General features: G+C 50.2%; 91 protein-coding genes (1 of these 91 running past the window's edge). 37 read left to right on the forward strand and 54 right to left on the reverse strand.

Going from position 1 to position 115,343, the window contains the following annotated elements:
• Positions 1-4: 4 nt before the first annotated feature.
• From AAHB90_RS16060 to AAHB90_RS16115, 12 genes are all read right to left on the reverse strand, one after another.
• On the reverse strand, positions 5-1,264 hold the full coding sequence (locus AAHB90_RS16060; RefSeq protein WP_342086228.1) for an MFS transporter: 1,260 nt from the start codon (positions 1,262-1,264) through the stop codon (positions 5-7).
• A gap of 21 nt (positions 1,265-1,285) precedes the next feature.
• Positions 1,286-1,525, reverse strand: coding sequence for a hypothetical protein (locus AAHB90_RS16065; protein WP_342086229.1), 240 nt, complete (start codon positions 1,523-1,525; stop codon positions 1,286-1,288).
• Positions 1,526-1,564: 39 nt separating this feature from the next.
• Complete coding sequence (locus tag AAHB90_RS16070) at positions 1,565-2,152, reverse strand: TetR/AcrR family transcriptional regulator (protein ID WP_342086230.1); 588 nt, start codon at positions 2,150-2,152, stop codon at positions 1,565-1,567.
• A 90-nt stretch (positions 2,153-2,242) separates the two neighbouring features.
• Entirely contained in the window at positions 2,243-2,689 is a 447-nt protein-coding gene (locus AAHB90_RS16075; protein WP_342086231.1) for a DinB family protein, read from the reverse strand.
• Between the two features lie 4 nt (positions 2,690-2,693).
• Complete coding sequence (locus AAHB90_RS16080; protein WP_342086232.1) at positions 2,694-4,175, reverse strand: Eco57I restriction-modification methylase domain-containing protein; 1,482 nt, start codon at positions 4,173-4,175, stop codon at positions 2,694-2,696.
• 4 nt (positions 4,176-4,179) lie between these two features.
• Complete coding sequence (locus tag AAHB90_RS16085) at positions 4,180-4,629, reverse strand: PIN domain-containing protein (protein WP_342086233.1); 450 nt, start codon at positions 4,627-4,629, stop codon at positions 4,180-4,182.
• Positions 4,626-4,898, reverse strand: coding sequence for a DUF6364 family protein (locus tag AAHB90_RS16090; protein WP_342086234.1), 273 nt, complete (start codon positions 4,896-4,898; stop codon positions 4,626-4,628). The genes AAHB90_RS16085 and AAHB90_RS16090 overlap by 4 nt, the downstream gene beginning before the upstream one ends.
• Before the next feature lie 48 nt (positions 4,899-4,946).
• The gene (locus tag AAHB90_RS16095) at positions 4,947-5,609 is read right to left on the reverse strand and encodes a hypothetical protein (RefSeq protein ID WP_342086235.1); all 663 of its coding nucleotides are present in this window, start codon (positions 5,607-5,609) and stop codon (positions 4,947-4,949) included.
• Positions 5,591-6,091: a hypothetical protein gene (locus AAHB90_RS16100; protein WP_342086236.1), complete on the reverse strand. Its 501-nt coding sequence runs from the start codon at positions 6,089-6,091 to the stop codon at positions 5,591-5,593. The genes AAHB90_RS16095 and AAHB90_RS16100 overlap by 19 nt, the downstream gene beginning before the upstream one ends.
• Before the next feature lie 115 nt (positions 6,092-6,206).
• The gene (locus AAHB90_RS16105) at positions 6,207-7,229 is read right to left on the reverse strand and encodes a Ppx/GppA phosphatase family protein (protein ID WP_342086237.1); all 1,023 of its coding nucleotides are present in this window, start codon (positions 7,227-7,229) and stop codon (positions 6,207-6,209) included.
• Between the two features lie 52 nt (positions 7,230-7,281).
• The gene (locus AAHB90_RS16110; RefSeq protein ID WP_342086238.1) at positions 7,282-8,295 is read right to left on the reverse strand and encodes a hypothetical protein; all 1,014 of its coding nucleotides are present in this window, start codon (positions 8,293-8,295) and stop codon (positions 7,282-7,284) included.
• A 19-nt stretch (positions 8,296-8,314) separates the two neighbouring features.
• Complete coding sequence (locus tag AAHB90_RS16115) at positions 8,315-9,004, reverse strand: hypothetical protein (protein WP_342086239.1); 690 nt, start codon at positions 9,002-9,004, stop codon at positions 8,315-8,317.
• 192 nt (positions 9,005-9,196) lie between these two features.
• Here AAHB90_RS16115 and AAHB90_RS16120 point away from each other — a divergent pair, with 192 nt between their 5' ends.
• Positions 9,197-10,117: a sugar phosphate isomerase/epimerase family protein gene (locus AAHB90_RS16120; protein WP_342086240.1), complete on the forward strand. Its 921-nt coding sequence runs from the start codon at positions 9,197-9,199 to the stop codon at positions 10,115-10,117.
• A 390-nt stretch (positions 10,118-10,507) separates the two neighbouring features.
• On the opposite strand, the gene AAHB90_RS16125 is transcribed toward AAHB90_RS16120, so the two are convergent.
• Both AAHB90_RS16125 and AAHB90_RS16130 read right to left on the reverse strand, forming a co-directional pair.
• Positions 10,508-11,515 carry an alpha/beta fold hydrolase gene (locus AAHB90_RS16125; RefSeq protein ID WP_342086241.1) on the reverse strand — a complete coding sequence of 336 codons (1,008 nt, stop codon included), beginning with the start codon at positions 11,513-11,515 and terminating at the stop codon, positions 10,508-10,510.
• Between the two features lie 81 nt (positions 11,516-11,596).
• Positions 11,597-12,760 (reverse strand): MFS transporter, encoded by a 1,164-nt coding sequence (locus AAHB90_RS16130; protein ID WP_342086242.1) that lies wholly within the window; start codon positions 12,758-12,760, stop codon positions 11,597-11,599.
• A 341-nt stretch (positions 12,761-13,101) separates the two neighbouring features.
• On the opposite strand from AAHB90_RS16130, the gene AAHB90_RS16135 reads away from it, so the two are divergent.
• The 3 genes from AAHB90_RS16135 (at position 13,102) to AAHB90_RS16145 (ending at position 16,139) form a co-directional block, all read left to right on the forward strand.
• The gene (locus AAHB90_RS16135; protein ID WP_342086243.1) at positions 13,102-14,607 is read left to right on the forward strand and encodes a serine hydrolase domain-containing protein; all 1,506 of its coding nucleotides are present in this window, start codon (positions 13,102-13,104) and stop codon (positions 14,605-14,607) included.
• Between the two features lie 75 nt (positions 14,608-14,682).
• Positions 14,683-15,327 carry a hypothetical protein gene (locus tag AAHB90_RS16140; protein WP_342086244.1) on the forward strand — a complete coding sequence of 215 codons (645 nt, stop codon included), beginning with the start codon at positions 14,683-14,685 and terminating at the stop codon, positions 15,325-15,327.
• 194 nt (positions 15,328-15,521) lie between these two features.
• Entirely contained in the window at positions 15,522-16,139 is a 618-nt protein-coding gene (locus AAHB90_RS16145) for a DUF6134 family protein (RefSeq protein WP_342086245.1), read from the forward strand.
• A gap of 4 nt (positions 16,140-16,143) precedes the next feature.
• On the opposite strand, the gene AAHB90_RS16150 is transcribed toward AAHB90_RS16145, so the two are convergent.
• The 8 genes from AAHB90_RS16150 to AAHB90_RS16185 all read right to left on the reverse strand — a co-directional run bounded on the left by AAHB90_RS16150 (position 16,144) and on the right by AAHB90_RS16185 (position 26,372).
• On the reverse strand, positions 16,144-17,274 hold the full coding sequence (locus AAHB90_RS16150) for an efflux RND transporter periplasmic adaptor subunit (RefSeq protein WP_342086246.1): 1,131 nt from the start codon (positions 17,272-17,274) through the stop codon (positions 16,144-16,146).
• 24 nt (positions 17,275-17,298) lie between these two features.
• Positions 17,299-20,559: an efflux RND transporter permease subunit gene (locus AAHB90_RS16155; protein ID WP_342086247.1), complete on the reverse strand. Its 3,261-nt coding sequence runs from the start codon at positions 20,557-20,559 to the stop codon at positions 17,299-17,301.
• A 251-nt stretch (positions 20,560-20,810) separates the two neighbouring features.
• Entirely contained in the window at positions 20,811-22,202 is a 1,392-nt protein-coding gene (locus AAHB90_RS16160; RefSeq protein ID WP_342086248.1) for a TolC family protein, read from the reverse strand.
• 169 nt (positions 22,203-22,371) lie between these two features.
• Positions 22,372-23,283, reverse strand: coding sequence for a helix-turn-helix domain-containing protein (locus AAHB90_RS16165; RefSeq protein WP_342086249.1), 912 nt, complete (start codon positions 23,281-23,283; stop codon positions 22,372-22,374).
• A gap of 169 nt (positions 23,284-23,452) precedes the next feature.
• Positions 23,453-23,854: a hypothetical protein gene (locus AAHB90_RS16170; protein ID WP_342086250.1), complete on the reverse strand. Its 402-nt coding sequence runs from the start codon at positions 23,852-23,854 to the stop codon at positions 23,453-23,455.
• A 319-nt stretch (positions 23,855-24,173) separates the two neighbouring features.
• Entirely contained in the window at positions 24,174-24,587 is a 414-nt protein-coding gene (locus tag AAHB90_RS16175) for a hypothetical protein (protein ID WP_342086251.1), read from the reverse strand.
• A gap of 319 nt (positions 24,588-24,906) precedes the next feature.
• A complete protein-coding gene (locus AAHB90_RS16180) occupies positions 24,907-25,788 on the reverse strand; it encodes a bestrophin family protein (protein ID WP_342086252.1) in 882 nt (293 codons plus the stop codon).
• Positions 25,785-26,372, reverse strand: a complete 588-nt coding sequence (locus tag AAHB90_RS16185) for a 3'-5' exonuclease (protein WP_342086253.1) — start codon at positions 26,370-26,372, stop codon at positions 25,785-25,787. Before AAHB90_RS16185 ends, AAHB90_RS16180 begins: the two co-directional genes overlap by 4 nt.
• A gap of 123 nt (positions 26,373-26,495) precedes the next feature.
• Between AAHB90_RS16185 and nspC the strand changes: the two genes are divergently transcribed.
• Positions 26,496-27,653, forward strand: coding sequence for a carboxynorspermidine decarboxylase (gene nspC / locus AAHB90_RS16190; protein WP_342086254.1), 1,158 nt, complete (start codon positions 26,496-26,498; stop codon positions 27,651-27,653).
• Positions 27,654-27,826: 173 nt separating this feature from the next.
• Here nspC and AAHB90_RS16195 read toward each other — a convergent pair whose 3' ends face one another.
• Positions 27,827-28,723, reverse strand: coding sequence for a PIG-L deacetylase family protein (locus AAHB90_RS16195; RefSeq protein ID WP_342086255.1), 897 nt, complete (start codon positions 28,721-28,723; stop codon positions 27,827-27,829).
• A gap of 383 nt (positions 28,724-29,106) precedes the next feature.
• Here AAHB90_RS16195 and AAHB90_RS16200 point away from each other — a divergent pair, with 383 nt between their 5' ends.
• The 5 genes from AAHB90_RS16200 (at position 29,107) to AAHB90_RS16220 (ending at position 36,999) form a co-directional block, all read left to right on the forward strand.
• The gene (locus AAHB90_RS16200; protein WP_342086256.1) at positions 29,107-30,771 is read left to right on the forward strand and encodes a CTP synthase; all 1,665 of its coding nucleotides are present in this window, start codon (positions 29,107-29,109) and stop codon (positions 30,769-30,771) included.
• An 87-nt stretch (positions 30,772-30,858) separates the two neighbouring features.
• Positions 30,859-32,664: a membrane protein insertase YidC gene (gene yidC / locus AAHB90_RS16205; RefSeq protein WP_342086257.1), complete on the forward strand. Its 1,806-nt coding sequence runs from the start codon at positions 30,859-30,861 to the stop codon at positions 32,662-32,664.
• 121 nt (positions 32,665-32,785) lie between these two features.
• Positions 32,786-34,489 (forward strand): ABC transporter substrate-binding protein, encoded by a 1,704-nt coding sequence (locus AAHB90_RS16210; RefSeq protein ID WP_342086258.1) that lies wholly within the window; start codon positions 32,786-32,788, stop codon positions 34,487-34,489.
• Positions 34,490-34,509: 20 nt separating this feature from the next.
• Entirely contained in the window at positions 34,510-35,802 is a 1,293-nt protein-coding gene (hemL, locus tag AAHB90_RS16215) for a glutamate-1-semialdehyde 2,1-aminomutase (RefSeq protein ID WP_342086259.1), read from the forward strand.
• A 180-nt stretch (positions 35,803-35,982) separates the two neighbouring features.
• Entirely contained in the window at positions 35,983-36,999 is a 1,017-nt protein-coding gene (locus AAHB90_RS16220; RefSeq protein ID WP_342086260.1) for a glycosyltransferase, read from the forward strand.
• 210 nt (positions 37,000-37,209) lie between these two features.
• Here AAHB90_RS16220 and AAHB90_RS16225 read toward each other — a convergent pair whose 3' ends face one another.
• Entirely contained in the window at positions 37,210-37,980 is a 771-nt protein-coding gene (locus tag AAHB90_RS16225) for a class I SAM-dependent methyltransferase (RefSeq protein WP_342086261.1), read from the reverse strand.
• 109 nt (positions 37,981-38,089) lie between these two features.
• On the opposite strand from AAHB90_RS16225, the gene AAHB90_RS16230 reads away from it, so the two are divergent.
• The gene (locus tag AAHB90_RS16230; protein WP_229221552.1) at positions 38,090-38,416 is read left to right on the forward strand and encodes a hypothetical protein; all 327 of its coding nucleotides are present in this window, start codon (positions 38,090-38,092) and stop codon (positions 38,414-38,416) included.
• 34 nt (positions 38,417-38,450) lie between these two features.
• Here AAHB90_RS16230 and AAHB90_RS16235 read toward each other — a convergent pair whose 3' ends face one another.
• Positions 38,451-38,603, reverse strand: coding sequence for a hypothetical protein (locus AAHB90_RS16235; RefSeq protein WP_015810647.1), 153 nt, complete (start codon positions 38,601-38,603; stop codon positions 38,451-38,453).
• A 143-nt stretch (positions 38,604-38,746) separates the two neighbouring features.
• Between AAHB90_RS16235 and hisS the strand changes: the two genes are divergently transcribed.
• The 13 genes from hisS (at position 38,747) to AAHB90_RS16300 (ending at position 56,556) form a co-directional block, all read left to right on the forward strand.
• A complete protein-coding gene (gene hisS, locus AAHB90_RS16240) occupies positions 38,747-40,117 on the forward strand; it encodes a histidine--tRNA ligase (RefSeq protein ID WP_342086262.1) in 1,371 nt (456 codons plus the stop codon).
• 46 nt (positions 40,118-40,163) lie between these two features.
• On the forward strand, positions 40,164-41,027 hold the full coding sequence (gene hisG / locus AAHB90_RS16245) for an ATP phosphoribosyltransferase (RefSeq protein ID WP_342086263.1): 864 nt from the start codon (positions 40,164-40,166) through the stop codon (positions 41,025-41,027).
• A gap of 35 nt (positions 41,028-41,062) precedes the next feature.
• Complete coding sequence (hisD, locus tag AAHB90_RS16250) at positions 41,063-42,331, forward strand: histidinol dehydrogenase (RefSeq protein ID WP_342086264.1); 1,269 nt, start codon at positions 41,063-41,065, stop codon at positions 42,329-42,331.
• 70 nt (positions 42,332-42,401) lie between these two features.
• Complete coding sequence (locus AAHB90_RS16255) at positions 42,402-42,830, forward strand: antitoxin Xre/MbcA/ParS toxin-binding domain-containing protein (RefSeq protein ID WP_223401441.1); 429 nt, start codon at positions 42,402-42,404, stop codon at positions 42,828-42,830.
• Entirely contained in the window at positions 42,830-43,282 is a 453-nt protein-coding gene (locus AAHB90_RS16260) for an RES family NAD+ phosphorylase (RefSeq protein ID WP_342086265.1), read from the forward strand. Before AAHB90_RS16255 ends, AAHB90_RS16260 begins: the two co-directional genes overlap by 1 nt.
• Positions 43,283-43,318: 36 nt before the next feature.
• Positions 43,319-44,392: a histidinol-phosphate transaminase gene (gene hisC, locus AAHB90_RS16265; RefSeq protein ID WP_342086266.1), complete on the forward strand. Its 1,074-nt coding sequence runs from the start codon at positions 43,319-43,321 to the stop codon at positions 44,390-44,392.
• Positions 44,393-44,438: 46 nt separating this feature from the next.
• Positions 44,439-44,960, forward strand: coding sequence for a hypothetical protein (locus AAHB90_RS16270; protein WP_342086267.1), 522 nt, complete (start codon positions 44,439-44,441; stop codon positions 44,958-44,960).
• 100 nt (positions 44,961-45,060) lie between these two features.
• Positions 45,061-48,387 carry a UvrD-helicase domain-containing protein gene (locus tag AAHB90_RS16275; protein WP_342086268.1) on the forward strand — a complete coding sequence of 1,109 codons (3,327 nt, stop codon included), beginning with the start codon at positions 45,061-45,063 and terminating at the stop codon, positions 48,385-48,387.
• Between the two features lie 99 nt (positions 48,388-48,486).
• On the forward strand, positions 48,487-51,918 hold the full coding sequence (locus AAHB90_RS16280; protein WP_342086269.1) for a response regulator: 3,432 nt from the start codon (positions 48,487-48,489) through the stop codon (positions 51,916-51,918).
• A gap of 4 nt (positions 51,919-51,922) precedes the next feature.
• On the forward strand, positions 51,923-52,738 hold the full coding sequence (locus AAHB90_RS16285; RefSeq protein WP_342086270.1) for a CheR family methyltransferase: 816 nt from the start codon (positions 51,923-51,925) through the stop codon (positions 52,736-52,738).
• A gap of 94 nt (positions 52,739-52,832) precedes the next feature.
• Positions 52,833-54,776, forward strand: a complete 1,944-nt coding sequence (locus AAHB90_RS16290; RefSeq protein WP_342086271.1) for a response regulator — start codon at positions 52,833-52,835, stop codon at positions 54,774-54,776.
• An 87-nt stretch (positions 54,777-54,863) separates the two neighbouring features.
• Positions 54,864-55,631: a hypothetical protein gene (locus AAHB90_RS16295; RefSeq protein WP_342086272.1), complete on the forward strand. Its 768-nt coding sequence runs from the start codon at positions 54,864-54,866 to the stop codon at positions 55,629-55,631.
• Positions 55,632-56,121: 490 nt separating this feature from the next.
• Positions 56,122-56,556, forward strand: a complete 435-nt coding sequence (locus tag AAHB90_RS16300) for a MarR family winged helix-turn-helix transcriptional regulator (protein ID WP_342086273.1) — start codon at positions 56,122-56,124, stop codon at positions 56,554-56,556.
• Positions 56,557-56,648: 92 nt separating this feature from the next.
• Here the strand turns inward: AAHB90_RS16300 and AAHB90_RS16305 are convergent, their stop codons facing one another.
• The 6 genes from AAHB90_RS16305 to AAHB90_RS16330 form a co-directional block, all read right to left on the reverse strand.
• Complete coding sequence (locus AAHB90_RS16305; RefSeq protein ID WP_342086274.1) at positions 56,649-57,479, reverse strand: DUF4097 family beta strand repeat-containing protein; 831 nt, start codon at positions 57,477-57,479, stop codon at positions 56,649-56,651.
• Between the two features lie 4 nt (positions 57,480-57,483).
• Positions 57,484-58,350: a DUF4097 family beta strand repeat-containing protein gene (locus tag AAHB90_RS16310; protein WP_342086275.1), complete on the reverse strand. Its 867-nt coding sequence runs from the start codon at positions 58,348-58,350 to the stop codon at positions 57,484-57,486.
• Positions 58,351-58,371: 21 nt separating this feature from the next.
• Entirely contained in the window at positions 58,372-59,211 is an 840-nt protein-coding gene (locus AAHB90_RS16315) for a HEAT repeat domain-containing protein (RefSeq protein WP_342086276.1), read from the reverse strand.
• Positions 59,198-59,722 (reverse strand): RNA polymerase sigma factor, encoded by a 525-nt coding sequence (locus AAHB90_RS16320; protein ID WP_342086450.1) that lies wholly within the window; start codon positions 59,720-59,722, stop codon positions 59,198-59,200. Before AAHB90_RS16320 ends, AAHB90_RS16315 begins: the two co-directional genes overlap by 14 nt.
• 571 nt (positions 59,723-60,293) lie before the next feature.
• A complete protein-coding gene (locus AAHB90_RS16325; protein WP_342086277.1) occupies positions 60,294-61,430 on the reverse strand; it encodes a hypothetical protein in 1,137 nt (378 codons plus the stop codon).
• Positions 61,431-61,547: 117 nt separating this feature from the next.
• Positions 61,548-63,983 (reverse strand): ABC transporter permease, encoded by a 2,436-nt coding sequence (locus AAHB90_RS16330; RefSeq protein ID WP_342086278.1) that lies wholly within the window; start codon positions 63,981-63,983, stop codon positions 61,548-61,550.
• 233 nt (positions 63,984-64,216) lie between these two features.
• On the opposite strand from AAHB90_RS16330, the gene AAHB90_RS16335 reads away from it, so the two are divergent.
• The 3 genes from AAHB90_RS16335 (at position 64,217) to AAHB90_RS16345 (ending at position 66,064) form a co-directional block, all read left to right on the forward strand.
• Positions 64,217-64,786 carry a Crp/Fnr family transcriptional regulator gene (locus AAHB90_RS16335; protein ID WP_342086279.1) on the forward strand — a complete coding sequence of 190 codons (570 nt, stop codon included), beginning with the start codon at positions 64,217-64,219 and terminating at the stop codon, positions 64,784-64,786.
• A gap of 75 nt (positions 64,787-64,861) precedes the next feature.
• Positions 64,862-65,518 (forward strand): metal-dependent hydrolase, encoded by a 657-nt coding sequence (locus AAHB90_RS16340; protein ID WP_342086280.1) that lies wholly within the window; start codon positions 64,862-64,864, stop codon positions 65,516-65,518.
• A 291-nt stretch (positions 65,519-65,809) separates the two neighbouring features.
• Positions 65,810-66,064: a hypothetical protein gene (locus AAHB90_RS16345; protein WP_342086281.1), complete on the forward strand. Its 255-nt coding sequence runs from the start codon at positions 65,810-65,812 to the stop codon at positions 66,062-66,064.
• Between the two features lie 75 nt (positions 66,065-66,139).
• Here AAHB90_RS16345 and AAHB90_RS16350 read toward each other — a convergent pair whose 3' ends face one another.
• Both AAHB90_RS16350 and AAHB90_RS16355 read right to left on the reverse strand, forming a co-directional pair.
• A complete protein-coding gene (locus AAHB90_RS16350; protein WP_342086282.1) occupies positions 66,140-66,298 on the reverse strand; it encodes a hypothetical protein in 159 nt (52 codons plus the stop codon).
• Positions 66,299-66,303: 5 nt separating this feature from the next.
• Positions 66,304-67,113, reverse strand: coding sequence for a class I SAM-dependent methyltransferase (locus AAHB90_RS16355; RefSeq protein ID WP_342086283.1), 810 nt, complete (start codon positions 67,111-67,113; stop codon positions 66,304-66,306).
• Positions 67,114-67,320: 207 nt separating this feature from the next.
• Here AAHB90_RS16355 and AAHB90_RS16360 point away from each other — a divergent pair, with 207 nt between their 5' ends.
• The 3 genes from AAHB90_RS16360 to AAHB90_RS16370 all read left to right on the forward strand — a co-directional run bounded on the left by AAHB90_RS16360 (position 67,321) and on the right by AAHB90_RS16370 (position 69,899).
• Complete coding sequence (locus AAHB90_RS16360; RefSeq protein WP_342086284.1) at positions 67,321-68,223, forward strand: helix-turn-helix domain-containing protein; 903 nt, start codon at positions 67,321-67,323, stop codon at positions 68,221-68,223.
• A gap of 87 nt (positions 68,224-68,310) precedes the next feature.
• Positions 68,311-69,156, forward strand: a complete 846-nt coding sequence (locus AAHB90_RS16365) for an oxidoreductase (protein ID WP_342086285.1) — start codon at positions 68,311-68,313, stop codon at positions 69,154-69,156.
• Between the two features lie 59 nt (positions 69,157-69,215).
• Positions 69,216-69,899, forward strand: a complete 684-nt coding sequence (locus tag AAHB90_RS16370) for an NAD-dependent epimerase/dehydratase family protein (RefSeq protein WP_342086286.1) — start codon at positions 69,216-69,218, stop codon at positions 69,897-69,899.
• Here the strand turns inward: AAHB90_RS16370 and AAHB90_RS16375 are convergent, their stop codons facing one another.
• From AAHB90_RS16375 to AAHB90_RS16400, 6 genes are all read right to left on the reverse strand, one after another.
• Complete coding sequence (locus AAHB90_RS16375; RefSeq protein WP_342086287.1) at positions 69,900-70,535, reverse strand: hypothetical protein; 636 nt, start codon at positions 70,533-70,535, stop codon at positions 69,900-69,902.
• Between the two features lie 190 nt (positions 70,536-70,725).
• Positions 70,726-71,112 carry a DUF5618 family protein gene (locus AAHB90_RS16380; protein WP_342086288.1) on the reverse strand — a complete coding sequence of 129 codons (387 nt, stop codon included), beginning with the start codon at positions 71,110-71,112 and terminating at the stop codon, positions 70,726-70,728.
• A gap of 48 nt (positions 71,113-71,160) precedes the next feature.
• On the reverse strand, positions 71,161-74,307 hold the full coding sequence (locus AAHB90_RS16385; RefSeq protein WP_342086289.1) for an efflux RND transporter permease subunit: 3,147 nt from the start codon (positions 74,305-74,307) through the stop codon (positions 71,161-71,163).
• Position 74,308: 1 nt separating this feature from the next.
• Positions 74,309-74,608: a DUF190 domain-containing protein gene (locus tag AAHB90_RS16390; RefSeq protein ID WP_106598220.1), complete on the reverse strand. Its 300-nt coding sequence runs from the start codon at positions 74,606-74,608 to the stop codon at positions 74,309-74,311.
• A 12-nt stretch (positions 74,609-74,620) separates the two neighbouring features.
• On the reverse strand, positions 74,621-75,631 hold the full coding sequence (locus tag AAHB90_RS16395; protein WP_342086290.1) for an efflux RND transporter periplasmic adaptor subunit: 1,011 nt from the start codon (positions 75,629-75,631) through the stop codon (positions 74,621-74,623).
• Between the two features lie 2 nt (positions 75,632-75,633).
• Complete coding sequence (locus AAHB90_RS16400) at positions 75,634-76,890, reverse strand: TolC family protein (RefSeq protein ID WP_342086291.1); 1,257 nt, start codon at positions 76,888-76,890, stop codon at positions 75,634-75,636.
• Positions 76,891-77,111: 221 nt separating this feature from the next.
• Between AAHB90_RS16400 and AAHB90_RS16405 the strand changes: the two genes are divergently transcribed.
• Genes AAHB90_RS16405 through AAHB90_RS16420 form a run of 4 tightly spaced genes read left to right on the forward strand, consistent with a single transcriptional unit; the run spans position 77,112 to position 80,494 of the window.
• Positions 77,112-78,473: a sensor histidine kinase gene (locus AAHB90_RS16405; RefSeq protein ID WP_342086292.1), complete on the forward strand. Its 1,362-nt coding sequence runs from the start codon at positions 77,112-77,114 to the stop codon at positions 78,471-78,473.
• Positions 78,474-78,489: 16 nt separating this feature from the next.
• Complete coding sequence (locus AAHB90_RS16410; RefSeq protein WP_342086293.1) at positions 78,490-78,861, forward strand: response regulator; 372 nt, start codon at positions 78,490-78,492, stop codon at positions 78,859-78,861.
• Positions 78,858-79,904: an adenylate/guanylate cyclase domain-containing protein gene (locus AAHB90_RS16415; RefSeq protein ID WP_342086294.1), complete on the forward strand. Its 1,047-nt coding sequence runs from the start codon at positions 78,858-78,860 to the stop codon at positions 79,902-79,904. Before AAHB90_RS16410 ends, AAHB90_RS16415 begins: the two co-directional genes overlap by 4 nt.
• 2 nt (positions 79,905-79,906) lie before the next feature.
• On the forward strand, positions 79,907-80,494 hold the full coding sequence (locus tag AAHB90_RS16420) for an HD domain-containing protein (protein ID WP_342086295.1): 588 nt from the start codon (positions 79,907-79,909) through the stop codon (positions 80,492-80,494).
• Here the strand turns inward: AAHB90_RS16420 and AAHB90_RS16425 are convergent.
• The 10 genes from AAHB90_RS16425 to AAHB90_RS16470 all read right to left on the reverse strand — a co-directional run bounded on the left by AAHB90_RS16425 (position 80,489) and on the right by AAHB90_RS16470 (position 100,334).
• Positions 80,489-83,761, reverse strand: a complete 3,273-nt coding sequence (locus AAHB90_RS16425) for a cyclic nucleotide-binding domain-containing protein (RefSeq protein ID WP_342086296.1) — start codon at positions 83,759-83,761, stop codon at positions 80,489-80,491. The genes AAHB90_RS16420 and AAHB90_RS16425 overlap by 6 nt on opposite strands.
• Before the next feature lie 106 nt (positions 83,762-83,867).
• Positions 83,868-86,138, reverse strand: coding sequence for a cation:proton antiporter (locus tag AAHB90_RS16430; RefSeq protein WP_342086297.1), 2,271 nt, complete (start codon positions 86,136-86,138; stop codon positions 83,868-83,870).
• Positions 86,139-86,222: 84 nt separating this feature from the next.
• Positions 86,223-87,707, reverse strand: coding sequence for a mandelate racemase/muconate lactonizing enzyme family protein (locus AAHB90_RS16435; RefSeq protein WP_342086298.1), 1,485 nt, complete (start codon positions 87,705-87,707; stop codon positions 86,223-86,225).
• A gap of 153 nt (positions 87,708-87,860) precedes the next feature.
• On the reverse strand, positions 87,861-88,793 hold the full coding sequence (locus tag AAHB90_RS16440; protein ID WP_342086299.1) for an RraA family protein: 933 nt from the start codon (positions 88,791-88,793) through the stop codon (positions 87,861-87,863).
• Positions 88,794-88,823: 30 nt separating this feature from the next.
• The gene (locus AAHB90_RS16445; protein WP_342086300.1) at positions 88,824-90,356 is read right to left on the reverse strand and encodes a SusD/RagB family nutrient-binding outer membrane lipoprotein; all 1,533 of its coding nucleotides are present in this window, start codon (positions 90,354-90,356) and stop codon (positions 88,824-88,826) included.
• A 159-nt stretch (positions 90,357-90,515) separates the two neighbouring features.
• A complete protein-coding gene (locus tag AAHB90_RS16450; protein WP_342086301.1) occupies positions 90,516-93,884 on the reverse strand; it encodes a SusC/RagA family TonB-linked outer membrane protein in 3,369 nt (1,122 codons plus the stop codon).
• Positions 93,885-94,213: 329 nt separating this feature from the next.
• Positions 94,214-95,293 (reverse strand): FecR family protein, encoded by a 1,080-nt coding sequence (locus tag AAHB90_RS16455; RefSeq protein ID WP_342086302.1) that lies wholly within the window; start codon positions 95,291-95,293, stop codon positions 94,214-94,216.
• A 494-nt stretch (positions 95,294-95,787) separates the two neighbouring features.
• A complete protein-coding gene (locus AAHB90_RS16460) occupies positions 95,788-96,396 on the reverse strand; it encodes an RNA polymerase sigma factor (RefSeq protein ID WP_342086303.1) in 609 nt (202 codons plus the stop codon).
• Positions 96,397-96,565: 169 nt separating this feature from the next.
• Positions 96,566-98,581, reverse strand: coding sequence for a plastocyanin/azurin family copper-binding protein (locus AAHB90_RS16465; RefSeq protein WP_342086304.1), 2,016 nt, complete (start codon positions 98,579-98,581; stop codon positions 96,566-96,568).
• A gap of 25 nt (positions 98,582-98,606) precedes the next feature.
• A complete protein-coding gene (locus AAHB90_RS16470; protein WP_342086305.1) occupies positions 98,607-100,334 on the reverse strand; it encodes a family 16 glycoside hydrolase in 1,728 nt (575 codons plus the stop codon).
• An 805-nt stretch (positions 100,335-101,139) separates the two neighbouring features.
• Here AAHB90_RS16470 and AAHB90_RS16475 point away from each other — a divergent pair.
• Together AAHB90_RS16475 and AAHB90_RS16480 are read left to right on the forward strand one after the other, a co-directional pair.
• On the forward strand, positions 101,140-104,457 hold the full coding sequence (locus AAHB90_RS16475) for a SusC/RagA family TonB-linked outer membrane protein (RefSeq protein WP_342086306.1): 3,318 nt from the start codon (positions 101,140-101,142) through the stop codon (positions 104,455-104,457).
• An 18-nt stretch (positions 104,458-104,475) separates the two neighbouring features.
• Positions 104,476-106,002, forward strand: a complete 1,527-nt coding sequence (locus AAHB90_RS16480; RefSeq protein ID WP_342086307.1) for a SusD/RagB family nutrient-binding outer membrane lipoprotein — start codon at positions 104,476-104,478, stop codon at positions 106,000-106,002.
• A 125-nt stretch (positions 106,003-106,127) separates the two neighbouring features.
• Here AAHB90_RS16480 and polA read toward each other — a convergent pair whose 3' ends face one another.
• Positions 106,128-109,019, reverse strand: a complete 2,892-nt coding sequence (gene polA / locus AAHB90_RS16485; protein ID WP_342086308.1) for a DNA polymerase I — start codon at positions 109,017-109,019, stop codon at positions 106,128-106,130.
• 520 nt (positions 109,020-109,539) lie between these two features.
• Between polA and AAHB90_RS16490 the strand changes: the two genes are divergently transcribed.
• Entirely contained in the window at positions 109,540-111,576 is a 2,037-nt protein-coding gene (locus AAHB90_RS16490; protein WP_342086451.1) for a S9 family peptidase, read from the forward strand.
• A gap of 383 nt (positions 111,577-111,959) precedes the next feature.
• Here AAHB90_RS16490 and AAHB90_RS16495 read toward each other — a convergent pair whose 3' ends face one another.
• The 4 genes from AAHB90_RS16495 to AAHB90_RS16510 all read right to left on the reverse strand — a co-directional run.
• Positions 111,960-113,243, reverse strand: a complete 1,284-nt coding sequence (locus AAHB90_RS16495) for an O-acetylhomoserine aminocarboxypropyltransferase/cysteine synthase family protein (RefSeq protein WP_342086309.1) — start codon at positions 113,241-113,243, stop codon at positions 111,960-111,962.
• 118 nt (positions 113,244-113,361) lie between these two features.
• Positions 113,362-113,922: an NADPH-dependent FMN reductase gene (locus AAHB90_RS16500; RefSeq protein ID WP_342086310.1), complete on the reverse strand. Its 561-nt coding sequence runs from the start codon at positions 113,920-113,922 to the stop codon at positions 113,362-113,364.
• Between the two features lie 48 nt (positions 113,923-113,970).
• Positions 113,971-114,495: a DinB family protein gene (locus AAHB90_RS16505; RefSeq protein WP_342086311.1), complete on the reverse strand. Its 525-nt coding sequence runs from the start codon at positions 114,493-114,495 to the stop codon at positions 113,971-113,973.
• Between the two features lie 68 nt (positions 114,496-114,563).
• Positions 114,564-115,343 carry the 3' portion of a helix-turn-helix transcriptional regulator gene (locus tag AAHB90_RS16510; RefSeq protein WP_342086312.1) on the reverse strand. It continues 195 nt past the right edge of the window, so the window shows 780 of its 975 coding nt (coding positions 196-975); its start codon lies off the right edge, out of view; its stop codon occupies positions 114,564-114,566.

Raw genomic sequence — 115,343 nt, forward strand, 5'->3', positions numbered from 1 at the left:
AGTATCAGACGGCCGGATTCGGCGCACCAGCGGGTGCTACGGCCGCCAATTTAGTTGCCACATATTTGTGAATGCGGTACATCAGCAGCGCCGTCACGATGACCGCGAATACGACAACATCCCCCAGTAACGGGTAGTTTTCGATAAAGCCCGTGCTCGTTTCCGAGACAATAAAACCTGCAAGGAGGGAGGCCAGCCCGCCGGCAATCTGTTGGATCGACGAGTTGATCCCCATATATGCGCCCCGGTCCTGCGGGTCCGGCACGGCCGTCATCAGCGCCGATGCCGAGATCATACGTCCGGTAATGCCAACGAAAAGCAGCACATTCAAACCGATGATAATCCAAAGTGGTGTCACACTGAGATTGCAATAAATAAGGGTCATAATGCAGGTGATCGTCGAACCCATCAGGAACACTTTATACTTCCCCGCCTTATCGCTCAGCTTCCCGATCATCGGGCTAAAGACAAGCATCGAAATACCCGTTACCATATACAACGTGGGCAACGACGCTTCGGCTATGCCAAGGTTGTGAACACCAAAAGCGGTACCAAACGGCATCAGCATAAATCCGCCCGTAGCAAGCAGAGCAGTGGCAGCGAAGCCCTGAAGATAGTCCGGCCGGGCGAGTGTCTTGGCCAGATGTTGAAAGGCATTACCCTTCCTCGGATTATTTAAATGTGCATTGATCGGTCTCATCTGGGTTACGATCAGCACGCCGACGATCAGCCCGAGGCCGACGATCATCAGGAACGGTGCATGCCAGCTGAACTTGTTGGCCAGATACAGCCCAATGGGAATACCCAAAACCTGGCTGCTCGCAAAGGCCATTTGTACAAATCCCATTACCCGTCCACGGACGTCGATCGCGAAAAGATCGGTGATAATGGCGAAACTAATGGAGCCGATTACCCCACCGAAGATACCTGTGAATACGCGGGCGGCCAGCAATAAATGGTAGGTAGGGGCGATCCCGCAAAACAATGTGCCGACCAGGAAGCCGACATAAAAGAAAAGGAGCAGCTTTTTCCGGTCGAACTTGTCTGCAAATCCCGCCGTAAGCAGTCCGGAAGCCCCCGCGCTGAATGCATAAGCGGAAACAACGAGACCGAATTGGCTGGTGGTAATGGACAGTTTGTCGAGCAGAATGTACCCTAATGGCGATAGTACCATGAAATCGAGTACAACTGTAAACTGCAAAGTGGCTAAAAGGGCTATGATGAACTTTTCATAGCCGGTAAATGTGGATTTGGTTTCGGACATAGAGTTTGATTTTGTAAATTTTTAGTCTGTTAATTCCTCGCATGCGTAACCTGCGCGGGTGACCAGCTCGATCACGGGCCCGCATTGTGCGTGTGTGGCTTCGACGCGCAAAACCTTGTCGATATCCGCCAGGTCGACGTTCCATTTGAGAATGTCGGGGCAATTATCCAGGGTATTGGCGATCGATCTGACTTGTCTTGGGTTGTTGATGTTGGTCTTGAAAACCAGCACAAACGCATCGGTGATTTTATGGTCGTTCATGGCAAACAAATTAGGAAGCGGACCGGTTTCAGCTTTACGTTAAGGTTTTAAGGCTTTTAATACCAATCCGAGTGTCAGGTTGATTTTCTCTTCATCAAATACGAACGGCGGCCGGCCGGGCATGCTCTTGCCTGCAATGTGGAACTTCACAAGCTGGTAAAGGGGGGCAAAGGCTATTGACCAGTATATTTCGACCGGCAACGGCATAATTTCCTTCCGGTCGATCGCATTATGGACAAACCGCTGCATGGCCTGCAAAAAACGCGTATCCACCGTCGAACGATCGATGAGAGGCGAATGCTTCACCTGCTCCATGAAAGTCATACTGTATGGATTTTCGAGGCAATAGGTCATGCGATTGATCCACTGCCGCTTCAAACCTTCATCGAAATGCATGTCCGGATCGAAGTTTACTAAAGTCGCATCCGTCATTTTCCGCGATTCATCCGTGTAAACCTGCTGGATCAGGTCCTCGCGATCCTTGAAATAGATGTAAATCGTAGCCACGGACACGCCGGCGGCTTTGGCGAGCTTGTGCATGCTAAGTCCGTCGAAACCGTGGTTTACGATCAGTTCAATGGCTTTTTCACGGATCAATGCCTCCTTGTTGGCGTCTCTGAGTCTCAATGTTACACATCATTTTTACGACGCAAATATAAATGAACGTTCATTCATTTTTGTGCTTTTTAGACTGGAATTTTTACAAAAACTTGTCGATTAATAAGCCACGATTTGTCTCAAATGGTGTTCCATATGGTCGACGTAGTCGTCAAAATACCATTTCAGCGTATGCGGTAGGCCATCCCGACCGACGCCATTTCGTGCCAGGTTCTCAGGCGCGATCGCTTTCGCAACAGCTGCCAGATGTAGATTATAATACTTCCAGGTCGCAATGAGCTGCTTCGTGTCTATGTCGTTGTAGTGGCTCAGTCCCACCCAGTCGTTCTGGTTATAGAAAATCACCGGCTCATATTCGGATTGGATCCTGATAAACCGCTGATGATTATTGGCCGCACTGTCGATCAGATGGCCCAGAATTTCTTTCTTGCTCCATTTCTCGGGCGCAGGCTTACTTTCAAGTTCTTTGACAGGAATAGCCTCGATGAGCGCAGGAATGTTTTGGCAGAGCCAGGTTAAACGGTCAATAGCAGTAGTGATGTCCATCGTTTCAGGAGTGATTGGAGATGATAAAATTCTCGATTACCTTTTTGTTGTAACCCTTGTATCCGCCCTGGAAATCCCGGCCTGCAATGGCCACGAAATCAGCCATACGCTGCGAATTGAGCTGTTCCAGTAACGTTTGATAATCACCGTCATATTTAATAAAATAACCCGAATAAACCGTCACATCCGGATTTTCGTACAAAATGAAATTGGGTTCCCGGTTCATCGGCGAGAAAATAATCTTCTTCCCAAACGCATTATCCAGCCCCTGCGCCCGCCCGAATGCGTACCATGCCACTGCATTAGGCTTGCCATTATCACGACGATCCAGTTCCGATTTTACTTTAAGCAGGTAGGAATATGTTTGAGGAAATTTCGTTTTCAGGGTTTCTTCCGGGATAATGCGCTGTTTATCAGAGCTATCTTTTTGGTAGGGAAACAGAATATATTCGGTAACTGCATCGTCGGCGGTTTTCAGTTTGGAACCTTTGATGATCGGTTTTAGCAATTCCTTTTCCAGATGCGCAAAGAAGCCGTTCTTGTTTTTGGCATACACCAGACCATTCTTCTCACTGATGATGTTGAACAAATAGCAGCCATCGGCCAGTGTCGTTAACCCGACCGAAATTTTACAAATGTCACCCAACCGCCGGCCTTCCTGTGTTGCCTGGGTACTGACAGAAAGCTGCCATGGGACATCGTCCTTCAATTCGAAATGCGGAATATCCCGCCCCTCATATTCGAAACGGTTGTTGACGCATTGTTCAAAGTAGAATGCATCCCTATGCTCACCTCCGAACACCGTAATGGCGGGGTAGGTGGAAGCGGCACCAAAAACCGATATATCCCGGTAATTGGTAATGTGTTTTAAGTTTTGATTTTTATAGAAATACTTTCGCAGCGACCCGCCGGATTCTGAAACTAGGTAGGAGTTGGGCGTAATCATGCCACATATACCATCGTTGGCGAGCAGTTTGGTTGCGAGCTGAAAAAACGCGATAAATGCATCAGTAGAGCCCGTACTGCAAAATGAATAGTGCTTCTGGATGTATTTTCGCTGCGTTTCAGGCAGATGCTGGATGCGGATATAGGGCGGATTTCCGACGATCAGATCGAATTTTTCCCTGGATCGCCATTGCTTCAACGCATCGCATCTGCGTAATTGCCAATCGACCGAAATACCGAGTGGAGCAATGAGTGCGTCAAGGTTTTCACGGCATTGCTGCAAAGCATTTTTATCGATATCCCAGCCGTGCAGCCGCTGCAATTGGGCGGCAACCTGGTTCGCAGGCGTGTTGCGAATGATAAACTCCGCCATCGGCACGAGAAAGCGCCCGTCGCCGCACGCGGGGTCGAGAATACGTTTTTCGGTTAAATCAGCTTCATAAAAGCCGCAATGCCCTAATATCTTGTCGACAATATGAAAAGGCGTGTAGACCTGGCCCAGCAATTTTTTGCGCGCGTACGTGCGGGTTTGTGAAGCCATTTACTTAGAAGTCGATGCCTTTTTGTTTTTTGAGGATGGTAGTAAGAAAATTGTGGGGCGAAGTTACGGTAATGTCCGTATTGTCTACACAACGGAAGTCGGTGGTATTGGTAGTAAGCAGGAAATTGCAATTAGACTTCAATGCCGAAAAGTACTGAAAGGAATCTTCGATATCCTTAAAATTGGACTGAAGCCCATCCGTAAAGCATTGACCGTCAAGTTGAGAAACGTTCAAAACTTCGAGATAGGAGAACAGCTGTTGCTTTAACGCTTCCTTCCTTACTCCGTGTCTGTGCAAAAGATAGACGAAAGTGTAAATGCAGCCCGGCGAGACAAACATTGGAATTTCGTTGAGGGCTGCCCAGTCCAGAATGTACTCAGCTTCATAAGGCTGGCCAGTTTCGCGTATCAATGCATGGTCAATGAGCACATTAGTGTCGAGAAATAGGTTCATAGGCCGTACTTGTCTTTCATCATCATATCCTTGATTTCCCAGTCGGTCATATTCCGCATCGGGCTGTCTTTGAGGAAGCCAAACATGCTGTTGATAATATCGGCTTTGCGTTGGCCGTCGGATATGGGTTCGTGAAACTGGTTAAGATACTCTTCAACCATTGTGGACAAAGAAGTGTGATGCTTACCAGCGTATTTCCGGGCATTTTCGACGGCAGATTTCCTGACACTTAACCTCAACTTTATCTTCGGATCTTCGATGTGTTTCATGGTTTTTGGCATATGTGAGTGTTGTTCAAAATTACGAACAAAACATAATCATTTCAATTCGCACACTCTGAATCCCTTTATCCTACGGATCGAATTAGTTACCACCGGCGGTGCGATGTCTGAAAACAGCACCTCATAGGTCGATTCGCTGAATGAGAAAGTACTTCCATCCGTCCGTATACGCTTTGTCCCAGAATAGAACAGCTTGCCAATCTCACCATTCTCCAGCGCCTGTTTATCGATAAACCCGAGTAAAGAGGCAATGGTGCCGTCCGTTTCGGATTGATGGAACGAAATGCAGAAGTAATGCGAAGTCTTGGAACCGGGCTTATGGAGTTGGGAGGACGGAATGTTCAACACATAGTCACCGGCCAGGATACCGTTGCGGCGTTTCATGGATTTGATGTCGACGGCGAAATCTTCCGTGTCGGAGCGGATGAGGAAATCCTGGCCCCAATCCTGTCCGTCGGTAGCACCGAAGGAGCGAGCCGGGCGGGGCAGATGGTAGCAATCTGCAAACACGATTTCCCCGAGCTTGCCCGTGAACCGCATCATGCGCGTCTGCGCGAGGCGGTCTTCATTTCTGTCCCAGATGTTGGAGATGTGATGGTGCTGAATGGAGTAATCGACCAGCTGGCGGGCAAAAAGCTTCTGCTCGTCGCTGACGGAGATTTGAATAAACGTGCCTGTGGTCAGAACAATTTGCTCCATGCAAACCTGATGGCTAGCAAAGTGAGTACAAAACCGATTAAAATGACGGAAAAAGGAACGTAAGTGAATGCTACTAAGTGGATTCTGTCAAAAAACCACATTACCCCGATGAGCGCGGCGATTAAGGTAAGAAATCCTGAAATCTTTCCAAAACCCGGTATGAGCGAGAAAGGAATCTTGCTTTTGATCAACATCAATGTGATCGCCATTGAAATGATGGGCAAATACTGCAATACGATATTGGCTTGCCAGATGCTTTGCCGCTCGAAGAGGAAAAGGTAGATATTGAGGGTTACCGCGAAGATGCCCGGAATACAAACCGCGTAAACCAGGATGGCATAAAGGATACTCCAGAATTTAACATCCCGACTTCCATCCGCCGCCATGCCTACTACCCAAGCCGTAAATGGCAATATCAGAAAGTAAACGACCGCAGGCCAGGGATTCGATGAAATAGCGGCGAAGAATTGTGATAGCGTCATTTTTTGGAAAAGGGAGGAAAGGAGGAAGGGGAGGAAAGGGAGGAATGGGAAGAAGGGGGGCAGTCGGGAAAATCACTTCCTCCCTTTACTCCATCCTCCCTTTCCTCCCTCCAAATTACAATCCTAACAAAAAGCCGATCGTGAAATTTGCATCCCAGTCAAAAACGAATTGCTGGCAGCCGGTCGCGTCGGTTACTGCTTTATAAATGTTAACTCCTGCCTTTGATTTTGCGTTTGTCAGTTTTGAATAGGCTAGGGGCGCGCTCAATGTGGTATAACGTTCTTTGCCTTTCCGTACTTCTTTCGCCATTTCGAAAGGTACGCCACCGATGATGAAACAAGTGTTGCGAAGGTTGGCAGGAATTTGCTTTGCCTTGTCGCTAACTTCCTGGTAGACTTTGGAATCGTCGGTCCCGTCCTGGAAGTATTTAGCTCCGTATGATTCCAGCGCGGAGATTTTGCCGCCGTCGATCCAGGATATTTTAGTGTTACCAGAGCCAATATCCACGACAAAAGCTTTGTCGGCATATTCTGCGGGAAGCACGGACTTCAACGCCAGCTGGCCTTCCTGTTCTGCGCTTACCTGGTTCACGACGTAGCCAAGTGACTTCAACACCCGGGTGATCTTGGTAGTCACCTCTGCCTTCGCAGCACCGGAGCTTACTACAAAATGGATGTCTTTGCTGCCCACGCCATAGTCGAGCATGGTGCCGATGTATTTTTTCAAGCCAATGCGCACGTCCTCGTCAGTAGCCATGTTCTCGGTTACAAGGCTATTTCCAAACTCTGATTTTTCGAGTTTCCAGCGTTTTTCTTTATCAACGGTTATAATAAATGAGTTGAAACCACTGGCGCCAAGTTCCACCACTCCCTTCAATTTGCCGTCTACGGGCACAGGTGGCGTGTATGTGAATGCGCTCCCGGCCGATGTGGCAGCTTCACTGTTTGGGGAAGTTCCCGGGTCAGATGCGGTGCTTTCAGCTTCTCCTGTGGTAGCTTCTGTCTGAGGCGTTTGTGCCTGGTCCTCGGCCATTTGGTTCAGGGCTTTTTGTCCGCCAAAGTATTTGTAGCCGACGAAAATGGCTCCCAAAATCAAGACGGTGATGATCAACCGTCCGGCAACTGTTAGTCTTTTCATGTGTTGTTATGATCTGTAAATGAAAAATATGAAGCGAATAAATGAAGAATTATCAATCCAGTAATCCTTTGTAGCTCGAATCTTTCGGCGTATCTATCGAACGGGTGGCAGTCTGAGGCGATTCCAGCTGGATCAGTTTGAACTGACCTGAGTTGTAGGCTTCCAGCATCGCCTGGCCTTTGTCTGACAATAAGCCATTCTGCACATCCACGCCATTGATAAAGTCGAGCGAAAGATCCATGGCGCGTTTCATTTCGCCCAGCTTCTGGCTCATATCGTCCTGGATATATTCCATCGACTCATCGAAATAAAATTTCTTGTCAGGATTGCCCTTGAAAATGCTGATGGCGGTGCGCAACGCATTGGAGCTTTCTTTTACAATTCTATACTCCGCTTCTTTTAGTTTAACTTTTATCTCGGTTTCTTTAATAATGTAATCTGCGCTCTTATTTACTTTTTCCATGAATTCGAGCACAGTCTTCATATTCCGCTGCAAGGGGAGAAGCTTTTCATTCATTTCCTGCAAACCGGCACCTTCGATGGTCGCAAGCGATGCTGTTTCCTTCATCCCGGGGCGATCGAGCATGGTACTCGCTTTGTTGGCCTCGGCGAATTTCTGTTTGATACGCTCGTTGTTCTCGTTGATATTCTTGTTCAGCTTCACCAACTGGCCCGCAAGCGTGTTGATCTGCCCCTGCATTTTCTCGCGTTTCTCCTTTAAGTCGTCGACGTAAATCTTCATGATCGCGATCGGATCGAGCTTGATAATGAGCCCGGTAATGCTGCGCATCAACGATTTGAACAGGAAAAATGCGGCCGTACGAACGTCTTTACTCGTCAGCAGAAATATCACGAGCGCCAGAACGGCCATCAGGAAGCCGAGGTACAACGTATTCTGGGTTACCTCGATCAGGAAAGCCGCGATTTTGTTCCAGAAATAGAGGACCACGGCCCCCAGGCCCCCTATGAAAAGGAGCGAAGTAATGCCTTCCGGTCGGCTCCAATAGGACTTCTTGGAGTTGTCCTCCTGCGAGCCGCCGATCTGGGTGAAATCTGGTGTTGCCATTGTGATTTAGTTGTCAGGTTTATTGAAGATATTGATTGATTTTGGCCACATCGGATTGGATCTGGTCCACGAAACTCATATAAGTGATCTCAAAGCTATCCTTATTAGCGTTGATCTTGGCGGTTTGTTCTGAAACCTCGCCGGAAATCTGTCCCAGTCGGTTTTTATTATCGTCGATTTTCTTCTGTAAATCAATGATCTGCTGCGCGTAAGCCGCGTTTGCCTCTTCCAGTTTCTTGTGCTCGTCCTGCAATGCGCCCACCCGCTCCTTGACTGCCTTTTCGACGTCTTTTAGGAATGAATCGCGGTCTTTGCCCAGGATACCGAGGTACTGATCGGCGGAAGTTTTGAGAACGGCGGTATCTTTTGCGCCACCCATTGCTTTAAAACTCGCCCATGCCGCCTGAAACTGCTTTTCTTCGCCCAGTCCAAGTCCTTCCATACTCTGAAGCGCCTGTTTGTATTCGAAATAATCGGGGCCGGGCAGATTGGCCTTTTCGAGGAGATTGACGAAATGCGCAACAAACTTCTTGTCAATCTGGCCGGTACCTGCCGCGTTCGTCACAGTAGCAGGTACCGGTGCTGGTTTGGACGGTTCGGGCGCCGGGCCCGCCGGCTTAGGAGTCGGCCCTCCCTGGGCGGTTTCGTCGGCATCCTTGATAAAAAAGCTGAGTATCTTCTTACCAATACCCGGTTCGGAGTCTGCCATAAGTGTATAAAGTGTTTAGGTTCATTGTTTTTGTCGGATCAATATTACTAAAATTCGCAGGATTTCATAGGGGGCTATATTTACCAATGGTGCCCTGTGTTGATGAAGCCTCGGAAATTTTGGATAGGAATTTCCGGTAATCCTTGAAACCCGCTCGTTTTTTGTGGATGTTTGCCCAAAAACTAAGTCCTTATGCTAAAATTAGGTTTTAATAGTGCAATCCTGGCTGATTTCAGCTTCGAACACGTCGTTCAATTTGCTGATAATAATGGCTTTTCATGCGTGGAAATGATGTGCTGGCCGGCCGATAATGCCGACAGCCGCCGTTACGCGGGCGTGACCCACATCAACGTGAACGACCTCACCGACCAGAGGGTGTCGTCCATCAAACATACGCTAAGAGAAGCAGGCATCTTCATTTCGGCCCTGGGGTATTATCCCAATCCACTCGATCCCGATCCGAACCGCTCGGAATATTATATAGAACACATCAAACAGGTTATTCGCGGGGCTGCAAAGCTGGACATTCCGGTGGTCACCACTTTCATCGGCCGCGATCCTTCCAAAAGCATTAAGGACAACCTGGCCCGCTTTGCGGATGTGTGGCCTGCCATTGTGAAGGTAGCGGAGGAAAATAACGTGAAAATCGGCATCGAAAATTGCCCTATGTTTTTCACCGACGATGAATGGCCGGGAGGAAAGAACCTGGCAATAAGCCCCGCCGTGTGGGACCGAATGTTTGAAATCATTCCTGATCCGCTCTTCGGATTGAACTACGATCCGTCCCATATGATATGGCAAATGATGGACGAGTTACTGCCAATTTATAATTATAAATCAAGACTGCATCATGTTCATTTGAAGGATGCGAAAGTTTATAAAAATAAACTCAATAATGTAGGCATTCTCGCCAATCCACTGGAATATCATTCTCCTAAACTTCCCGGGCTCGGAGATGTAAACTGGCGCGGTTTCTTCGCCGCATTGACGGATGTACGCTATCGTGGACCGGTTGTGATTGAGGTAGAAGACAAGGCCTACGAAGGGAATATCACAGACGTGAAAAGTGCTATCCTTACCAGCCGCAACTATATTAGCCAGTTTTTGGGCTGATGATTTGTCATTGATCGAGTGGCATTTGCACGGATAGGAGACTCCTCCGGAGTCCGGATATGTGTCGGGAATTGTCGGTTTCTATAAACAGGTTGCCCCGCTGGGGCAAAGCGGCCGAATAAAAAGCCTAGGAGAGAGCGACTTGCTTATGGAAATCAGATACATACAGTCAATCCGGCTCTGGAGAAGCCGCCTCTAAAGAGATCAGACGCGCATAGCCAATCCGGCTCCGGAGGAGCTGCCTGTTTATAGAAATCAGACGTGCACAGTCAATCCGGCTCCGGAGGAGCTGCCTACTGTGAAAGCGAAAAGTACCACGCGTTTGCTATGTAACATTTTTGTTATGTATTTATATTTGTAAATTTCCAATTATTTACAAATATAAACTATTTACCACGGCTTCTCTAAAAACCGCAGCAGCGGCGTAATAAACCTGCTGAAATCCTCGATATGCGGTAAGTGGCCGATATTATCGAGCTCCACTAACTCGCTATTCGCTATTTTCGCCTTAGTTTCTCTACCGAGCAGCGGATAATTTCCAAGCGATTTTCGTGCATTCTCAGGCGCCAGGTTCTTCCCGACGGCGCTTCGGTCGCGCTGGCCGATGATGAGCAGCGTAGGTGCCTTAATATGCCCGAACTCGTAGCAGACGGGTTGTGTGTAGATCATATCGTATGTCAATGCGCTATTCCAAGCCACTCTGGGATAGTCTTTCCCAAGCGTCCAACCAGCCAGTAGGTTTGCCCATTTGGTATATGAATCCTTCCATTTCCCGTCATAGTAGCTATTCAGCTGGTAGTTTTTAATGGAATTGAAATCGCTTTTCAACTCGCTCATATACCATTTGTCCACCGGTTGGAACGGTACCTTCATTTTATAATCTTCCAGGCCGATCGGGTTTTCTAGGATGAGTTTTTCGACCATTTCCGGGTACATTAATGCGAAGCGTGTTGCCAGCATTCCACCCATCGAATGCCCGAGAACTGCGATTTTATGAATGTCCAGCTTGTCGAGTATCTTTTTCGTATTAGCTGCCAATTCGTGGAATGAATACTGGAAATGCAGAGGCTTGGTCGATTTTCCGAAGCCGATCTGGTCAGGAATGATCACTCTAAAGCCTTTGTTGGCGAGTGCTTTGGCTGTTTCTTCCCAGTAGGCGCCGTTGAAATTCTTCCCGTGTAGGAGCATAACCGCCTTACCGTTCGCACGCGAGGGACGCACGTCCATGTATGCCATACGCAATTTTTCGCCCTGCGATTCAAATTCCAGATAGTCGACGGTGAATGGATAAGTGTATGCTTCCAGGTTCATGTCCAGTGGCCGCAACGAGTCGTTTTGTGCGGTTGCGCCCGTGAGCGAAAGGAATAGCAGACCAATGCCCAGTGTGAGTTTTTTCATAGGTTTTGAGCTTTACAAACAAAAAGAGGATACCGTTGCCGCTATCCTCTTTCGCAATGAAAAAATATGTACCAGTATGCCTTAGTCGATTAAACGTGCCTTGGTTGACAAATAGGCCGTCAGAGTTGCGAGTACGCCCACAATCGCGAATGACCAGCGGAGGTTGGCAAATTGTGCCACGATACCGATCAATGGCGGGCCGATCAGGAAGCCGATGAAACTAATGGAAGAAACCGCTGCCAGCGCCATTCCGGCCGACATGGTTTTGGATTTGCCCGTTGCGCTGTAAACAAGCGGAACGACCGATGATACGCCAAAACCTACCAGCAGAAAACCGATGGTCGCTGGGACCAGGTAGGGGAATGCAACCGAGATTGCCAGGCCTGTTCCCATTAGCAAGCCACTCAATTGCAGCATTTTACGACGTCCGAGGCGGTTGGCGAGCCAGTCCCCGGCGAAACGACCGCCCGTCATGGTGCCCATAAAAGCTACATAGCCAAGGGTAGTCATGGAAGCAGGAACGTGTACAGCCTCCTGGAAATAAACGCCGCTCCAGTCGAACATCGCGCCTTCGCAGACCATCGCACAGAAGCCGATCAGGCCAAGCGTAAGCAGGTCGCGGTCGGGTTTGACGAACATAGGCTGCGCCTCATCCTCGGTTTTCTCCGTGTCGGGCATGGTATGTTTGTAGGCCGTGAAAATGATGGCGAACGCGAACAATGCGATAACCAAAAAATGGATATGAGGAGGGATGTGTACCGAAATGAATAGCGAGCCGATCATCGCGCTCACGAAGCCCGCAAGGCTCCACAAGCCATGAAACGAGGCCATAATGGATTTTCCATAGACTTGCTCCACGGCCACAGCCTGCGTGTTTACCGCGATGTTGGTGAGGTTACCCCACAACCCGAAGGCAAACAATGCGATAACGAGTTGCTCTGTGCGGGTTACAAAGCCAATAAACGTCAATGTAATGGCGTACAGAATGGCGCCGATAAGCACCATTTTCTTACTGCCGTAATGCGTTACCATCCAGCCGGAAATGGGCAGACTGGCCATCAGACCTATCGGAAGCGCCAAAAGCACTGTTCCGAGCCCACCCTCGGTGAGGTGCAGCATGTTTTTAATGTCCGGAATCCGGCTTGCCCAGGCCGCGAAGCTCAGACCTTGCACGAAGAAGAAGGCCGCAACGGCCCATCTTAAATATCGTCTCGAATCGGAAGGGGCGAAAATTGAATAATTCATAGGAGCGAAAATTTAGCCGGCTTACGTGTCCGGTGTGTGATTCGTATATCTTTTATATAATTTTTTTAATTTTTTCGAATTAAAGTTAAGATGCCTGAAATTGCATTATGTGCAGTTCTAAACTCTTACTACTGCAAAATTAACGCATTGATCCGTTATTTAATTCATTAAAATTGTATTTTTTAAATTAAATTAAAAAGTATGTGTTGTACAAAACCAAGAAGTATTGAATTCTGTTGATCTAACGGCAGGTGACAGGAGAGTTGCAGACGGAACAGTAGGCAAATCGGTTACTGTTTTTTAATTTCACCCAATCACCTAACCAACCTGATAATATCCTGATGCGAGCCATTTTTACTTCACTCCTTAGTTTACTTGCACTTCAAACCTGGTCACAAACTTCATCGCAGGAGCGGATTGACAAAATCCGGTCGACGCTGCCCGTAATCGAAAAACTGTATCGCGATTACGGGGAGAAAAACCATTTCCCGGGCCTGGCTTTCGGGCTGGTCGTGGATGGTAAGCTCCTGTTATCGGGTGCAAACGGCTTTTCCGAAATTGCCACGTCCACGAAAGCAAGCCCGAAATCACTTTTCCGCATAGCCTCGATGTCCAAAAGCGTTACGGCAATGGGCATACTGGCATTGCGAAAGGAGGGGAAGTTGAAGCTGGACGATCCGGCTTACCTGTACATTCCTGAGCTGAAAAACATGCCCTCGCTCACCGCGGACGCGCCCGCGATCACGATCCGGCATTTGCTCACGCATATGGCGGGGTTTCCGGAGGATAATCCATGGGGCGATCGACAGCTCGATACCAAAGACGAGGAACTGATCGCGTTGATTTCCAAAGGTATTTCCTTCTCCAATGTTCCGGGCGTGACTTACGAGTATGCCAACCTGGGCTTCGCAATGCTGGGTAAGATCATTACAAATGTCTCGGGTAAGCCTTATCAGGAATATATTAATGAAGTGATTTTCAAACCGCTGGGTATGACCAGTACCATTTGGGAATATACCGAGGCGCCCAGGAACCTGCTGGCGCATGGTTATCGCTTTGAGGACGACGTTTGGAAGGAAGAAGAACTGGAACACGACGGCACTTACGGTGCAATGGGCGGGCTCATTACTTCCATCGATGATTTCAGTAGGTATGTAGCATTCCATTTGTCGGCCTGGCCACCGTCGTCCGGTGCGGAAACTGGCCCGGTACTGCGCAGCGACGTCCGCGAAATGCAAATGCCCTGGAATTTCAATAACCTCAATGCTTCCTCCAAATACCCCGGCGGGCGGCCGTGCGCGATGGTCTCCGCATACGGCTATGGTTTGCGTTGGTCAAAGGACTGCGAGGGGAGAACAGGCATCGGACACACCGGCGGTTTGCCCGGTTTCGGCAGCCAATGGCAGATTTTGCCTGAATACGGCATCGGAATCATCGCGCATGCGAACCGTACGTACGCGGGCATGGCGACAATCAATACTGCCGTGCTCGATACCGTGATCGCGCTGGCGGGACTGAAACCGCTGCCGGTGGCCGTTTCGAAGATCTTGAAACAACGACAAGACCAGCTCGTCAAACTGCTACCTGACTGGCAGAATGCAGAGCAGAGCGGCATTTTTGCCGAAAATTTCTTCCCGGACCGCTCGGTATCACACCGTAAAAGAGAGCTGGATGCATTGCTCGGGAAAGTGGGCAGCATTACCGGTTCGACGGAAATGCTGGCTGAAAACCAGCTCAGAGGCACGTTTATGCTGAAATGCACATCCGGGAATATACGGGTGTTTTTTACGCTGTCGCCCGAGAACCCGGCATTGATCCAGCAGCTCGATTTCTCGGCCGCGAAGTAATGTTCCGATAAAATATTGAAATGGCATAGGGGGATCGGGGAGGCTGGTTGTCTCGAAAGAAACAACTTAGCAATCATGAAACGGACAACTTTATCATTCATCTTCATTTTTGTGCTGGGGGCGACTGTAAGCACCTTTGCGCAGGATAACCAAACGCTCTTTCAGGGCCGAGGCATTTATCGCTCGGGAGGGTACGCGGCGATTTCTAATAAATTCACGAAAATTAATGGTGATTACGCGAACATGGCGGAGCTGTACGGTGGCTGGTTCATTAATCAGCGGTTTTTGTTGGGTGTGGGCGCAGCAGCGACTACCAATTATATCCCGGTACCGGCTTTGGAACAGAATTTCCCTGCCCGCAGGATGACTTATCAGTATGGCCAGGTTGGATTAATGACGGAATATGTGTTTGCGTCGACTCGTAAGGTACATTTCACGGCCAATTTGCTGACAGGTGTCGGCTTTACCCTGCAATACGACCGCCGGGATATCGACGATTGGGATTGGGACGATTGGGATGACCGCCACGATGATGATGACGCCAAATGCTTCTTTGTAATGGAGCCGGGCCTTCAGGTGGAGTTCAATCTGCTTAAATGGATGCGGTTCAGTCCAGGTGTTTCTTACCGTAAAGCATTTAACGCAGAAGGAAATGGCCTTACCGACAGTGATTTGAGTAACATTTCTTACAACCTGACCTTGAAATTCGGGCGGTTTTGAGGCAAATTGGGGGATTATTGCCCGTTCGCTAACTGATGTGGCATTTAATCCCCCTTTGTTCCTGAACGGTAATCACGCTTCCCGCGCATTCAGCTATGTTAATGGCTTGATAATCTTAGTTCGAGGCAATAGGAACAGAAATAATGCAGTTATTAAGAGATTGCACACTATTGGAAACCAAAACAACAGGGAACATGCGTGTATCGGGATTTGTAATGATCGGGCTTTCAATGCTTGCTATTTCGGTAGCAAGGGCGCAGAATGTTTATGATGTCATCGTGGCAGGGCGTACAATCGGTTCCTTGAAGGTATTCGACGAAAAAGGCGCGGATAATGCTGAAACACACCGCATTGAATCCGATTTCAAAATCATGTTCTACAAAGGATCATACTCGACGCAGACCAACTATGTTCAAGGTAAACTTGTTTCTGCCACCTGCGCACATCACGTCAACGGCGATCTTAAAGAGAAAACGCTGACGAAAACCAGCTCCAAGACGCTGTATGAGGTGCTTTTCTCCGGTGAAGATGCGGAGGACAAACCGAATGTGGTTGTGAACAAACCGATCAGCAGCACCATTACCAGTCTGTATTATAAGGAACCGATTAACATTACAGAGGTCTATTCCGAACGTTACGGCAAGATGTGCAACATCAGGAAGCTTTCTGAGGGCAAATACGGCGTGACGCTTCCGGATGGCAAGGAAGGTGTTTATTCCTACAAAAACGGCCTTTGCCGTGAGGTAAAGACCGATCTTGCAGGTTTCAAACTAAGAATAGTATTGAATGAGGGGAAAACCGCCCTCCGCTAACAGCCTAAATCGCTGTCTGCTTTACATGCTTTAAATCCGAATTGTCGCGGATCTCTTCATTGGCGACTTTCACCAGCACATCGCCTTCTTTCACATCACCGAAAATCTCCGTTTTTTCAGTACTGCTGCTACCCGTCGTAACCGGTACCCAAACTGCCCGGTTGTCTACCACCTTGATCACGAAAGTACCCTGCGTCGAATTCAGTACGGCAGATCTCGGAACGGCAAAAGTGCCTGCATTGCCCGCTAACGGGATCGAAACTTCGGCTATCATACCGGGTAAAAGTTTTCTATCAGTGTTAACTACGTCCATTTCCGTGCGTTGTGAGCGCAGGCGCGCGTCGAGCGCACCCGCAAGGCGGCTTACTTTGGCCGGGAAATCCTGGTTAGGAAGCGACTTCACCTTGAATGTAACCTGGCTCTGGCTTTTGAGATAGCTGGTATATTGTTCCGGTACACTTACTACCAGGCGCAGTTTACGTTGCTCTACCAATGTGAAGAGGGGCAACTCAGAGCCTTTGCCGGATGGGCCCACGTATGCGCCTGTGCTCACATTACGGGCAGAGATAACGCCGCTGAATGGCGCCCGTATTTCAAGATAATTGCGCGTATCCGTGATTTCACGGCTGGCCGAGCGTGCCGCATCGAGTTGGGCGAGGTCGGAGCGTTGTTTGGCCAGCGCCACATCCAGGTCGTTTTGAGAAACTGTACCGGGTGTTTTACTGGTTTCGAGCAAACGCTCGTAATTTGCTTTACTGGCCTGGTAAATCGCTTCGAAAGATTTCAGGCGCGATTCGCTGGTGACGAGCTGGGAGGTGAGCTCGGGCGCTTCCATCGTGGCCAAAAGTTGGCCTTCGCGCACCTCGCTACCGACGTCCACATGCAGTTTTTTTACAAAACTGCTCACTTTGGCATAAATATCCACTTGCTGGAACGCGATCAGTTCACCGGGAATCTGAATGTTCGTCGCGAGCTGCTCTTTTTTAAGCGGGAATGCGTCCACCACATGCGCATTCGTTTCGGCCGCCGCATTTTTATGCTCTTCTTCTTCGGCCCGTGAGGAACCGCAGCTTTGAAGGACCGTCGCTGCACCTGCAACGAGTACGGTCATGGCGATTTGATGAATATGTCTCATAGTCGGATAGATTCAATATTGTGATTAACGGGTCATGGGAACATAATACTTGCTTTCTTCATCCTCGGGATCGAGCGAAACACTTTGCGTCGAAGCTTTGCCTTGTCCCCACGCAAACACGAGCGGGAGAATGAACAAAGCAGCGAATGTCGAGGCGATCAGCCCGCCGATTACGGCACGCCCCAGCGGCGACGACTGGTCACCCGCTTCGCCGAGACCACTCGCCATCGGGATCATACCTACCACCATCGCAACGGCGGTCATTACAATGGGGCGGAGGCGCAATGCGGCCGATTCCTTTGCGGCTTCAATGGCATTGCCACTGTGCTTGCGCAACTGTTCGGCATTGGTAATCAAAAGCACGGCATTGGAAATCGATACCCCCACGGACATAATAATGCCCATATATGATTGAAGGTTCAATGTGGAGCCGGTTACCATCAACAATGCCAGCGAGCCCAGGATAACGGCCGGGACTGTCGCCAGTACGATTGCCGACACTTTAAACGACTGGAAGTTAGCCGCCAGCATCAGGAATATCACGACAATGGCCACCACAAGCCCATTTTGAAGGCTGTCCAGCGTGTCGGTCAGCGTCTGGCTCAGCCCGACGAGCTCAACGGTAAGTCCCCGCGGCAGTTCACCGAGGGATGCGAGCGCTTTTTTGACGTCGGCCTGGGCTACCCCGAGGTCGGTGCTGTTGAGGTTGGCCGTCACCGAAAGTACGGGCATGGCGCCGAGGTTGTCGTTTTCGCCGTAAGTCGTATCCGGTGTAATGGTGGCAATATCGCTCAGTACCGGACGGTTGGTGTTTCGCAGCAATGGAATTTCACCCATTTCCTGGACGCTGTTCATTTTATTTTCAGGAATCTGAACCTGCACTGCGTAGCTGAAACCACCTTTTTCATCCACCCAGATATTTTTGTCGGTGTAGCGCGACGACGATGTGGAGGCAATCAGCGATCTTGAAACATCATTCATATCCACGCCCAGCTGCGCCGCCCGCATCCTGTCGACTTCGATTTTAATGGCAGGGTATTTATTAGATTGTCCCAATTGAATATCACGTAAATAGCTGATTTCCTTTAATTTCTCGATCACCTTCTGCGCGTATTGCTCGTTCACCTTCTTATCGCGGCCCGACATCCGTACTTCAATCGGTGTAGGGGAGCCTTGGCTGAGGATTTTGTCGGTCAATTCAATGGGTTCGAATGACATGGTCAGGTCCGGAATCGCTCGCTTCACTTCTTTGCGGATCTTTTCTTTCAGCTCGTCCAGGTTCGTATGGAACTCTTCATGCAAGCCCACTTGTAAAACCGCTTCCTGCGGTCCCGCCATGAACAGGTAAATGGGGTTTACCGAGAACAATGAAGGGTGCTGGCCTACATATGCCGATGTTACCGATACATTCTGAGGCCCAACGATTTTCTTGATAATGTCGATCGTTTTCAGTGTTTTCTCCTCCGTGCGCTCGATACGCGTACCCTCTGGCGCACGCAGGCGCACCTGGAACTGGCTGCCGTTTACTTTGGGCAAAACGTCCTTTCCAATATTGGTTAACAACAATGCAGCCAGGGCCGTGGCGATGATCAGATATGCGGCCACTATCGGCTTCCGGAAAGGCATTACGCGGTTAATAAAACGCATGAACCGTGCCCGGATGCGTTCGAATGCGCTTACTTTGCCATTCCGGTCGGCGTCCCCGCGGTGGGCCAATGCCTCTTTCTGTGCGTCCGGGTCTTTGCTGAGGCCCGATGCGGCAAACTCTTCGGCGTCGGTCATTTCCGAGCCGTCGGCTTTCTGGTGATGCTTCACTTTCATGATCCAGTTGGCCATTACCGGCACGAATGTCTGCGCCAGGAAGTACGAAACGATCATACTGAAACCTATCGCTAATGCCAGCGGCAGGAACAATGAGCCCGGAATGCCGCCCATAGTAAATGCAGGTGCAAATACTGCCAGGATACAGAAGAGAATCAGTAATTTAGGAAATGCGATTTCTTGACAGGCATCCCAAATAGCAAGTGCCTTGGGTTTGCCCATATCAAAATGCTGGTGAATGTTCTCGATCGTCACCGTACTTTCATCTACAAGAATGCCGATTGCAAGCGCCAAACCGCTCAATGTCATGATGTTGATCGTCTGCCCGAATAGGTTCAGGAACAGAACGCCTGCGATAATGGAGGTCGGGATAGTAAGGATCACGATCAATGCGCCGCGTGGATCGCCGAGAAAGAGGAGTACCATCAATCCCGTCAGGATAGCACCGATGGCTCCTTCCGTAAGCAAGCTTTTCACGGAGTTCATTACATAAGTTGACTGATCAAACTCGTAGCTCACCTTCACGTCTTCCGGCAATGTACTTTGAATGCGCGGAATCGCCTTTTTTAGGTTTTGAACCACCTCCCAGGTCGAGGCATCGGCGCTTTTGGCAATACTCAGGTACACCGACCGCTTGCCATTCACCAGCCCGTAGCCCGAAGTAATGTCGGCACCGTCTTCCACCGTAGCCACGTCGCGGAGGTACAAGTTCTGCACACCGCCTTTAAATAATGGGATGTTTTCAAACTCCTTAACGGTGCGAATGGTGGTATTGGTGGGGGTAATGTAGTTTTTATCGCCAATGCGCACGTTACCCGAAGGCGCAGTCTGGTTATTCACGCGCAGTGCTTCCACCAGTTGATCAGGCGTGAGGTTATGCGCACGGAGCAGCCCGGGATCGGCCTTGATTACGACCGTACGGATATTACCGCCGAACGGAGGGGCGGAAACAAGACCCGGGATCGAGGTAAATGTCGAGCGCACGTACACGTTCGCGAGGTCGAGCAATTCGTTGTTACTGCGTTTTTCGGAGCTAAGTACGAGTTGGCCCACAGGCAGTGTCGAGGCATCGAAACGGATAATGAACGGCGGGTTGGAGCCTGGCGGAAAAATGGCCTGGGCCCGGTTGGTGAATGCACTGAGCTCCGCGGAAGCCTGCGCCATGTTGGTTCCGGGGTAGAAGTTCACCTTCATCAGGGTAAGGCCCTGGATGTTCTTCGTTTCTATGCTCTTGATACCGTTCACATAGAGGAGGATATTGATGTATTGCTTGGCAAAGAAAGTCTCCATCTGATCCGGCGTGTAGCCCCCGAACGGGTGGGCGATGTACATCACCGGCAAATCGAGTTTCGGAAAAATGTCGACCTTGATCTTCCGCACCGCATCGATACCGAAAAAGAATAAACCGGCTACCACCACCATGATGGTTATAGGTTTACGTAGTGCAAAACGTATTAAATCCATGTTACGAAAATGTAAGTTTAGTACCGACTGTGTGTGTTGTCAGTTATTGTCAGGCGTGGTCATTTATTGTCAAGTGTGGTCAATGGTAGGGCGTAACTATTGAGAGAAATGAAAACCGTTCTGCTAACTGGCATTACCATGGCAATTCTTGACTACACTTGACCAGACCTACTATCAATGACAATTCCTGACCGCACTTGGCAACTCCTGACTATAAATGACAATACCTGACACTTTCAACCTCTCAAAAGTTACTGATTCAGAAAAATGCCGATATCGCCTGCCGCCGCAGCTTTGAGTAATATCGCCTGCCAGATGTTCGTCGCGGCAATGTCTCGGCTGGTTTCGGCCCGGTTGAGGACATAGAGTGCCTGCGTCATGTCCACGATATTGCTGAGGCCGTTTTTATATAAAACACTTTTCTGCAAATAGGCGTCGGAAGCCGATTGCACCTGCACGGGCGCCTCGCGGTAGTTGGCAATGGCATTGCTGATCTTCGTTTCCGAGAGAATGAGCTGGTTTTTCAATTGCTGATCGGCCAGATCGTATTCTTCTTTCAATGCGTTGGAAACAAATTTCTGCGACATCACCTGCTGACGTGTACGCAAAATGCTGGTCATGTTCCAGGTAGCGCCGATCCCCAGCAGGTAATTGGCCCTGACAGGCTTAATGCCTTCGAAATAATTTTGGGTGTAGGCCGTCTGGTCGCTCGCATAGCTTGATGAAAACCCTGCACCGCGCCCCTGGAACACGCCGAACAGCGAAAACGTTGGCATCCCGAGCGTTTGAAAGTATTTGGCCTGCTGCTCACTTACGGCAATGCGGTTGGCATAAAACTTCAGAAGCGGATGATTTTCAGTTCTCCCGGCGGAATCGGCGACGGTTCGCGGCACGCGGGTGAGCAGCAAGGTATCGAGCTGGAATCGCTGGTCGGTAATACCCATGAGCCTGGCCAGGTTGTTGGCCTGCTCCTGCTCAAAATCCTTTGCCTGGGTGATACTGATCTTCGCATTGGACACTTCCGCATTGGCCAGCGAAGAGTCTACGCCCGGTATCAGGCCATTTTTTGCGCGGGTCACGACCACCGTTTTCAATGCATTGGCGCGTTCCAGGTTATTTTCCCAGGAACGGATCAGGCGCTGGGCGGCAAGCAGGTTCAGGTAAGCGGCGGCCACGCGCACGCTGTGCTGAAATTGTTCCTGTTCAAGATCGGCCTGATCGCGGTTCACGGCCGATTGCGCCACGTTGATCCGTTCGCGTGCCCGGCCGAACGCAAAGAAATCCCAGTTGACGTTAGTCAGGTAGAGCGCCCCGAATGCCGAGTTCCAGTTCTGTTGCGGCAGCGGCAGGCCAGAGGATGCGACCGAAAGCCCAAGCCCGTAAAGCGGGCCGTTCTGGCCGTTGATGGTCCCGTAATCCTGTTGGGCCGAAAGGTTGAAATTAGGCAGGTACTCCTTTTTACTTTGCAGTACCGTCGCTTTGGAAGCACTCAGGTAGCTGGTTTTGGCTTTGATGCTCCCGTAATTGGAGACCGCCGTTTCCACAGCCTGTTGTAAGGTAAGTGTTTGGGCAGATAGTTTCTCACCGGCTCCGACCAGCGATAGGGCCAGAAACAGGGAGGGGAAATACTTCTTCGATGTCATTTGCATTCAGAATTATTTGGCAACTGAACCGGGGCGAGTGTGTGGGTCAATGGGTAGGCAGCTACTGCGGTGGTCCGACAAGCCCGTCGAATTGCTTCGCAAAGGTAATTGGGTGGCTTGTGGCAATGTTTATTACTTTCAAACAATATCTTATAAAATTCAAACATCCCTAGCGTTCGTGCACGCGGTATGATTTCGGGGTGATGCCAATCTGCTTTTTGAAAAGGTTATTAAAGTAGGCGGGGTATTCGAATCCGAGACAGAATGCGATCTCGGCCACACTCCAGTTCGAGTGCCGGAGCATTATTTTGGATTGCCGCAGCACACGGTCGATGATATGTTCTGTGGTAGTTTTCCCTGTGATTTCCTTCAATGCCCGGTTCAGGTGGTTCACGTGTACGCCGAGCCTGTTGGCGTAATCCTTGGCCGTTTTGAGTTTGAGCTTGTGCTCAGGGGATTCGATGGGGAACTGGCGTTCGAGGAGTTCGTGGAATTGAGACGACAGCTTCGCCGAGCCGTTCACATGCACGTCGCTGATCTCCGACGGCTGCATTTTCATCGCCTCGTGCGAGAGTACGTTCACGTAGTTGCGCATGAGGTCGTACTTGTGCACGTAGTTCGACTCGATATCGGATTGCATTTTCACAAAAATGCTCAGCAAATATTCCTGCTGCTCTTCATTGATGAAATACACCGGAAGGGAGTCGGTGCGCAGGATAGGGCAGTCGCTCACCGTAGCCGACCGGTTGATCGTGCTCAGGAACTGATCCGTGAACAGGCAAAAATAGCCGGATTGCTCTTCCGACAATGCTTGCCATGAATACGGCACGTTCCGGTTGAAGAAAACGAGCGCGTTCCGGTTGATCTCAATCTCCTGTTTGCCGTAGGTAATCTTTCCCTTTCCGAGGATGAGCGAGATTTTGTAAAAGTCCCTTCTCGCATAGGAGGTGTACTTGTTGCAGAATACCCGGGAGAATACATTGAAATGCCCTTCATCCCCGGACGTTTGGTCCGGACCTTTTAGCCCTTTCGCAGCGGGGTGCGTCTGGTAAAAATGCGCTACGGTCTCATTCGGTATCATGACCTGAAATTATGAAATTCAAATATTGGCTACAAAACCAATGGGTTAAAAATTAATTAAACAGCAGAGATGCGCGGTATCGTCCTAATTTTTCCAGGGTAAATCACTTTTCAACGGGAAAAGCCGGTGCACAAGGCACCGGCCAGGTAATACGTAGCATTGGTTGTAATCAGATCGTCCCGCAGATCCATTCCGATTCCTGAACGGGCTTGATTGCATGTACCCCATTACCGGTTTTGTAATTGCGGGTCGAGACAAGCGGGTTGATAGCGTTACGTTGCGTATGCTGGCGCGTGAAAACGACGAACCGTACTTCTCGCCTGGCGTACTTGGGTGTCGGGTCGTTTCCGGGCCGGCCGACGTTCAATGTGGCGAAACGGGCGGCGAGCGCCGGATAGGATGATTCGACGATCAGCCCGGCCTTGGGGGCGGCGGCAGCTTTGTTCGGATGCTTGTAGTTGTGGGTCGAAATACCCGGATCGGAAATCCGGATGGACTGTGCCCGGGACACATCGCTCAGGGTCGCCGAGAATGCGAGAAATGCTGCGAAAATGATTGGTTTAGGATTCATTACAAGTTAATTATTGAAAAGATATTCAGGTTAGCTTCTCAAAATTACCCGCAAGCTTTTTTACAATTCATATCCATTTCAAACATTGAACTATAAAATTCAATCATTCCGAAAATTATTTTTCAGCACATTAGCATTATGATTGGAAAGGATTTAGTTTTTTAAAGGTGCAAAAACATCACGTTTAAAACAGACAAAAAAAGCCTAAAAAACTCCTAATTGCCTTAATTTGAACTTTTTGATAAATATTTGGATGGATTTTTGAAAACAAAAAACGCCGGCCTCATCGAAGCCGGCGTTTTGGGTGATTATATAATGGTTAGTCTTTCGTCGGATAAACCTTGTCCGGCGTATTATAATATTCAGCCATTTGCGCTGTGTCCTTGCTCACACTGGGAGTGGGGGTTTTGTAGTTTCTGGGTGAATTCAGCGGATTGATTTCCACACCTTCTGGTTTGTATTCCCGCGTCACCACGAGCGTGGCCGGGCGGGGCGCATACTTAGGCGTCGTGCTTACATACTTCGTCTGATACTTGCCGAATCGTTCCACCGTCCTGATGTTCGCTACGCGTATTGTATTCTGATCCTTGCCGACTGCCTTTGCTTGCGCCGCTTTGTTAGGATGTTTGTAATTATAAACCGAAATACCGGGATCTACGATCGACTGCGCGCTGGCAGTGATGGTGAACAGTCCGGCGATGAATATGGCGGTTAAAAATGTGGCTTTTTTCATGTTGGTAATCGTTAAATCTCACTTGTTGTGCCCCCCGGGTGATGGGGTTTCATGAAAATTAACGACAGAAAAAAGCATTGCCAAATGTTCTAATAAGTCGAAAAATCACCGTTCCGACGAAAACAGGGCACTTTATCAGGCCAATGTTAAGCAAAAATGAAGGGATTAGCGAAATCAGGGTTCAAGGGAAAGCGATTTTGGATTAAAAGCATTAACTGCTGCCAAAATCAAGTAAAAAGCAGCCCTCTTCAAATCCCGGAAAAATTTTTGATTTTAATCAGTTTCTAACCAGTTTCTAATTTTCCGGAAAATTTCCAGCCTATTTGAGCAATGCGCCTGTGGACGAATGGATGCCCTTACAAATGCGCTCCATGGGCAAATCGTTGCTATCCTCGCCAAACGGGTCCTCGATCTCCTCAGCGATCACTTCAAGGCTGGCCAGGATGTAGAATACGAACATGACAAATGGAATAACGAGGAAATGCAGGCTGAACACGTAGCCGATAGGCAGCGTAAGGCAGTAGATAAAGATGAATTTCTTGATGAAAGAGCTGTAAGAGAGTGGGATAGGAGTGTTTTTGATCCGTTCGCAGGCGCCACAGATATTCGTAAAACCTTCCAGTTCGTGGTTCAACAGGATGGTATGCTCCGGCAGCAGCACGCCTTTCCGTTGGAGCTCGATCACTTTGGAAAACAGCGCTGCGGCAATCTGGTTAGGGATATGGTCGGTTGTGATCAGCGTGGTTTTGCGGTAAAGCGCTGTATCCTCAAACTCGTCGGACTTGTAAGTACTGCGCAAATGGTTTTTCAGTGCAAAAGCATAGTTAGGGATCATTTTCGTGAAAAACTCGCGCTCTGCGGCATATTCCGGCCCGATGAGCGCGGCGATCTTCAAGGCAAGGTTACGGCTGCCGTTCATGAGCGAGCCCCATTGTTTGCGGCCTTCCCACCAGCGGTCGTAGGCGGTATTGGTGCGGAACACGAGCAACATCGAGATCACGAACCCGAGCAAAGAGTGCATCAGCGAGATGTTTTTCAGGTCGTTGTTCTCGGTGATTTTAAGATGGATTATAATAATGTATGCGACAATGCTGGAATAAGCGGCCATTGTCATGATCATCGGCGCCAGTTTGCGCACGGTGTCGGCCTTTTGGAAATAGAATATGTAGCGGAACCACTCCTTGGGATTGTAATCGATCATACGAGCTTGACCTGGTCAATGAGCTTAAAAAATTCTTTGAAACATTTTGCCGTAAGGCGGGCGTCTTCCAATGCATTGTGCGTTTCCTCCTCCCGTTCGAAACCGAAATAACTTGCCACCGAGCCCAGGCTCAGCGAACGCGGCACTTGTTTACCGTTTTTTTCGAGGATTTGGAAGAACAAATAGGAGACGGTGTGGAGATCGAGCATTTTGTTCGAGAATCCCCATTTCATTTTTTCGTTGCGATAGGCAAAGCGCAGGAAATTGATATCGTTAATTACGCTCTGGCCGCAAATAATTACGTTGGCGAGGCCGGGCTTACCCACATTCAGTTTCTTGATCCACTTTTCAAACTCGGGGATGACATCATAGATCATCGGTGCGTCTTCGAGGTCGTCCAGCGAAAGGCCGTGAACCTCTTCGGATTTAACGGAAAATGCCTCTTCGTTTTCCGGATAAACATTTTGCAGGTACGTGCCGAGCGACCGCCAGTTGTCGTCAAAAAACTCCGCGCCGATCTGGATAATCTCGTTCCATCCCGGCTCCGGTCCGGTCATTTCAATATCTAAAACTAGGAAGGACATAGGCAGGCTGGCGGGGCTAATGGAAAAATGGTCATGATTTGGAAACTCAAACTTATACTTTTGTGTACAAAATTATGCAATCGTTGCATGCAAGAAGATCCGACAAACACTCATTTATAGCAAATGCCCATCGATTTCAAAGAAATTCCATCCCCCTGTTTCGTCCTCGAAGAGGAGCTGCTCCGCAAGAACCTCGAACTCATCGACTCGGTGCAGAAGGCCGCGGGATGCCAGATCATCCTGGCACTCAAAGGGTTTTCCATGTACAGTGCCTTTCCGATCGTGAAGGAATACCTCTCCGGCGCCACCGCCAGCTCGCTGAACGAGGTGAAACTGATCAACGACTTCATGGGCTACCAGTCGCACACCTACATGCCGGCATACCTCGACAATGAGTTTGAGGAGATCATGGAGCGAAGCAGCCATATTACATTCAACTCGCTGAGCCAATGGGAGCGGTTTCAGGATAGAGTGGAGGCATATAAAGCAGCTAACCCCGGCAAGACGCTCTCGTGCGGCATCCGCGTGAACCCGCAGTACTCGGAGGTGGCTACGGATATGTATAATCCATGCGTTCCGGGCTCACGCCTGGGCGTTACGCGAGACAAGCTACCCGATGAGCTTCCCGCAGGGATCGACGGCATTCACTTTCATACGCTCTGCGAGAATGGCTCCGACACTTTGGAGCGCACGCTCGAAGCCCTGGAAGCAAAGTTCGGAGACTTGCTGCATCAGGCGAAATGGCTCAACATGGGAGGCGGCCACCTCATGACCCGGGAAGGATACGACATTAGTAAGCTAATAAAATTAGTTAGTAATATCAAAGCAAAGTACAATCTGGACGTGATACTCGAACCCGGTTCGGCCATCGCGTGGCGTACCGGAATTCTCTACACAACGGTGCTGGATGTGCTCGACAGCCAGGGCATCGACGTAGCCATATTGGATACCTCCTTTGCCGCCCACATGCCCGACACCCTGGAGATGCCCTACAAGCCCGTCATCCGCGGCGCATACCACGACCCGCAACCCGGCAAACCTACGTACAGATTGGGGGGAATGACCTGTCTGGCAGGTGACTACATGGGCGACTATTCTTTCGATAAGCCGCTGGAAATTGGAGATAAAATCATATTTGAGGATATGATCCACTACACCATGGTGAAGACCACAACATTTAACGGTGTTAACTTGCCTTCCATAGGGATATGGAAAACTGACGGCAATTTTCAACTCGTTCGATCTTACGGATACGAAAGTTTCAAAGATCGGTTATCATAGTAAGAGTAAACGGATTTGTAGATATCGGTTACTTGCCGCTTGAAGGTGTTCGCGGAAATGTCCTAATAATTTTGAATGACCGAATGATTGAATGATTGAATATTTTTACATTAAGCTATTCGGTCATTCAATCATCGCCCGACGACCCGGTCAATCATTCAAAATTCAATTATTCACCTCGGCAGCATCGGAAAGAGCCGCTTGATCTCCTCGGCATTCGGCTGCTTTCCGTACTCGGTGATTTCGAAAACTTCTACATATTTCACCTTCTCGGCCTTCTCTGCGCCGTACCATTTTTCCAGGGAAACCTTGATTTCAGGGGTTACCGAAGAGCGCTTTTCCATGGAGGCGAAGAGCCATTTTTTACGTTCCGCTACGTCTTTTGGAACGTTAGCAAGCTCACCGTTTGTCCAAGGGAGCCACTCATAAAATTGGGAAACGTGGGCATCCAGTCCATCCACTTTTTTAGCAAGATTTTCGGTGATGTCGATGGCGATATCCGGACGGAACGGGTTCGGGCGCTGAAATCGGTCGCGGAAATAAAGGAAAACCGGGTTTTTTGTGAGCGGCGGTACGCTGCTGAGAATGTTGGGCACGATTACCAGATAGGCAGCGTCCTGCACCACTACGCCGGTATTTCTGTGATCGGGGTGATAATCGTTCGTACGGGGCGCAATGACCACGTCCGCATTCCACTCGCGGATTTTGCGGATCACGGCAAGCCGGTTTTCGAGGGTAGGTAGGAGTTCGCCGTCGTGGTTGTCGAGAATGTCGTATTGGATTCCCCAGCGTCGTGCAGCTTCCTGTGCCTCTTTGTAGCGGCGATTAGCCAATTCTCCGCCGCCAATATCCTGGTGGCCTTTGTCGCCGTTAGTGAGCGAAACGAATTTCACTTTGTGCCCCATGGATGAATATATCGAGGCGACACCGCCGGCCCCGAGGTCACAGTCGTCGGGGTGTGCTCCGAAGACGATAATGTTAAGCGGCTTCTTCGATTCCGCAGCGGGCTGGGCCCAGGCCGTGGCGCTGCAAAATAGTAATGCCGGAAGGATTAGTAGTTTTCTGATCATTTTAATAAGGTTATGAAAGTTTGGTATATCTGCAAAATAGAAATTTAAATTCTGGAAAGGCTGCTAGCAACCTTATTTTATATGTCGGGCAAAGCAATTGACGAACAGCTGGCCAACGTCAGGGCGATGATTGAAAATATTAATTTTTCTATGCACTTTTTTTAAATGGAAATTTACCCATTTTATGAAGTTGGTAAGCCCTGTACTTTACATCAAAAAGGGCGATTCCGGCGCGTGGGGCAAGAAAAAATTATATTTGATAACCCGTCAGACTTCCAGGGCATTACTGTTTTCCAGCTAAATATTTAAGCAAGCCCCGCTTAGATTCTTCTAATAATCCTGTATCTTTGTATCCCGTAATCATAGAAAAACAGCAAAGTCTTATGGCTTCCAAAGCACGAAAGACCGCTAAGTACATTTTCGTTACGGGCGGTGTTACATCTTCACTTGGCAAGGGAATCATTGCCTCATCACTAGCTAAATTACTACAAGCGAGAGGTCTCTCAGTCACGATCCAAAAATTCGATCCGTATCTGAATATCGATCCGGGTACTATGAATCCCTACGAGCACGGTGAATGCTATGTAACGGACGATGGAGCCGAAACCGACCTCGACCTGGGCCATTACGAACGTTTCCTCAACGTTCGCACTTCACAAGCAAACAACGTCACCACGGGGCGTATCTACCACAACGTTATTACCGCCGAGCGTCGCGGCGATTTTCTCGGAAAAACCGTTCAGGTTGTTCCGCACATTACCGACGAGCTTAAAAGAAATATGCTGTTGCTGGGCCAGTCCGGCGATTACGATATTGTGATTACGGAAATCGGTGGTTGCGTAGGGGATATCGAATCCCTGCCGTTCCTGGAAGCGGTTCGTCAGGTGAAATTCGAAATGGACCAGCAGGATACGCTGGTGATCCACCTTACATTGATCCCTTACCTGAACTCGGCGGGCGAGCTGAAAACCAAACCGACGCAGCACTCGGTAAGAATGTTGCAGGAATCGGGTATTCAGCCTGATATTCTCGTATGCCGCACGGAGCACCCGCTGCCGTACGATATCCGCAAGAAGATCGCATTGTTCTGTAACGTACAAGTCAACTCGGTGATCGAGGCGATGGACGCAGATACGATTTACGCCGTGCCTTTGCTGATGCTTAAAGAGCGCCTCGATCAGCGTGCGTTATATATGCTCGACATTTATAATGACAAGGACGTTGACCTCGATTCGTGGAAGACATTCCTTTCCAGGCTGAAAAACCCGATCGATTCCGTTCGCATAGGTCTGGTAGGTAAATATGTGGAGCTGCACGATGCTTACAAGTCGATCATTGAGTCGTTTATCCATGCAGGAGCGGCCAACGAATGCAAGGTGAATATCGAATGGATCCATTCTGAAAGCCTAACTGCCGAGAATGCGGTTGAAAAACTGGAAAACCTCGACGGTGTATTGGTTGCTCCGGGTTTTGGCGAGCGGGGGATCGAAGGTAAGATCGCTGCGATCCAGTATGTGCGCGAAAACAATATTCCTTTCTTCGGGATCTGTCTCGGTATGCAAATGGCTGTGATCGAATATGCCCGTAATGTGATCGGCTGGGAGAATGCACATTCGGTTGAAATGGATGCCGGTACCGACCATCCGGTGATCCACCTCATGAAAGATCAGAAAGATATTTCGAACAAAGGAGGGACGATGCGACTGGGCGCTTATCCGTGCCGCATCAAAAAGGACACGTTGGCGCACAAAATCTACGGCAAGACCAACATCAGCGAGCGTCACCGTCACCGCTACGAGTTCAACAATAAATTTTTGAAAGAATTTGATGAAAAAGGGCTGATCGCTACCGGTATCAACCCGGATAACAATCTGGTTGAGATGGTCGAGCTGCCTTCGCACCCGTTCTACATCGGCGTACAGTTCCACCCTGAGCTGAAAAGCACGGTGATGAACCCGCACCCGATTTTCGTGCATTTCGTGGCTGCCGCATTGTCTTATTCATTGCAAAAAAGATCGGTAGAAACCTTGAACCCGGTTTCCCATTGATCACATTTTAAGGCCTGTTAAGCGAAAAAACTTGTTACCTTTGCCGCCTTACAAGCGGTATCTTATTTCAATAATTTAAAGTAAATAATGGATAAAAATTTTGTAATCGGCCTGGTGTTGATCATGCTGATGCTCATAGGCTACCAGGTACTGGTTCCGAAACCTGTGGAACCTACCCCGGTAGCGGAGGTGAAGAAGGAGGCTGCCAAGCCCGCGTCTGTCACTTCGGATACTACCCAGAATTCCTCACAATCAGTTGATTCTACTGCGGTTCCCCAGAAAGACCTGGTAATCGAAACGAAAGACACCCGCGTGGTTTTCACCAACAAGGGTGGGGTAATGAAAGAGGTAATGTTGAAGAAATACAAAACCTACGATCAGAAACCACTTTACCTGATTGCCGAAAACCACAACAAGTTCCAGATTGACCTGCCGACGCAAACCGGCGACGTAAGGCTGACAAACCAGTTTTTCACCACCGACGCGCAGGACCGCACACTGGCAGAAGGAGACTCGGCGGTAATCACTTACCGTACTACGATTAAAAACAACCAGACGGTAGAGCAGACCTACGTGGTACGTGGCACGGGTTACGTGATCGACTACGGTATCAAAGCCAGCGGCGCATTGCCGGCCAACAAGTCGGTAGAGTTCCATTGGGATAACGACCTGCTGCAACTGGAAAACGATATGAAGAAAAACCGTGAGGTGGTTACCGTTAACTACTACACGGACGCGCTGAAAAGCCTGCCGACCAGCCCTACTTCGAACGAAGAAGAGAAGACGGCTGATCCTGTTAAATGGTTTACGATCAAACACAAATACTTCCTGGCCGGTCTGATCGCGGAAAAACAACCGCTGACGAACGTAACCATGCGTGCGAACGTGAACCCGGAAGATTCGGTGATTGTGAAAAACATGAACATTTTCGCGGGTATCCCTACGGCCGCCGTTCAGAAAGGGGCCAACTTCCAGTTTTACCTCGGACCCAACGAATACCATATTGTCGATAAAGTAAAAGCGGAGAATTTCGACCAGAACGTTTACCTCGGTTACGCATTCCTGAAACCGATCAACAAGTTTGTCCTCGTCCCGCTTTTCAACCTCCTCGAAGGATTTGTAAGCAACTATGGCTTGCTGATTATCCTTCTGGTATTGTTTGTCAAAACATTGCTCACGCCGCTGACTTACAAATCGTATATCAGCATGGCGAAAATGCGCATCCTCGGCCCTGAGCTCGAACAGATCCGCGAGCAGAACAAAGACGACCTCGCGAAGCAGCAGCAGGAGCAAATGAAACTTTACCAGCAGGTGGGTGTAAGTCCGCTCAGCGGTTGTGTGCCTGTGCTGGCAACCATGCCGATCCTGTTCTCACTGTTCTTTTTGTTCCCGAACCTGATCGAGCTGCGGCAGCAATCGTTCCTGTGGGCGAGCGATCTTTCCACTTACGACTCGTTCTTCAAGCTGCCGTTCAATGTGCCTTTCGGGATCGGTAACCACATCAGCTTGTTTACGATCCTGATGACGGCTTCCAGCATCGGGTATGCCTATTACAACAACCAGAACACGCCCACACAGCCCGGACCGGTGAATATGAAGGCACTGGGTTACGTAATGCCACTGATGTTTATGTTCATATTGAACTCGTTCCCGGCGGGTCTGACGTTCTACTACTTTGTTTCCAACGTCGTAACGATCGCGCAGCAGTTGCTGATCAAGCGTTTTGTAAATGAGGATAAAATCAAAAATATCCTGGAAGAAAACCGCAAGAAGAACGCTACCGGCGAGAAGAAGCAGAACAAATTCCAGAAATACCTTGAAAAGTCTTTGCAGGCTGCGGAAGAGGCGAAAAAGAAACAGGCTGAATTAGAGAAAAAGACTAAAAAGAAATAAAAGGTTTCTTGGATCGTAATAATAAAGGGCAATGTTCCGGTTGGGATATTGCCCGTTTTTTTCCATTTTGGGCTGATTTTTGTAGCCCGGAAATCAGCACAATCTTGACCCCGACATCCTGATGAGAGTTATCTTTTTTTTGATTTTGACAGTCCATATCGGCTTGTACCAGCCGTCTTTCGGGCAGGGCAATGCCCAGGCGGAAAGCAGGTACCGGTCGGCCCTGGCAGATTATAAACAAGGTAAATACGCCGTGGCAATGGATAAGTTTTATCCCATGACCAGCGTGAATGCCCAAACGGCCTATTCTCCTTACGCGCACTACTACTATGCACTAAGCGCTTACCAGCTGAAACGCTATAAAGACGCCAGGCCGATGCTGCTGCAATTGCAGAGCCGGTATCCCGGTTGGAATAAAATCAACGATGTGTATTATCTGCTAGGGGCCGTTAGCCTTGCAAACGGGCAGATCAAGGAAGGCCTCGACCAGCTTGCCAGGATTAAGGAATCGTCTTTGACCAAAGATGTTCAGGCATTGAAACAGCACTATTTGGGGGCGATCAACGATTTCGTGAAACTGAAAGACCTGCAAAAGCAATATCCATCCGACCGAGACATTGCCCTCATGGTGTACCAATCCATTCAATCTGCGCGTACGCCTGCGCAAGGCGATCTTGCGTATGGGGAGCAACTGGATAAGCAGTTTAAATTTCGCAAAAGCGAAAAGGCAGAGGAAGCGCCTAAACGCAGTGCACCAAAGTCGGATACGCAATGGACGAAAGGCTACCTGGACGTGGCGGTACTGTTGCCATTCAGGCTGGATGAGTTCAGTACTTCGAAACGACGTTCCAACCAGTTTGCTTACGATTATTACCTGGGCTTGACGCTCGCGAAAGAACAGCTCCAAACCGAAGGTATCACCGTTAACCTGTGGGCTTACGATGTTAGCAACGATGCCAGGAGCATGCAGGAAATTGCAGATAACAAGAATTTCCAACTGTCGGATATGGTCATCGGCCCCTTGTATGCCGGTACGTTCGATGTGGCAGTTGATTTTGTTTCCAAAAGCAATGCGATCATGCTTAACCCGCTTTCGACCGACGCCAGCTTGCTAAAAGCCGGTAACATTTACCTCGGGCATCCTTCCATTACCTTCCAGACCCAGAAAGCAGCGCAGTGGATGCGTACGCTTTCGCCGGGTCTTAACACTGTAATCTACTACGGTAATACAGCCAAAGACTCAGCCATGGCCGTGTCCTATGCGGCGGAATGGAAGGCAAAAGGAGGGAAGGTAACAAGCATATCCAAAATTCAGCCGGACCGCGAGTCACTGGAAAGCAAAGTTTCTTCTTTCGAAACCAACAAACCCGCACATGTCGCATTGTTTTCGTCTGATGGAGAATCGGGCGGGAACCTGATCGAAGTTCTGAATGGCCGTAAATTAAATACGCTGCCCGTTTTGGCAACTTCGACGAGCTTCAATAGCCAGCAGTCGCGCTTATCGCGGTATGGCGCACGTCTGTCGCTCATTGATGCAGACCATGTCGATCGGGAGAAAGAAACCATCCGCCAGTTCCAGAAGAATTATTATAACAAAACCAGTACCTTTCCTTCGGTGTATTCCTACCAGGGCTATGACCAGTTGCTTTTCTTTGGACGAATGCTTTCCAAATACAAGGACAAGCTACCTTCCGGCCTGCAATCGCGGAAGTTTGGCAGCGAGGAATTCCTGCTGTCGGGTTTTGACTATACCAAAACAAATGAAAACCAGATTACGCCTGTCCTGAAATACAGCGGCTCCAAATGGGTGCCGGTGGACAGATAATACCAACCTTTTTTAACAGAATGAATACTTCAACGAGCCAGCAACTTTTCGAGAAAGCACAAAATTATATTCCCGGGGGAGTCAATTCGCCTGTGCGCGCATTTCGCGCGGTAGGGGGATCTCCGCTGTTTATCAAATCGGCCAAGGGGCCTTACATTTACGACGAGGACGACAACGAATACATTGAACTGATCAATTCCTGGGGGCCGATGATCCTCGGGCACGGGCATGAACTGATTCAGAAAGCGGTTTCGGACGCCATTCAGCATTCATTCTCTTTCGGCGCGCCTACACGCAAGGAAGTGGAAATGGCGGAACTGATCGTTTCGATGGTACCCTCCATCGAGAAAGTGAGGATGGTGAATTCGGGTACCGAGGCAACGATGTCGGCCATACGCGTTGCGCGCGGGTATACGGGCCGGGACAAGATCATCAAATTCGAAGGCTGCTATCATGGTCACGGGGACAGCTTCCTCATCGCGGCGGGTAGCGGCGCGGTAACATTCGGCACGCCGGATAGTCCCGGAGTGACGAAAGGCGTCGCTAACGATACATTAACTGCCCCTTACAACGATCTGGAAGCCGTTCAAAAGCTGGTGGATGCCAACAAGGGGCAGATCGCCGCATTGATCCTCGAACCAGTTGTTGGTAACATGGGGTGCGTGCTACCGAAAGAAGGCTTTTTGCAAGGTCTACGCCGCATTTGCGATGCGGAGGGCATTGTCCTGATCCTCGACGAGGTAATGACCGGTTTCCGCCTTTCGAAGGGCGGAGCGCAGGAAAGGTTCGGAATTACACCGGATTTAACAACGTTAGGAAAAATAATAGGTGGAGGAATGCCCGTTGGGGCCTACGGAGGCAGGGCTGAAATCATGAACTGCGTTTCGCCAGCCGGACCGGTGTATCAGGCCGGTACGCTTTCGGGTAACCCTATTGCTATGGCTGCGGGCTATGCGATGCTTACCTATTTGAATGAGCACCCGGAGGTTTATACGCAGCTGGAAACTTCGGGTAGCAAGCTTGCCGATGGTTTCAGAAATTCGATGGAAAAGTTGGGTTTGAAATACACCTTAAACCAGATCGGGTCTATGTATACGCTGTTTTTCACGCCGGACGCAGTAACCGATTTCCCGTCGGCCAAAGCTTCGGATCTGCCATTATTTGGCAAGTACTTTCACGCCATGCTCAACCGCGGCATCTACATGGGGCCAAGTCAGTTTGAAGCGATGTTCCTGTCGACGGCGCTCACCGACGCGCATTTGGATCGGATTATTGCCGCAAATGAGGAGGCGTTGGTTGAGATAACGCGATAATATGTCTTCCCGAATGTCACCCTGAGCGAAGTCGAAGGGTTTTTACGACGCTGCTCAACAGGTAAATCCCTGAACATCGGGCATTACCCTTCGACTCCGCTCCTGGCTGACAGATCGGGATAAATTTCAATCATTCAATCATCGCACCGGCGACCCGGTCACTCATTCAATCATTCAAAATTGAACTCCCGCCGCTACTCGATCATCATCCCCGTCTACAACCGTCCCGACGAGTTGGAGGAGCTGCTTGGCTGCCTGGCCGTGCAAACTTGTAAGAATTTCGAGGTAGTGATCGTAGAAGATGGCTCGAAGATCAAAGCCGACGAGGTAGTAAAGTCCTTTGCGGACAGGCTTGACATTCATTACCATTACAAGGAAAACGGCGGCCAGGGCTTTGCCCGCAATCATGGTTTTGAGCGCGCTGCGGGCGACTATTTCATATTGCTGGATTCGGATGCATTGATTGAGCCGAACTATCTTTCAATCGTAGAAAGCCGTCTGAATACGGATTACGTCGATCTCTACGGCGGGCCGGATACGGACCATCCGTCATTTACCCCCATTCAGAAAGCGATCAGTTATTCGATGACTTCGGTATTTACAACCGGTGGCATTCGTGGTAAGAAGAACAATATGGGCGGGACATTCCATCCTAGGAGCTTCAATATGGGGCTTTCGCGTAAGGTGTGGGAGCGTACGGGCGGGTTTCTGACGAGCCGGATGGGAGAGGACATTCTGTTTAGCATCGCGGCGCTTCGGCTCGGTTTCAAATCTGCTTTGATTCCCGAGGCATTTATTTACCACAAACGCCGCACGCAATTCGGGGCGTTTTTCAGGCAGCTTAAATTCTTTGGCCGGGCACGCATTAACATCGCCCGCTATTATCCCGACGAGCTGAAACTCGTGCATACATTCCCGTTACTGTTCACACTGGGCGTTTGCAGCATTCCGCTGTGGTATTTCATTTTCGAACCGGTCTTTTACCTGGGATTGTGGTTCCTCGGCACTTACGTGACATTGCTTTTCATCGACGCATTGCGTAAAACTAAAAGCGTAGAAGTGGCATTCCTAAGCATCGGCGCCGCATTTGTACAGCTTTTCGGCTACGGGATCGGTTTCGTGCAGGAAGGCTGGAAGCGGCTCTGGGAAAATAAAGCGCACCGCGAAACGGGGGCAGCGATTGAGTATCCTTCGTAGAGGAGTTTATGAGTTTAGAGTTTGTGAGTTTAAAGTTTATGAGTTTAGAGTTTAAACTTTATAGTGAAAAGTAAAGAGGCAGTTTCCGGGGAAGCTGCCTCTTTACTTTATTTTAGATAGTAAGACTTTGGACTTCAAACTCTCCACTCTTTACTATTTACTCTAAACTAAAAAACTCTAAACTCTGAACTCTCCACTCTAAACTCAAATCTACTTCCGGCAAAAATACACGATCTCCTCGCCAGGTAGTGAATACCGCTGCACTTCTTCCCTGGTCAGTTCATCCATTACAAACCGGTCTTCTGTCACTTTGAAACCGCCTTTTTCGAGTTCGCGGCCGTAGTTGCGGCCGAACAGGCGCAGGTGGTCATTTTGAAGGAAGTGCTTCTCACGTTCTTTTGGGTCGGTGATCGTCGGGTCTTCGTAGGTTACTTCATATTTCATGTCCTGCGGGGACTGGATCAGGGCCCATCCACCTGGTTTCAGCACGCGGTGCAGCTCGCTCATAGCGAGAATATAGTCATCTACGTGCTCCATAACGTGGTTACAGAATGCAACGTCGAATGTATTGTCTTCAAAAGGGATCTGGTGGATGTCCATTTTCACCTTCGCGAGGGGAGATTCGATGTCGGCAGTAATGTAATCCAGGTTTTTCATATGCTCGAAACGGTCGATAAAACAGTATTCGGGCGCGACGTGCAGGACTTTAAGGTTGGCGGTATAGAAATTGGTTTTACGCTTCATATACAGCGCCATCAGGCGGTGGCGTTCGAGCGAAAGGCAACTGGGGCACAGTGCATTCTCGCGGCTCGACGTATTACGGCCATAGGGGAGGAACTTACGGTATTTACTGTTGCAAACCGGGCATTCCACTTTGTTGCCGATATAGAAGATGCTGAGTAACCGCGCTGCCCAGTGTCCGACGAGTTGAAGGTAGGGACGCGGAATGTAGCGCAGAACTAAACTAATGATGGATTTCATTAAACCAATTAACTAAAAATTAATAATTTTAGGATCATAACATCGAATAGCCTGATTAATGATCCCCTCGATTGACCCGAAACCACCTGGTAAGCGACTGATAAAAAGAATGTCGACACGCACGAAATGGATGATTCTCGCTCCATTGGGCCTGTTGCTGTTCAGTTTTGGCCTTACCGTCCTCAGCGAAGCTGCGCATCAGCGGCGGATCGGGGAACCTACGCAGGTTTGGGTCGTTTTGGGCCTTTACAGCCTCGCATTAATTAACGGAGGCCTGATCATGTTCGGTGAAGCCCTGCGCTTCCGCATCCTGCTCGATGTCCGTCGCGAAACACGTCGTAGCATGCGTCAGCTGCTGCGAAAGGTCAATCTGAAAGCTGCTTCGGGAAAACACAAATCCTCCAAAAAAGCAAAAAGCCCTACCAAAACAGATTGACAGGACTAGTTGATAGCATTCCGAAGAGGCTGGATTATTTTTTATTTGCTTCAAATTGGGCTTTGATAGCCTCAACGTCAACATTGCGCACTTCTGGCTTGCGTAGAAGGTTTTTGATCTTTGCAGTGCGGTTGTTTGCTACTGCTTTGTTTCTGCGACCTTTACGTTTTAATTCCGTAACTCCCATTGTAAAAGTTGTTTTGTGAAAGAGCCGCAAAATTAAGCATTTTAACGCAAATAATGCACGCAATACTCATAAATATTGCATAACCTGCCCTAACTTTACGGTTTCATAGGCCATTCAAGGCCGAAATCGATAGCATTATTATAATGAGTAAACCATCTCTTGCCCGCGGAACCCGTGACTTTGGTCCGGAGCAAATGGCAAAGCGTACTTTCATTTTCGACACTATCCGACGCTCTTTCCAACGATACGGTTTCCTCCCATTGGAAACCCCCGCTTTTGAAAACCTGTCTGTACTGATGGGTAAATATGGCGAGGAAGGCGATCAGCTGCTCTTCAAATTGCTCAATTCGGGTGATTTCAGCGGCAAGCTCACCGACAGCGACTGGAATGCGGGATACAAGCCTCTGACTACCAAAATTTCAGAAAAAGGCCTGCGATACGACCTTACCGTGCCGTTCGCGCGCTACGTGGTGATGAACCGCGGTACCCTCGCAATGCCTTTCAAACGCTACCAGATCCAGCCCGTGTGGCGCGCTGATCGCCCGCAGAAGGGCCGTTACCGTGAGTTTTACCAATGTGATGCGGATGTAGTAGGCACCGATTCGCTGCTTTGTGAAGCGGAAATCGTGATGCTTTTGCATGATATCCTGCCTGCATTGGGCATTACCGACTTTACTGTCAAGATCAACAACCGCAAAATCCTGACCGGCATCGCGGACATGATTGGGGCACACGGGATGGAAGGGCCGCTTTGTGTGGCCATCGATAAATTGGATAAAATCGGGAAGGAGAAAGTGGTTGAGGAACTCCTCGAACGCGGTTTCGCTTCTGATAGTATCGGAAAGCTGGAACCGATTTTCAGCCTTTCGGCCGGAGACGACCCATTTACGGAATTGAAAAGCTGGCTGGCAGAGTCGGAGGTTGCGTTGAAAGGTATACAGGAGCTGGAAGAAGTGTGGGCGATGGTGAAGATCCTGGGATTGGAAAACGCAAAGATCGAATTCGATGTGACGCTTGCGCGCGGGCTTTCCTATTATACAGGCGCTATTTTCGAAGTGAAGGCCAATAATGTACAGATCGGCAGCATTTCAGGCGGTGGACGCTATGATAACCTGACAGGGACCTTTGGCGTGCCGGGTATTTCGGGCGTGGGCATTTCGCTCGGCGTAGACCGTATTTATGACGTAATGGAGGAGCTGAACCTCTTTCCGGAAAGCCAGAAGACGAGCACCAAGGTAATGATCTCCAATTTTGATGAAGAGGCATTTACGTATGGGCTTGCGATTCTGCCGAAATTCAGGAAAGCGGGCATTAATTCAGAGATTTATCCGGATTCGGTGAAACTGAAAAAGCAGCTCGATTACGCGGACCGCAAGAGTATCCCATTTGTTATTTTAATCGGTTCGGACGAGATGCAATCCGGTTTGCTGACTTTGAAAAATATGAAAACCGGCGAGCAGCAGAAACTGAAAACGGAAGATATCATAACTTTGCTCAACCGGGAAGACCAATAACCCTATTAAATACCGACAAACGGCTGCGTGAGCAACCTATAACTTTATGAATGATAATATTTTAAGGATTGCCATCCAGAAATCGGGCAGACTTAGTGAAGATTCTCTTAAACTGATCAAGGAGTGCGGGATCCGTTTCGACAACGGTGCAGGTAAGCTCAAAACCGACGCGACGAACTTTCCTGCCGAAATCCTTTTCCTGCGCGACGACGATATTCCCGGTTACGTGGAAGACGGCGTGGCACATCTGGGGATCGTTGGAGAGAATGTTTCGGAAGAATCCTGCAAGGACGTGGATACCGTTCACAAGCTGGGCTTTTCGAAATGCCGCCTGTCGATCGGCGTTTTACGCGAGGCTGAGTACAATGGCGTGCAGGACTTGCAAGGTAAGAGCATTGCAACCACTTACCCGCGTTTGCTGGAACAATATCTTAAATCTCATGATGTTAAGGCTGATATCCACGAAATCAGCGGGTCGGTGGAAATCGCGCCGAGCATTGGCCTGGCCGATGCGGTTTGCGACATCGTAAGCTCGGGCAGCACGTTGCTGAGCAATGGTTTGAAAGAAGTGGAGACGATTTTCCGCTCGGAGGCAGTCATGATCGCCAGCAAGAACCTTTCGGATGTTCAGAAAGACCTGTTGGACCAGCTTTTGTTCCGTATCAAGTCGGTGCAGATGGCGAAGAACAACAAGTATATTTTGCTGAATTGCCCTGTGGATGCGGTGGAGAATATTACCAAATTCCTCCCGGGTATGCGTTCCCCGACGATCCTGCCATTGGCGACAGAAGGCTGGTGCTCGCTGCATTCGGTGATCAACGAAAACGAATTCTGGGAGAATATCGAAAAGATCCGTCAGGCGGGTGCGGAGGGAATCCTGGTGATCCCGATCGAGAAAATGATTGTATAAAATGCCCCGGGAATGCCGGGTTTGATTCTGACATTATGAATATCATTCCATTTCCGGAAAAGGAACAATGGCCTGCATTGCTGGCCCGGCCCGTTCTGGAAGCAAAGGATATCGAATCGCGGGTAATGCCCGTACTCGAACAAGTGAAGAATGAAGGCGACGCGGGCATTAAAGCCCTCGCCCTGAAATTCGACAAAATTGAACTGACCGATCTCGCATTTTCGGAAAAAGACATGTCCGAAGCGGCCAACAGGCTGGACGAGACATTGAAGGCGGCGATTGGTCAGGCTTACGAGAATATCTACAAATTCCACAAAGGGCAGCTCCAAGCACCAGAGAAGGTGGAAACGATGCCCGGTGTTACCTGCTGGCGAAAAAGCGTAGGGATCGAGAAGGTAGGGATTTACATTCCCGGCGGTTCGGCACCTTTATTCAGTACGGTTTTAATGCTGGGTATTCCGGCTCAAATCGCTGGTTGTAAGGAGATTGTGCTCTGTACGCCGTCCGACCACCCGGCTATTTTATATGCTGCCAAACTGGTGGGCGTTACCAAGGCATTCCGCATTGGTGGTGCGCAGGCGATAGCCGCAATGGCCCATGGTACGGAAAGTGTTCCAAAGGTTTACAAAATATTTGGACCTGGAAACCAGTATGTTACCACGGCTAAAATGCTGATCAGCAAAGAAGGAGTGGCGATTGATATGCCTGCCGGACCTTCGGAAGTGGCCATTTTCGCCGACGATACGGCATTACCCTGCTTCGTAGCCGCCGACTTGCTTTCCCAGGCGGAGCACGGTGCGGACAGCCAGGTACTTTTGGTTTCTACCAGTAAAAAATTGCTTGCCTCGGTGAATATCGCATTAGCAGAACAACTGGAAGTACTTCCACGCAAAGAGCTGGCCGCCCAGGCGATGGCGAACAGCAAGGCGATTCTGGTCGAAACAGAGGAGGAAGCCATTGAAATGCTCAACCAATATGCCGCCGAACACTTGATCCTGAGCATTGGCAATGCGGAAGAGGTGACGGAGAAGATCTACAATGCCGGCTCAATTTTCCTGGGCAACTATACGCCCGAATCATGTGGAGATTATGCGTCGGGTACCAACCATACATTGCCTACGAATGGCTATGCAAGGGCTTACAGCGGGGTTTCCGTCGATAGTTTTGTCAAGAAAATCACCGTTCAGCACATTACGGAAGAAGGCATCCGCAATATCGGACCTACGGTAGAAGCGATGGCAGCTGCGGAATCACTCGACGCCCATAAGAACGCAGTGAGCATTCGGTTGAAAAATCTTTTGTGAAAAAATTTTAAGCCCGGGAAATTTGTCCTAAATTAGAGGACAAATTTCAACGGCCTTAAAAAACACGGAAATGACAGCATACATGGTAAACGAACGTTTGGGAGGTTACGAAACCCTCAAACATGCTGTGAAAAATGACTTCGACCTGGCTTACCTGGCCGAAAACGGCGTTCCGAAAGCTTCTATCCAGCATCTTGCTGATTCTATCGGAATGGATATTAAAGATGTGATAGCGCTTTTGCCTGTTACTTCCAGGAACTTGCAGCGTTACAATGATATTGATCTGCTTAGCAATGTTGTTTCTGATCATCTGATCGCCCTGGCCGATCTGTTCTCTGTGGGGAACCGGGTTTTGGGTAAAGAATACTTCCTCGATTGGCTGAACAACGAGGTGCCTGCGCTGGGTAGTGAGAAACCGATCAGCTTTTTACGGACCCATGCGGGTATTGAGCTGGTCAAAACCGAATTAGGGCGCATGGAACACGGTATTTTCGCTTAATGGAGCTATTCAGGATAACAAGATCGGAATATCAGGATGATTTGAGTGGAATAGGGGCTTTCTATAATGGAGGACGATGGAATACTCCGAGAAACGCCATGCTTTATACTTCTTCACACCGCTCGCTGGCCATGCTGGAAGTACTCGTGCACTGGCACAAAACGGTGACTCCTCCCAATTACGTGATCGTTTCCCTGGAAATCCCTGACAATGTCGCAAGCGTAACCGCTCCTTATCTCGTGCCTGAATGGTACGAAGACGAGCAATGGAGCAAGGAAATAGGGGACTCGTGGTTGAAAGCGGGTAATAGTCTTTTGCTGCGGGTACCGTCGGTGGTTGTCCAGGCCGAGCAGAATTACCTCGTTAATCCGATGCATCCGGACGTTCTTTCCCTCAAAATTACCGACATAGCACCGCTGAATTTCGATTCAAGGCTCTTCAAAAAGATTTAGAATCCACACACGGCGACCGCCGTAACTTTCCATAGTATGAATAACAGTTTCGATTTAAACAAACTCCTTCGCCCGCACATTCTCACGCTGGCCCCGTATTCATCCGCAAGAGACGAATACACCGGGCATGTAGGGATATTTCTGGATGCGAACGAAAACCCGTACGGGTCGGTGACGGGAGAGCGCTATAACCGCTATCCCGATCCTTATCAGGCCGAAATCAAACAGAAACTGGGCCCGATCAAACAGGTGAGCCCCGACCGTATTTTCCTCGGAAACGGCAGCGATGAGCCGATCGATCTGCTCACGCGCGCCACGTGCACGCCCGGGCAGGACCGTGTGATCATTCTGCCGCCCACCTACGGCATGTATGAGGTAAGCGCATCAATTCATGATGTGAAAATCGACAAGGTCTCACTCACAAACGACTACCATATCGATACGGAAGCTGTTTTGAATGCAGTAACGCCTTTGACGAAGATCATCTGGATCTGCTCGCCGAACAACCCGACGGGTAATGTTATGCAGTACGATGCCATTCAGACTATTCTGGAAAATTTCAGCGGTTTGGTGGTGGTGGACGAGGCTTATATCGACTTCACCAGCGAGCCTTCCTGGATCCGGCACCTGGATAAATACCCTAACCTGGTGGTATTGCAGACATTCTCCAAAGCATGGGGCCTTGCGGGCATCCGCGTAGGCATGTGTTTTGCCTCACCGGAGCTGATCCGCATTCTGAACAAGATCAAACCGCCTTATAATATCAGTTTGCCCGCACAGCAGGCGTTGCTGGAAGGTTTGAACGGCATCGAGAAGAAGGACAAAATGGTGGCCGACATTCTCGAACAACGCCAGGCACTGACCGAAATGCTGCAAAGCTTGCCTATCGTCGTTAAAATCCACCCCACGGACGCCAACTTCCTGCTCGTGCAGTTTGAAGACGCAAAGGACGTGATGGACTACCTGATCCGTGAAACGATCATCGTGCGTGACCGTTCGCGCGTACATTTATGCGAAGGTTGCCTGCGGATTACGGTAGGAACGAAAGAAGAAAACGAAGTTTTGATCGAATCATTAAAGAAATTCCAGTCCAGGAACGTTATTGCATAGCTGTTGTTTCAGCGTTCCCGGAACATTTCCCCGATTTTAATTAACTATGAAGAAATTAGCCTTAACTTTTATTTGCGCACTTTGCTTCGGAATGGCGCACGCCCAATACGACAACTGGGCGGTAGGTTTCAAACTCGGTGAACCCACCGGCGTCAACATCCGGAAGTACTTCAACAACATCCACGCCATCGACGTGACAATAGGCACCTATGGCGGTATCCTGAGCAACGACCGAAAATACCGCGGCGATGACGGTATTTACAAAAACACGGGTGTTTCGCTCCAAATGCATTATTTGTGGCACACACCATTGTTCAATTCGGAGGCGGTGCATGTGTATTACGGCCTCGGCGGGCAGATCAACAACCGCCGCTCGTATCCCAAACGGCTAAACGGCGATTATGAAAAAGCCCTTACCCTGGGTGGTTCGGTGCTGGGCGGTTTTGAATATTACATTCCTGACAACCGTATCTCGGTGTTCCTGGAAGGCGGCACCTACATCGAATTGCTGAGAAGGCCATTTTATCTGAGCCCCAACATTTCGGCCGGTCTTCGCTTCAATCTCTGAGAATACTTCTTTCAAGCATACGAAAAGCAGGTTTACGCCTGCTTTTTTTTATTTAATTTGATACGCGGTTTCAACTCGCTTCACCTATTACCGGCGCAAAGTGTTTAAAGTCTACAGTTCATCGGCAGGATCGGGGAAAACTTATACCCTTACCAAAGAATACCTCAAACTCGCCCTGCATTCCAATTCGGAGTTATATTTCAGGCATATTCTGGCTGTGACATTCACCAATGCGGCGGCCAACGAAATGAAGGACCGCATTCTGCTGATGCTCCGCACATTTTCCGCCTATACGGAAACCGATGCGAAGCCGCATCCGATGATGCGCGATGTGGTGGTAGAAATGTACCCCGATACAGAACACGACACCGGGCTTTTCGCGGGCGCATGCCAGCTGATTGCCGCCCGTGCACAGATGGTTTTCGGGCAAATCCTGCACCGCTATTCCGACTTCTCGGTGATGACGATCGACAAGTTCACGCAGCGGTTGATCAGTAGTTTTACCGATGAACTAGGCATTCCATTTGTATTTGAAACACAACTTGACGGCGACCTGCTCGACGACGCGGTAGACAGGCTGCTGGCCAGGATCGGGCAGGAGGGCGAGGAAGTATTGACTGATATTGTCGAGAAATATTACCGCGAGAATGCTGAGGAAGGCAAGAACTGGGGCGCATTGCCGATGCAGATCCGCGACACGGCGGGTACTTTGCTGAGCGAGCAGAGCTATATGCAAATGAAGCGCGTGGAAGACCTGAAAATGGAAGACTGGATCGCCGTACGCAGGCAAATGCGCGACTTCGTACGCGGGCGAGAGGAAATGATGACCAAAGACGCGAAAAATGCATTTGAACTGATCCAATCTACCTATTTAAGTGAAAAAGACTTCCACCAGAGCGGCAGGGGCATTTACGGCTATTTCCGCGACCGGGCGGAGGGCAAAAAGCTCTGGATGGAGCCTAACTCTTACGTTTACAAAACCATCGGTGAAGGTGTGTGGTACGGTGCCAAAACACCCGCGCCGATCCGGGACGAAATAGAGCGGCTTCGCACCGACCTGGAAAACTATTTCCACCAGATCGAAAACATACGCTCGGCAGAAACGGGCAAGATTACGCTTTACAATCAGCTCGACAGGCATATTTATAACCTGTCGCTTCTGGGCGAGATCCGGAAAGAGTTCGATGCGCTGCTCAGACAGAACAACCAGGTCCACATTTCGGATTTCAACCGGAAGATCGTCGACATCGTCGCCCGGGAGCCGGTACCCTTCATTTTTGAAAGGTTAGGAGAAAAGTATAACCATATCCTTGTAGACGAGTTCCAGGATACCTCTAAGCTGCAATTTGCGAACCTGTTGCCGTTGATCGAGAACGCATTGTCGGGCGGTTTTTTCAACCTGATTGTGGGCGATGCGAAGCAATCGATTTACCGTTTCCGGGGAGGTGATATGGATTTGATACTGTACCTGGCGCAGAACCAGGTAATGCGGTTGGGAAGCATTCTGGGCAATAGCCCGTTTAACGATGAGCGGCTGTTTGCATTGGACAACTCCCTGAATATCAATCACCTCAAAACCAACCGGCGCAGTTTCCGGGAAGTTACCGAGTTCAATAACAAGTTTTTCGGCTTCATTGCCGATTCGCTGGGTGATGAATACCCGCTCATCCGCGAGGTATACGACGAGCATTTCAGCCAGGAAATACCCGACGGGGTGAGCGAGGGCGGTCATGTAGAAATCGAGTTTCTGGAAATGAACGAAGCCACGGAAGAGGGTACAGAGGAATCATCGTCGGACCAGATATCCCGACGGGCGCTCGAACTCGTAAGGGGGCTTCGCGCAGAAGGTTATTACTGGCGTGATATTGCTATTTTGTGCAGGAAGAAAAAAGAGGCGACCACCCTGGCCAACACGCTGAAAGAAGCCGGCTTCCCGCTCATTTCCGACGATGCGTTGTCGCTGGCCTATTCGCGGTCGGTGCATTTCATTATCTCGTTCATGAAGGTACTCCACAGCTCGGACCACCGGCTAGCACGGTATGAGGCGGCCTACCTGTTTCATCAGGTCATCCGCCGGCAGAACCCCGCCCCGCACGAATACGAGGAGATCAGGCTACTATGTGAGGCGCGGGGGCTCGACAGTTTCCTCGAATATTTCAGGAAATGGGACATCAGCATTACCTCTTTCAAAATGCGGCAGGTTTCGGTGTTTGAGCTCACCGAGCTGCTGATGCAGCAATTCGGGCTTTTCACCCGACAGCTCGAAAGCGAATACCTGTTCCGCTTCCTGGATGTGGTGCTGGAATTTGGCAACCGGAAGAGCAATCACCTCGGCGATTTTCTGAACTATTGGGAATCGGCCAGATACAAGTTCTCTATTACAGTACCGGAAGGAACAGATGCTATCCGCATTACCACCATTCACAAATCAAAAGGGTTGGAATACCCCGTCGTGATCATTCCCTATGCCCAATGGAAAGTATCGCCCAATGCGCGCCTCGACCACCTGTGGGTCGACATGGATGACGTTGATTATGACGAGATCAAACTGGAAGATAAACCCAATTATACGCATGCCAAACTGCGGAGCTCGATGGTTTCCGTAGTGAAAGAACTTGAAAACACGGTAGTAGGCGAGCAGTACCGCGAGGAACGAATGCGGACGCTGATCGAGAACCTGAACTTGCTTTACGTCGCATTTACCAGGCCGGTGCAGCGGCTTTACGTGCTGGCGAAGCGGGAACGGCGCTGGGAGTCGGGGCAACAAATCAATCACTGGCTGCGCGATTACCTGAACCAGGAAGGTTTTACGCCCGCCTGGGATGAAACTATCTCAAAATACGTAATTTCCGACGCGTCGGGCGGGCTCAGGCATGCGCATGTGAGCGTAGGGACGAGCCCTTTTGTACTGAAAAATATATTAAGCAACGACCGTACCGAGTCGCTGCGCCTGCGCCGGATGGCCGACCGCATCTTCGACGTTCAAACGTTTGAGCCGCGCCACGACAGGCTGCAAAAAATGAGGTACCTGCTGACGAGGCTGAAAACCATTTCGGATCTCCCCGAAGCATTGGAAAAGCTTGTCGGCGAGGGGATTTTTACCCGGAAGGAGACCCGGGAGATCGAAACCCTGACCCTTTCACTCCTGCAAGATCCTTCCCTGCAAGTGCTCTACCAGGATGAAAACCATATTCAGGTAAACAAAGAACTACTCGTTCCCGGAGGCAAAATGCTCCATATAGACAGAATCGTTCAGCAGCCCGACGGTGGGTATATCTTTATGTCTTTTGTGGGCGGAAACAGCGCCGACGAACCCCGCAGGCATTTAAAGAAGCTGATTAAGACATTCACCGAGAGCGGAAAGAAGTCGCGCGGGGTGCTGATTACGCTGGAAGACGAGTTGAGTGAATGGGTGGAATACAGTTAAAATCTGCTGTATAGGGCAGGAATGCGTCCAAAATGCATTATTTTTCCGTTTATTACCCCAATTGATATTAAGCACCAGTTCTACGCGCTCTCAACGTTTATGCAATTCACATTTCAGCGCCAGGTTTTACTTGGAATCTCATTTTCAATTCTTTTAGTACTCGCGGTAGGTTATGTGTCCTACAATGCAATCCTCATACAGCAGGAAAACGCCGGCTGGGTGGATCACACGCGCGAGGTAATGCGGGTTTCTACGGCCGTTAAAAACCGTTTGCTTACAGCGGAAGCGAATGTCCGCGGCTTTGCTATTACACGGAATGGGGCGTTTGAAACGAGCTATCTGGAAGCTTCGCGGGAGATTTGGAACGACCTTGCGGCATTGCGCAAACTTGTAGAAGATAACAAAGCGCAGAGTGCCAGGGTAGATTCTCTGTCCGAGCTGCTCGAAAAGAGAGTGGGGCTTATGAACCGGCAATATGAAATACTGAAAGCCGAAAAATACAGTATCGATACGATCCAGCGGACTGTGTTACAGGGAAAGGATGTTTCCTTGAAGATCGATTTCAGCTTTCGTCGAATTGAGAATGTGGAGGAGGGGCTGCTGGCCGAGCGTGAGCAGCTGGCTACTATGAGCTCTGCACGTGCCAAGCAATATATTGTGATCGGTTCGGGGCTGTTTTTCCTGGTGATTTTTCTACTATATTATTTTATCCGAAAAACTTACCTCGCCCAGCTTGCCGGCGAACAAGCTATGCAACTGGCTAACAAACAGTTGGAGCAGCTTGGGTTGGAGGATCAGGAAAAGAACTGGATACTGAACGCGGCCATAGAGGTGTCTGGCGCCGTCCGCGGCGAACCTACGCCGGCTCAGCTTTCAGAAAGGCTGTTGAGCAAACTGGCGGACGTGACGGAGTCCCAGGTATCAGCCATGTACCTTGTGACGCGCTCCGGCGACATGCTCGAACGAACCGCGCTTTACGGCGTTTCCGCGCCGGAAGCAGCGCCTGCCTTCATACCGTTTGGCGAGGGAATGCTGGGGCAGTTTGCTGCCGATAAGGGCAATATCAGGCGACTGGATGTGGCGGCGGGCCATTTGCAGGTCAGGACTGCAACGGGCAGCTCGGCACCGGGCGTGGTGTTATTGAAAAATATCGCTTTTGAAGGAGAAATCGCCGCGGTGATCGAGGTTGGTTATTTGAAAGAGCCGGAAGCGAAAGTGATCAAGTTACTCGATATGGTTTCGGACAATGTGGCGGTGGCGATTATGGCTGCGCGTGCGCGGGAGACTGCCAATGAGCTGCTCGAAAAAACACAATTGCAGGCCGAGGAGCTTGAAAGCCAGCAGGAGGAGTTGCGGGTTACTAACGAAGAGCTGACGCGCCAGACTTCGCTTTTGCAGGTGTCCGAGGAGGAGTTGCGCGTCCAGCAGGAGGAACTGAAACAGATCAATACCGAGCTGGAAGAAAAGGCATTCATGCTCGAAGAGCAGAAAAGCACGATCGAAGAAGCTCGTGACCAGATACAGATCAAAGCCGACGAGCTTGAAAGGAGCGGACGTTTCAAAAGCGAGTTCCTGGCTAATATGAGCCACGAGTTGCGCACGCCATTAAACAGCATCCTGATTTTATCGCGCATTTTAGGTGAAAATAAAGGGGCACGATTGAGCGAGGACGAGCAACGGTATGCGTCGGTCATTTACAATTCCGGAAACGATTTGCTGACGCTGATCAACGATATCCTCGATCTGGCAAAAGTGGAAGCCGGAAAGATTGAACTGGTACATGAAAATATCAGTACGGAATCGGTGCTGGCGGAAATAAGAAACACATTCCATAAAGTAGCCGAGAACAAAGGCCTTGTTCTGGAGGTGAAAAAGGCTGAGTCGTGTCCTGAGAAGCTGTTTACGGATCATACCCGGCTTTTGCAGATCCTGCGCAACCTGATTTCCAACGCGGTAAAATTCACCTCCGCGCCAGGCAAGGTTTCCTTGTTGATTTCGAAAGAAGAAGGTCGGCTGCATTTTGAAGTGGCGGACACCGGCATTGGCATACCGCTCGAAAAGCAGGCCTCGATTTTCGAAGCTTTCCAGCAAGCCGATGGCTCTACAAGCCGCAAATACGGAGGAACCGGTCTGGGCCTATCGATCAGCCGCGAGCTTGCAGGCCTTTTCAACGGTTCGATCTCGCTGAGAAGTGTGCCGGGAGAAGGCTCGGTATTCACTTTGAAAATACCTTATCTGACGGAAACGGATGGGCAGCCGGCTGGTAATCAGCAGGAAGCAGTCGTTGAAACGGTTAATACGGAACAACCGCCGTTAAAATTGGCGGCATCCGAAAATGGCAGGGAGCGTCGTCTGCTGCTGGTCGAAGACGATGCCATTTTCGCCGCGGATATGGCCGCGAAGGCACAGGCTAGCGGCTTTGCGGTGCAAATAGCGACCAATGGCCGTGAAGCATTGGAAATGGTGGGCACATTTAATCCGACGGCGATCATTCTGGACATGCATTTACCGGATATACCGGGCGAAGCAGTTTTGAAGGCTTTGAAAAGTGATACACGTACCCGCCTGATCCCCGTACATACAGTGTCGTCGGGGAGTTATTTTAATGAAGAAATGGTCAGAAACGGGGCCATCGGTTTTATGCAGAAACCGGTGGATGAGCGTTCGGCCCAGCAAATTTTTACGGCATTAAAACTGGAAGGAAAGAACCTTGACCAGCACCGGATTCTGCTTATTGAAGATGATGCCTTTCAGAGCAAATACCTGGGCGACTTTCTGGCCGGTAACCATATTTTCGTGCTATATGCCTATTCGGCCGCCGAAGCACTCCATATACTCGAATCGGACCGGGTGGACGGTATTATCCTGGATGTGAGGCTCGCAGACATGAACGGACTGGATCTTCTGGATAAGATCAAGGATCACGCGCAATGGAACGAGCTGCCTGTGGTGGTGAACACGGCCGAAGACCTCACGCAGGCGGACCTGGCGCGCGTGATGAAATATGCGCACCCGGTGGTGATCAAAACGAAGAAGTCTAACGAGCGGCTGCTTGATGAGGTGAAGCTATTCCTTAAAAAGATACAGCCTAAGACTCATGAGCCGGATGTACCAAAAGAGTCGTTCAGCAATGCGATCGTCAATTCGGAACTGCACTTTACAGGCAAGAAACTGCTGCTTGCGGATGACGATATGCGTAACATTTTCGCATTAAGCGCTGTGCTGGAAGAGGCAGGTTTTAGTATAGAAATCGCAGCCAACGGTAAAGAGGCGATCCACAAGCTGGAAGACAATCCGGAGATAGAACTGATATTGATGGACGTGATGATGCCCGAAATGGACGGTATTGAAGCAACGCGCCGCATTCGGCAACAGAGCAGATGGACTAATATCCCCATTATAGCCGTGACGGCGAAAGCCATGCAGGGCGACCGCGAGCAATGCCTCGAAGCCGGTGCCAACGATTATATTTCAAAACCTGTGGACGTTGACAAGCTGCTTTCGCTGATCAAGGTCTGGTTACACGCATAGTAGAATGGTGCTGATAGAATATCCGCAATTGGAGATACTCATTGCGCGGATCAGGGAAATATCCGGGTTCGATTTTTCGGGCTATGCGAGGCCGTCGCTGCTTCGGAGGGCCAGCAGGTACCTGACTAACCACAAAATGGATTTCCCGCAAATACTGTTACATATAGAGCAGGGCGGGAGCGCGGTATACGCCCTGATCCAGGAATTGACCGTCAATTATTCAGAGATGTTTCGCGACGCGGATTTCTTTCTGAAAGTGCGTACAGAGGTGTTCACTTATCTCGAATCGTATCCGACCCTGCGTTTCTGGGTTGCCGGTTGCGCCTCGGGCGAAGAAGCTTACTCGCTGGCCATCTTTCTTCAGGAAGCGGGCTTCCTGGGCCGCTCGCTGATCTACGCCACGGATCTGAGTAATAAAGTGCTCACGGCCGCGCGCGAGGGCGTGTTTACGCTCGGAAATGTGCGGACGTTCTCGGAAAATTATCTGGCGGCGGGCGGCAAGCATTCGCTTTCGGACTACTATCATGTAGCTTACAACAAGGCGGTCATATTGCCCGAATTGCGACGTAATATTGTTTTTTCAATGCATGACCTGACCGGCGACGGTGTTTTCAATGAATTCCAGTTTATCAGTTGCCGTAATGTGATGATCTATTTTACGTTGGAACTCCGCCAAAAAGTATTCAGGCTTTTGTATGACAGTCTCAGCATGTTGGGTTTTCTTTGCCTCGGAAAGCGCGAAACGTTGCGCTACTCGGGGCTGGAAGAAAACTTTAAAGTGATCGATAGCAGCTTGAACATTTATCAGAAGATCAGATGATCAGGGACCACGAACGGGGCCATCAGATAATGATTGATGGAAACCTTCTTCGATAATGAATAATATTCTTCAATAGCTACTCAACGAATAACCCATGGATAATACAAAGATTTTGCTGCTGGACGACCGGGAGGAAAACCTGATCTCGCTGAAAGCCATCCTGAACCGGGACGACATTGAAATATACACCACGACGTCGCCTAATGAAGCGCTGCGCATTGTATGGGAAAATGAAGTATCCGTTGCCCTCGTGGACGTGCAAATGCCCGGAATGGATGGTTTTGAATTCGCCGAGACGCTTTTTTCCAACCCGAAGACCCGCGAGATCCTGATCGTTTTCGTGACCGCTATTTCAAAGGAAACTACCTATGCCGTCCGCGGCCTTAAAACGGGTGCTATAGATTATCTCTATAAACCGCTTGATCCCTATATTACCAATGCAAAAGTCGACTCGCTGATCAAACTGGCGCGCAGCCAGCGCGAAATACGCGATAAGAACAAGCTGCTCGAAAACTATGCGACGATCGTTCTGAACTCGCCGGATATCATCGCCACCGTGGAGCCGGATACCGCCTCGATCGTGTCTATTAACCCGTCGGTGGAGACAATTCTGGGCGTTACACCGGCGTCGCTGATCAAAACCTCCATACTGGATCTGCTGGTCGATCCGTCGAAATCCTCGCTGCGCGATGTACTTTTGAAGCGCAGTTTCGCAGGCGGAGAGACGATCGTGGTGGAAGACCAGTTCTATGGCCGGCTGCGGCAGCCTGTGTGGCTGGAACTCAGAATTATGTATAAAAACCGGCTGCTGTTTGTGAATCTTCATGATGTAGAAAAACGAAAGGCGCACGAATTGGCGCTGGTCGAGGCACAAACGCAGGCTGAAAAAGCGCGGAAGACGAAAGAGTCGTTTCTGGCCAATATGAGCCATGAGATCCGCACCCCTTTGAACGGCATTATCGGTCTGGGAAACCTGCTGTCGGCAACGGAGCTCGGAGAGGCACAGACGGAGCTGGTGGATATGCTTCGGCAGTCTTCCGGGTCACTGCTGAATATCCTGAACGACATTTTAGACATATCCAAAATAGACGAAGGCAAGTTCTCGATCATTCCGACATCTACCGACCTGCGGGTGATCGGAAAGCAAATTATTGACCTGATGCAATTCAAGGCTGATGAGAAAAAGCTTGAATTAAGGCTTGAAATCGGTGAAAGCATCCCCGAATGCGTAACGGTCGATGGTATGCGCCTGAACCAGATTTTGCTCAACCTGATCGGCAATGCGCTTAAATTCACTGAAACCGGCAGCATAGCGCTTAAAATGGAGCACCTGTCCCAAACGCCTGCGGGACACAGGATACGGTTTTCGGTGGAGGATACGGGAATAGGGATGTCAGCAGAGCATCTGGCAAATATTTTTTCCGAATACGGACAAGCCTCCGAGAACACTTCGCATCAGTATGGCGGTACCGGCCTCGGACTGACCATTTCGCAGAAACTCGTGCGGCTTATGGGCAGCGAGCTCGAAGTAAACAGTCGTTTCCGTGAGGGAAGTCAGTTTTTTTTCACATTGATCCTCCAAGACGCTAACGAAAAGACAGGAGGAGCCAAGCCCGTTGTATCATTCCAAAACCTGCTACCATTCGAGGGCAAGAAAGTGCTGGTAGCCGAAGACAATCCGATCAATGCATTGCTTTTGAAAAAATACTTGAAAGCATGGCAGTTGCACGCCGTGATTGTCGGAAATGGGAAAGAGGCCGTGGATCAGCTTCGGGAGGAGCTGTTCGACCTGATCATCATGGATACGCGAATGCCCGAAATGGATGGTTTTCAGGCTGCGCGTTTCGCACGCGAGGAGCTGCGTATCACCACACCGATCCTTTCGCTTTCGGCCACCGTTTTGCCGGAGGAAGTGGCCCAGGCGCTGGAAGCGGGTATGAACGACACACTTTCCAAGCCGTTCGAGCCCGAGAAACTTCATCAGAAAATAGACTTACTGCTTTCAACCATCGCACCCGTAAACGTGTCCCAGGTTTAAATGCAACGATTTATGGCAACTTTTCGTAATGATTAATTGCAGGACTTCGTTGTAGAAAAGAGTAATTCTAATTGATAAAAACAACAAATGAAAACGATCAGAAACAGTTGGTCATTGCTGCTGTTAATAGCCCTCGGCGGTTGCAGTTCGTCCAAAACGATGCCTTATGCGTCCAAATGGAATGCGCCGTTCTCCTATGTGGATGAAATCAAACCCGACCAGCAGGATCAGCGGTCGCGACTCAGATACGGAATCATTAACGACGACCAGTACGTGTACATTACGCTCAAAACGAAAGATCCCAACACGATCCAGAACATATTGAGCAGCGGCCTTAAAATCGCTTTCAGTCCCGAAGGGCAGAAAAAAGAGGGTTACGCACTGACGTTCCCGGTGGTGATGAAGGAAGACCGCAAAGCATTGCGCCGGATTGAAACCGATTTACCCAACAGTCTCGGCCTGGATTTGCTCCTCGATTCTTACAACAAGGAAGCAGTCTGGAAGGACCGTGACGGCCAGCATTTGATAGACCTGGTTCGGCCCGATGGCAGCATCAAGTCGCACATCGCGATGGATCGTAATGGCGAGCTCACGGAGCAGATCGCGATCCCTTTTGCGCTCATGAATGTGAACGCCCGGGAGACTGCGATGATGGGTTTGAGCATTAAGGTCGACGGACAGTCTTCGTCCAATTCGGGTTTCAGCCCTCGCATCGGGATCGGTCTTGGCGGCGGTATCGGAATGGGCGGAGGTATGGGCGTCGGCATTGGCACGGGAGGCTATAATTCGCGTTACAACGGCAACGACCGTAATGTAGATATTCGCCTGGAAGTGCAATTGGCAAGAGCTAACTAGACCAATCTTTATCAGAATTCGAAGCCCGCGGCATTTTTGCTGCGGGCTTTTTTTGTGGTCGATGTCATCAGGTATTGTTGGGTGTCAGGTGTGGTCAGTTGTTAGTCAATGGTCGTCAGGTTGGCGATGGCCGGTTATTGGTAATTGTTGTTGCATCTCTGACGGGATTTGGCGGTTACCTTCGCGTCGTTGTTCTACCAATATTACGTCGCTGTGCGACTTGTTCGGTCTGTATGAAGTGCCGTTAGGCATGTAATATCGGTAGCAATCCGTAACGGCTCCACAAGCAACGGGCGTGCAGTAGGTACGCGACAACAAAGGCTAGGCCAGCTTATGCTTCGCTGGCATCCGCCTGACTTTCAATTGGGTATAACTCCACATCCTTTAAATTTGAAAAATATTTAAATAGCTATTTTTCAAATACTTAAATGTGTTTTATATTTGCATAATACTTGATTATTCAAATATAAATCAAATACATTTCAAGTTTATGTCAACCATATCACAGGAGCTGAAACTGTTTTTAAACCTCACAATCGTGCAGACTCTGACCGTGAAACGCTTCGATTCGAGGCTTCAAAATCATGGGATCAGCCTGAATGAATTCATGATCCTGCACCATCTGGCGAATGCGCAGGACGAGAAATTACGGCGGACGGACGTAGCCGAAAAGGTGGGATTGACGGCCTCCGGAATCACTCGGATGTTGTCGCCGTTGGAGAAATTGGGGTATGTAAAAAGGGAAGCAAACAGCCGCGATGCACGGGTGTCGTACGTGAAGCTGGCCAATGCGGGAAAGAAAATTTACCTCGAAGCCATTGCAACAGCGGAAGCAACAACCGAGCAAATGATGACGTCGGTGAAGACGAGAAAGCTCGACGATTTGCAGAAAATGCTGTCGGAGCTCGGCGCGACATTCGAGTAGTCGCGGTACTGGGGATAAGTTTTTCGTATAGGCCAATAAAAATGCCTCTGGCAGACGATCTGTCAGAGGCGTGGGGCTATGTTGCGGACCTGCTATTTCGCTTTCCTGAGGAAGATATTTCCGTTCATGTTTTTCATCATGATCTCGCTGCCGCCTCCGTTGACTTTACCTTTGACCCAGTCTTCAATGCTGACCTTGTACATTCCGTCTTTGGCAGTCCTGGTTGCCTGCTGTACGCCTTTTTCGACGTCCACATCAAAATCGCTGTAAATCTCTCCCTGGTCGGATTTGATTTTGACATCGAACTTGGCGGTCGGCGGAAGCGTCACGTCCACGTTTCCGTTGAGGGTCGAGAAGGCCATCGGCGATTTGGTGTCGACGGTTTTAAAATTCACTTTCAGCAAACCGTTCACGGTGTTGGCAACGGCGGAGCCTGAGATATTGTTCAGGCGGATATCGCCATTGACATTCGTTATTTCAAGCACGCCATCCACATTTTCTACCAGCACGTCGCCTTCATTGATCGTGCCGACATTCAGTGAGAATTTCATCGGCACTTTAATATTCAGCTCCATGTGCGAGTTGAACAGCTTCGAGCTCACATTCACCACATTGTTTTCCTCGGTAGCCGAAATATCCATGGCGCCGTTTTTGGAGATGCGTTTCATTCCTTCCACGTTCTCCCTGGCCTTTTCCGACTTGTCGGCCTGCTTCGTAGTCGCATCGATCACCACCTGGTTGCCATTATAGCCGGTCACACGGATGGAGCCGCGGATCAGGTGTACTTTCAGGGTACCAGGCTTGCCCGGGTCACTCAGGGGGATCGACAGTTGTTCTTTCAAATCGCCCTGGGCCAGCAATGGTGCCGAAATAACGGTAAATGCGGTGAACGCTGCGAGGGCTAAAATGCGCGGGGTTTTCATTTTGCTATGATTGTTTTTTAAGATAGATATTGCCATTGAATGTTTCGAATTTGTAGGTAGGGCCGCCGCTGCCGATACGGATAAACGTTTCGGTACTAAGCTTGTAAACGGTTTTGTTGTCGCGGTTTTCGGTGTTTTTGACGACCCTCACCGGAAGCCGTTCCACATTGGGGTAATCGGTGAAAAAATCGCCGTTAAATGTTTTGAACTGACAATCGACTGATAGCGCGGCCGGGTAGCTGATCTTGATGTCGCCATTCAGCGTTTTAAAATCGGATTCTCCGGGAGGCACTGTCAGGTAGTTGACTTCCACATTACCATTGATCGTGTGCATATCCGCCTTTCCTTTGGCATTCACGACCTTGATAGCCCCATTCACATTGCGAACGCCCAACGAGCCTGTCACGTCGTTAACATTGACGTCTCCGCCATTTACCGTCGAAACGTGCAAATTGAGCGAATAGGGGACTTTTACGGTAAAATCCAGCTCGAAATCGTAATGGATTTTCGGCCCATCCCAATTACGCCGCCCCCGGTTAGGCCGCGAGTCGAACGGATTGGCGATGTAGGCGATAATGCTGTCGGCATTCTGCTCGATTTCGAGTTTGAATTCAGCCTTGCCCTCATCGAGGCCATCCTGCGTTTTGGCCCTGATCTTCTTGTCGATTTCGAGCACCACTTTATCGCCGTTGTACCCCTCTACTTTAATGAACCCGTTGATGTTGTAAATCGCGAGTACATTTTTGGCCGCCTGACCAGGCGTGATTGTAAATTCCTTGCTGACATGTTCCTTATGTTCCAGCTTCTGGGCCGGGGCCTGGGTACAGCAGAGCACTGCTCCCGCCAACAGGGGGATTGCAAAATGTTTCATGGCTAATAGTTGATTTAAGGTTTATGAAAGGTCTTTGATTGTCTGTTCGATCTTCACTTTGACGAGGTCGTTCAGGTCTTCTTTTTGCAGCAATGTTTTCAATGCTTTTACCGAACGTTTCTCCTGCAATTTTACCATCACATCCGCCAGCGCGACCTGCACCATCGGCGAATCCTGCAAAGCGAGCGATTTCACCAGCCCTTCCCGTACGGACGCGTCACCCGCATACTGCGTGAGCGCTTCGAGCGTGACGAGCCGCACATTTACGTTAGGGTCGTTGTTTAAGGTGGCAAACAGCGCTTCTAAGACACGATCGTCGGCATGCGCTATCTCACTTGTGTAGCTCACTGCCCGAAGCCGCTCAGTGGCAGAAGGATTTTCGAGTAGCGAGAGCATCATAGTGCTTTTCATATCCTGCACCTGGCTCGCCAGGGCCTCTATCCGTTGCTGATAGGCGCTGGCATCGACCTGGCTGCGGCTCGTCCGGTTGCCGATCACCCAGCCGAGACCTACCAATAGCAGGCTAAACCCTACCTGCAATGTCCATTGGGGCACTACAAACTCCCGGATACTCTCCATCATGCTTTGAAATGAGAACCGCGCCGCTGCCTTTTCTGCCTCTTTGAACTCTTCGAGCATCGTGTAAAAGTTGGTGCGCATTTCCTCTTTCGGCTCAGGTATCCTGATTTTCGCCATGCCGTCCCAAATCTGCTTGTCGGCGGCAAACTCTTCCTGGCAGCTCACGCAGTCGGCCAGGTGCCGGTTGATGGCCATTTGCTCGCCCTTTTCGAGGTTGTTATTGAGCCATTCGGTCAGTTTGCCTTTGGTATAGTCGCAGTTCATTTCCTTATCGTCTTTCATTTGTAAAAAACCTTTTCTTCAATTCTCCCAATGCCCTGTGGACCCGCACTTTTACTGTTCCCTCGTTGATATTCAATACTTTGGCGATTTCGTCGTATTTCATTTCCTGGAACCTGCTCAAAATCAGCACTTCGCGGTACTCTGGACTTAATGCGCCCATTGCTTCGTGCAGAAAATCGTTGTCCTGCTGTCTTTCCAGACTTTCGTCGGCGCGCGTTCCGCCTTCGATCCTGTCGGCCACCTCGTTCACATCGTAGAAATTAAACGACCTGTTCTGTTTGACCGAGTCGTTGAGCACGTTCCTCGCCAGGTGGTACATCCACGCCCTGAATTCTCCGTCGCCGGTAAATGTATGCCTGTATTTGAGCATCCTGTAAAACACATTCTGGACGAGGTCTTCGCTGAGATCGGCCTTGTGCGTCATGTGGTAGAAAAATCCGAAAAGCGGCCGGTTGTACCGTTCGAAGAGCAAGCCCATCTTATCCAGGTCCCCGGTTTTCACCCGGAGCATCAGCGAGTTGTCGGTTAAGGTATTCAAGGCTCGGCGCTTTGTTTTCGTGATTTTGATGTGGTAACTCCGGAGAATGGGAAAGGTTACAGGAATTTAGGAAAATAGTTGAAAATATTTTTTGTAGCTGGTTGGCAAAGGGAATCACGAGTGCTGAAGTACTTAGGCTAAAGCCGGTTGGGTAGTGTACCGTGGGGCCGCAGATATGGGATGGCGATGATGATTGGCGTCGCCCCCAAGTCTGAAGACTTGGGTTGTGAGTCGGATGTGGTCATGGCCTGCATGATACGTTAGTTTGGGGAGATAGATCAGCTGCACTGGCCCCAGGTCTGAAGACCTGGCTTGAGGAGAGTGGTATCTGCATAACCCGAGGCCTCTAGCTCGCGGCCAGTTAGGGGGGCTGGATCACTTCACTGGCCCCAGGTCCGAAGAGGCGGGTTGAGGGGAGTGGTATCTGCATAACCCGAGGCTTCAGCCTCGGGATACCCAGAGCGATCACATACGGCTTTAGCCAAAGCATCATCCAGGTTGTTAGCGGGTACTTGGAGACATCGCGCTGGTCAAGCGCATGAGCCTACCTCACAATGCTGATCGCATCTTCGTACATTTTGTACTTGCAGCCGGGCGCCTGGTCGCGGATTACTTGTTCGCAGAGGAATTTCAGGATTTCATCGCGACGGTAAAGCGGTGTACCAGTCTGCGCCTCCCAATATTTTTCCGCAGGTATAAACAGGATTACGACTGTATTGCCGCCCCCAAATTCCCAGCCAAACTGGATCCTGATCGCGCCTTCGATATAGTAAATGCTGCCGCCACGACCATCCTGCGTGTATTCCAGTTTCGGGAAAAAGCGGCTCATAATTTCCTGTTTAAATTTCTCGACATCAATTCCTCTGTCTGGTTCGGCGCCGTTATAATCCTGCAACCGGCGATCGTCGCTATCGTGCATCGTCGGCAGGCTGCAGGGTGGCGAAGCATAGTCGGAATCAGGTTCGGGCCCCCGGAAGTTTTCGGATATTCTCATACCGCTTGCTGTCAACCCGGGGTTGGGTTTCTCTTCGGGCAACGGTAGTAAATGCACTTCCTCGTTTCGGAGCGCACGTACAATGTTGGCGGGCGCTTTCTCGTACGGCGCTTTGGGAAAGCCTTCTGTGAACTTGATGAACCGGATGCGGTGTGTCCAGCCGTCAGGCCAGCTTGCTTCGATCGTGTAGAATCCCGGCGGGTAGGGTAGTGTGTTGGTTAATATCATGGTACCGCCGTTCAGGCGCTCGCGCACGGGCTTTTCTTCGATAATTTGCTGCGAGCAAGAGTTGATGAGGCGGAAGGTGCCGGCGTCCCAGGCGTATTGCGGCATGTGAAATACCAGTTGCTGGCAGTCGGGATAATGGATAACGCGTACGTTCACCGGCTTAATGCTGCCCGCCGGGCCCTCGTCGGCCATACCATCGGCGTCTGGCCAAAAATTTGAAACGCTTGTCAGCATACATTTGCCGTAGTAGGCATCGTCTGTTGGCGGAACGTTGCCTGGTGATTCGGTGGCGTCCAAAGGGATAATACCCGGCGTGCCATCGCCAGTATCAGGAATAAAATACCCTGATTCCGGCTGGGTTTCAAATTTTTCCAAAATGCGCCGCCTCACTTCGACGACATTGCCTGGCTGAAAAACATGGGTATGCCGGGTGATTTTGCAGCGGATCGTAGCCTCCATTCGGGATTAGTTGTTTCAATTAAAACAGAAAACCCGGGCCGGATGTTTGCTGGCATCCGGCCCGGGTTCGAAAGTAATAACTATTTACTATTCAAATAGTTTATTTCGATCCAGCGGCTATTCTGAACGAAGGGACTCGACGGGGTTCATTAATGCCGCTTTTACCGACTGGTAGGCGATCGTACACAGCGCCACCAGCACCGACAATGCGCCGGCCAAAGCGAACATCCACCAGGTAACATCGATTTTGTAGGCAAATTCCTGCAACCAACGGTCCATCAGCCACCAGGCCGCCGGCGTGGCAATGAGTAAAGCGATGATTATCAGTTTAAGGAAATCCCTCGAAAGCAATGCGATAATGCCAGCCACAGACGCGCCCAACACTTTACGTACGCCTATTTCCTTGGTGCGCTGCTCGGCAGTAAATGCAGCCAGACCGAACAGGCCGAGACATGCTACAAAGATGGTGAGTCCGGCGAATGTGCCCAGGATCTGGCCGGTTTTCTGCTCAGCCTTGTAAGTTTCGTTAAACCGCTGATCGAGGAAAGTGTAGCTGAAAGGCATGTCAGGATGGAAACTGTCCCAGTTTTTTTTCATGGAAGCCAGTAGTCCTGAAACTTCCGCACTGCGTGTTTTTACCATCATCCAGCCCCAGCCTTTGCTCAATGTCATGACCAGCGGGCCTATCTGCTCGTGCATCGACTGGAAATGGAAGTCCTTAACAATGCCGATAACACGGTAGGTAGCCTTTTTGCCTTCGTTATCGTTGCGGGTGACAATCCTGTCCAAAGCGTTTTCGGGGGTCCATCCGAAAGTTCTGACAGCGGTTTCATTGATGATAATGCCCGTGGAATCGATGCCATATTCTTTCGAAAAGTTACGCCCGCGGGCCATTTCCATGCCGAGCGTCGGGATGTAATCGTAGTCGATATCGTAGCGAAGTGTTTTCACCATCCGGTCGGTTTTGCCGTCAGGGTTAACCGTGAAATTGTTGTTGTCGGAAGGTCCCGCCGGCACGTAACCCGACAGGCTTACGCGTGCGACACGTGAGTCCTGCGTCGTTTCCTGGCGGAAAGTTTCCGTGTTTTTCCCTAGCGACCAGGCAGGAATCACAATCACCTGGTCTTTGTTGTAACCCAATTTTTTGTTCCGGATAAATTGCAGTTGCTGATAAACTACCGTCGTGCCGACGATGAGGATGATCGACATGAAGAATTGGAACACCACCAGTCCGCTGCGGAGGTTGAAACTTTTGCCCGAAGATGAGAATTTGATCATCGAAGCCCCGCCTTTCAGCACACTGATAGGTTTGAATGAGGATAGGAAAAATGCCGGGTAGCTTCCCGCGAAAATGCCGACAAAAAGTCCAAATCCGATCAGTGCTGGGATCAGGCCCGGTACGGCATCCCATTTGAGCGCGAGGTTTTTGCCCGAAAGTTCATTGAAGACCGGCAATGCGGCAATGCTCAGCAGGATTGCCAGCACGAGCGCCAGCGACGTGAGCAGGATGGATTCTGTAAGAAACTGGCCCACCAGTTCGCTTTTTTCGGAGCCCATTACCTTGCGTACGCCTACCTCACGGGCGCGCTTGGACGAGCCTGCCGTCGAGAGGTTCATGAAGTTGATACAGGCGATGAGGAGCATCATCACTGCCACTGCACCGAAAATGTAGACATACGTAATATCGCCGTTCGCATCGAGGTCGTATTGAAAATCCGAATGCAGATGGATGTCCGTTAAAGGTTGCAGGCGAAGTTCGAGGTTGTTGCCCTGCTTGCGGAATTCGGCCATTGTAACGCCCATTGATTGTTTGAGCTGCGGGCTGATGTATTTATCGATGGTTGCCGGCAGTTTGGCTTCCAGCTTTTTATAGTCGTAACCCTCGGGCAGTACCAGGTAGGTAAAGAACTCGGACGTCATCCAGGATGTCGATTTTGCTTCGTCCAGTGAAGCCATCGAGCCCAGTAAGTCGAACCGGAAATGTGAATTGGACGGAATGTCCTTCATTACACCAGTCACGCGGACGGTCTTATTCCAGTCCTTAAAATTGATAATCCTGCCAACGACATCCGTTTTGCCGAAATATTTCCGGGCGGTTGTTTCCGATAAAACAACGGTGTTGGGTTCGACCAGCGCGGTTTTAGGACTTCCCTCGATTAGAGGCAACGTGAAAACGGAGAAGAAGTTGGAATCGACGAAGGCGAGCTTTTCGTCTTTGTAAAGCTTGTTGTTAAGAAAAACCAGCGGCCACCCACCTTGCCGGAGTCTTGTCGCTTCGAGCACCTCGGGGTAATCTGCCTTTAGGGCGGCGGCGGTAGGAGGCATGGCATGTGATTCGTTAATGATCCCGCCCTGCATTGTCCCCTTAAATGTCGTGCGCACAATGCGGTCGGCCTTCTCATGGAAACGATCAAAGCTCAGTTCGTCGATCACATAGAGGCTGATCAGCATGCAGGACGCCAGGCCGATGGCCAGTCCGGCGATATTGATGGCAGAGAACACCCGGTTGCGGACAAGGTTTCGCCAGGCGATTTTAAAATAGTTCTTCAACATAGGAATGGAGGTGACTGGGATTCGTTGGGAAATTCAATTTTCATGGCTAATAGACGGTACATTGCATTACATAGTACATTGTATAAAATATATGCCAAAAAGGTAACTTTCTCTTTTACAATAATTTGGGTTGATGCTGGTTAAATAGCCCGTTCGTATTCGGACACTTTTGTGCGATAACGGCCGTGCCTGGTGATCGTTCTTTGTTACCTTTACGACCATTTCAGCGCATTATGACAGATCTTGAACACTACCTGCAAACCTATTTTGACTTTGATCCGACCGATCTGGCCAGGGTCGCCTCGTTTTTCAAACCCGAAATACTGAAAAAAGGCGATTACTATCTCAAAACGGGGAAACTTTGCAATAAGCTAAGCTTCATCAAATCGGGTTTGCTGCGGATTTATGTCGATCTGGAAGACCGGGAGGTGACGCAATGGATCTGTACGCAAGGCTATTTTGTTACCGATCTGGCGAGCCTTGTGTTCGCTAGTCCGGCCCGCTGGAACATTCAGGCGCTCGCCGACACGGCCGTGTATACCATCGAAAAGCAGGATTACGACCGCCTCGGGGAATACGTTCCCAAATGGCCCGTCACCGAAAAGCTGTTCATCGCGCATTGCTTCACCACGCTCGAAGACCGGGTATTTTCCTTCCTTTCGATGACGGCCGAGCAGCGTTATAATCTGCTGTTCGAAAGCCATCGTGACATTTTCACCCAGGTACCGCTGCAATACATCGCCTCTATGCTCGGCATGACGCCCGAAACCATCAGCCGCATCCGCCGTAAGCAGCTCAGCTGATTTCTTGATCTAGGTCAAGTGCGTTCGGAAATGGCCCGGATACCTTTGTAAGGTCATTAATCAACCACTTGTTTTATGTTTCTAGGTCACTATGGTTTAGCATTCGGGGCAAAGAAAGTCGCTCCCAAAGTTTCGCTCCTGACGCTTTTTGCGGCAGTTGAGTTTGTCGATATTCTCTGGCCATTCCTGCTGATGCTGGACATCGAGAAAGTGAAGATCCGCCCGGGTTTTACGGAAGTAACGCCGTTTGAATTTGTACATTATCCCTACACGCACAGTCTCGTCATGGGTATCGTTTGGGGGCTTATTTGCGGAGGTATTTATTGGTTATTCCAAAAAGATACCCGTAGTGCGATCGTCGTAGGCTTGGCTGTACTAAGCCACTGGTTTCTAGACTTCATTGTTCACGTCCAGGACCTGCCGCTGACGCCATTTGGAAATGAAAAATTCGGAATGGGCATGTGGAATTCGCTTCCGCTGACGGTCTTTACGGAAATGGTTATCTTCCTTGCGGGCGTCTGGATTTACGTCAGAAACACCCGTGCCGTTAATGGTAAAGGGAAGTGGGGCCTCTTCTCACTGGTCATATTCTTCGTGATCGCCGAGATTTTCAATATGTTAGGTCCGCCACCGGACGACTCTATCCCGGCATTACTAGGCTCGTTCGTGGTTTTGCAGGTGATTGTGCTGGGCTTGGCGTATTTGACTGACCGGAACCGGGCGGCGCTGTAACATCTGACTGCCGTTTGGGTAGTTCCCGTAGGATAATCGGTGATTTATAGTGGTGTAGAACGGATTGAGTTTTATTTTCAAATGCTTAATTTATGTTTTACACACTATCAAATGAAACAAAAAACGCGACAAGAAGAGCTGGTCGAAATGGTCAGCAAGCGGTTAAGCTATCTCGAAAAGCGGATGTTATCCCCCCTCGGAAATTGAGCGACGCTGAGTACGAAGAAATCAAGGCCGAAGCGATTAAATTGAGGGACGTGTTAAAGATGTTGTAACTTTTTCTTGAGTAATATGAGAGCCTACATTAGAAAAACTTTAGACGAGTACAAGTCAAATCTGATGAGTGCCGAGGAATCTGAAATTCCAACTATCAGGTCGGCTTTCTCTGAGTGGTATTACTCAGTTTCAGATCAGGACAGAGCCGAAATGAAGCCCTTTTGGGACGAAACTAAAAAAGAGGCCTGGGAAATGATCGACGAAATAAAGGAGATGATAGAGGAACTGAGAATGTTAAAAGAGGCAGAGCTCGCCGGAGCGCGAAAGTGATTGGTACCAAGAGAGAAGCTGACCGCCTATTTTATCAAGCTAAATCGTTAGCAATCGGCGGTCAATGGTCGGAGGTCACTTCCGCTGAAAGCCCTTATAATGCGCAATAATATCCTTGTCGCTGAACTTGTGATCGGGATCCTTCCATCCCAGGAAATACACGCCGCTCGCAGTATCAACATTAAATGAATCGGGCACCAGGTGATCAAAAAGCCGAATCCAACCGAAAGCCATGGCAATCAGGATAGCCGCTTTTTTGCTCCGGGTAAGTCCCCAGGCTGCGTACCGCACATTCCAGAGCAGACCGTGCCAATGCCGGTCAGAAACCCGGAATCCAGCAGTTTAAAATCCTTGAAAAGCAGGCGGTGGCCGCTTTCTGTGAAACGGGTGAAGTCGTACGGACCCTCGTGTACATGTTGCTGGAAAGGCGTCTCCGCGTATACAACTCCGCCAGCCTTCAATACGCGATGGATCTCGGCGACGACGCGTTGAGGATACATGACATGTTCGAGCACTGCCTGGATCCAGATGCCGTCGATGCTGTTGTCGGCGATAGGGAGTGAGTGCCCGTCGGCGATAAAATCGGTGTTGGAAGAGGCATATATGTCGAATGAAAGCACGTTAACGTCCCTGGCATCGTACATTCCCGCGGCGCCATTTCCCACGGCACCCCCGCCGATGATCAGTACTGTCGACTTTTTGTCGGCATATTTAGGAACATTGTTGAGGAATTGTGCGAGATTCCGTTTGGTTTTACCATCTCCTCCCCAGAAAATTTTTTTGATCGCGTCGTATTTGTTACCGCTGCGGGGAATAAGGCTTTCGCCTCCAGTTGCGAGCAGCGACTCTTTGCTCAAAATGGTTTCGTCGAAATTGAGAAGTATTGGGATTCTCTTTTGTATCAGTGGTATTTCGCTGGTCGAATGCGAGCATGCAACGTTGGTGCAATAGATACTTTCGTCATGGATTTTCAAGGAGGACAAACATAAAGGGCAAACCAGCGTGCCATTTTCAAGATGCTCGGTGAGCATTGGACTGAAAGATTTCATAGAAATGTGTATAGAAATAATTGTGTGTGATTGAACTGGGCCTGAGCACGTTCGGAAAGCTAAATTTAAAGAAAAGTACTGTTTTACAAGCCAGTAACTTGTGAATTAATCGATTTATAAAGCATGACCATCGATATAGATCGCAGACCATGAGCCTTTTACCATTGAGCTTTGTTCGATTCTATTTGATTTTCGTAACTTTGCCCCATGGAAAAGCCGGAATCACTCGAAGAATTCTACCAATACAAGTTTAATTGGCTGCCGGATAATTTGCAGCAGGACATCGGACATTTCAATGTGTTTGCGATGGATGATAATTTCATCGTAAATCCGGTGCCCGCCAGGTACAGCCGCAGGGATTTTTATAAAATTGCGCTGATACGGGGCAGGAACGTGTATCACTACGCCGACAAGAGCCTCGAAGTTGACGGGACTGCCCTGATGTTTTTCAACCCAACGGTTCCTTATACCTGGGAAGCGGCTTGTGACAAAGTCACCGGATATTTCTGCATTTTCAAGGAAGGATTTTTCTCGGAGAAAATGCGTGGTAATGTGGCTGATCTGCCCATGTTTGCCGTTGGCGGAAAACCGTCCTATATTCTTAACGATGCCCAGGATGCACACGTGAGCGGGATTTTTGAGAAAATGTTGGAAGAGATTGGTTCCGACTACCCGTTTAAATATGATTTGCTAAGAAATTACGTCACGGAGCTGGTGCATTATGCGCTAAAAATGCAGCCTAGTGAGGCGCTATACCAACACCCCAATGCGAATTCGCGAATTACGGCCGTTTTTACCGAGCTGCTCGAACGGCAGTTCCCGATCGAGGCGCCCTCCCAGCGGTTTGCCCTACGCTCAGCCAACGATTTCGCCCGGCATCTTTCGGTACATGTGAACCATTTGAACCGTGCGATCCGTGAAACGACGGGAAAAACAACGACGACGCACATTAGCGAACGCATCACCTCCGAAGCGAAAGCACTTTTGAAGCATACCAACTGGAACATTTCCGAGATCAGCTATTGCCTCGGTTTTGAGGAACCGTCGCATTTCAACAACTTTTTCAAGAAACAAACCCGTCAAACACCGTCGGCTTTCAGGATTGTTTGAATTTCGCAAGTATCTGTTTGAACGGCGCAATGCCGGCGCCTTCTGTCCATTTTACCTTTGTCATGTTAAATCAATCAACAAAGAACAATGGAAAACAGAAAAGTATGGTTTGTGACCGGCGCCTCCAAGGGCCTCGGACTTGCGCTTGTACAAAAGTTATTGGCCAACGGGTTCGCCGTGGCCGCTACATCACGCTCAATCGATGAACTGAAAACCGCCGTAGGAAACACAGGAGAGCAGTTTCTACCCCTCGCCGTCTCGCTCACAGACGAGCATAGCGTAGGCCAGGGTATCGCCGACACGCTGGCGAAATTTGGTCGTATAGACGTGGTCGTCAACAATGCCGGGTATGGACTGGCAGGTAGTCTGGAAGAACTTTCGGACGCCGAGTCGCGTGGGAATTTTGATGTTAATGTTTTTGGTACACTGAATGTGATCCGCGCTGCGATGCCGCATTTGCGTGCGCAAGGCTCCGGGCATATCCTTAACATCTCGTCGATCGCCGGCGTCACAGGCGGCTTCCCGGGCTTCGGGATATATTGCGCCACCAAATTTGCAGTTTCCGGGCTCTCGGAATCGCTGGCAGCCGAGGTAGCCGATTTCGGGGTGAAAGTGACCGTCGTAGAACCTGGCTACTTCCGGACCGATTTCCTTACTGCAGGATCATTTGTAACACCGAAAAACGGAATTGCCGCTTATCAGAAAGTACGGGATACCGAGGCGTTGCACCAGCAGCAGATCAACGGCCAGCAGCCGGGCGATCCGAACAAAGCCGCCGAGGCCATGATCCGCATTGCCGGAGAGGCAAATCCGCCGCTGCACCTGATCCTCGGTGAAGATGCCTTTGGTATGGCGCAGACGAAGATCGCCGCATTTTCGGAAGAGCTGGAAAACTGGAAATCGATATCGGTTTCTACGAATTTCGATGCCTGAGCGACTTTGAAATATCCTTATCTTGCGGCAATTAACAGCATTTCAAACCAAATCAGATTATGGCCGTTGAAGGAAAAATCAGGGCAATCGTAACCGGCACGACAGGTATGGTGGGTGAGGGGGTACTGTTCGAATGTCTGGAAAATCCGGACGTCGAATCGGTACTAATCATCAACCGGCGGCCGCTTGGGATGGACCACCCGAAACTTAAAGAGATCGTGCATAAGGACTTTTACGATCTGTCGTCTATACAGGATCAATTGAAAGGATATAACGCCTGCTATTTTTGCCTCGGCACGTCCTCGGTAGGAATGAAAGAGCCTGAATACCGGCGCATTACTTACGATCTTACCATGCACGCAGCCGAGGTGCTTAGCCGGCAGAACCCCGGAATGACCTTTTGCTATGTTTCAGGTGCAGGTACCGACAGCACCGAAAAAGGCAGCCTGATGTGGGCAAGGGTAAAAGGAAAAACCGAAAACGACCTTCGAAAACTGCCATTTGATCAGGTATTTGCGTTTCGGCCAGGTTTCCTGAAGGCAACGGAAGGGCAGAAGAACCTGCTGAGTTTGTACAAGTATTTTGGATGGCTGTATCCGATCTTCAAGGCGATTTATCCCAGCGGCGCTTCCACCTTGACACAACTCGGCCGGGCGATGATCAATGTCACGAAGTACGGCTACGACAAGAATATCGTCGAAGTGAAGGATATTAACTTGCTGGGCGAGCGGCAATACGTGTAACTAATTCATTTTTTCGTACGAGAAGGCATCGCCTTTAAGAAGCGGATGTTCGCCTTTCAGACCGTCTTTGTCAGGTTTCAGTACGACATTTTCAACAAATATCTCGATGATCCAGGGCTCGATGCGGAATTCGAAATAGTTATCTTCCGATTGCACGGGGAATGAACTGTACCGTTCCGGGGCGAGCGTAAAGAATAGGTCGATACCGGTTGTTTTGGTCTTGGGGATCTGAAATATGCCTTCCTGGTTCATTTTACCATATTTTTCGCCTCCGGCAGTTCTGATAAGGGCTTCGAAAAATGGCAGGACCTGCTCGTTGCTGTCGACGATCCTGACGGTCGTGAAATCATCGGGTGCGGTTTTGCTCGTAACCAGCGCGAAGTCGCGTTCGGGCCGCGGGCGGCTGTTTAGAACGATACTTCCGTTCTGAACCTGCCATTTGCCGTGCCCCTGGCGGTCCATGGCTCCGTAGGAGAAGTAAAGCTCGAAAGTGCTGTCGGGTTTAAGCAAGATGGCCGAAGCAGTTTCCATCACTCCCTGCAAATGATATTCTCCGGGGATGGAATCGGGAGCCTGGGCAGTTACAATGTGGCCGGTGAGGAGCATGAGTAAGAGGAGGTAGCGTTTTTGCTTCATCGAAGGATAGTTTAAAGTGTATAGTTGAGTTCGCCTGTTCCGCTAGGGACATAAGACTTAGGAAATTTAACTAAAAACAGCCGTTTTATCCACCGGATAATTATTATAAGGCTTGAATATTGAGTGTGTAAAACAACGAAGCCGGACCCTTGTTGGATCCGGCTTCACTTTTTTATCGGCAACGTGAAAATTAGCAAGTGGCGGTACGCTGCTCGACCCACTGGATGATTTCATCGGCCCGTTTGAGGCCAATCTGCGCTACAGTGAATTCCCTGTTGCCGTCATAACCCATTGACAGGTGCAGTAACTCGTATGCGCTGACAAAGCTGTTCAGCACTTTTTTGTCAACTGAGGCGAGTTGCTCCTGATACCAGCCAACGTCCTTGCGCCCTTTCTCTTTCCGTCCTAAAAATCCGTCCAGCGCTACCAATACGCCTGTGTAGGCCGCATGCCCGGCCAATTTGACGTACTTTCGATCAGTGTATTGGTCGTCTTCTTTTGCAGCCTTTTCTCTTAAAATAGTCCGGGCATTTTCAACGTAGCGTTTCGCTTCCAAAACAGGGTTTTTCTCTTTCATAGTGCAGTACTTTTGTTTGACTTACACCAAATTTAGCACTATTAAGTCCTATTCCAATTCCAGCACCTCCCTCGGTTTCTGCGGTTTACGTCGCTTCTCAGTCCATAAATACAGCGGTGGCAGGAGTATCGGTGCGAAAAGCAGCGTGCTTGTCAGACCGCCGATGATTACCGTCGCCAGTGGTCGCTGCACGTCGGAACCAATGCCCGAGGAAATAGCTGCTGGCACAAGACCGATAATGGCCACGACCAGAATGGACAGCAACGCTCGCAGCTGTTCGGAAGAGGCTTCGAGAACATGGCTTTCAAGGTCATTTTCATTTGCCTGTACGGTCCGGTTCAATGCGGAGACCAGCAGCACACCTGCCATCACCGAAATACCGAATATGCTCACAAAACCAACCCCGGCCGAAACGTTGAAGTAATATCCCCGCATCAGCAATGCCACAATACCGCCACCGAGCGCAAAAAGAATGCAGCTCATCGTCACCATCGTGTGCGGCAGGTTTTTGAACAACATAAACAGGAAGAGGAACACCATCACGATGGTCAGCGGAATGGTGAATGCCAGCTGTTTACCTGCTCGTTCGAGGTTTTCGTACTGGCCGCCGTATATAATGCTGTACCCTTTTGGCACGTGTACCTGCGCATTGAGTTTTTTCTGCAATTCTTTCACAAAACCGCCTTGGTCGCGTCCGCGGATGTTGGTACGGACAGTCACCATCCGTTTGCTGCCGTAGCGATAGATATTGGTCTGCCCCTCAATGAAATGGATATCGGCCAGCTGGCTCATGGGTATGAGTGCGCCCGTGAGCGAAGGTACCTGTACGCTCTTGATCGCATCGATCGAATTACGGTATTTAGGCAGGAAGCGGATCACGATGTCGTAGCGTTTGGTACCGTCGTATAGCGTCGAGATGGTTTTGCCGCCGATGGCTGCTTCGATCATGTTCTGGATATCGGCGACGTTGATGCCGAAACGTGCTGCTGCCTGGCGATTGATATTGATGGCCAGCTGTTCCTGAGGGCCTTCCTGCTCGATATTCACATTGTCGGCGCCAGGCGTGGCTTTCACGATTTTAGCAATGGCCTCGGCTTTTTTTCGCATCATATTCAGGTCATCACCTACCACCGATACAGCGAGGTCGGCTGCACTACCGGTGACGATTTCCATCACCTGGTCGATAATCGGCTGTCCGGATGAGAATGCGACGGCCGGAAGCTGTGCCTGCAAATCGGCCTTGATTTTTTCGACAAGCTCTTTTTTGGTAATGGTTTTGCTCCAAAGGTCATAATCCTTCAAACCGATAAGGATTTCATTCCGGTTGGCAGGGAATGGATCGGTACCATCGTCGTTGCGGCCGGTTTGGGTGATCACAAACGATATCTGCGGGTATTTAGCTATGATTTTCCGGATTTTTGGGGCATAGCTGGCGTTTTCCTGAATGGTAATGCCCGCCGGAAAGTTGCCGCGGAGGAATATCGAGCCTTCATCAAGCGTTGGCAAAAACTCGGTTCCCAGTTTGATCCCGAATAAAACAAGCACGGTAACGACGCTGAAACCTACGAGTACAGTGGTTTTATAGTTTTTCAAAAAACCTGCCAATGTTTTGGTGTAAGAATTTGTCAGAAAATCCAACACAAAATTCTTATGCTCTTTCATCGGCTTGTCGGGATTGGACAACGCTTTTTTGTAGGCAAATGAAATGAGCACGGGAATGAACGTCAGCGCGGCGAGCATGGAACCAATTACGGCGAATGCGAGCGTGAGAGCCATGGGCGAGAAGAGCTTGCCTTCCACGCGGGTCATGAGCAGGATAGGCATGTATGCGAGGATGATGATGGTCACCGAGAAGAAGATTTCCCGGCCGACTTCCTGCGCCGACAGCAATGTGATCTTAACAATGCCCTGCTGTTTTTCTTCCGGACTCGCCGTGCGGTATTTACGGATCAAATGCTCGGCCATGACGCACGCGCCGTCGACGATGATACCGAAGTCGATCGCGCCGAGGGACAGCAAATTCGCCGGAATTCCCGTCAGACGCATTAGTATAAAGGCAAACAGCAACGAGAACGGAATGGTAAGCGCCACTACCAATGCACTGCGGATGCTGCCCAGGAAAAAGATCAGCAGGATAACCACGATCGAAATCCCTTCAAACAACGTGTGCGCCACGGTTTCAAGCGAATGGTCGATCAGGAAGCTGCGGTCGTAAAGCGGTTTTAAATGCACGCCTTCGGGCAGTTCGCTGGCTTCAAGGTCGGCCATGCGTTCTTTCAGTACTTTCAACACTTCGCTCGGGTTTTCGTAACGACGGAGCAGGATAATGCCCTCCACACCGCTGCTTACGTCCACTTTATCGGCCGTAATAGTGTAGCCCATCACCCCGCTGGGAGGCGGAGGGGTGATTTCGACAGTGGCGACATCGCGTACAAAAACAGGCACTCCATTGTCTGATTTCAAAACAATATTCTGGATATCCTGCTCATTCTTAATGGCCCCAAGCCCACGGATCGCGAAGCCCTGACCGCCACGTGCAATGACGTTACCGCCAGTATTCTGGTTATTGGCATTGATCGCATCGATCACATTCTGCATCGACAGACCGTACTTGACCAGCTTTTCGGGGGAGGTGATGATGTGGAATTGTTTCAACGGACCGCCAAATGTGGTCACATCAGCGATGCCCGGTACTTGCAGCAATGCAGGTTTGATCACCCAATCCTGCAAGTCGCGGAGCTGGGTAGGGCTGTAACTGGATGGTGCTTCGACCACGTAACGCAGAATTTCACCCACCGCGGTAGACAGCGGGGCAAGTTCGGGGGCGACGCCATCCGGCAGCTCGGCCGAAGCTAGCCGTTCGGTAACTTGCTGACGGGCGAAATAATCGTCCGTGCCGTCTTTGAATGTCAACTGGACTACTGACAGCCCGAAGATGGTCCGGCTGCGTCTGTCGAGTACATTCGGGGTATTTTGGAGGGCCCTTTCGATGGGAACGGTAACCTGTTGTTCCACTTCCTCCGCGGCGCGGCCCGGATATTGGGCGATAACGATCACATTGGTATCGGCAATATCGGGGTAGGCCTCTATTTTGAGCTGTGTGAAGCACCAGAAGCCGACGCCCATCAGCACTACGCTCACAGCGATCACAACCCACCGGTTGCGAAGGCTGAAAAAAAGCAGGTTCTTGATCATTTTAAATCCACTTGTCTACATGGTTGGTGACTATAAACCCGCTTTTCACCTCTTTCCGAAGCAATGTCAAGGCGGATTTAACTTTTTCTTCCTCGTCTATGAAGGAAATGACCATGGGCGTTTCGTCGAAACTGAACAGGTCGTTGGGGCGGCTCAGGTGCTTGCCGTCGAAGCCGAGACGGCCGCGGTAAACTGTGGCGCCCTGCACTTTCTGTTTCACCAGAAACTGCATAATGTATTCAAATAGCGGGATTTCGTCCTTCCAGTGATCGGCACTGATAAAGATCTGGGCTTGAAGCATATCCGGAGGGGTTTAATAGCCAAACGATAAACCTTTGAGTTGCATGACGCCCTTGGTCACCACATCCTCGCCTTCTTTCAGGCCGCTGAATGTGACGATCCGGTCGCCAATCTGGTCGCCGATATTGACTTCGCGGCGCTCGAAAACCTGGGGCGCCGTTTTAAGGAACACATAGTTGCGTCCCTGCACGGTAACCAATGCATCTTTATTGATACTGAGCTTTTTACCTTCGCTCAAACCGAACGCGACAGTACCGAACATCCCCGCTTTCAACTTGCCGTTGGAGTTGTTGATGCTCACACGCAGCTTGATCATCCGGGTTGTCTGGTCCACCAGGTCGGCAATATCATCGATGGTACCCGTGAAGTTTTCATTCGGGAAAGCGGTGAACTGGATCGTGCATTTGCTGCCCTTTTTGACCTGGCTGATATCACTCTCGGGCACGTCGCAAATGATGTAAGCGGTACCAGCGGGCGCGTTGCGAAGCTGTTTGGGTTCAAAACCGCCTGCTTTCAGCTTGGTTTCATGCTCGATAATGGCCGCGCGTTCGTTGATCAGGTTGGTCTCTTCCATCGAAAGTGCGGTTTGAGATTCGAGCAGGTCTTTGCCGGTGGCGGCGCCGTGTTCCTGCAAATCCTTAATGCGGGAAAGCTCGGTTTTACGCTGACGGATGTTGATGTTCTGGATTTGGTTTATCATCGTCAGATGCTGCAAAAGCTGGGTGTAATTGCCGGCAAGCTCAGGATTGTCGAAAAGGACGATATTGCCCGAAGCGCCTTCATCCGAGCGTAAAACAGTGGCTGAGACCTTGGCCGGTGCGGTCACATTCGCCATCAGCGAGGAGTTGGAAATTTTCTCGGTCTGGAAAAAATTTGCGCTTTCGGCCAGGGGAAAAGATATTTTGGTACCCGACGCATTCACGACCGGCGTGGAATTGTCCTGTGCGGGTTTGTTGGCAGCCTTGTTTTTGCAGCCTGCGATTAATGTCATGGCCAGGCAGGTGCAAACGAGTATGTTCTTCATGATTATTGCGCGATTTGATTGATCATTCCGGATGCGTAAAGGAGGTCGATGTAACTCTGGCGGTACTGCCCGAGGACATCGTAATACTGCTGCTGCGTATCGAGCCAGCTGCGCTGGGCTTCCAGGAAGTCGATAATCGTCGTACCGCCACGGAGGTAAGAATATTTAACACTGTTCAGAATTGTTTGGGATTGAGTTAGTAACTGATTGAAATTCTGTAAGTTTTGTCTATGCGTGACGTAACTTTTGTAAGCGGTAAGGATTTCGGTCTGTACCTGCGTTTCAGTAGCGCGGAGGTCTTGTTCGGCTTGCTGTTTTAAAACCTGCGACTTTTTGATCTCGCCCTGGTTTCTTGAAAAAATAGGTATTTCAATGGTTCCGTACACCCCCGTGTAATGCGCCTTGTTCTGCGGGTTGTAAATGAGCCCGAGTTCCGGCACAGGCAATGCGCTGGATTTTTGCAGTTTGATGTTCGCATCGGCTACGTCCATTGTCGACTTGATGGCCTGGATATCGGTACGGTTCTGCAAGGCTTGCTCTACAATGGCATCCATCTGGTTGGGGAATGCGAATGCAAACTGGTCGGTGGTATCGATCCGGACCGAGTCTTGCACACCCATCAGGAATTTCAGGTTGGAGAGCTGGTTGCGGTATTCCTGCGATGCCGATTTAAGCTGAATGTCGTACTGGTTCGCGAGCAGCTCCGTACGCGCGAGGTCGGTGGTGGTAATGACCTGATTTTTCACACGTAGCCGGTTGATATTGGCCAATGAGTCGATATTAGCCTTCGCAGTGCCCAATAAATCGAGCTGCTTGCGTGCCGCCCAAACATCCAGCCATTTCTGCGCAACTGTCTGAAACAGATGTCGTTCCGTGTCGGCATATTGCTTTTGGGTGAGCCTGACGTTTTGCTGTGCAAAATTGATCTTGTTCTCTCTCTGTACAGGCAACTGAAAAGGCTTGGTAAGCTGCCACCAGATCTGCCGGTTGGCGCCGTTGAACCAGCCGGTGTTCTCAGGGAACTTGGAAGATTGCACCAGCTGCAACGACTGATTGTTCAGAATCACATTGGGGCGGAGCTGGGCGGTCGTAATGTCGGCCTGGGAAATGTCGACATTGAATTGCTCGCGTTTCAGGATGGGGTTATTGGACTTTGCCGTCTGCAGAGCTTGCTGCAAATTGTAGGTTGTCTGGGCCCTTGCCGACGCCGTTCCCACCAGAACCAGGATGAGAACCCGCTTTAAAACTGGATAGCACATGTTCGTTTAGTTTGAATTACCTGCGGCAAAGGTTCTCAGCTGTGCTAAAAATCGTATTAAAACAGTTTTATAATTGCATTAAAAAACGGTTAGAAATAAATTAGAGGGAGCGCAAATGTGCCTGTTCGGCTATCAGGACTGAATTTGCGGGGGAAAATAGCTACTTTGCCGGTTCAACGGAGCATTTAGCCTAAGCGAACAAGTTTATACGGATCATCTGCATGCATTTTATCATAGCCTTCTTTCTCGTCCAATTCGCCCAGCAGGCCATGCTGCATACCGACAAGCTGCCAAAATGGGCCAACTTTTTTAAGTATGCGCGCTTTTACGTGTTTGCCCTGCTGGCAATCTACTATATAGCAAAGCAGCCAGAGATGTTTACCTGGGTTTGGAACCTTTCACTGCTCGGGTTGCTGTGGGTTTTTCACAAGGAAGACGATTTCAAATCTTTTCGCTCCGCTTACCAATCCGTTGTTCCGTTCGTAGGCGTATCGATGGTGAGCGACATCTTCGAACTGATTTTTCCTAAATTTCATAAAAGCTATGATGAGATTTTCGGCATGGCTGTTCTGTTTGCGTGGATTTTTTGCTTCGTGATATGGTTTTATGCCAGGAAGCAGCAAAAGGTTCTGGCACAGGAACGGCGCGACCGCCTGCGTGACGAGGAGATAGCCAGAGAGCAGAAGCAATCGTTGGAATACCTGGTGGCCGAACGCACGCAGGAGCTGACCCGGCAGAAAGAAGAGCTTCAAAAGGCCATCGAAGAACTAAGGGCAACCCAGAACCAGTTGATACAGAGCGAAAAAATGGCCTCCCTGGGCGAGCTTACGGCCGGTATTGCCCATGAGATCCAGAACCCGCTGAATTTTGTCAATAATTTCTCGGAAGTGTCGGTGGAGCTCTGTCAGGAGCTCGAAGAGGAGATCGATAAGACCGGAATCGATGAAAACGACAAAGACTATATCAAGGGCATTATCAGCGACCTGAGCCAGAACCAGCAGAAAATCACGCACCACGGTAAACGCGCCGATTCGATCGTAAAGGGAATGCTGCAACACTCGCGGGCATCGTCGGGCGAGAAGGAGCCCGTGGAGGTGAATGCGCTCGCGGACGAGTACATGCGCCTCGCGTACCACGGCCTGCGCGCGAAGGACAAGGAATTCAATGCGGCATTGGTTACCGATTTCGACCCGACGATCGGGACGGTCAATGTGCTGCCACAGGACCTGGGCCGGGTTTTTCTCAATCTTTTCACTAATGCATTCTATGCCGTTGCGGAGAAAAAGCGAAAACTGACCGAAGCAGGTCAGCTGGGCGAGTACAAGCCGGAGGTTAAAATCAGTACCAAGAAATTTGATAACAAACTATATATCAGGGTTTCAGATAATGGAACGGGCATGCCGGAACACGTGAAAGCGAAGATATTCCAGCCGTTTTTTACAACGAAACCGACCGGTCAGGGTACCGGTTTGGGCCTTTCGATGAGCTACGATATCATTACGAACGGCCACGGTGGCGTACTCGAAGTGGATACCGTGGAAGGAGAAAAAACGGAATTCCGCATTACGATACCTATCGCCTGATTAACCCCAGCCGAATATGAAAATACTGGTTGTTGACGACGAGGAAGACGTCAAATCGCTTTTTGAGCAGAAATTCCGCCGCGAAATCCGCGCCGGGCAGTTCGAGTTTTCGTTCGCATTTTCAGGCGAGGAAGCGCTGGAATATATGCAAAACCATCCCTCAGAGGTGGTTATGATCCTTTCTGACATTAATATGCCCGGTATGAGTGGGATCGAGCTGCTGAAACGCATCCGTACCGATCACCCGTCTGCGCCTCCGCAGGTGATGATGATCACGGCCTATGGCGACGCGGCTAATCACGATCAGGCCATACAGCTCGGCGCCGATGACTTTTTGACCAAACCCGTCAATTTTAACGAATTGAAAGAGAAACTGCTCCTGTTATGAAAGCCAAAATACTCGTAGTGGACGACGAGGCCGACCTGCAACTGCTTATCAAGCAGAAGTTCAGGCGGCAGATCCGCGAACAGCAATATGAATTCGTTTTTGCTGAAAACGGCCTGCAAGCGCTCGAAATGCTGGCAGAGCACCCCGACGTCGATATGGTATTGAGCGACATCAATATGCCCGAAATGGACGGCCTGACGCTCCTTGTGCGGATCAGCGAATTGAGCCCGATCCTGAAATCCGTGATCGTTTCCGCCTATGGTGATATGGACAATATCCGTACGGCCATGAACCGCGGCGCATTCGATTTCCTCACGAAACCGATCGATTTCCGTGATCTGGAGGTGACGATGGAGAAAACGCTGCAATATGTAGCGCAATTGAAAGACACGCTGAAAGCAGTTCGCGAAAACGATATTCTGCGGATGTATGTCGATGCGTCGGTACTGAAATTTATGACGCAGGAGACGTTCGAAAAGTCGCTCATGACGAGCGAAAACATCGAAGGAACGGTCGTTTTTATGGATATGTGCGGCTTTACTGCCATTTCCGAAAAAGAGCAGCCCGACCGTGTCGTGAAGCTGATCAATAAGTATTTCGATGTGATGGTAAAGGAGATTATCGCGCAGGGAGGCCACGTCGACAAGTTTATGGGAGATGCCGTAATGGCCGTTTTTCGTGGCGATTACCACCTCGACCGTGCCGTCGAATCGTCGCTGGCGGTTCGTAACCATATCAATGGTTTTAAAGAAGAATTATCCGATCAATCTGGCTATTACCCAAAGGTTTCGATAGGCATCAATTCGGGCGAAATGGTCTCGGGCAACATCGGTTCCGCCGCATTGAAACGGCTGGATTATACGGTGATCGGCGACGTCGTAAATGTGGCGCAACGCTTGCAATCCATTGCCAAACCGGGCCAGGTGGTAGTGCCTGATACGGCTTACGAGAAGCTTAAAGAGGCGTTCAAGTGCAGTTTGGTAGGTGAAGTTAACCTTAAAAACAAATCGAAACCCGTATTGATTTACGAAGTGGACGAATAGCTATGCAAATCGAAAGTGCTGAACAATACATCCTCGAACAGCTGGAAAAACGGCTCGACCGCACACTGTTTTACCACGGTATCCATCACACGCTCGATGTGGTGAATGCATCGGCGGAAATTGCCGCTTTGGAAGGTGTTACCGACGAAGAATCGTTGCATTTGCTGCGAACTGCGTCGTTATTCCACGACAGCGGTTTCCTTACTACCTATCAGGGCCACGAAGAAGCGGGTTGCGCCATTGCACGTGAGGTTTTGCCCGGGTTTGCTTACACAGAAAAGCAGATCGAAACAATATGCGGGATGATCATGGCCACCAGAATTCGCCAAACCCCCAAAAATGCCCTGGAAATGATCCTTTGCGACGCCGACCTGGATTACCTCGGCCGCGACGATTTCGAACCCATTGCGGCGACTTTATATGAAGAATTGAAAGTACGGGATATGGTGGAGGACATTCCTGCGTGGGATTCGGTGCAGGTCCGGTTTCTGGAAGGGCATTCCTATTGGACGGTTTCGGAGCGGAAGCGCCGGGATACCATCAAGCGACAGCATCTCCAGCACCTCAAAAACACTGCGCGCGCCCTATAACCGGCGCATTTTCTCGTTCTGTACACGTATACGCTGGCACAGGATGCGCAGCACGTTGCGCAGGATTTCGTCGCGTTCTTCCATCAATTCAAAGAAATCCTCCTGATCGATGCGGAATACCAGTGCGTCGGTTTCAGCGACGGTGGTCGCCGAACGCGGCTCGGTATCAAGCAATGCAAGCTCGCCGAAAATCTCCCCCTTATCGAACAGGGCGAGCTGTTTTGGCCCGTCGTAAATACCTACCTGGCCGGTATAAATAATGTACATCGAATCGCCGATGTCGCCTTTGGCAAATATCTCCTGGCCATCGCTGTAAGTCACTTCCTTCATGATCGGGGCAATGGAGCTGAGGACGTTCTCAGGTGTCTGCGCGAAAAGCTGGGTGTTTTTTAGGACGATCACCCTTTCCATTTCGGAAATCTGCTGGGTAGGTTCGGCGTGTTTCATAGGGATTCGAAGCGTGAATTTAAGGTCTGGGCGCTGGGCCAGGATTGCATATTTTGCTTGCACGGCCTCGCGTATCAGCCGTACCGAATGGTTGGCGAGCTTTTCAAGATGTACCAGATCGGCCTCGGCAATGTCGCATTTACCAACGGCCAGTGCGATGGTCCAGGTCGTGAACGCCCGCTCTTCCTGTGCAAGAATGGTAGTCACCAGCGACAGTCCGGGATCGGCATTGCCCATGTACTGGCGTAAGGCGTCGCGCTTTTTCTGAATAGAAATATTTTCAAATAATGCGTGCAGTGACGGGTACAGCATGCGCGGTAGAAAGCTCTCGATCAATTCGAGCGAGTTGGCACGTTTCTCCTTGCCCGCATGCCGGATACCTTTCCAGGCACTCTGCACAGCCTCCTTGTCGTACTGCATCATGAAGAGGTAAAACAGCCGCTGAGCCGTCAGTTCCAGTTCGTATTCCAGGGCATTATTCCAGGTGGTATCGCTTTCCGAAGCGTCCATTCCGTTGAGCAACTGTCCCGCATGAATGAGTTCCTTTTCTACAAATTCTGGTATAAGTACTTTATAATCAGATATTATCGTATAGTTACTGAGCGATTTGAGGGCTGCAATATGGGTGAAGCTGTCGATATGGTTGATATGGATATTACTTTCTTTTCTTTTAATACCGGTGGTATTTTCAGTATTAACTAAAAATTTATGCTGGTAAATATTTTTAATAAGGTTAAAAAGTATTTGAAGTATAAATTCATGTCTACCTTTTTCTGCCGTTTTAATGAAGGTCCGGATGCGGTCGCCAGTAGTATCTTTTTGCAACCATTCCTCGATAATACGGATGCCGAGGTCGCCGGAATTGATCATCGCGTGAATGGTTGCGGGCGTTAATGTGCCCGTAAGTACGAGGCGCAGGTCGCGCAGAAGGGTGGGGGAGCCCACCGTCGCGGCTACTTCGATCGCGTAGTTGCGCACCCGTTGCGAGCCGTTTTGAATGCAGCTTTTGAGCAGGTTTTCATAGGAATTAATGCCCGTTACTTTCAGGCAGTCGAGTGCCGCCAGCTGATGACTTTCCTGCTCCGAGCCGAAAAGCCTTTGCAATGTCCCATGTATGAGCGGCAACGATTTTCCGGCTTCCCAGCAACCGATAATGGTGCCTTTTACAATATCCAGGTCCTGGTGCGCGAGGAAGCGCGCGGTCTGTTCGTCGGACAGGCGCCTGTTTGCACAGGCGAGGCGCACAGCGAGCACCTGGCAGGCGGCGTCGGGCTCGTCTTCAATATACTGAATAAATGTGCCTGAAAGCTCCGGCTTGTCGAGTGCCGAAAGCGTTTGCAGCGTCTTTAACCTGACCTGTACGAACGGACTTTTCAGCAACTCTCCGGCATGTTTCCGGAAGAGCGATACCTTGTTCCGCGCCAGCCAGTCGATCGCATTTAAAACCTCTTCCTTGCGGTCGCTTTGCAGGTTTTCGGTGATAATAGGCAATGCTTCGGCCGGGGAGGCGAGTTCACCGCTGCGGATGAACCTTTTGCTGATCGCCGATTTCAGCTCCTGCATATAATGCCGATAGGTTTTCCGGAACACAAACAGCGCACCCAATGCGAACAGCAGGGACAGGTCGAATGTAAGGCTGATGTTGCTCCAATGCTGCGTATAGACGATCCAGAGCATCACCCCGGCAATGAGCATCCCCAGCGGTTCAAAAAGGCCTTTGGCGAGCGTATGGCCCATCAAACGGGTTTTGGTGGAAAGGGGCTGGAACAAAACGAGGAATACCGGATCGAAAATGGTCCTTCTTACCAGCTCGAAAAGCAGATAGGCAATGCAGTAATAAACGAGCAGTGAAGGCTCGTCTTTGCGGAAATAGGACGATACGAGCAAACCTAGTGAGATAGCAATGGTCGTCAGGGGCAGCAGGTACAGGGTGAGCTTGATCCCGAAACGCTCCACGGTTTTACTGGAAAACAGCATTTTGACAAACGTCGAGACCACATAGGTAGCCGTCAGCAACGAACCGACGAAGAAGATCACGTCGTGCTGGCTGTGGAATTTGTATTTGACATTCACAAAAAAATGGTATTCGATCCAGGTCGCGGTGGCCGCAATGGCAACCATACCGATGCAAAGCGAGGTGAGCAGCTTGTTTCCGCCAAAGTACTTCTGGATAATGCGGGAGTCGGAGTTGGTCTGCCGGGTGCGTGCCTGATGTGGGTTGGGAATGTCGGTATGGCGGAATGTAAGGATCTGGGTATAGAATGCCAATGCAAAGAAAACCAGTGAGATAACGAGCAGGATAGCCAGTACTGATGGTGAGTGGATCAACACGGCAAGAACTGCGCCCAGCGCTTTGGCAGGCATGTCGCCGGATCCGATCACGCTAAACAGCCGCTTGCTTTGGCGCACGTCGAAAACCAAGGCGGATAGGCCCCAGAATTCCAGGTTTATCAGCAGGTAAATGATCCGGTAACCTACCATCACGGCAATAGCGGTGGCCACTCCGTGTCCGAGCAGCAGCAAGCCTATTACCACGATCACCATAAACAGGGCCGAAAGCATCGTGCCGAGGCTCAGCTTTTTGAGCAAAAGATGGTGTTCGAAATACTCGTAAATCTTGCCCGAAGCCATCACGGCCAGCGCCGCGGCGATATAGGCAAGTGGTAACGAGTATTCAGGATGGTTTTCGAGCAGGAGCACGTTGGCGGAGACATACACCAGCGTGGTACCGACATTCGTGAAGAAGTTATGGAAGAAGAAAAGGATTGTTTGCGGGTTAATGGACTTCGTAAAGCGGTTTTGGCTTAGAAATGGGATCATAGAGTTGGAATGCTAGCGTCGCTACTGTAAAATAAACACTTATTATTCCTTTTAAAAACCCGTCGGGGCGACTTTCCGGCTTTCAGAAAACCGGAAAGCCTCATTTTCAACCGCGTATAATCAGAACGGAAGGGGAGTAAGAAAGCCACACGCTATGCGATTCGACCGCTTTGATCCAGCTTTTAAGACTGATCACCATCAGGTCCTTGCTTTGCAGAAACTCTTTTTCAAGCACGTTTTCGTAAAGCAGCGTCAGGTTTTCGGGTGATTTTTCCTGTAATGCTTTCAATGCATCGCCGGTTTCCAGGTGCTGGCTTACGGTTTGCGACGGGTCCATGATCGTCACCTGCAAGCCCGTTACGGAGGTAAGACGCTCGGCGAATGGCAGGAGTATGCGGTCTTCGGGTGCGAAAAGCGGCATGAACACGTCCTTCACCTGTTCGAGGTTTTTCTCGATCAGAATGCCGACAGGTACTTTAACCGACCTGATGATGTGCGTCGTACGTTCGTCGAAAACGTCTGCGTGAAAAAGCTTTTCCTTGCCGGTAATGGTGTCGAAAAGGCGCTCGCGGCTCACGAATTTGGAGGTGAAACCCAATATTCTGCCCAAAAAAGTACCCTCGAAAACCGATCGCCCGATCCCGATCATGAGCATGTCGTAGTCACCTTCATTGGCAATTTCGATAATATCGTGTTCTATATTCTGAGAGGGTTTGAAAAGCGTCGTGAAGCTGGTATTCAGCCCGTGTGCTTCTTCCGTGATCGGCCGGAAAGTTTCGTACTGGTATTCTTCTGTGTTAACCTGGTTCAGGTAGCTGCTGGGCGACAGGTGCAATGCGGTAATATGATGTTCGTCAGGCTGTTTTGAGACCAACTTGTCGGCCAGGCGAAGCATTTTGCGGCCGCCTTGCGGGCTTGCGAAGGCGATCAGCACCGAAAAGCGGGATGGCTCGTGTACCGGATGGAGGTCTTCGCCCTTGCGTGCAGGAAGAAATTTGTCGATCAGGTCGAGTGCGGGGCCTGTCATGCAGGTAGTTGCGAGCGCCATGATCACCATCATCGTGAAGATTTCCGGTGAAAGTACGCCAATGTCGTACCCGATATTAAGTACCACCAGTTCCACCAGTCCGCGGGTGTTCATGAGCGACCCGATGATGAGGCTGTCGCGCCAGGATTGTTTGACAAATAAGGCCGCTATCGTGCTTCCAACAAATTTGCCCACAACCGCAGCCGCGATAATCAGCCCGGTGACGAACCACAGATGAGGGTCGTTGAGCAAGCCTATTTGCGTTCTTAAACCTGTAAAAACAAAGAATAGCGGCAATAACAGTACCAGCGAGACGTCCTCAACTTTTTCAATAAAAATATTGCGGAAACGTTGGTTCGCCGGCATGATTACCCCTGCCATAAATGCCCCGAAAAGCGCGTGGATACCGATGATTTCCGTACAGTAGGAGGAAATGAGGAGAACGAGAAAGAAAAGGGCTACTACCGGCTTTGTGAGTCCCTCGCGGTACGCATAGTGGTCGCCGACACGTTTCAGCAATGGTTTGACCACTTGCAGCATTACCAGCACATACCCGACGGAAAGCACGATGGTGTAGATAGAGCTCACAAATTCCCCCGCTTTGACGATCGCGATTACTGCTGCTAGGATGCACCAGGCGGTAATATCGTCGGTGGCTGCGCAGGTGATCACCATCATACCCAGGCGCGTCCGCGAGAGCCCGCGTTCCTGCACAATGCGTGCCAGGACCGGAAATGCCGTGATACTCAATGCAATGCCTGTAAAAAGAGCAAACGAAAGGAAACTGATCCCTTCGGGCGCAAATTCGGTATACATATACAGCGCCAGCCCAACCCCGAGCACGAAGGGCAGCATAATGCTTGCGTGACTGATCACAACCGCTTCCTTCGCTTTGGTTTTGAGCACATTCAGATCAAGTTCCATGCCAATAATGAACATGAAAAGGATCAGCCCTACCTGGCTGAGAAACTGCAAATTGCTCAGTGAAGTTTTAGGAAAAATGAATGCGGAAACCTCCGGGTGGAACATTCCCAGCAAGGAAGGCCCAAGGAAAATCCCGGCGGCGATTTCACCGATCACGGTCGGCTGGCCGATGAGTTTGCAGATCCAGCCGAACAGCCGCGCTACGATAATAATGGTGACGATTTGTGCCAGGAGCGTGGCGAGCGGGTGCGTGAGATTGTGCTCGAATGTATCTTTAAATTGCTCCCAGGAGGAGATGGTTTGTGCTTTTTGGGTGATCTGGCCGGCTTTCTCGAGAAAAGTGCCCTGTCGGATAAAGAAGTAAAGCAGGGCCGAGAAAATAACGATGGTAATGCAGTAAAACAGTACGTTGCGAATGTTCTTCATCAGTACATATGAGAGTGAAGCGCGCAAAATACTGAATTAAGCCGAAAGTTGGTAGGACATTACGCCCTACCAACTTTCAAAAAGCTAGCTCCAAAGACGGTCGTGCGAACGTTTTTCGTTCCAGTCGGGGGTTGGCGCGAAGAAAGATTTATCCTTCGGATGCAGGTGTTTTTTTACCTCTTCCTCCACCAGCTCGATGCCAAGACCCGGCGCTTCCAGCGGCACCGGCGCGTACCCTTTATCGATCAGTTTGCGGCCGTCCGTGGTTTTCACCAGGCTTTCCCACCACGGCACATCTACCGAATGGTGTTCCAGTGCCAGGAAGTTCTGCGTAGCGGCGGCGCAATGCACGTTGGCCATAAAACTCACCGGCGTTCCAGCGAAGTGCATCGCCATGGCAATCCCGTGGTCTTCTGCGTAGTCGCCAATGCGTTTGGTTTCCAGCAACCCGCCCGATGAAGCAAGGTCGGGGTGAACGATATCCACCGCGCGCTGTTCGATCAACGCCTTGAAACCTTCTTTGAGGTAAATATCCTCACCGGTAAGCGTTGGCGTTTCCAGCGCGTCGGAAATGGTTTTCCATTGGTCGGTGTATTCCCAGGGTACCATGTCCTCGAACCACGCGAGGCGGTATTTGTCGAGGGCCTTACCGAGGCGAATGCCGTTGTTTAGGTCAAAATGGCCATAATGGTCGGAAGAGAGCGGTATTTCATAGCCTACCACGCCGCGTACTTCTTCCACTACTTTCGCCATTTCATCCAACCCCTTCGGCGTGATCTGGATCGCGGTGAAAGGGTGTTTGGTATTGGCATAGGAATGGTAGTCGCCGGCCCATTGCGAGAAACCGCCGCCCCATACCTTGTTATTCACGACGCTGCCTTCATTGTTTCGCAGCATGCCGATCGAAATATCCATTTTTAGCCAGGTATAACCCTGGTCCTGCGTACGGAATTTGATTTTTTGCTTAAACTCGTTGATGTCGTTCGACTCCGGTGTGTCCGCGTACAAGCGAACTTTGTCGCGGTAGCGTCCGCCGAGCAGCTGCCAGCAAGGCACGCCATAAGCTTTGCCGCAGAGGTCCCAGAGCGCCATTTCCACCCCGCAAACGCCACCCGCCTGGCGTCCGTGATAACCAAACTGCTTGATGGATTTAAACAACTGCTCTACATTACAGGGATTCTGGCCCAGCAAATGGCTTTTCAGGAACAATGCGTACCGCTCATCGGCCCCGTCGCGCACCTCGCCAAGACCGTAAATGCCCTGGTTGGTATCGATGCGGATAATCGGCGTGCGGCCCACATTTTGCACAATGCAGTACCGTAAATCGGTGATTTTCAATTCAGAAGGCTTCGAAGCACGGCTCACTTTGGAAGTCGCCTGTGCAATGGTATCCTCCGTAGACATCGACATGAATCCGCCTAATGCAATCCCGCCTACCGCCGTTTTCCGCAAAAAGTTACGACGGCTGTCTCTGGTAGAAGGATTAGCGATCTCCGCCGCTGCCGCCGCTTTTTCCGCGCTCTCAACCTGTTTATTCGACTCAATGATTTGTTTTAAGATGTTTTTCATTTTGCTATGCTTTAAGCTGTAAGCTTTATGCTTTAAGCTATAAGCCTTTAGACTATAAGTTTAATATATACCGCCTGGTTCGAAAAACGTTTTACGTATAAATTGATGCTTATATCTTACGGCTTATTGCTTAAAGCCTATTGCTTACAGCAGTTAATAATTTCTCTCCTTCAAATAATCATCCAATTCCTTTTTCGTCATCGGCAGCTTGCCGGGGTAGTTGTTTACCCAGTTGAGAAAGTCCTTTTGGATGGTGTCCGACCATTTGGTATCGATTTCTCCGGGCGTGTACTTGCCCTCGCGCAGGCGCAGGTGGCCGAACTCGTCGCGCAGCGCCGTTACCTCCGACGTAATCACGAGGTCTTCCACCAAATGTGCCGGAATGAAGATTGTACCATATTTTTTAGCCAAAACAACATCCCCCGGAAGCACCACCGCACGACCGATGCGGATCGGCGTATTAATGTTCGTGAGCATCATTTGCTGGATGTAGGAAGGGTCCTGGCCTTTGATCCAAGCATTAAATCCTTTGATCTCGCTCAACCCTTCCACATCGCGCACCGAGCCGTAAAAGATCACCCCGCGTTTCGATTTGGCATAAATGGAGTTGCCCAGGTTATCGCCGATAAGCGTACCGTCGGCGATTTTGCCGTAGCCGTCGGCCACGTACACATCACCTTCTTTCAGCACGTCGATGGGCCAGGAGTTGGTGCCGCCGGTTTGCACGCGGCCTTCCTTTTTACCGGTTTCTTTGATCAGATCCTGTAAATCGGGGCGGGCGGGCATGTATTGCGCAGTTACTACACGACCGGTCATGGCACTGTCATTGTGGATCAGCTGCCATTCGCCTTCAAACTGGTTGTGGTAGCCTTTGTTGCGCAGTACGCCCCAGGCTTCTTCCATGGAAATGTTTTTCAGCCGGGCCAGGATCGCGTCGGAAACGCGCGGTCGGCCGTCGGGCGAACGTTCTCCTTTCCAGCCGGACGTGTAGGCTTTGATCTGATCGGGAGTGGGGGAGATCGCCTGTGCATGGGAAGCGATACTTCCCAGCACAAACGCTCCTGCAAGCAAGGTTTGTTTAAGCATAAAAGATTAATTAAGGGTTAGTATTCATTGTTATTTATCCCAGAAAACGGGTGTTCCGAGCTCGTCGGGGCCCATCCGTGCGACGGCCTCTTTATAATTGGCCTCATTCACAGACTTCTCACGAACGGGGTACACCAGCCGTTTGATGAAGTCTTTTACCGACGGGTCTTTACCAGGGTAAGTATTGACCGGAAGCGCGGGAAAGCCACTTCTCCGGAAATTAGCCCAAGCTTCGGAGCCGTTCAGGAAGGATGAGATCCAGTATTGCGTATTGATCTGTTCCAATGCTTTCGCGGGAATGAACGGGTTGGCGGTGAGGTAAGCGTCCTGGCTAGCGGCAGGAACGGTCGCGAGCACATCGTAGGTCGCCATCTGGTTCATATGCGCCCTCACGGCAGCTTCGTACAACTCTTTTACATTACCCGTCGCCCAGCCGCGCTGCACTGCTTCGGCCAGCAGGAGGGCGGTCTGAGAGTAAGTGATGAAAAACTCCGGCGCATCGATTTTGCCCACAGTACGGCGGTTGATCTGCGAATACTTGAACGCGGAACCGATCTTGCCCGGAAAGCCGGGGGCACCGGTAATGGTCGACTCATTGTAACCGTAAGGCATTCCATCCTGATTGGCCGGAGCCGTATCTTCGGCCCCCGCGGTAGCCAGCGGATTGCCCGGGGTTTCATACTTCACAGCGATCACACGAAGGCGCGGGTCGTTGGTGGTTTTCAGAAAATCGATAAATGCTTTGCCCAAATACACGTTACCACGCTCGGTACCCTGGAAATAGTTCGCCAGCGGGTGGTTGAAAGTGCTGTTGAATGCGATCAGCGCATTGTCGGCATTGGAGCTTTGCAAGCCGCCATTGGCAGGGTCCACGGCGATGGCGACGTATTGTTTCGCTTTTGCCACATCGATTTTCGAATAGCGCATTGCAGCACGCAGGAGGAGCGAGTTGCCCAGCTTTTTCCACTGCGCGATGTTTCCTTTGAAAAACAAATCACCCCCTTCGATCGCCTTGGCGGCATCGAGCGCTTTGGTGCCTTCCTGCAATTCTTTCAGGATATCATCGTAAATGAGCTTCTGGTCGTCGTATTTAGGGAGGTTAATGCCTTCCAGAAATGCTTTTCCAGCCTCGAAATACGGCACGTCGCCGTAGGTATCAACCAAAACCATAAAGACATAAGCTTTCCAGATCCGCGACATGTTGTACAGATTGCTGCGCGCCGGATTGTCCTTCGTTTGCGTGATGACCGTCGTCAGCAGATTGACAGGGCCATTTTGCAGATAAAGCGAGTTGAAATTGGCGTTAGAATTGGGATCTGAAACCACATTGTGATTACCCCCTTCGACCACCCCGGTGTAAGGCGTATTGATCTGCTGTACGATCTGCAACTGATAGTTATGCGTAGCAATGGCCGATGAGAACTCGGCATTGGAAAACAGATAAATCGGGTCGACGCTCGTTGCGAGCACCGGGTTTTTGTTTACATCCTCAAACCCGCTGTCGCAAGAACTCGCCCCCGCGAGAATGGCGATCGCCGCTGCGTATATGAATATTCGTTTCATGTTCAATGATTGAATGACTGAATGATTGAATGATTGAATGATTGAATGACTGAATGATTGACCGGGTCGCCGGTGCGATGATTGAATGAGTCGCTGTGGAACGGTGAATGGATCCCTTCTTCCCTTTCCTCCTTCCTCCCTTTCCTCCTTCCTCCTTTGTTACAACTTAATGTTCAAATTAACCCCGTAACTCCGTGTCGTCGGAAGCGTATGTGTCTCGATGCCCTGGAGGTTGTCGGAGGCGGAGACTTGCGCTTCGGGGTCGAGGTTATCGATGTACTTTTTGATCATTAGCACATTGTTGCACATGGCGGAAAGCGTCAGGCCTTTGACGAACGTTTTGTTACGCACGAAACGCGACAGATCGTAGCCTACCGAGAGCGTTCTCCAGCGTACGAATGCGCCGTTGTACACGAAAGGCGATGCCAGGTTGGTGCTGCGGTAGGCAGTGTAAAACTGCTCTGCTTCCACGCGTTGGGCATTGGTTTCGCCGGTAGCGGTTACGCCTTCCAGCAACACACCGCCTTCGCGGCCTACGAGCGATGTTTTCGAAAGTCCCTCACGCAGGAAGTTCAAGTTGGAGTTAGAAAGTATTTTATTACCAGCCTTGAAATCGATCTGCGTTCCGATACGGACGCCTTTCACGTTGATGGTGTTCACCCAGGCACCCACCCACTTTGGAATAGCGCTGCCAAAAGTAACGAGGTTACCTTGCTGTGGTAAGCCGCCCGAAGTGATAATGCGGCCCTGGTCGTCGCGCTTATAATCGAACCCGCGAAGGGAAGCAAGTGGCTTGTTAACTTCATGCGACACGATCCCGAAAAACTCGCCCTGCCCCACATCGAAGCGCGCCTGGCGTTCGGCAAGCTCAATGACCTTGCTGATGTTGTAGCTTCCGTTGAAGCTGGTTTCCCAGGTGAGATTATCGTTGCGCACCGGCACGATGGTCAGCAAAAACTCGACACCCTGGTTGCGCAGCTTACCTACATTCACCTTGGTTTGGCTGAAACCAGAGGTATTGGAAATATCCACGTTCAGGATCTCGTCAACCGTGTTTTTGCGATAGAGCGAAAGATCGATGTTCAGTCGGCTGTCGAATGTCTTCATTTCCAGACCAACCTCCGTTTCCTTCACTTTCAAAGGTCGCAGATTCGCATTGGGGCTGACAGTCGAAGGCAGGTTGCCTAATGCCGTTCCGTTGAACGGGTTTGCATTGATGCCATAATACAGGTTGTTGGAGTACGGATCGGTATCACCGCCGACTTCCGCGTAAGCCGCACGAAGTTTACCATAGGTAAGCCATCCGGGTGCATTGTTGAATGCCTGGCTGAACACGAAGCTACCGCTCACAGACGGGTACAAGTAGCTGTTAGATTGCGGATTGAGTGTCGAAAACCAGTCGTTGCGGCCCGTCACATTCACAAACAGGAAGTTTTTGTAGGAAAACTCGGCTGCCCCGTAAATAGAGTTGACCTTTTTCTTGCTATAACTGTAATTCGGGTTTTTTACCTGGCCATTGGCAATCGTGTACAGGTCACGCACGTAGAAGTTTGTTACGGCGGTGGATACATTGTCGTTTACCTGCAACATTTGGTTGCCACCCAAAGTAATATCGATGCCAAAATCGCCAAAAGTACGGTTCGCACCAATGAGGATATCCATGTTGCGCTCGCGGAAGGTAGCCACGTCCTGGTAATAGTAGCCGTTGAAACCGGTCGCGACAGCCCCGATGGAACGTGTCCCCGTAGGGCGGTTGTAGTTGTACGGACGGGTGTAGTAATCCTGACCAATGCGGCCTTGCACGAACAACCAGTCGGTGAAATCGTAACGCAACGAAGTGTTGCCGAAAATACGGTCGCGGCGCACGTTCTCGAAACGGTCGTAGGCTACCCAATAGGGATTATTACGGTTGGTAAAACGCGCCAGGGGCATTTCGTTGCCGTTGGCATCCTTGCGGTTTTTCAGCCAGTCGGCGTCGATGCTGGTAGCCATGGTATAAATGGTGGTATTCGCATTCATGTCCTGGATACCGATCTGCGGCGGGTTCTTGTTATACTCGTTGGAGTAGTTCGCGTTCAATTGGGCCGAGAGCTTTTGGGTAAACTTGTAATTGAGGCCCAGGTTGAAGATTCTTTTATGATAGGCCGAATTAGGCATGATCGCATTGGCATCGGTATTGGCAAATGACAGGCGGAAATTTCCTTTTTCATTGCCGCCAGATAAGGCAACTGAGTTGGTAAAACTGGTTCCAGTACGGTAAAACTTTTTGATACGGTCTTTATGGGCCACGTAAGGCTGGGTACTGCCGTCAAACTGCGGCGTCGGTTTGCCGTCCAGCTTCTCGCCGAATGCAAACACACCCGAGCTTTGTGCTTCTGCCACATTTGTGGGCCGTTTTCCGAATTCTCCCTGGCCGTATTCATATTGAAAATCAGTGTAATCCAATGCCTCCTGGGCCTGGAAATTCGAGTTCAGTTCCACACCTATACCGGTCGTTTTGATGCCGCTTTTGGTGGTGATAATGATCGCACCGTCCTTCGCACGGAACCCGTACAATGCGGCTGCGGCCGCGCCTTTCAGTACCGTCATCGACTCGATATCGTCCTGGTTAATACTTTGCAAGCCATCGCCCGCGTCGGAAGAACCACCCGTGGGGTTGCCTGTGCCGTTTCCATTGGAACCGCCCGCCGAAACGCTGCTGTTGTTGATCGGAATGCCGTTCACGATAATGAGCGGGGAATTGTTGCCGCCAAATGACGACTGGCCGCGGATACGGATTTTGGTAGAGCCGCCCGGACCGCTCGCCGGTGGCGTTACGTTCAAACCGGCCACTTTGCCTTGCAGGCTGTTGCCCAGGTTGGTGGTACGGTTGGTAGTAAGCTCCTCGGTATTGACGGTCGCCGTCGAATAGCCCAGCTTTTTCGCATCCCGCTTGATACCGAGTGCCGTTACGACCACCATTTCGAGGTTGTGGACATCCGACTTCATCGAAATATCAAAATTTGACTGGTTGGCTAGTGGAATTTCCTGCGTCGTGAAACCGACGAACGAGAACACGAGCGTGCCGCCCGCCTCGGGAACGCTTAGCTGGAAGGCGCCGTCGCTGCCGGTCGCAGTGCCGGTTTTTGTGCCCTTGACGATAATGCTGACACCCGGGAGTGGAAGGCCTTGCTCGTCGGTTACCCTGCCTGTAATGTTCCGGTCGATGTCGCTTTGGTTGCGGATCATTTCGGGTAACGCGCTGCCGGGTTCGGCCGTGTTTTTAATGAGCACCACCTGCTTGCCGTCAATTTTGTAGGTAATGTTGGCAGGCTTGAAAAGATCGTCCAGGATGTCGGCCAGCGGCCGGTCCACGGCATTGATAGAGACCTTCCGCTGTGATTTGATCAGGGAAGAGTTATATGTGAAACGCAACTGTGTCAGCTTGTTGAGTTTGCTCAGTACGGTCTTCATTTCCAGGTTATTGACCTGGATGGTGATCTTCTGGTTCAGAATATCCTGTGCCCCGGCGTTGCCCGCTGCTGACACAGTGGCAAAGATTAAGGCAATTAATAATTGGTAAAGTGATATTCTCATAACCCTGTAAAGTAGCCGGGATAGATGTCGGTGTTTTTTCATACTTTTGAAAGTTTTGTTCAGGATTGAAATGATGGGACAAAATGCTCCTGTATCGCCGCAGATTCCAGTCCGGGCGAGGGGAGGCGCAGGGCCGGTGATGGCGCAATCATCACTGGCTCTTTATCATTCAAAGGGGTAGTGGGGTCACTGGTATGTCATAGGCAAATTTGGGATTAATGGTAGGTGATTTTAGTCCTGAAAAGGGTCTAGAATTTGGCAATGACCGTTTTTGCGGCTCATTAATTACAACCTTTGGAACGGATCACGACGCGACCATTCTCCATATCATAGCCGGCACCGATGGCCTGGCATATAGCATTCAATCGTTGTTTCAGGTTTTCGTCTCCAAACTGGGCGCTGATCACACAGTCGGAAAGCGTTTCTGCATTATAGGTAATGCTAATGCCGTAGGCCTTAGCCAGGACGTCGAATGCTTCGGTTACGGGCCGGTCGTCAAACACCTGCTCTTTCACCACAGTTGATTCGGCCAATAGCACCGGGTTGGCGGTAACGGCTTTTTCAAGTTTATTATCCCTGCGATTGAAAACAACCTGTTGGTTGGGGTTCAGGATTACACCCGAAGGCTTGCCGGTTGCCTCATATTCGGTTTTTGGAAAGACGGATACGCGGCCCGTTTTTACCGCTACCATTTCGGTATTATCGCCCTCAAAAGCCTTGATACGGAAGCTGGTACCGAGCACTTTGGTCACTGTTTCATGGGTGTAGACCAGGAACGGCTGGTCCGGATTTTTGGCCACATCGAAAAACGCCTCACCGGTCAGGTAAACACGGCGTTCGTTGGCTGCAAACTGCCGGGGGTAGCGGATACTGCTGCCCTTCGAAAGCGTAGCCACACTGTTGTCGCTTAGCAGAACCGTCATTTCGACGTCCGAAGAGTTGCTTTTTACCAGCATTTCGTTGGTAGAGGTAAATTCATGCCCTTTTCCCGATGGCGCTGTCGTGTTATGTGTAGTGTAATAAAGCCAGCTGAACCCGCCTGTGAGCACTAATATGGCGGCCGCCCTCCAAACCGCGCGCTGGTAGAAAGGAACACGTCTTTCCGCTTTCCGCTCGCCGGCTATGCGCGTGATTTCCCCGATTTCGTGCCGAAGCATTTCCTCGGAAAGATCGTCCTTATAGATTTCATGCACCGCCAATACCAGCTCCCGTGCGCGCGCCGCGACGCCTGCACGATCGGGATTTTGTTGCAGCCATTGCTGCCAGTAACGGTCGAGATCCGGCGTAGGCGCCATTACCCAGCGTCGGAACGATTCGTCCGTCGCCAGTTCCTCCACGGTAAATATTCGGTGTAAGCTCATCGGCAAAACAAAAACATACGGTTCAGAGCATTTACGGACTCTTTAAAATAGTATGTCTGTTTTGAATGCAGGGATAACCAAAAAAGTCAAAAAAAATTTTGAAAAGTTATAAAAAGGGAGGAAGGGGAAGGGGAGGAAAGGGAGGAAAGGGAGGAAAGGGAGGAAAGGGAGGGAGGGAAGATGGAGGGGGGGGCAAAGGTTGGAATGGGAGAAATGGTATAAAAGGTAAATAAGTATTAAATGATTTAATAGTTTAGAATGGTTGATATATTTTAAATCTGGAAAATATTTTAAAGCAAACCGGAAGTCAGTTATCCTGGCCTCATGTTTTCATTTTCGTTATCGAATCGCGTAGCGATGTAATATCGGTAGAAATACGACGCATTAGGAGCGTAAATCCCGTTAAGGATGTAACAACAGAAATCTGCGTTTAATCCCTCCATCCTCCCTTTCCTCCGTCCTCCCTTTCCTCCATCCTCCCTTTCTTCCCTTTCCTACGATAGCAAAAAAAGCAACAACCAAAAAAACTCAGCCGGAGCCCAGATTTCTTTGATTTCTTTTAATGTCCGGTAGAGCAAATTTGAAACACTCTGGCGGCCGAGGCCCATGATGCTGGCGATGTCTTCGTTGTCGAGGTTCTGGTAAAAGCGGAGGTAGATGATCTCCTGCTGGCGTTTGGAGAGCAGGGAAATGATGCGTTTGAGGTGGCCGTTCTGGAAACGGATGTGCTCGGCTTCGATAATGTTGGTTTCGATGGAAGGATCCGATGGATCGGCGTCGAAAATGGCTACTTGTGGCTCATGGAACCGTTTGAGCCGGATACTTTCCTTGATGAGCTTGTGCCGGAGCGCTTTGAGCAGGTAGGATTTGACGAATGCCGTTTCGGAGAGAAAATTTCGGCGCTCCCAGAGTTCGAGGAAAAGTTCCTGAATGGAGTCGCGGATGAAATCGGGATCGGACGAGAACTTGGTGGCATAGTTGTACAGCGCCCGGTAATGCGTTTGGGCAAGCTGCCCGAGCGCCTCCGCGTCGCCGGCCTTGAACCGCTGCCAGAGCCTGATATTCAGCTCACTGGCGTTCGATATTTTTTCTTCCTGATTCAAATCCTTAATGTAACGGCAATGTTGTATTAAATCAATGAATTGTGCCAATCAAAGTGGCAGATACTGGTATTCTCCTTGCGAAACCGCAGTAATTATTCGGTTTTGATCTGTCAGGGGAAAATAAAACGGGGCGGTGTTTCGCCGCCCCGCAGGAATACCGCCTGGGCGGCTATTTAATCACTTTGAGTTTTCCCTGCATCAGCGTGTAATGGCCGGGGAATGTGCAAACATACTGGTAAATGCCAGCCTGTTTCGGTGCTACAAAATAGATCGCTTCCGATTTTTCCGGTTCTACGATGTTGGTATGGAAAAGCACGTCGTTTGTTTTCGGTACATAGTTCAATTCGGAGCCTTTCAAACCCAGGTTCAGGCCCGCTTCGCCTACCGCATTGGCGGCTCCCGGTTTGGTAATGACCAGGTTATGCAGCATATCGTCGTTGTTGTTGAAGACCACTTTGATTTTGCTGCCCGCTTTCACCTGTATTTCAGAAATATCAAATTTCAAACCGGGTACCGTTCCGATCGTTACTACCTGGTCCGGGCCGTTGGTCCAACTCGCCGGCATTTCGGTTACACGTTTGGCCGACGCAGCGGTATTTGCTGTCGGTTCACCACTCGTCGAGGCCGATGTGGCGGCTCCATGGGCGCTGTGGTCCATCTCGGCCATTGCTTTCACGGTCGTTGTAAACTGCGATGGATTGGTCGCGTGTCCTCCTGCGATCTCGTTCAATGTGTAATAACCGGTTGCGTGCAGCAGGTTGTTGCCGTCGGCCGATTTCACTCCATCTGCTTTGATTTCGTGGATGTATCCTTTACGTAATGCGGCGGGATCAACTACGAGGCGCACGCGCAAGCCGTCTTCCGAAACGATAATGCCTTTCAACGGCACTTCCTGTGTATTGATGATCGGGCTGCCGTAAGTGCGGTGGTAGCGGTAAGTGAAACTGTTCATTTTGTAAGCATCCTGTTCCGCAGCTGCTTTTTTGTCGACAGGGCTGGTGAAGGTAATCTCAAACCCGTCGGGCGTAGAGCGTACGGTCTTCATTTCGAATGGCATTTTACCCGTCCACACGAGTCTTTGGATACCAAATTCTTCCTTACCCGTAGCTGCCCATCCGCGGCTTGTCTGGCCCACGAACATCGAGCCGTCGAGGCCCCATTCGAGACGCAGGATACCCGACATGAAGCCTTCGCGGAAAGGGAAAACGGTTCCCTGCCACACGCCGTTCACTTTTTCGAGATCTACCCGTGTAATAATGCTGTGCCCCTGGTCACCCACGAACATCTGTCCCGTAAATGGCCCGAATGCGCCATTGGTCACGTCTTCCTTGAAATCGGAGGTGGAGATCCCCACCAATGTATGCGGAAACCATACTGCCGGTGGTTTCAGGCCAGGGACTTTCTTGGCAACGTCATAAAGCGGCTCTCCGGTGCTCGGAACATCTTCGGGAGTTAGTTTCACAGGTGATCCTTCTTCCTTGCTCCAACGCAAACCTGCCGGGTTACCCGCGAAATCACCTTTTTCAAGGTGCGTCATACGGCCGGAACCGACCCAGTCGCCCTGGTTTTCAGTATAAAAAATATCTCCTTTATACGAACCGAAACCAGAAGGGGAGCGCAGGCCCGTTGCATAGGGCGTTAGCTTGCCATCCTGGCCGAGTTTCAGCATCCATCCACGCCATTTCGACTGGCTTGCACCGCGGCCAACCCAGTCGAGGTTGAGTGTAACAAGCATTTCGCCGTTGGGCATTGCCACAGGACCATAGGAATACTGGTGGTAATTGCCCGACAATGGCCAGCGCGTAAACGAATCGTAAATGTCCGCCACGCCGTCATTATCCGTGTCTTCGAGGCGTGTTACCTCACCGCGCTGGGATACAAGGAAATCCTTGCCCCGGTAATACAACCCCAGCGGCTCATGAAGGCCTGACGCGAAGCGATGGAACGAAGGCTTGCCGTCACCTTTCAGGTACGGGTTACCGATCATCCAAACCTCACCGCGGCGGGTGGAGGTAGCGAGGCGGCCATCCGGCAAAACCTGCATGCCGCCGACTTCCATTTTGATGTTTTCAGGAATGGGTATGGTGATAATGCGGTAGTAATCGTCGATTTTATTGGGCTTGGACTGAGCAAATGCACTGGCACAGCCGGCGGTAAGCAAGGTAGTTAAAAGAATGTTTTTCATCGATACAAATCAGATAATGAGGTTTTTACCAAAACAGGGAATAGCTGGTCGTGCTGGAAACGGGAAGGATAAGCTCCTTCATTTCGCCAGCAGGACGTACCACCGCTTTGGCTTTTTTATCGACCTGCACAAAAAAGCGGTCGTCGATCTGGTAAAGTCCTTTCTCTATTTCGGTGATCTGCTTGCCACTCGCCAGCAAGGAATAGAGCGAGCCGGATGGCGTACCGTCCACGCGGAACGTACGCGAAAGGCTGTTGCCGCCGGACACCATTTCGTCACTCACCGTCGCCGAGCCGATGGCATACCGGAACACCGGGTAACCTTTCTGGTCGATTTTGTAGCCGAGAAAATTGATATTGGAAGAATCGGGCCAAACTGTATTCGCATTATCGAGCACCGCTACGCTGCTGCGGCCGGAGACATGTACTTTGAGACCGGCAGGAAATAGCAATTGTGGCTCACCGCGCTCATACCACATTTCGGTAACATCGGCAAACTGCCCGCGCCATGCCTGTACCAATGCACCACGGTTCAGGTCGACGGTGTAATTCCAGCCATCAGGACTTCCCACAGAGATGCAATGGGTGCGTTTGTTTTTCTCGCCTTCCAGCTGAATGAACGATCGCACCATTTCGGGACGCATTTCAGGCGTTACGCTGATGTACGGCTTAGGCTCAGGCTCCGGCAGGGACGACAGCGAATGCAGATCGTAAGGCCGCACGCCCGATTTTTCCACGCGCAGCCCCAGTGCAGGCTGGCGCCACGGGAAGCGCGAGTAGTAGATTTTGAATTTGTGTTTGCCCTGTGGCAGGCTAACAGAGCCCGTGTGCGTTTCCTGCGAAGTGGCTTCTCCCGACGAAATTACACTTTTGCCGTCGATATCGACCGAAAGAACAGGACCCGAATAAATGGCGGTGAAAATATAGTCGCCCGCCTCGGTAACGTCGATATCACCTTCATAAACCAGGTGAAATTCCCGCATTCCGTTCGTCACCTCCTGTGTGAGCACAGGCGACTGGCCTTCGTGATCGAGCTTGCTATATTCTTTGGCATCCCATTTGTCCGAATAAACTTTGTAGTTCAGGTTGTTGACTGACAATGGTTTACGGTTAGCAAGAAGCTGGTATCCCACATTACGGAATGCGATGCTGCCTTTGGTAACCTCGAATGCGATGGGCTGTCCGTCCGCCGCAGCTTTTGAATTAGGAAGATAAACGGTTTCAAGGACTGTGACACCATTCAGCGAAAGGGCGTTCAGGCGTGCGGAGTTAGGAATGTGTGGTACCGATGCATCATAGGAAATTTCGAGTGTCTGCCACAGACCGGCTGATTTGGCAGCATTCTGGTTTGGGAACTGGCCGATATAGCCCGAAGTAGAGGCGTCCGCCACCTTTTGTTTACTGCTGTCCGAGATCTTCACTTTTTGTCCGCCCGGAAGGATGATATTTCCTTCGGCTCCCGGCGCGACGTTGAATTCGATGTACAACCGGAGGTCGCTCGCTTTCAGTTTGGTCGTCAGGACGGTTCCTGCATTTCCGATCAGCACGCCCTCTCCGGCCAGCGTCTTGGGCTTCGCCGCACCTGAAGGGTGTATGGAAATGCCACCTTGTATCGACCAGTTGGGAGAGGCGCTTTCAAATGCGCTGAGGTCCTTGAGGGGAAGCGGAGAATAATTCCCCTTCGCTGTCTGGCCCATCACCATCACCGGACAAGCCAGGAGCAGGAGGGAGACTTTCTGAAACAATTGATGCATTGGAATCGATTAAGTGTATTGTTTACAATTAAAAAGCGAAGTTCGGAATTTTTTCTACTAATATATCCGGAAATAGTATGAATTAATTTTCAGAAAGCTCAGTCCGGGACGGGTTGAAAGCGGGTCTGGACTGCGATGGCCTCTCGGGATCTTGAAATTCTGCTGTTGTTAAGGGGGCGGACAGGTTTTGAAGTGGGTGGTAATCCAGATCACCTACACCAGTTACGCATTGATATGACAATTCGATCACATGGTAACAAGGGAATGATCGTGTGTATCGATTGGATAAGCAATTGTTTAACAGCGATGAATAATTTCCCGGTGGCGTATAGCGAAGAGAGTTGACGCGGAAGTGGCGGTGGAGACTGCCCAGGTGTAGGGGAGTGTTTTCCTACGGCCGCGGAATAGCCCTGATCGGGGATTTTACTGTATTATTTCAAAACCAATGTGCTGTGTGGTGAGTTACGGAGCGTGTTTTCCATAAATTGTTATAAAACAGGTTGCTGGAAGCGCGCATGGTTGTTTTTTATTAAGGCCGATTTTGTAAATTTAGACGGACGCGGTGGGTGCGTATAGCGCCCCGCGAACGAGGCATCAGTAATAGTTAGTGAGATTTTCAAGCATTGATCAGTAGTCGTTAACGGTCTGTCGGGCCGTTGCCAGGGGTAGCATTCCAAGTGGCCGATTTGTTTATGGTATGTTAATAAATACTTAACACAATAGACTGTATTTAACCGGATTTTTGCGTTTTGTTAGGCGTTTTTGCCTGTTCCAATCTTTCTCACCTAAAACAACCAAAGTGCTCATGATCAAACAATTTTACTTATGCTTCCGGCTGAGTATTTTCAGAAGCGGCGCGTGCGCGGGTATCGCGCTTACGGGCCTGATGTACTCGCATGCGGGCATCGCGCAGTCGGTCGTTACCGGGCAGGTGATTTCCGACGATGACAGGGCCCCTCTTGCGGGCGTGAGCGTCATCGAAAAAGGGACTAATAACGGCACAGTTACCGATTCGAATGGAAAGTATCAGATTACGGTGAAGGGCGCCAGTTCGGTGCTGACATTCTCGTTCCTCGGCTACGTTTCGCACGAAGTGACCGTTTCCGGCCGCGCTGTGGCGGATGTGACGCTTTTTGCAGATTCGAAACAGCTCTCGGAAGTGGTCGTAACCGCCCTTGGTATTAAAAAGGATGTCCGTAAGCTCGGTTACGCGGTACAGGAGCTGAAAGGCGAAAGCATCGTTACGGCACGTGAGACAAACATTGTCAACCAGTTGGCGGGTAAAGTGGCCGGTGTGACGGTCGTTGGCAGCCCGTCGGGTATCGGTGGTTCGGCACGGGTGACGATCCGGGGCGAGCGCTCGGTGGATCTGAACAAAAACCAGCCGTTGTACGTGATCGACGGGGTGCCTATCAGCAACTCCATCACGGGTGGCTCGGGCCAGGGTAACCTTGAAGTCGATTTCGGGAATGGAGCGAGCTTTATCAACCCCGACGACGTAGAGACGATGAGCGTGCTGAAAGGACCGGCCGCTGCGGCATTGTACGGTTCAAGGGCGGCCAACGGGGTAATCCTGATCACCACCAAATCGGGCAAGGGCAACAAGGGTATCGGTGTGGAAGTTAACAGCAACACCACCTTCGAACGCGCATTGAAATTGCCTGAATATCAGAATAAATATGGGCAAGGAAACGGTAACGGAGGCGATTTCGCGTTCGTGAACGGCGCGGGCGGTGGTCTGACCGACGGTACCGACGAAGGCTGGGGACCTGAATTCAAAGGACAGAGCTACCCGCAATACAATTCGCCGCGCACACTGAACGGACAGGTAATCCCTTTCCTGGGTGGCGACCTGAATGCACCGGCCGGAAGTGTTATTACTGCAACGCCCTGGGTAGCAGATGTAAACGGTTTGAAGGACTTTTTGCAAACAGGACGTACGTTGACAAACAACGTCGCTTTGATCGGCAATAACGACCAGGGTAGTTTCCGCTTGTCTTATACCAACCTGGATCAGACTGGTATTGTGCCAAACACCGATTTGAAACGCCATACCGTCTCATTAAGTGCAGGTTACAATCTGACGAAGAAGTTCTCGGCCAAGACTTTTGTAAGCTATATCAAAAGCGCGAGCGGCAATCGTCCCTCGATCAGCTACGGTACGGAAAGCATTATGTACCTGTTCAACTGCTGGCTGCCGCGTTCGGTGGATGTTTCGGATATGAAACGTTTATGGATGAACGGTTTGGAAGACCGCCGCCAGTTCAGCTGGAACTACAACTACCACGATAACCCTTACCTGACGGTTTTCGAAAACACGAACGGCCAGGATGTGAACCGCATTATCGGGAACGTTATCCTGAAATACGATTTCACCGACTGGCTGAGCTTGCAGGTCCGCACGGCAACCGACTGGGGTAACGAGCGCCGCGAATACCGTCGCGCGTTCAGCACGCAACGTTTCCCTTTTGGACAGTACCGCGAGGTGAAAGTTAATACCGAGGAACGTAACAGCGATTTTCTGTTGTCGTTCAATAAAGACGTAAGTAAGGATATCAATGTATCAGCGACATTCGGTGGCAACCAGAACCGCCAAAGTTCTATTTATGACGAGGAAAACGCAGGCCAGCTGAACCTGCCCGGCATTTATAACCTGACCAACTCACGCATTGCGCTCGTGGCTTCGCAGAGCAGGGTCGGCAAGCGCATCAACAGCTTGTACGGTTCGGCTTCGGTTTCTTTCCGGAATTATCTTTTCCTCGACATTACGGCACGTAACGACTGGAGTAGCGCATTGACGCTCCCGACAGCCCTGAAAGCATTCGGTACCGAAAACAACTCGTATTTCTACCCGTCGGTAGCATTGAGTGCCGTGGTGAGCGATATGACCAAGCTCCCGGAAGTAATCTCTTTTGCCAAACTCCGGGCCAGTTTTGCGCAGGTGGGTAATGATACCGATCCGTTTACTTTCACACAGGCATACAACCCGAGCACGCCTTTCGGAAGCTCGCAGATCTACGGAGAAACGGACCGTCTAGCTAACCTCAAGCTGAAACCTGAGATCAGCACTGCCTACGAATTGGGTGCAGACCTGCGTTTCTTCAAGAACCGCATCGGCCTGGACTTCACATTCTATCAAAGCAAAACCAAAAACCAGATCCTCCAAATCCCGCTTTCACAAACAACAGGCTATAACGGCCGTTTTTTCAATGCGGGTGAGATCAAAAACTGGGGTTTTGAAACCATGCTGAATGTAACGCCTGTAGAAATCAACGATTTCAAATGGAATATCGGCGTCAATTTCTCGGCCAACCGCAGTAAAGTGCTCGAACTTTCCGACGGCATCAAGAACTTCGTGATGGCGAGCAAAGGTGTGAGCATCGAGGCCCGTGTGGGCGAAAGAATGGGAGATATGTACGGGATCGCATTCGCACGCGTACAGAACAGCAGTCCTTCATCGCCCTATTACGACGCGACAGGCCAGAATGTAGGCCAGATCGTTTACAAGGACGGCCGTCCGGTGCCTACTACCAATGTTCAGAAAATGGGTAACTACAATCCGGACTGGCTGGCGGGTATTTCCAATCAATTCAATTACAAGAATGTAAAATTGAGCTTCCTGTTCGATGTTCGTCATGGCGGAAAACTGTATTCACATACGCAAACTGTTGGTCGTGAAGGTGGTATCATTAAAGAGACACTCGAAGGACGTGCAGACGGCTACGACCTGAGCAAGCCAGGCAATGGCGTGATCGGTGACGGAGTGGTACAGAATGCCGATGGCTCATTCAGCAAAAACGAGGTGAAACTGACGGCTCGCGCCTGGCACACGGCTTACACCGGCGGACGGAACATCGCGGAAGGTGTGATGTACGATGCTTCGTTTGTGAAACTTCGCGAAGTACAGCTGGGTTACTCGATCCCTAACCGTATCCTGGGCCGTTCCCCGATCAAGAATATCACCATTTCGGTGGTGGGACGTAATCTGGCGTTGTGGTCGAAAGTACCGCACGTGGATCCCGAAACAATGGCTTATAACGGCGGAACTGCATTGCCGGGTATCGAATATATGTCGATCCCTTCGAGCCGCAGCTATGGGTTCAATGTGAGTTTCAAACTGTAAAATTTCAATTGGAAAACAATGAAAAAGCTTATTCCGATATATATGGTGCTGCTGCTGATCGTATCAGCCGGGGCATGTACCAACGATTTTGAGGAGGTTAATACCAATAGAAACGTGCCGAACGACGTCACGCCCGACCTCTTGCTGGCCGGTGTGATCCGGAATATGGTGAATAGCCAGGTAAACGATGCCTGGGGCATCGGGAACATCGTGGTGCAACACCATGCCAAGATCCAGTTCGTGAACGAGGATCGCTACCTGTGGGGCCAGCAGAACGGCGTCTGGGACAATGTGTATGGCGGTATGCGTAATGTAAAAAACATCCTCGACCAGGTTGGTACCGACGACGCCAATGCTTACAAAGGCATCGCGCTGATCCTGAAATCGTGGATGTTTGCGCTCGCGACCGACGCTTATGGCGATATCCCCTATACGGAGGCAACAAAAGGCAAGACCGACGGTGTTTACCTGCCGAAATACGACACGCAGGAAAGCGTTTACGCAGGCGTCCTGGCCGATCTTAAAACTGCCAACGACATCCTCACCACGAGCACCACGGCGGTTTCGGGAGACATTCTTTTCGGAGGAGGTACCGGATCACTGATCAAATGGCGGAAACTGGCAAACTCTTTGCGCCTGCGCTACCTGATGCGTATTTCGAAACAGAAAGACGTGAAAGCCGACATGCAGGCTATCCTTGCCGATCCGGCGAAAAACCCGGTTTTTGAAGGCAATCAGGACAATGCCGAGTTGAGATACCTCGCAGCAGCACCCAATCAATGGGCACTGTACGGCGCGCGGGTAGGTTCATTCGATGAGTTCCGCGTAAGTAAGACCCTTAGCGACCGCCTCACGGCATTGAAAGATCCGCGCCTGATGGTTTTCGGCCGTCCTTCGCAATCGTCCGTGACAGCTGGCAAACCGGTGATCGAAGGTGTTCCCAATGGACTGGGTGATGTGCCTGCATTGAACTACAATGGCGGCCCGCAGGGTGTTTCGCGTGTGGGTTACACATTTGCGTGCCTCGTGTGCAACGACCCTGGGCAAGCACCGCCCGATCCTTCCGCACCGCGTGGAATCATTATGAACTACTCTGAACTGCAATTTATTCTCGCAGAAGCACGCGAGAAAGGCTGGATCACAGCTGGCACTGCCGAAGGTTATTACACGAAAGGTATCCAGAGTAATTTCGAGTACTGGAAAAGCGTGGTTCCCTCGTCATATGGGATCAATGTGACGCCGGATGCCTCTTATTACACACAGCCGGCCGTGGCTTACACAGGAACCGGCGCCGAAAAACTGGCGAAAATAGCCTTGCAGAAGTGGATTGCTTATTACTTCAATGGTCTCGAAGGCTGGTTCGACTGGCGCCGCACCGGCATGCCGGAAATCAAGCCAGGCCCAGACAACCTCAACCAGAACCGCGTGCCGGTACGCTTCATTTATCCATTGTCGGAACAATCGCTTAATGGCGCCAATCGTGAAGAAGCCGTGAAACGGCAGGGTACCGACGATTTGAATACCCGTACTTGGGTGGCTAAGTAGGTAAAATGTCGGTCTGAGCGAAGTCGAAGACAGTCAGTACGGTGAATTGTACCGTAGTGCAAGTGCTTCGACTTCGCTCCAGCATGACATCTGTATGCTCGTCTCCCTTTTTCGTTTAGCCCAAATCAATGCGCTTCCAGCCAGTTGGCGCCGACGCCGATACCTGTTTCCATTCTCACGGCCATCGGGATCGCATTTCGCATTAATTCATCTACTTTTTCTTTCAGCAAATCGATTTCTGATGTGTGGGCGTCGAATACCAATTCGTCATGCACTTGCAGGATCATGCGCGATTTGAGTTTTTCTTTCGCCATCCAGTCGTGGATGTTGATCATCGCTACCTTGATCATATCCGCCGCTGAGCCCTGGATCGGGGCATTGATGGCGTTTCGTTCGGCATAGCCGCGGTTGGTCTGGTTGCGGGAGTTGATATCCGGCAGATATCGGCGGCGGCCAAGGATGGTCTCCACATATTGCCGTTCACGGGCGTCGTTCACAACCTTGTCCATATAACCTTTTACAGCCGGAAATTCCTCGAAATAGGCGCGGATGATCTCGCTCGCTTCCCCGCGCGGTATGCCCAGGCGCTGCGCGAGGCCGAATGCCGAAATGCCGTAAATAATACCAAAATTGACCATTTTCGACTTACGCCGCATATCCGAAGTCACCTCTTCCAGCGGCACAGAAAACACCTTGCTGGCCGTGGTCGCGTGGATGTCGCGGCCCTGGTTGAACGCCTCGGTCATACTTGCATCGCCGCTGAATGCCGCCATAATGCGCAGTTCAATCTGCGAATAATCCGCGGAAAGGATCTGGAAATCGTCATTATCGGGCACGAATGCTTTGCGGATCTCGCGGCCGCGCGGCGTACGGATCGGAATGTTTTGCAGGTTAGGATTGGTTGAGCTCAAACGTCCGGTTGCTGCCACCGCCTGGTTGTAGGAAGTGTGAATACGACCGGTACGGCCGCTTACCATGGTCGGCAATGCGTCTACGTAAGTCGATTTGAGTTTTTGTAACTCCCTATAATCCAGTATTTTGCGTGCAATCAGGTGGTTCGCTTCCAGGTCCGAAAGGATTTCCTCGCCGGTCGCGTACTGCCCTGTTTTCGTTTTTTTAGGCTTTTCGATCAGCTTCATCTTCTCGAAAAGGACTTCTCCAAGTTGCTTGGGCGAACTGATATTGAACGATTGCCCGGCCGCTTCATAGATTTCCGATTCGGTCTGGCGAAGGTCCAATTCGAGCACGGCCGACATCTCCTTCAATGCATTGATATCCAGTCGTACGCCCGTGTTTTCCATCGATGCGAGTACTTTTGTCAGTGGCATTTCCACTTCGTAAAACAGCTTTGCTGCATTCACTTTGGGTAATTCGCGGCTGAAAATCGTGTTGAGCTGGAAGGTAATATCGGCATCCTCGCCCGCATATTGGGTGATTTCCGGTATAGCCACATCACGCATGTTGCCTTGTTTTACCCCTTTTTTACCGATCAGCTCCGTAATCGATACCGGTTCATAATTCAGGTAGGAAGCCGCCAGGATGTCCATACCGTGGCGTTTATCGGGTTCGAGCAGGTAATGCGCGAGCATCGTATCGCTCAGCCTGCCATGCACTTCTATGCCGTAGTTTTTCAGTACAAGCAAGTCATACTTGATGTTCTGGCCAATTTTTTCAATGTTTTCATTCTCAAAAATACCCCTGAAATATTCGACGATCTCCTGCGCTTTTTCGCGGTCGGCGGGCACGGGAATGTAGAATGCTTCGCCAGCGAGGTAGGAAAACGAAAGCCCTACCAGTTCGGCATCAGTCGTGTCGAGCGAAGTGGTTTCGGTGTCGAAACAGAATGCTTCCTGCAAGCTCAGATAATGAGCGAGGCTCGTCATCAGTTCGGGCGTGTCCACGGTGTGGTACCGGTGGAAAGTATTGTCGATGGTCTTTTTTGAAGTTGGAATGCGGACACCTTCCGTATCTTCGGTAAGCTCGCCGTCGGCAAGATCGCCGCTGACGACAGCCGGTTGCTGGCCGATTTCCTCCGTTGGATTACCGAAAATGTCAAGCTGGCCTTTGGCGGCCTTGCGGGCCTGAGGGGCAGGAGCTCCGCCCGGTCGTTGGGAAGGTGCAGAAGTTCCGCCCGCCGAAACGCCCAGAATGCGGGTTTTTAATGTTTTGAATTCAAGCTCATCAAACAGATCGGCTATAAGTTCGGCATTTGGTGCGCAAATAGTGAGGTCCTCCGCATCGAACGGCACGGGCACTTTGCAATCGATCGTTGCAAGCTGTTTGCTCAATATGGCCTTATCGAAGTTCTCACGGACCTTTTCACCGAGCTTGCCTTTGATTTCATCGGCGTGCGTGATCAGGTTTTCGATCGTGTCGTATTCCTGGATGAGTTTCTGGGCCGTTTTTTCGCCCACACCCGGGATGCCCGGTATGTTATCCACCGCATCGCCCATCAGGCCCAGAATGTCGATCACCTGGTCGATCCGCTGGATCTGCCAGCGGTCGAGTATTTCCTGAACGCCCAGTACTTCGGCGCCTTTACCGAGGAATGCGGGTTTGTAAATGTGTATGTATTGTTCGACCAGTTGCCCGTAATCCTTGTCGGGCGTCATCATGAAAACCTCGAAACCTTCGCGCGACGCTTCCTTGGCAATGGTACCAATAATGTCGTCGGCCTCGTAGCCATCCAGTTCCAGAATAGGGATACACATGCCTTTCAGCAGTCGTTTCACGAGCGGGATCGCCACCGTAATATCCTCGGGCTGTGCCTCGCGCTGGGCTTTGTAAGCCTCGAACTGGACATGGCGGAAGGTAGGTGCGGCGGTGTCGAATGCAACGCCGATATGGGTTGGTTTCTCTTTCTGGAGTACTTCGAGCAGTGTGTTGGTAAAGCCGAAAACGGCGCTGGTGTTCAGTCCTTTTGAAGTGATGCGTGGTGCCTTGATAAACGCGAAATGAGCCCTGTAAATCAAGGCCATAGCGTCCAGAAGGAACAGCTTGTGAACGGGTTTTTCCATGAGGTAAGTTTATGATCGAAACTCAAATATAATGCAACTACCACCACAGAACAGGATTGGTGGCGGTTTTTTGTAGATTTAGAATAGAAGTACTGACCAGGTGTTACTTTGTATATGAGTTTAAAGTTTTATATGTATTTAAAGATTTATACTATCTAAATGTTTGAAGAAATATCAAAAGGAGCGTCCGGTTAGTACTTGTAATGGTTATTATAAATACAAAAAGTATTAAAAGATTTTCATTAAAGTATTGATAATTCTATAAACCGGAAATGTATTTAATATATCAGATATACTATACTTTCAATACTTGCATTTAGTTATAAATGTATAAAAAGAACAATACTTTTTATATTTATTTTGAGTAAAAAAATATCAGTCTAACCACCACAAATCCTTCTTTCCGACGCGTATGAGAAATATTTTCTTACTTTTAGCTGTTGTCATTTTTTCGTGTAACCAAAACAAACCTGTGAAACAAGCATATCAATGGCCGGAAGCCACACCTCCCGTTGCAGAAATGAAAGACCATGAAACCGGAATGCATGGCGACAAACGAAACGACGAATATTACTGGATGGGCGATTTCTTCCGAGAAGGCCCCGATAGCGACAAGGTGGTCGAATACCTGAATGCAGAGAATGCTTACACCGATACAATGATGGCGGGTACCGCGAAGTTCCAGGAAGCGCTCTTCGCGGAAATGAAAGCGCGGATCAAGGAGAAGGACGAGTCGGTACCGGTGTTCAGCAATGGCTATTGGTATTACACCCGCAGCGAGGAAGGTGAGCAGTATTTCAAATATTGCCGCAAGAAGGGCTCGCTCGATGCTCCGGAGGAGATCCTGCTCGACATTGATAAGATGGCACAAGGGCATCCCTATTATTCCGCGGTAGGTTTCAATGTAAGTCCGGATAACAAGCTGCTTGCTTACGGCGTCGACACAGTTTCGCGGAGACAATACACCATTTACATTAAGAACCTGGAAACCGGAACGCATTTCGAGGACAAGATTTACCCCACCAGCGGCGGTTCCGAATGGGGAAATGATAACAAAACGCTGTTTTATACCGCTACCAACCCCAAGACACTGCTAAGCGAGAAGATCAAACGCCATACACTCGGCACGGATTCGAAAAAGGACGCTGTCGTTTACACTGAGAAGGATAAAAGCAATTATATCGGGGTAGGTAAGACGAAATCGGAGAAATACATTGTGATCGCGTCGTCGGCCACGATGTCGTCGGAATACCTGATCCTGGACGCGGACCAACCGGAGGGCAAGTTCGAAGTGTTCCAGCCGCGGATGAAAGACGTTTTGTACGATGTGGACCATCAGGGAGACAAGTTTCTGATTGTGACCAATAAAGATGCCTTGAATTTCAGGCTGATGGAAACGCCGGTCGGCAAAACGGGCGTGGAAAACTGGAAGGAAGTGATCCCCAACCGTGCCGATGTGCTGTTGGAGGGGATCGACGTTTTTAAAGATTACCTGGTGATTACGGAGCGTAAAAATGGCCTCTTGCAGCTTCGTATCCGCAATATCCATACTAATTCCGAACATTATGTCGATTTCGGGGAACCTGCTTACACCGCGTATGCCGGCTCGAACCCTGAATACAACAGCGCTAATCTTCGCTATATTTATACCTCGCTCACAACACCGAGTTCGGTTTACGATTACGACATGGAAGGCCGCAGCAAAGAGCTGAAAAAGCGTCAGGAGGTAGTGGGCGGGTACAATCCGGAGGAATACGTGACCGAGCGTTTGTATGCGACTGCACGCGATGGTGTGAAGGTGCCGATTTCAGTGGTTTACAAAAAAGGCACCACTAAAAGTGCCGAAACGCCGCTTTTGCTGTACGCTTACGGCTCTTACGGCAATAGTATGGATGCGGCATTCAGCAGCACGCGCCTGAGCCTGCTCAACCGCGGGTTCATATACGCACTCGCTCACATACGCGGAGGACAGGAAATGGGACGGCAATGGTATGAGGACGGTAAAATGTTCAAGAAGAAGAACACATTCAACGATTTCATCGACTGCGCCGAGTTTCTGATCAAAGAAAAATACACTTCGCCGGAGCATTTATTCGCCGAGGGCGGCAGCGCCGGCGGTTTGCTCATGGGAGCGATCAGTAATATGCGGCCGGAACTGTGGCGCGGGATTATCGCCGACGTGCCCTTTGTGGACGTGGTTACGACCATGCTGGATGAAAGCATCCCGCTGACGACCAATGAGTTTGACGAATGGGGCAACCCTAAAAACAAGGATTCCTACGACTACATGAAGTCCTATTCGCCTTATGACAACGTAGAGAAAAAAGCATATCCCAACATGCTCATTACCACAGGCTTGCACGACAGTCAGGTGCAATATTTCGAGCCAGCCAAATGGGTAGCACGTCTGAGAACACACAAAACCGACAAGAATGTGCTTCTGTTAAAAACCAACATGGAAGCCGGTCACGGCGGCGCTTCGGGAAGGTTTGATTATTTGAAAGAAATCGCGTTGCAGTTCGCGTTTATGTTCGCGTTGGAGGGGATTGGTGAATGATTGAATGAATGATTGAATGAATGATTGAATGATCCGGCATGGAACGTGAATGAGTGAATTTACATCCTGGGTTACAGAGAATGCCGTTAGGCATGTAACATTGGTAGTAAAATATGGCTTAGCGTGTTATTAAAATGCCCTTGGGCATGTAACAACAATTGCCGTGCTGCTGGCAGCGATGCATTGTTGTTACATCCCTGACGGGATTTTAAGCAAACGCCTGATATTGTGACTCCTACCAATATTACATCGCTACGCGATTTGTCGGGCTTTTAATCATTTCCCACTCCGTGGCGGATCATTCAATCATTCCCCGTTCCACGGCGGATCATTCAATCATTCGGTCATTCAATCATTCAATCATTCAATCATTCAATCATTAATTACCCCCCAATCGCCTGCTCTACATCCGCAATGATATCATCAATGTGCTCGATACCGACTGAAATGCGGAGCTGTGTGGGCAGTACGCCTGCTGAAAGTTGCTCTTCCTCAGAAAGTTGAGAGTGTGTTGTCGATGCAGGGTGGATGATGAGCGTTTTGGCGTCACCTACGTTGGCCAGGTTGCTGATCAGTTTCAGGTTGTCGACAAAATGTTCAGCGGTTTTCTTGTCGCCTTTCAAAGAAAATGACAATACCCCTCCAAAGCCGCGTGTGAGGTACTTTTTAGCGAGCTGGTGGTATTTGTTTCCTTCCAGGCCGATATAGTTCACACTCTCTACTTTCGGGTGTTTTTCAAGCCATTGCGCAAGTTTCAGGGCATTTTCGGCTATGCGTTCAACGCGCAGCGACAGTGTTTCAAGCCCTTGGAGGAACAGGAATGAATTGAACGGAGACAGGGACGGGCCCCAGTCGCGCAGGCCTTCCACGCGTGCGCGGATGATGAACTGGATGTTGCCAAACGGTCCGCCGATGCCAAAAACGTCGTTCAGTACGAGTCCGTGGTAACTCGGGGAAGGGTCGGTAAACTGTGGGAATTTGCCATTGCCCCAGTTATAGGTACCGGCATCGACGATCACCCCGCCTATCGAAGTACCGTGCCCGCCGATCCATTTCGTGGCCGATTGTACGACCACGTGTGCGCCATGCTTGATGGGCTGAAAAATAGCTCCTGCTGCCCCGAAAGTATTGTCGACGATCAATGGGAGGTCATATTTGGTCGCAAGCGCGGAGAACGCTTCAAAATCGGGTACGGAATAGCTCGGGTTACCGATCGTTTCCAGGTAAATGAACTTGGTTTTTTCGTCGATCAGCTTTTCGAAGCTGCTTACATCATCGCCATCGGCAAACCGGGCTTCCACGCCGATGTTTTTGAATGAGTTTTTGAATTGATTGTAAGAACCGCCATACAAAAACGATGTGGTGACAAAATTGTCGCCGACGGTCGTGATGTTATTAATGGCCAGAAACTGCGCCGAATGCCCCGAACCGGTCGCCAACGCAGCTACACCGCCCTCCAATGCCGCTACCCGTTTTTCGAAAACGTCGTTGGTAGGGTTCATAATGCGGGAATATATGTTGCCGAACTCCTTTAATGCGAATAGGTTAGCTGCGTGCTCGGCATTGTTGAACACGTAAGAGGTAGTCTGGTACAATGGTACTGCACGCGAATTGGTCGTAGGGTCTGGCTGCTGTCCGGCGTGAAGCTGCAAGGTTTCAAATTTCATCTGGCTTGAACGTTTAAGGTGGATAAAGCCCAAATGTATCAAACTAAATGATATTACTCTACGAAATTTATAGTCTTTTGCTTGCCGGATAATAAGTTGGATTTTGCCGGGGAAGCCCTTAGCCTCCCACCAGGCCCAGGAGATTAGCACATTGCGTCCGGAGTTCATTGAGCGTATGCGCATCGGTTACACGGCCGTCCGTGATTTTTCCCTTCACATTTGGAATGGAAAGGGCGGAGGCTTCATTCTTTTTAGTACCCAGGGCAGTCAATGTGAGCAGCAGCGAAGCCAGGGCATTATTGCCACCCGAATTGAGCGGAGAGGCGCTGATAGCCGACACGGGTTTGTCGTTCAGGTCGCCCGTGCCAACGGTCCAGTCCAGTGCATTTTTAAGAGTACCCGGTACGCCGAATGCATATTCCGGCGTGCAGATCACGACCGCGTCGGCTTGCGCAATGGCAGTTTTAAAACGTTTGACTGCTTCTGAATCAAAAAGTCCCGGAGTGGATAGCCCCGGACTATCCACTCCGGGACTAAAATGTTCGATTTTGTCCAGGCCTTCGAAAATTTCAAAAGTGATGTCGGAAGGCAAGAGGCTTCCCAAGGTTTTTAGGATGATGGTATTGGTGGAATCGGCGCGCAGGCTGCCCGAAATGCCCAGAATGTGAATGCGTTTCATAACCCACATTACAAAAACGGGAGCGGACAGGTTTCCGTAGCTGCCAATTTATTTAGCCATGACATTATAAAAATTGTAATCGGTCATCGGAGCATCGGTGAAACCCAGGTTACGGCCCATCGTGATGATCTGTCCGCGGTGATAGGTGGTGTGGTTCACGACGTGCATAATGTATTCGAAGTTCGGGAAGTTGCATTGGAACCATGGGCTCACTACCAGCGTCTCGCTCTGGATCTGCTCTGCCGAGAGGGTTTCAATGTACTCTGCAAGCGCCTGAGATTGCGCCATAAGCGTATCAAATGTCGATTCAAGGTCTCCATCGAAATCCTGGCCGCTGTAATCGCTGTCCGGATTGATGATCGAGAGCCAGTAACGCTGGGTTTCGAGAATGTGGATAAGCGTCAGTCGGATGGGAGAAAAGCTCGATTTTAGCTCGGTTTCGAGGATTTCGGCCGGCTTTGTACGCAACCAGTTCACCAAAGTGCAGTTGGCCCAATGGTTATAATCTGCGAAATTTTTCATCGCATAAGCAAGACTTTTTTCTGCGGTCGGAATTTCAATTGTGGCTGACATAGTTTCTTTGTTTAAGTGCATTACAAAGAAAACGGGTGCTTGTGACAGCCCTGTGTCAGCAGTGTTTGTCAGGAGTTCAAATTTTCTGCAATTTTTTCGGTGAGCTGCCTGACGATCGTTTTGAGGGATTCAGGTTCCAGAATGCAGGCCTCGGGGGCGATCATCATGTACCAGCGCGCAAAGCCTTCGAGCGACGGACTCAGGAAGGTCATTTCGACATGATCGTCTTTTTCCACCTCGGAGGCAAAGCCGTAAAAATTGCGCTGCTCGCGTATGTAACGCGCTACCCGCTTCTCCACGCGTATGCGCACGAGACGCATGTTCTCGTTTTCCCAGCTATCGTGCATGAAGTCTTTCAGCGGGGCATGCTTGTGCATAAACGGCTGGTCGGTGATATCGCATTGCAGGATGCGGTCGGAGCGGAAATTGCGGTAGTCGTTCCGCAAGTGGCAAAATGCGATGGTGTACCAGTAGTTGTTTTCATGGTAAATGCCCACGGGTTCGATAATCCGCTCGCCGGGTTCCGCGGCACTCAGCGCTACGTAAAGGATCTTGGCGATCTTGCGTTCGGAGATGCTTTTGAGCAGCACGTCGAGCGTGTTGCTGTTGGGTTGGTGAAAAGCGCGTGGCCGGCTGCGTACTTCGATGTGGTTTTCCAGGTTCTCCACCATCGATTTCTCCGTACTCCGGAGCACGGCCTTGATTTTGTACATCGCCGCCTGATAATGCGATTGCGTCGAAAAATCAGTGAATTTCTCCATCAATTTTTCGGCGGTAATGAATGTACGCGCCTCTTCCTTGGTAAACATCACGGGAGGCAGGCGGTAGCCATCCATGATAGAATAGCC

The organism is Dyadobacter sp. OTU695 (assembly GCF_038440355.1).
Classification (GTDB): Bacteria; Bacteroidota; Bacteroidia; order Cytophagales; family Spirosomataceae; genus Dyadobacter.

Coding starts and splice junctions, on each gene's coding strand:
- AAHB90_RS16430 (WP_342086297.1), bottom strand. CDS start 86,138: ATGAAGAACATTCGCAACGTACTGTTTTACTGCATTACCATCGTTATT.
- AAHB90_RS16490 (WP_342086451.1), top strand. CDS start 109,540: ATGAAAGACCATGAAACCGGAATGCATGGCGACAAACGAAACGACGAA.
- AAHB90_RS16195 (WP_342086255.1), bottom strand. CDS start 28,723: ATGATCAGAAAACTACTAATCCTTCCGGCATTACTATTTTGCAGCGCC.
- AAHB90_RS16155 (WP_342086247.1), bottom strand. CDS start 20,559: ATGGATTTAATACGTTTTGCACTACGTAAACCTATAACCATCATGGTG.
- AAHB90_RS16425 (WP_342086296.1), bottom strand. CDS start 83,761: ATGATCCCATTTCTAAGCCAAAACCGCTTTACGAAGTCCATTAACCCG.
- AAHB90_RS16320 (WP_342086450.1), bottom strand. CDS start 59,722: ATGCTCCGGGTGAAAACCGGGGACCTGGATAAGATGGGCTTGCTCTTC.
- AAHB90_RS16095 (WP_342086235.1), bottom strand. CDS start 5,609: ATGGAGCAAATTGTTCTGACCACAGGCACGTTTATTCAAATCTCCGTC.
- AAHB90_RS16210 (WP_342086258.1), top strand. CDS start 32,786: ATGAGAGTTATCTTTTTTTTGATTTTGACAGTCCATATCGGCTTGTAC.
- AAHB90_RS16385 (WP_342086289.1), bottom strand. CDS start 74,307: ATGATCAAGAACCTGCTTTTTTTCAGCCTTCGCAACCGGTGGGTTGTG.
- hisC (WP_342086266.1), top strand. CDS start 43,319: ATGAATAACAGTTTCGATTTAAACAAACTCCTTCGCCCGCACATTCTC.
- AAHB90_RS16360 (WP_342086284.1), top strand. CDS start 67,321: ATGGAAAAGCCGGAATCACTCGAAGAATTCTACCAATACAAGTTTAAT.
- AAHB90_RS16120 (WP_342086240.1), top strand. CDS start 9,197: ATGCTAAAATTAGGTTTTAATAGTGCAATCCTGGCTGATTTCAGCTTC.
- AAHB90_RS16420 (WP_342086295.1), top strand. CDS start 79,907: ATGCAAATCGAAAGTGCTGAACAATACATCCTCGAACAGCTGGAAAAA.
- AAHB90_RS16300 (WP_342086273.1), top strand. CDS start 56,122: ATGTCAACCATATCACAGGAGCTGAAACTGTTTTTAAACCTCACAATC.
- AAHB90_RS16110 (WP_342086238.1), bottom strand. CDS start 8,295: ATGGCAACACCAGATTTCACCCAGATCGGCGGCTCGCAGGAGGACAAC.
- AAHB90_RS16200 (WP_342086256.1), top strand. CDS start 29,107: ATGGCTTCCAAAGCACGAAAGACCGCTAAGTACATTTTCGTTACGGGC.
- AAHB90_RS16495 (WP_342086309.1), bottom strand. CDS start 113,243: ATGAAATTTGAAACCTTGCAGCTTCACGCCGGACAGCAGCCAGACCCT.
- AAHB90_RS16125 (WP_342086241.1), bottom strand. CDS start 11,515: ATGAAAAAACTCACACTGGGCATTGGTCTGCTATTCCTTTCGCTCACG.
- AAHB90_RS16160 (WP_342086248.1), bottom strand. CDS start 22,202: ATGACATCGAAGAAGTATTTCCCCTCCCTGTTTCTGGCCCTATCGCTG.
- AAHB90_RS16330 (WP_342086278.1), bottom strand. CDS start 63,983: ATGTTGAAGAACTATTTTAAAATCGCCTGGCGAAACCTTGTCCGCAAC.
- AAHB90_RS16150 (WP_342086246.1), bottom strand. CDS start 17,274: ATGAGACATATTCATCAAATCGCCATGACCGTACTCGTTGCAGGTGCA.
- AAHB90_RS16060 (WP_342086228.1), bottom strand. CDS start 1,264: ATGTCCGAAACCAAATCCACATTTACCGGCTATGAAAAGTTCATCATA.
- AAHB90_RS16325 (WP_342086277.1), bottom strand. CDS start 61,430: ATGGAGGCTACGATCCGCTGCAAAATCACCCGGCATACCCATGTTTTT.
- AAHB90_RS16455 (WP_342086302.1), bottom strand. CDS start 95,293: ATGAGCTTACACCGAATATTTACCGTGGAGGAACTGGCGACGGACGAA.
- AAHB90_RS16130 (WP_342086242.1), bottom strand. CDS start 12,760: ATGAATTATTCAATTTTCGCCCCTTCCGATTCGAGACGATATTTAAGA.
- AAHB90_RS16395 (WP_342086290.1), bottom strand. CDS start 75,631: ATGAAGAACATACTCGTTTGCACCTGCCTGGCCATGACATTAATCGCA.
- AAHB90_RS16500 (WP_342086310.1), bottom strand. CDS start 113,922: ATGAAACGCATTCACATTCTGGGCATTTCGGGCAGCCTGCGCGCCGAT.
- AAHB90_RS16295 (WP_342086272.1), top strand. CDS start 54,864: ATGAAAACGATCAGAAACAGTTGGTCATTGCTGCTGTTAATAGCCCTC.
- AAHB90_RS16345 (WP_342086281.1), top strand. CDS start 65,810: ATGAGAGCCTACATTAGAAAAACTTTAGACGAGTACAAGTCAAATCTG.
- AAHB90_RS16465 (WP_342086304.1), bottom strand. CDS start 98,581: ATGAAAAACATTCTTTTAACTACCTTGCTTACCGCCGGCTGTGCCAGT.
- yidC (WP_342086257.1), top strand. CDS start 30,859: ATGGATAAAAATTTTGTAATCGGCCTGGTGTTGATCATGCTGATGCTC.
- hisS (WP_342086262.1), top strand. CDS start 38,747: ATGAGTAAACCATCTCTTGCCCGCGGAACCCGTGACTTTGGTCCGGAG.
- AAHB90_RS16435 (WP_342086298.1), bottom strand. CDS start 87,707: ATGAAAAACATCTTAAAACAAATCATTGAGTCGAATAAACAGGTTGAG.
- AAHB90_RS16285 (WP_342086270.1), top strand. CDS start 51,923: ATGGTGCTGATAGAATATCCGCAATTGGAGATACTCATTGCGCGGATC.
- AAHB90_RS16255 (WP_223401441.1), top strand. CDS start 42,402: ATGACAGCATACATGGTAAACGAACGTTTGGGAGGTTACGAAACCCTC.
- AAHB90_RS16085 (WP_342086233.1), bottom strand. CDS start 4,629: ATGAACCTATTTCTCGACACTAATGTGCTCATTGACCATGCATTGATA.
- AAHB90_RS16165 (WP_342086249.1), bottom strand. CDS start 23,283: ATGATACCGAATGAGACCGTAGCGCATTTTTACCAGACGCACCCCGCT.
- AAHB90_RS16340 (WP_342086280.1), top strand. CDS start 64,862: ATGTTTCTAGGTCACTATGGTTTAGCATTCGGGGCAAAGAAAGTCGCT.
- AAHB90_RS16260 (WP_342086265.1), top strand. CDS start 42,830: ATGGAGCTATTCAGGATAACAAGATCGGAATATCAGGATGATTTGAGT.
- AAHB90_RS16355 (WP_342086283.1), bottom strand. CDS start 67,113: ATGAAATCTTTCAGTCCAATGCTCACCGAGCATCTTGAAAATGGCACG.
- AAHB90_RS16185 (WP_342086253.1), bottom strand. CDS start 26,372: ATGTCCTTCCTAGTTTTAGATATTGAAATGACCGGACCGGAGCCGGGA.
- polA (WP_342086308.1), bottom strand. CDS start 109,019: ATGGAAAAACCCGTTCACAAGCTGTTCCTTCTGGACGCTATGGCCTTG.
- hisG (WP_342086263.1), top strand. CDS start 40,164: ATGAATGATAATATTTTAAGGATTGCCATCCAGAAATCGGGCAGACTT.
- AAHB90_RS16065 (WP_342086229.1), bottom strand. CDS start 1,525: ATGAACGACCATAAAATCACCGATGCGTTTGTGCTGGTTTTCAAGACC.
- AAHB90_RS16415 (WP_342086294.1), top strand. CDS start 78,858: ATGAAAGCCAAAATACTCGTAGTGGACGACGAGGCCGACCTGCAACTG.
- AAHB90_RS16075 (WP_342086231.1), bottom strand. CDS start 2,689: ATGGACATCACTACTGCTATTGACCGTTTAACCTGGCTCTGCCAAAAC.
- nspC (WP_342086254.1), top strand. CDS start 26,496: ATGCCCATCGATTTCAAAGAAATTCCATCCCCCTGTTTCGTCCTCGAA.
- AAHB90_RS16380 (WP_342086288.1), bottom strand. CDS start 71,112: ATGAAAGAGAAAAACCCTGTTTTGGAAGCGAAACGCTACGTTGAAAAT.
- AAHB90_RS16375 (WP_342086287.1), bottom strand. CDS start 70,535: ATGAAGCAAAAACGCTACCTCCTCTTACTCATGCTCCTCACCGGCCAC.
- AAHB90_RS16305 (WP_342086274.1), bottom strand. CDS start 57,479: ATGAAAACCCCGCGCATTTTAGCCCTCGCAGCGTTCACCGCATTTACC.
- AAHB90_RS16505 (WP_342086311.1), bottom strand. CDS start 114,495: ATGTCAGCCACAATTGAAATTCCGACCGCAGAAAAAAGTCTTGCTTAT.
- AAHB90_RS16145 (WP_342086245.1), top strand. CDS start 15,522: ATGCGTGTATCGGGATTTGTAATGATCGGGCTTTCAATGCTTGCTATT.
- AAHB90_RS16140 (WP_342086244.1), top strand. CDS start 14,683: ATGAAACGGACAACTTTATCATTCATCTTCATTTTTGTGCTGGGGGCG.
- AAHB90_RS16230 (WP_229221552.1), top strand. CDS start 38,090: ATGTCGACACGCACGAAATGGATGATTCTCGCTCCATTGGGCCTGTTG.
- AAHB90_RS16445 (WP_342086300.1), bottom strand. CDS start 90,356: ATGAAACGAATATTCATATACGCAGCGGCGATCGCCATTCTCGCGGGG.
- AAHB90_RS16270 (WP_342086267.1), top strand. CDS start 44,439: ATGAAGAAATTAGCCTTAACTTTTATTTGCGCACTTTGCTTCGGAATG.
- AAHB90_RS16100 (WP_342086236.1), bottom strand. CDS start 6,091: ATGACGCTATCACAATTCTTCGCCGCTATTTCATCGAATCCCTGGCCT.
- AAHB90_RS16335 (WP_342086279.1), top strand. CDS start 64,217: ATGACAGATCTTGAACACTACCTGCAAACCTATTTTGACTTTGATCCG.
- AAHB90_RS16090 (WP_342086234.1), bottom strand. CDS start 4,898: ATGAAACACATCGAAGATCCGAAGATAAAGTTGAGGTTAAGTGTCAGG.
- AAHB90_RS16180 (WP_342086252.1), bottom strand. CDS start 25,788: ATGATCGATTACAATCCCAAGGAGTGGTTCCGCTACATATTCTATTTC.
- AAHB90_RS16480 (WP_342086307.1), top strand. CDS start 104,476: ATGAAAAAGCTTATTCCGATATATATGGTGCTGCTGCTGATCGTATCA.
- AAHB90_RS16440 (WP_342086299.1), bottom strand. CDS start 88,793: ATGCTTAAACAAACCTTGCTTGCAGGAGCGTTTGTGCTGGGAAGTATC.
- AAHB90_RS16475 (WP_342086306.1), top strand. CDS start 101,140: ATGATCAAACAATTTTACTTATGCTTCCGGCTGAGTATTTTCAGAAGC.
- AAHB90_RS16115 (WP_342086239.1), bottom strand. CDS start 9,004: ATGGCAGACTCCGAACCGGGTATTGGTAAGAAGATACTCAGCTTTTTT.
- AAHB90_RS16410 (WP_342086293.1), top strand. CDS start 78,490: ATGAAAATACTGGTTGTTGACGACGAGGAAGACGTCAAATCGCTTTTT.
- AAHB90_RS16080 (WP_342086232.1), bottom strand. CDS start 4,175: ATGGCTTCACAAACCCGCACGTACGCGCGCAAAAAATTGCTGGGCCAG.
- AAHB90_RS16235 (WP_015810647.1), bottom strand. CDS start 38,603: ATGGGAGTTACGGAATTAAAACGTAAAGGTCGCAGAAACAAAGCAGTA.
- hemL (WP_342086259.1), top strand. CDS start 34,510: ATGAATACTTCAACGAGCCAGCAACTTTTCGAGAAAGCACAAAATTAT.
- AAHB90_RS16400 (WP_342086291.1), bottom strand. CDS start 76,890: ATGTGCTATCCAGTTTTAAAGCGGGTTCTCATCCTGGTTCTGGTGGGA.
- AAHB90_RS16370 (WP_342086286.1), top strand. CDS start 69,216: ATGGCCGTTGAAGGAAAAATCAGGGCAATCGTAACCGGCACGACAGGT.
- AAHB90_RS16170 (WP_342086250.1), bottom strand. CDS start 23,854: ATGAATCCTAAACCAATCATTTTCGCAGCATTTCTCGCATTCTCGGCG.
- AAHB90_RS16225 (WP_342086261.1), bottom strand. CDS start 37,980: ATGAAATCCATCATTAGTTTAGTTCTGCGCTACATTCCGCGTCCCTAC.
- AAHB90_RS16105 (WP_342086237.1), bottom strand. CDS start 7,229: ATGAAAAGACTAACAGTTGCCGGACGGTTGATCATCACCGTCTTGATT.
- AAHB90_RS16315 (WP_342086276.1), bottom strand. CDS start 59,211: ATGAAAGACGATAAGGAAATGAACTGCGACTATACCAAAGGCAAACTG.
- AAHB90_RS16135 (WP_342086243.1), top strand. CDS start 13,102: ATGCGAGCCATTTTTACTTCACTCCTTAGTTTACTTGCACTTCAAACC.
- AAHB90_RS16365 (WP_342086285.1), top strand. CDS start 68,311: ATGGAAAACAGAAAAGTATGGTTTGTGACCGGCGCCTCCAAGGGCCTC.
- AAHB90_RS16290 (WP_342086271.1), top strand. CDS start 52,833: ATGGATAATACAAAGATTTTGCTGCTGGACGACCGGGAGGAAAACCTG.
- AAHB90_RS16405 (WP_342086292.1), top strand. CDS start 77,112: ATGCATTTTATCATAGCCTTCTTTCTCGTCCAATTCGCCCAGCAGGCC.
- AAHB90_RS16310 (WP_342086275.1), bottom strand. CDS start 58,350: ATGAAACATTTTGCAATCCCCCTGTTGGCGGGAGCAGTGCTCTGCTGT.
- AAHB90_RS16175 (WP_342086251.1), bottom strand. CDS start 24,587: ATGAAAAAAGCCACATTTTTAACCGCCATATTCATCGCCGGACTGTTC.
- AAHB90_RS16280 (WP_342086269.1), top strand. CDS start 48,487: ATGCAATTCACATTTCAGCGCCAGGTTTTACTTGGAATCTCATTTTCA.
- AAHB90_RS16350 (WP_342086282.1), bottom strand. CDS start 66,298: ATGGCTTTCGGTTGGATTCGGCTTTTTGATCACCTGGTGCCCGATTCA.
- AAHB90_RS16390 (WP_106598220.1), bottom strand. CDS start 74,608: ATGCTTCAAGCCCAGATCTTTATCAGTGCCGATCACTGGAAGGACGAA.
- hisD (WP_342086264.1), top strand. CDS start 41,063: ATGAATATCATTCCATTTCCGGAAAAGGAACAATGGCCTGCATTGCTG.
- AAHB90_RS16470 (WP_342086305.1), bottom strand. CDS start 100,334: ATGCATCAATTGTTTCAGAAAGTCTCCCTCCTGCTCCTGGCTTGTCCG.